Here is a 113803-nt window from a genome sequence, read left to right as displayed (position 1 = left end):
TGCAGGCTAGGCGGGTTGGGTAGTCTGACGGGTTGGATAGGATGTCAAAACCGTCTTATCCCGCCCGGCCACGCGCCTTGCGCCAGAGCCTTACTCTCGGGCGATTGCCGTCAGATGTCGTCCGGTTCGCCCTCGGGGCTGCGATCGGTTGTCCGGGCGAGCGGGTGGCGGGTGAGGACCAGTTCCTTCAACCGCTCCTCCACCACATGCGTATAAATCTCCGTGGTGGCGAGGTCGGCATGGCCGAGCAGGGTCTGGATCACCCGCAGGTCCGCTCCACGCTCCAGAAGATGCGTGGCAAAGGCGTGACGGAGCGTGTGGGGCGTGACCTGACCGGGATCGACACCCGCCGCCACGGCGAACCGCTTGATGAGCGTGTGGAAATGGATCCGCGTCAGGTGCCCCTCGCTCCCGAAGGAGGGGAACAGGTAGCGGGAGGGCGCGCGTCCCGCCAGCCGCTCGCTTTCCTCCCCTGCGTCGCGGTAGGCCAGCCAGCAGATCAGCGCCTCCCGTGCGGGGGTGGAGAGCGGAACCATCCGCTCGCGCCCGCCCTTGCCACGGACCAGCAGCATCCGGGGATCGCCCCTGGCGCCCGAAACCGGCAGGCTCACAAGTTCCGAAACACGCATCCCCGTCGCATAGAGCACTTCCATGAGGCAGGCGTTTCGAAGCCGTTCACCTTCCGTCTTGCCGAAATCGCGTGCGGCGTTGAGCAGCCGCTCGACTTCCGCCACGCTGAGGGTGCCGGGCAGACGCTGATCCCGGCCGGGGCCTGTCACGCGGATGGCGGGGTGATCCTCCCGCAGGCCATCATCTACGGCGAAACGGTAAAGCTGACGGATCGCTGCCAGCCGCCGTGCGCGGGTGGCCCGGGAGAGACCCTGCGCCTCACAGAAGACAAGATAGTCCTCCACATCACCGCGGCTCGCGGTCAGAAAGTCCAGCTCTCGCCTTGCCAGCCAGGCGGCAAAATCCTTCAGATCCCGGCCATAGGCCAGACGCGTGTTCCGCGCCGCGTCACGCTCGGCCGCCTCTGCCTCCAGAAAGGCGGAGATCCAGCGCTCCATGAGCGAGATCGGGGCAGGTTTGCCCGTCATCCCCGGCGATCCAGCAGGATAAGCTGCAGCCCGATCCGCCGCGCATCGTCTTCCAACCCGGCGGCGCGGAGCGTAGCCAGCCCTTCCGTCACCGCCCGCAGATCACCGCTCGCGCCTGCGCGGACGCGCAGGAGGGCGTTCAGCACGGCTTCACCGCGCCGTTGCCAATCGAGCATACCCTTCAGGTCGGCTGGAACCGCATCGGCGCGCAACCCGTCGCGGACTGCCCCCGCCATACGGTCTGGCGGCACGACGCCACGCAGGCTGCCCGCGGCCAAGCCTTTCAGAAAGGCCTCTACCGACCCATCGGGCGCGCGAACACGGGCATTCTTCGCATAAGCGTCGGTGAGCAGGCCCATGCGGTAAGCGGTCGCCGCAGCCTCGCCCTCCAGTGTCAGGGCAACGACGCGATCGCCGAACATGGCGGACAGCGGTACTTCCAGCTCGCTCTGCGCCAGCAGATCCCATGCCTGCGGAAGAATGAGCGAGAGCGGACCGGTATCGCCTGCCTCCGCTTCCACGAGAGCTGCGTCGAGCTGCTGGATGATCCGCACCCGGTCCCAGACCCCACCGGAGGCGGCGGCGCGCTGCTCCGTGTAAAGGCCGTGAAGGGCATTCGGGTCGAGCGCGCCCGTCCGGGCGAGACGCTCGCCGGCCTCGATCCGCGCTTTCCATCCGGTGTTGTTGCGCAGATCTGCCGTCGCGAAGGCCAGCGGCAGCGAACCGGAAGGGATAGCCTCGCCGACCGCCTCGAACAACCGCCATTGCAGCGGGGTCGGGCGGGCGGGCGGCGCCAGCGGGGGGCTTTCCTCCGCCATTTCAGGCTCAAGAAAACGGGTTAGCAGCTCTCCGTCATAGGCGTCGATCTCTCCGAGCGCGAGGCCCGCTTGCAACGTGGTCATAGCGGCGGCCCAGGCGTCCCCGCGCCCGAGACAAAAGACGCGCGCGCCGAGTTCCGGCGCGAGTGAAGGGTGGCTCAGCATCTCCGGGCAGGTACGGTCCTCCTGTCCGGCCAGAAGGGAAAGGTCGAACCAGCGCCTGAAGCTTTGCGGCGTATCGGCGCCTTCACGGTCCAGAAGGGCCAGTGCCTGCTCCGTTGCGCCAAGGTCCATGAGCTTGTCGATCCGGGCAAGGAACAAGGCCGCGTTGCCATCGGAGTCAACGGGAGGGTTCAGTTCGGCCAGAAGGATACGAAACAGCGTCTCGTTCGCCGCGGGCAGCGCGTCGATCGGCTGGTTCGCTATCAGCCGCGCGAGCTCTGCGGAGGGTGTGATCCCCCAGAAATCCTGCGGCAGTTCCGCCCGGTCCGCATCGACCAGACCGGCGGCATCGGCATTGGTATCAGGCAGCGGTGTAACGCCGATCTCCACCGGAGCAGCGGGCCGGGACTGATCCGTTGCCGGAGGAGCGGGAGGGCGCGAGACGCTCTTGGAAAGCCAGTCGATAGCCGACAGCGGCTGCTCCGCCCACGCGGGAAGCGCTGCCGTCAGAACGAGAGCGGCGATGAGCGGCAGGCGCCGTTTCTCAATCGACATTCAGTGTCACCGGCTGCGTGACCTGCGCCTGCGACGGGGTCAGCGATCCCGGCAGGTAGGACCAGCCGACGAGGCCGAGGAAGCCGAGGATGAGGATGACCGCGACGGTCTTCAGAAGGATGGTCATAAGGTTCTGTTCCTGCTCTCGTCCGGCGCCGATCCGGGGGGCGGATCCGGCGATGCGCCTGGTCTTATGCCGGGCTGGCGCGGATTATAACTGGCTTTCCGCGCGAGTTCACGCCATTCAGGCGCAAAGATTTCGTGAAGCGGAATACGGGAACGCGGAAGGCGGGGGGAGTGACCTGGCGGCTCAACAAGACGGTGGTGCTCGTCGGCATGATGGGTGCGGGGAAGACGGCGGTCGGCCAGTCTCTGGCGCGTGCGCTGGGGGTCAGGTTCCGCGATTCGGACGAAGAGATCGTGAAGGCGGCCAACCGGACGATCGCAGAGATATTCGAGCGTGACGGGGAGCCATTTTTCCGCCGGAAGGAATCGCAGGTGATCGGGCGTCTCATAGACGAACGCCCGGCGGGCGTGCTTTCCACAGGGGGCGGGGCCTTCCTCTCGGAGGAAAATCGCCAGGTGATCGCGGAGCGCGCCGTGTCGGTCTGGCTGAAGGCGGATGCTGATCTGCTCTGGTCGCGCGTCCGTCACCGGACGCATCGTCCGCTGCTGCAGACCGCCAATCCTCGGGCCACATTGGGCGAGATGCACCGGGCGCGCGAGCCGCATTATGCGAAGGCGGAGCTGATGGTGGAAAGCGCGCAGGGCCGCTCCATCGAGGATATGACCGGACGGCTGATCGAAGCGCTTGCGACCCGTCCCGACGTTTTGCAGAGGAAATGATGGAAACCGTTCACGTCGATCTCGGTGATCGCGCCTATGAGGTGCGAATCGGAGGCGGTCTCATCGCCCGCGCGGGAGAGGAGATCTGGGAGCTTCTGCGTCGCCCCCGCGTCGCCGTCATCACGGACGAGAATGTGGCGGCATTGCATCTGGCGACGCTGGAGCAGGGCCTGACCAAGGCGGGGATCGAGATGACCGCGCTGGTGCTGCCTCCCGGCGAATCCACGAAGGGCTGGCCGCAGTTCACCCGCACCGTGGAGTGGCTGCTTGAGGCGAAGGTGGAACGCCGGGACATCGTCATCGCGCTCGGCGGCGGTGTTATCGGCGATCTGGCGGGATTCGCTGCGGCCGTGCTGCGCCGGGGTGTGCGCTTCGTGCAGATCCCCACGTCCCTGCTGGCGCAGGTGGACAGTTCCGTGGGTGGCAAGACCGGGATCAACACGGCGCAGGGCAAGAACCTGGTGGGCGCCTTTCATCAACCCAGCCTCGTGCTTGCCGATACCGGCGTATTGGCGACGCTGCCCGCGCGGGACTTCCTGGCCGGATACGGCGAGGTGGTGAAATACGGCCTTCTCGGCGATCCGATATTCTTCGACTGGCTGGAGGTGGAAGGCACGCGCCTTGCCGCTGGGGATCGCGCCCTCCGGCAAAAGGCGGTTGTCCGGTCGGTGGAGATGAAGGCGCGCATCGTCGAACGCGACGAGACGGAGGAAGGAGATCGCGCTCTTCTGAACCTCGGGCATACCTTCGCCCATGCGCTTGAGGCCGCGACCGGTTATTCCGACCGGCTGCTGCATGGAGAAGCGGTGGCCATCGGCTGTGCGCTGGCCTTCGATCTGTCGGCGCGGCTCGGCCTGTGTGCGCAGGAGCTTCCGGGGCGGGTTCGCGCCCATCTTCAGGCGATGGGGATGAAATCGTCGCTTTCCGACATTCCGGGTGATCTGCCTGGCCCCGAACGACTGGTCGCCCTCATGGGGCAGGACAAGAAGGTCGTGGATGGTCGGCTGCGGTTCATCCTTGCCCACGATATCGGGCGGGCTTTCGTGGCCGACGATATAGACCCTGCAGTCGTCACGCGCCTCATTGCCGACGAACTGCCGCGCTGAGCAGGGGCGCCGCACCTGACGGCCATGCCTCGGAAAGACGATGCCGGCGCACCCGTTGGGCCGCCGGCGCATCGTTCTGTCAGCCTCGCCCTGTCAGCCTCGTCGGTGTCAGGCGCCCCAGGTGCGGACCGTGCCGCAATCCATATGAACGAAGTTGGAGCGGGAATAAGTGCCGACGCCGCCAGCCGCACAGGCCTTTGCCGCGCGCGCCATCTGGGAAACGGAACGGGACTTGAGCCGCAGGTCCGCCGCCATTCCCTTGAGGTGAAGGGAGTTCTTCGCAACACCGCCGCTCTGCCGCCGCAACATGTTGTTGGTCTGCGGCGAACGGTATCCGGAGAGGAGCATGTAAGGCTCCGAGACATCCATCAGGCGATGCGACGCGGCCATGATGTCCACGTTGCGCGCGTCGATGTTGATCTTCTGATTGTTGCGCCAGTCGCGCATGAAATGCGTGATCTCCGCCAGCGCTTCGGGGACATACTGACCCTCGACCCAGTAGATCGTGTCGATGCTCTCCCCGGTGCGGCCGGAATACATCCTGATTCGCCGCACGTCGCCCGCGCCTCGTAAAAAGCCGAAAGCGTTGGCGTAGGTAGGCGCCGCGACCAGAGTGGTCGCCGCGAAGACGCGCATAAGGCCGCGCCGCGAAATGCCTTTCGGCTCGATGTCGCTCATTGCCTGTCCCGTCGCTCGTTGTTGAATGCCGCGGTCTTGCGCCGCTGCCGCCGGTCGTTGCCGGCCAGCGTTTTATGGCATCATCCGCGTCATCGACCAAGCTGTAGTTCCGCGAGTACTGGCAGGTTCTTCAACCATCGGCGGAATGCCGCCGGAATCCTCCCGGTGGTTCTGCGGAGCGCGCGCGAGCTCTGGCCTATGGCTTTTTCGTGACAGGTGCCGGGCTGCACAGGGCAGGCGATGGACAGCTGCCGTGATTTCCTCGCATGTGGTTCCCAGAGCCATATAACGAGGGGCCAGCCATGAACCGCGCAACCTGCTTCGCCCTGGGTCGCAGTGGGGCTTCGGGCCGTACCGCGATGGTCGCGCTCTGGCTCTGCGCCAGCCTTTCACCTGCCTTCGGGCAGGAGGCTGCGATTACGCCCGTTGTCCTGCCCGGAGCGCCGGTGGAGATGCCGCAGCTCGGGCCTCCTGCCGAGCTTCTGCCCGTGCCCTCGACCGTCTTCGCCCGCACTTTGGCCGATGTGTTGGCGGGGGATGAGACGCTCGTCGGCTTCTATGCACGTCGGGACTGGGCGCCTGTCTGGACCGGGGCGGAGGACGCGCCGCGCCGCGCCGCGTTCTTCACTACCTTGGCGGAGGCGGGGGCGCAGGGCCTGCCGGAGCGGCGTTACGATGCGGAAGGGCTCGTGCGGCAGTTTCGCGAAGTGCTGGGGGAACGTGATCGGGGTCTGCTTGAGGCCGCCATGACCCGTGCCTTCCTGTCCTATGCGCGCGACGTGAACAGCGGAGTGCTGACGCCTGCGCGTGTCGATCCCGGCATCGTCCGGCAGGTGCGCCGCCCCGAAGTGCTGGGCTTGATGGAGGGAATCGCCGGGGAGGCGCCCGGGCGCTTCCTCGCGTCGCTGCCTCCACGCAGCACGGAATATGCCGCGCTGCTCCGGGAAAAAGCCCATCTGGAGGCGATGCTTTCCCACCCGAGCGGTCCTGTCATCACGGCGGATGTGTTGAAGCCCGGTCAGGCTGGCCCGGACGTTGTTGCTCTGGCCCGCCGGTTGACGACCCTGGGCTATCCTGCCGGGGAAGGACACAGCTATGATGGGAACCTCCGGGCGGCAGTGAAGCGCTTTCAGCAAGATCGCGGCCTTAACGACGATGGTGTCGCCGGACGTATCACACTGCAGGAACTCAACCGGAATTCGACTGGCAAGCTTTCAGCCGTTCTCGCAGCGCTGGAGCGTGAAAGGTGGTCGAACTTCGACCGGGGGAAGCGGCATATCTGGGTCAATATCGCTGACTTTCAGGTCAAAATCGTTGAGAATGGTCACGTGACATTCTCCACGCGCTCTGTTGTCGGAAAGGCTGCACCGGATCACGAGACGCCGGAATTTTCCGACATGATGCAGTTCATGGTCGTAAACCCCCGCTGGAACGTGCCGCGCTCCATCTCCATCAGGGAGTATCTACCGCAACTGCAGAAGAACCCGAATGCCGTCGGGCATCTGGATGTGGTGGACAGGGCAGGTAACGTGATCCCGCGGGATGCGGTGGATTTTACCCAGTTCACCCCGCAGAACTTCCCCTACCGTATCCGGCAGGCACCGGGAGATGACAATGCTCTGGGGCTGGTGAAGTTCATGTTCCCCAACAAGTATAACATCTATCTACATGATACGCCGTCAAAATCACTGTTCAACAGGGATGAGAGGGCCTTCTCTCACGGCTGCATCCGGCTGGCTGATCCATTCGACTTTGCCTATGCGCTTCTCGCGGCGCAGGAAAGCGATCCGGTGGCCAGGTTTCAGCGGGTGCTGGCCACCGGCAAGGAAACGACCGTTCGCCTGAAGGAACCCGTGCCCATTCATCTCGACTATCGGACCGCCTTTTCGGATGAGCGGGGTCGCATCGTCTATCGCGCCGATGTCTACGGGAGGGACGGTAAGATCGCCGCCGCTCTGGAAAAGGCCGGGGTGGCACTGCCGGGCGTTCAGGGTTAGATCCCAACCGGGCAACGGGCACCCTGGGGGACTTGCGCATGGACCATACCGTCACGGAAATCGCGGCTGCGCTGGATGCGCGGGTTGAGGGCGACGGCGAGATCCGTATCTCCGGCGTCGCAGAGCCGCAGGAGGCGCGCGCCGACCAACTCGCCGTCGCGATGGATCCGAAATACGCGGACGGTCTCGGGAAGGGTCATGCGCGGGCCGCGATACTCTGGGCGGATGCGGATTGGGAAGCACTGGGCCTGGACGCGGCGATCTTTGTTACGCGCCCGCGCTATGCAATGTCGCGGCTCACGGGCTACCTCGACCCCGGCCCAGGGATCGAGCCGGGCATCCATCCGCTAGCCTATGTTCACCCCGAGGCCGAGATCGGGCCGGACGCGGCCATCGGCCCGTTTGCCTATATCGGGCGTGGGGTGCGCATCGGCGCGCGGGCGCGGATTGCACCGCAGGTCTTTGTTGGTGAAGGCAGCACCATCGGGGATGATGCGCTGCTGCAGGCGGGCGTCCGCATCGCGCACCGGGTCACCATCGGCCACCGGTTCATCGGCAATCCGGGTTGCGTGATCGGCGGGGACGGCTTTTCCTTCGTCACGCCCGAGAAATCCGGGGTGGAGGAGGTGCGCGAGACACCCGGCCACCGGGGAGAAATCCATGCCCAGAAATGGACTCGCATCAGTTCCGTCGGCGGGGTGGAAATCGGTGACGACGTGGAGGTGGGCTGCAACGCCTGCGTCGATCGCGGCACCATTCGGGCAACGCGCGTCGGCAATGGTACGAAAATCGATAACCTCGTCCAAGTCGGTCACAATTGTCAGATAGGTGAGGATTGCTTGCTTTGCGGAATGGTGGGTGTCGCGGGATCGGTGAAGATCGGCAACCGCGTCGTGCTCGGCGGAGGCGTAGGCGTCAACGACAACATCTTTATCGGAGACGATGTGATTGCGGGCGGGGCCGCGCGGATCTTCACCAATGCCCCTGCGGGGCGCGTGCTGATGGGAACCCCGGCCGTCAAGATGGAAACGCAACTCGAGATCAACAAAGCTGTTCGTCGACTGCCCAGAATGGCCCAACAGTTCGCGGAACTTCAGAAACGGGTTTCAAAGCTGGACGGCAGCGAGTAGAAAACTCCGGCTTTCAGGAGGATGCGCATGTCTGACGATGTTCAGGATATGGTCGTCGCTATCCTTGCGGAACAGGCGGCGCTCGCGCCTTCGCAGGTCGCTCTGCACAGTTCGCCCGCTGACCTCGGTATCGATAGTCTCGGGCTGGTGGAGGCTATCTTTGCCATAGAAGAGGCGTTCGACATCTCCGTTCCCTTCAATGCGAATGATCCCGCATCGAGCGACTTCGATATCTCCTCCGTCGCTGCCGTCGTTGCTGCCGTGCGGGAGCTGGTTCGTACCCAGAAAACCGCGTGAACCGGGTCGCGATCACTGGGGCTGGGACGATCAACGCGCTCGGCCATGATGTCGCGCAGACGCTGTCGGCCTTTCGGGAGGGCCGTTCCGGGATCGGCCCGCTTTCCCTCCGGGACCGGGAGCGGTTGTCCATCCGTATCGGCGGGCAGGTGCATGACTGGGATGCCGAGACGATCTTCAACCGTCAGCAGATCGCTCTCTACGATCGCTTCACCCAGTTCACGCTGCTGGCGGCAAAGCAGGCCATTGGGCAGTCGGGGCTGGTATTCGAGGATCAGCTCTCCCACGAAGCCGGAGTTATCCTTGGCACTGCCGGGGGCGGTGTGACCACTTCGGACGAGAATTATCGCGCCGTCTACGAAGAGGGGAAGAACCGCGTTCATCCCTTCGTCGTGCCGAAGCTCATGAACAATGCCGCCGCCGCCCATGTGTCGATGGAGTGGAACCTGAAAGGTCCGTCTTTCACGGTCGCTACGGCCTGCGCATCGTCCAACCATGCAATGGGTACGGCGTTCTGGATGATCCGCTCCGGCGCGGCGCGGGTCATCGTCACGGGCGGGTCGGAATCCATGCTGTGTTTTGGCGGAATCAAGGCTTGGGAAGGGTTGCGTGTGATGTCAAACGACGCCTGCCGTCCGTTCTCTGCCAACCGCAACGGCATGGTGCAGGGAGAAGGCGCGGCTGTCTTCGTTTTTGAGGAGTATGAGCACGCGCGGCAGCGGGGCGCGGATATTCTGGCCGAAGTAATCGGCTTCTCGATGACGTCCGATGCAGCCGACATCGTCATGCCTTCAAAGCACGGAGCAGAGCGGGCCATGCTGGGCGCGCTCCGTGACGCGCGACTGAACCCGGAGGACGTTGGCTATATCAATGCTCACGGAACGGGAACGGCGGCGAATGACAAGACGGAATGCGCGGCGGTGGCGGATGTCTTTGGCCATCACGCGGATCGGCTGATGATCTCCTCCACGAAATCCATGCACGGCCATCTTATTGGCGGCACCGGAGCCGTGGAACTGCTGGCCTGCATCATGGCGCTGCGGGAGGGTATCATTGCTCCGACCATCGGTTATGAGGAGCCGGATCCGGAATGCGCGCTTGATGTGGTGCCCAATGTGGCGCGTGAGGCGCGCGTGAATGTCGTGCTTTCCAACGCCTTCGCTTTCGGCGGCATGAACGCTGTCCTGGCGTTGCGGCGGGTCTGAAATGAAACGGGCGCCACGAAGGCGCCCGCAGATCAGCAGATCACCGTCACCGGCCGATCACTGATTGTCGGCATTCGCCTTGGTCACCGCGTCGTATCCGGCGGTAAAGCCCTTCAGCGACACCTTCAGGTTTACCTTGTGATCCGGCGCGGCGACCGGGACGATGGTCATCGTCGCGGCATTGCCCCTTTTCAGCGCGTCCACCTCAGCCGAGGTGAAGCCCACCCGCGCGATGCAGCCGACAGGGGCGCACCAGCCAAACGGATAATGCTTCGCCGGGGCGCTGTCGATCTGGAAGCTGACCTGCTGAGTCAGAAGGGTTTCCAGCGGCGTGATGATCGTCGCACCTGCGGCGGCCTGCTGGCCCGGGGGCAGCGCGAAAAGGCTGAACTCAGCAACATTGTTGCCCTGCTCATCCTTCAGAAGCTGATAGAGCTGACAGGGATCCTTGCCTTCCTCTGTCTTGACGCAGCGCATCTGCCAGTCACCATGGGTCGCGGCGACATAAGGCTGGTTGACGCCGGCATTTTCTGCGCCGGTAACCAGTTGGCCGCCGGGGGCGGCTTGCTGCGCCGGAGCCGGAGCGGCCGGAGCGGGAGTTTGCGGCTGGGTCGCCGTGTCCTGCGCAAAGACGATCGCCGGGGCGAGCGCCACGGCTGCGGCAAGAACAAGGCGCTTGGGCAAGTTCGACATGAGACGTTCCGTTACTGGCTCGATCAGCGCGATCTACCACGGGCAGAGCGGCCTGTCAGGAAAAATCGGGCTGTCGGCGGGTTTCGCACGGTGTTGTTTACGAAAGAAAAGGGGCCCCCGCAGGAACCCCTTTCCTTTTCCCTGTCGGACCTCGGCCGACTTATTTGACATGAAGCTACGAATTCGGCCTGGGCCCGTCAACGGTTTCATGACGAAGAGGTGACGGATTTGAAGCATATGCATAAAATATATGCTCGATGCATAGCTGTTCCACAGAGATGAAAAGCAGGTCTTGCGACGAGTGTTGAAGTAGCGCGCGAACCCGATAGGCTGACGGACAGGCAGCAGGAGAAGCACCAATGAGCGATGCGATCTTCGTCGGGGGCGGGGGCGAGAAGCATGATCAGCCCCAGAACCTCCTTCTGAAATACGGCAACCGCCACGGGTTGATCGCGGGCGCGACGGGCACAGGCAAGACGGTCACCCTCCAGATCCTCGCCGAAGGATTTTCGGATGCGGGCATTCCCGTCATCATGGCCGATGTGAAGGGCGATCTTGCCGGCATCGCCTTTCCGGGGCGGGAGGATGCGCCGACCCATAGCGCCTTTGCCGCGCGCGCCGCGCAGATCGGTTACACCGATTTCCGTTATCGCGGCTATCCGGTGACCTTCTGGGATATCTTTGGCCGCAAGGGTCATCCCATTCGCACGACGGTGGCGGAGATGGGGCCGTTGCTGCTGTCCCGGCTGCTCGATCTTACCGAGGCGCAGGAGGGTGTGCTCAACATCGCCTTCCGTATCTCGGACGATGAAGGGCTGGCGCTGCTCGACCTGGCCGACCTGAAAGCCATGCTGCAGTTCCTGTCCGAAAATGCGGGTGAGATTTCCAGCCGCTACGGCAATGTCACTGCCGCCTCGGTGGGGGCGATCCAGCGCCGTCTGCTGGTGCTGGAGAATGAAGGCGGGACCAAACTCTTCGGAGAGCCGGCCCTTCAGCTGGCGGACCTGATGACGGTCGCGCCGGATGGCCGGGGGCAGCTCAACGTGTTGGCGGCGGATCAGCTCATGACCTCGCCGCGGCTCTATGCGACCTTCCTGCTGTGGTTGCTCTCCGAATTGTTCGAGGAACTGCCGGAGATCGGCGATCCGGACAAACCCCGGCTCGTGTTCTTCTTTGATGAGGCGCATCTGCTGTTCGATGATGCGCCCAAGGCGCTCGTGGCCAAGGTGGAGCAGGTGTCGCGCCTGATCCGCTCCAAGGGGGTCGGTGTCTATTTCATCACGCAGAACCCCGACGACGTGCCGGAGACGATCCTCGGCCAGCTTGGAAACCGGGTGCAGCACGCGCTTCGCGCCTTCACCGCCCGTGACCAAAAGGCCCTTCGCCGGGCGGCGGAGACCTATCGGCCCAATGCTCGATTCGATACGGAAAGCGCTATCAAGGAAGTCGGGACGGGTGAGGCTGTCACCTCCTTTCTGGAGGCAAAGGGCGCGCCGGGTATGGTGGAACGTACGCTGATCCGCCCGCCGGTCTCTCGCCTGGGCGCGATCACGGACGAGGAGAGGGCGGAGGTGCTGGCCGCTTCCCCGGTTGCAGGAAAATACGACCGCCTCATCGACCGGGAATCGGCGGCGGAACTCCTCGCAGCGCGTTCCGCCAAGACGGCGGAGACGACGCTGCCGGAACGGGACCGGGAGTTCAACTCGGGCCAGCGTTACGGCGGCTCGACAGGCGGGCAGGGGCGGAAGCCCTCTCCCGCCCCGCGGCGGAGCAATACCGATTCTGTCGTGGATGCCTTCGCCAAATCCTTTGCGCGCCAGCTTGGCGGACGTTCGGGGCAGGCACTGGTGCGGGGTATCCTGGGGGGCCTGTTCAAGGGGCGCTGACGCGCCCCTATCCGCGGGTTGGCCGTGTGTCAGGCAGGCTGATCTTGGCTACCTGCTCCGCGATCGGATCGACAGAGAGCGGGTGGGTATCGCTGCTGTAGTCATCGGGATCGCCGATAGGCTGCCAGCGGCCCCCGATATAGACCTCAAGCGCTCCGAAGTTCGCCTTGTAGCCCATCTTGCGGCTACCGGGCACCCAATAGCCCAGATAGACATACGGAAGACCCGCTTCCCGCGCGATCTCCACATGGTCGAGAATCACGAAAGTCCCGAGCGAATCGGAGATCCGCGCCGGTTCGTAGAAGGAGTAGACCATCGACACTCCGTCATCGAGGATGTCGGTCAGACAGACAGCGGTGAGCTTGCGGCGACGCTCGCCAGGCTCGGGGTCGGCTGAATATTCCACCAGCCTGGACCGGATCGGCGTTTCCTCGATCATCGCGGCGAATTCCAGCACGTCCATATCCGCCATGCCGCCATCCGAATGGCGACTGTCGAGATAGCGGCGGAACAGGGCGAACTGCTCCTCCGTCGCCCAAGGACTTGTGGCTTCACGCCGCAGGTCGGCGTTGCGGCGCAAGGCGCGCTTCTGGCTTTTCGACGGCGTAAAGTCGGCGACCCTGATGCGAGCGGAATAGCAGGCGGAGCATTCGGTACACGAGGGGCGGTAGAGCACGTTCTGCGAGCGACGGAAGCCCTGCTTCGACAAGGCGTCGTTCAGCCGTTCCGCCTGATCCCCCTGGAGCGCGGTGAACAACTTTCGCTCCATCCTGCCGTCCAGATAGGGGCAGGGTTGCGGGGCTGTGACATAGAACTGCGGAACGATCGGAAGCGTGTGGCGCATCTATTTGTCCATAGTCGGCTGGCTCGGCAAGCGTCAGGGGGAGGAAATGCTGGCGTCGGCATTCGCCGGTAGCTGAACTAGTTTGGTATGGGCCGTGTTCCAACGTTAACAAGGCCCCCGGCAATCGCCAAGGGCCTTCATGACCATCTTGCGACAGTCTTTTGGGTGGTCAGAAGCGCGCAGCCCTGTTTATCGCCGCCGTGCCGAGCAGCATGTCCGTAAGGCTCTGCCCTTTCGGCGTGATCATGATCGTGATGGTCGAGATGAGCTGGGGAATGCCGAAGCTCCACGATACGGTATAGCCAAGCACATGCAGAAAGGCCGTCAACGTATCGAGACGCTCACCCCTGAAGGTGCGGAATTCCAGCGAGACGAGTCGTTGCCCGATGGTCGCGGATTTACGCGTCAGCCCGATCCAGCGGTAGAAGAATGCCACCACCATATAGAGGCCCACGAGATAGAAGAGCGCCGTGAATGCGGTAAGAGGCACCAGGATCGCCGTGATGATCGTGATGAGCGCCACATCGACGCCCCAGGCGATGAAGCGTTTGACAGCCACGTCGCGGTAGAAGGCTCCTTCTGTCGCAGGATCGGGAAGCCCCCGTGCGAAGAAGGTGTCGTCGGTGCTGGTCATCGTCATCTCGTCAATGGCTCCGGTTATGGGTTGGACCCCTGGCGAGGCCCTGCGATGAAGGTCGCGGACGACCTTCATCTGGGTATTCCCGCCCGGTGGGAAAAGAGGCTCAGGCGTTCTCGTTCTGCTCGTCCTCGCGCGGGGCGCGGGCGACACGGGCGCGGTCTTCCATGAACTGGTCGAACTCGGACTTGTCCTTGGCTTCGCGCAGACGGGCGAGGAAATCCTCGAACGCTTTCTGCTCATCCTCGAGCCGGCGCAGAGTATCCGCCTTGTAGGCGTCGAACGCGGTATTACCTGAGGAGCGGAAACCATAGCGATAGGCCGCATGCTTTTCGCGGATACGCTCCCGGAAATTATCGGCGCCAGAACATCTGAACATACGTTTGCTCCATATCATGTAAGCGAGAAGGGCAAGGCCCGCAGGCCAGAACAGGATGAAACCGAGGATCATCGCGGCGATCCACGCACCCTTGCCCCGTTGGTCGAGCCAGTCCCCGGCCGCAGCGGGCCAAGCGGTGATTGCCGTCATCTTCGGGTCTCCTGTCTTGATGTGAACGCTTTTCACATTGGGAAAGATCGTCACTCTGCCCCTCCCGGTCAAGAGTAATGTAAAACTAATTTACATCTAGCAGGTCACGCTGTCGTCAGAAGACGAAATCCGCGAGCTCCGCTCCGGTGATCTGCGCCAATGTCTCCGGATGGATGGCGAAGATGTGGCGGGGTGTGCCCGCGGCTGCCCAGACCTGGCTGAACTCCATCAGGCGGGGGTCGAGAAAGCTTCGCACTGGCAGCAGATGACCGACGGGCGATACGCCGCCGATGGCGAAACCCGTCCGCTCCCGGATCAGGGCGGCATCGGCCTTGCCCAGCGGCTCACCGGCCAGAGAGGAGGCTTTCTCATCCGATACCCGGTTGCCGCCAGCCGTCAGGAACAACAGCACTTCGCCGCTTTCGTTTCCCCGGAAGATGATCGACTTGACGATCTGATCAGTTGCACATCCAGCGGCCGCAGCGGCCTGTTCGGCGGTACGCGTCTCCGCGGCCATTTCCTTGACCTCGGTTTCCACTCCGGCGGCTTCGAGGGCGGCCACCACCCGTGCGAGGCTCTTGCTCATGATGTCTCCCTTCATGTCACGCGACTATCGCGGCTCGCCTGCGCCTCCACAAGCCGGTTGACCCGGACCTGCTGCCGAAGCACCTTCGCGCCATGAGCATCGCCGACCGTATCCGCCGCTTTCCCTTGCCCTATGATCGAGATCGCGGGGCCGATGTAGCCGCTGCTTTTGCAGGACTGCCGGAACCCTTGTCCCGCCTGATCGAAGGCGCCGCGGGGTGCAGTCCCTATCTGGCGGGGCTCCTGATGCGGGAGGCCCTCTGGTTCGATACGATTGCCCATGCGGAGCCAGAGGTGGTGCTCGGCGCAGAGCTCTCTGCCGTCGAAGCCGCGGGTATTGCTGGTGGAGCCGGGCTGGCGGCGGCGTTGCGGCAAGCGAAACGGCGGGTGGCCCTGCTGGTGGCGCTCTGTGATCTCGGCGGGGTCTGGGCGCTCTCCGAAGTCACGGGTGCGCTCACGGCGCTTTCCGACCATGCGGTGCAGGCCGCGATCCGCAGCGCCGTGGCCGATGAGATCCGTCGGGGTCGCATTCCGGACGCCAAACCTGGCGACGAGGCATGGGGCGCGGGCATGTTCGTGCTCGCCATGGGCAAGACCGGGGCGGGAGAGCTCAACTATTCGTCCGATATCGACCTGATATGCCTGTTCGACGACGAACGCTTTCCGGGAGCGGAAGCGGCGGAGGCACGAACTGCCTTCATCAGAGCCACGCGACGGATGACCTCCCTGCTGTCGGACGCGACGCAGGATGGCTATGTTTTCCGTACCGACCTGCGGCTCCGCCCGGATGCCTCGGTGACGCCGGTCTGCATTTCTGCGGGAGCGGCGCTCGGATACTATGAAAGCGTAGGTCGCACCTGGGAGCGAGCGGCCCATATCAAGGCGCGCCCCTGCGCCGGAGACATCGCGGCGGGCGAGCGATATCTGGAAGCGCTTCGGCCGTTCGTCTGGCGCAAGAACCTCGATTTCGCGGCGGTGCAGGACATTCAGGAGATGCGCCAGCGCATCCGGGACCACCGGGGCCTTGGCGGCCCGCTGGCGCTGGAGGGGCGGAACCTCAAGCTCGGAACGGGCGGTATCCGGGAGATCGAGTTCTTTGCCCAGACGCGCCAGCTTATCGCCGGCGGGCGTGACCCCGACCTGCGTGTGCGCGGCACGGAAGCCGCGCTCGCCGCACTGGCCGCGAAGGGCTGGATACCAAAGACGGCGGCTGACCGGCTATGCGCGCTCTATCGCGAGCACCGGGAGGTGGAACACCGGCTCCAGATGATAAATGACGCGCAGACCCATGATCTTCCCGTCACAGCAGAGGGGTTCGACCGACTGGCCCGCTTCTGTGGATCGGGCGATACCGAAGCGTTTCGGGCGGAGATCGTAGCCCGGCTGGACGAGGTCGTGGAGCTGACAGGTGACTTCTTCACCCCCTCCGTCCCCGCGAGCGGCCCCGCCCTCAGCGCGCAGGCGCAAGCCGTCGTGGACGGCTGGCCTGCCTATCCGGCCCTCCGCTCCGCCCGCGCGCGTGAGCTTTTCGCCCGTATCCGTCCCGAGATCCTCTCCCGCATGCAGCGGGCCGCTCATCCAGAGGAGGCCCTGGGCCGGTTCGACAGCTTCCTGCGAGGGCTGCCTGCCGGAGTTCAGGTCTTCTCTCTGTTCGATGCGAACCCGACGCTGGTCGATCTGATCGTGGACATCTGTGCGACGGCCCCGCGCCTGGCGGCTTATCTTTCCCGGAATGCGACGGTGCTGGATGCGGTGATCGGCGGCAGCTTCTTCTCCCCCTGGCCGGGAGTGGCGGCGCTCCGCGCGGATCTGGTGGCGCGCGTAGGGACGGAGACCGACTATGAGCGGCAACTTGATGCCGCGCGCCGCTGGATGAAGGAGTGGCATTTCCGCATCGGGGTTCATCACCTTCGCGCACTGATCGACGCCTTTGAATCCGGGCAGCAATACGCCGAACTGGCGGAGGCGGTCGTGTCGGCGGTCTGGGAATTCGGTACGGCGGAATTTGCCCGCCGCCACGGTCCGATGCCGGGCAGGGGGGCGGTGCTGATGGGCATGGGTTCCCTCGGCGCGGGGCGGCTGAATGCGGCCTCCGATCTGGACCTTATCGTGATCTATGACGCCGCTGGGGTGGAGATGTCGGAGGGACCGAGGCCGCTCGCCGCACGCACCTATTACGCCCGGCTCACGCAGGCGCTGCTCACCGCGCATTCTGCACCGACGGCGGAGGGCCATCTCTATGAGGTGGACATGCGGCTTCGCCCGTCCGGTCGCGCAGGCCCTGTCGCCACTTCGCTCGGCGCCTTCCGCGATTATCAGCGGACGGAGGCATGGACGTGGGAGCACTTGGCCCAGACCCGCGCCCGCGTTCTGGCAGGGGGGGAGGAGCTCGCGCTGGACGTCGAGAACTTCCGCAGGGAACTTCTGGTGGAGAAGTCGGGCGGTGAGACGGTACGGGCCGATGTGCAGGCCATGCGGCTCCGCTTGCAGGAGGCCAAGCCTGGCAGCACATGGGACGGCAAGCTCGGGCGGGGGCGGCTGCAGGACATCGAACTTCTGGCCCAGACCTGCGCCCTTCTGGCGGGCGATCCGGCGCGGCGGGTGGAAACGCAGATCCTCGCCGGGCGGCGCACCGGTGTCCTGTCGCGGGAGGAGGCGGAGGCGGTGCTTGCCTCTTACCGGTTGTGCTGGCGACTGGTCGCGGCGGCGCGGTTGCTGACGGACGGACCGCTTGATCCTGCGACCGTCGGGGCTGGCGGGATGGAGTTCTTGCTGCGCGAAACCGGTGCCGAAGCGCTGGAGATGCTGGCCGCGGAGCTTCGGCTCCGTGCGGAACAGGCGGGAGCGGTTGCCGATCGCGTGCTGGGTTGAGAGGGGCTGCCGTTCTGGTTATGCCCCGGTGCATCGGCAATAGCGGAGGGCCAGATGGACCGTGATGCGAGCAACCGGCTGGTGGCGGACCCGGAAGGCGGGATGCCGCGCCTGCTGGAGATCATGCGGCGGCTCCGCGACCCGGAGACGGGCTGCGCCTGGGATCTGGAGCAGGATTTCGCCACCATCGCCCCCTACACGATAGAGGAGGCCTACGAAGTCGCCGATGCGATCGAGCGCCAGGCGTGGGGAGAATTGAAGGGCGAGCTGGGGGATCTGCTCTTTCAGTCGGTGTTTCATGCCCAGATGGCCAGGGAACGGGGACTTTTCGATTTCGGCGACGTGGTGAAAACCATCGCGGACAAGATGGTCGCCCGCCATCCGCATGTGTTCGATACGCCCGACCCGGAGAGGACGGCGGAGACCCAGACCGTCGAGTGGGAGCGCATGAAGGCCGCCGAGCGCAGCGCCCGCGCCGAGACGGGGGTGCTGGACGGCGTGGCGCTCGGGCTGCCCGCGCTGCTCCGTGCGGTGAAGCTGCAGAAGCGCGCTGCCCGGGTCGGCTTCGACTGGGCATCGGCGGAGGATGTTCTGGCGAAACTGGCTGAAGAGTCACGAGAGTTGGTAGAGGCGCGGGACGAGCTTGGCCAGCGTGAGGTGGAGGAAGAGTTCGGCGATCTGCTCTTCGTCATGGCCAATCTCGCCCGTCACCTGAAGGTAGACCCGGAAGCGGCGCTGCGGGCGGCAAATGCCAAATTCACGCGCCGCTTCGCCGCGATAGAGGCGGGACTTGCGCGCAATGGGCGCCGCCCGGAGGACGCGACATTGGAGGAGATGGAGAGTCTCTGGAACGAAGCGAAACGCCTGGAGAAACTCTGAACAGGTGGGCGAAGGTGAGAAATCACTTCACCTTCGCCGCATAAGGCTAAGGAATATCAGGTAAGAGCCGAAAGTATCCGTACCCAGCTCCTGATGCCCTTGTGATAGCTCTCAAGGTCATATTTCTCGTTCGGCGAATGGATCTGGTCGTCATCCTTGCCGAAACCGATGAGCATCGGATCGGTTTGCAGGATGTTCTGAAAGTATCCCGCAATCGGAATGGAGCCACCTGCGCCGATATAGGCGGCGGGGATTTCCCATTCGTCCGACAGCGCGCGGCGTGCCTTCTCGAAGGCAGGGTTGGAGATCTGCACCTGACTTGCGGGGGAGTTGGAGTGGTCCTTGAATTCCACCTTTACATCTGCCGGCAGGCGGGAGCGGACATAGTCCTGAAATGCTTCCACGATCTTCGCCGGATCCTGCGTGCCGACCAGACGGAAGCTGATCTTGGCCGAGGCCTTCGACGGCAGAACGGTCTTGAAACCGGCGCCCTCGTAACCGCCCGAGATGCCGTTGACCTCGCAGGTGGGGCGGGACCAGATCATCTCCAGCGGGGTCCGGTCGGTCTCGCCTGCAGGTACGGACAGGCCGACCTGCCCAAGAAAATCCGCGCTGTCAAAGGCAAGCCGCTGCCATTGGGCGCGCATTTCGTCTGACAGTTCCGGCACCCCGTCATAGAAACCGGGAAGGGTGATGCGGCCGTTTTCGTCGTGCAGCCCCGCGATGATGCCCGCCAGAACACGGATCGGGTTGATCGCGATACCCCCGAAGGAGCCAGAGTGAAGATCCTTGTCCGCGCCGGTCAGGATCACTTCCTGCCCGACCAGGCCGCGAAGCTGGGTCACGATGGCGGGCGTGTCGCCGAACATGCCGGTATCGCAGATGAGCGCGATGTCCGCCTTCAGCTCCTCCGTATTCTCCTTCATGAAGGGCACGAGGGAGGGGGAGCCGGATTCCTCCTCCCCTTCGAAGAAGATCGTCAGGCGACCCGGCAGCGTTCCCGTCACTGCTTTCCAGGCGCGGCAGGCCTCGACAAAGGTCATGAGCTGCCCCTTGTCGTCCGCCGATCCGCGCCCGCGGATGACCTTGCCTGCAGGGGTATCCTCAAGCTGCGGATCGAAGGGATCCCGGTCCCAGAGGTTCAGCGGATCAACGGGTTGCACGTCATAGTGACCGTAGAACAACACGTGCGGCCCGCTGCTCCCCGAATGGGCAACGACCATGGGATGCTTCGGGGTGGGTCGCTTGGACGCCTCGAAACCGATTGCCGTCAGTTCATCGACAAGCCAGTCCGCCGCGCGGTTGCAATCGCCCGCGAAGGCCGGGTCGGTGGAGATCGACGGGATACGCAGCAATTCCATGAGGCGGTCGAGCGAATCCGGCAACTGTGCGTCTACCCGGGCGAGCACCTCGTCCAGCTTGTCCTGATCGAGTGACATTGGAGTATCTCCTTCCGATTGCGAATGGACCCTATCAGGCATATCAGCCCTGTCCAGAGACGACCCCGGCAGAGTTCCCCAAGGATGGAGAGGGCGGATGCGGATCTGGATTATGGCGGCGGCCCTCACGCTGGTTGCCGGCGCTGCGGCAGCGGGGCCGGTGGGTGGCGCGGTCGCGAAGGGGGCGCTGTTCTCCCCGAAAGGGGCTGAGGCGACCATCGGCGCGCAACCTTTCCTGTCCTCCAGCGACATCAAGGTGCTGGAGCAGGTTGCCGCCACGCAGAAATACTACGGTGCCGTGGCCTTGTCGCCCGATGAAGGGCTGATGTCCGAAGCGACCTTCGCCGCTGCGAATTATCATGCCGTCGCGCCCGCGCGGGAAGCGGCACTGGCCGCCTGCAACGCGCGGCGCAAGAAGGGCACGAAGCCCTGCGTCATCGTGGGCGACATCCTTCCCGTGGGCTGGAAGAAGGGCCGCCCGGTGCAGCTTTCCACCGATGCAACGGCGGCGTTCGAACAGGATTACCTGCCTGCCAAAGCCCCGAAGGCGTTGGCCGGGTCATTGGAAACCGGTCACTGGGCCATTGCAACCGGAGCCGGGGCGCGCGAAAAGGCCGTTCAGGACTGTGCCGCGAAAGGCGGGGCCGAGGACTGCCGCGTGATCTTGGCGGACTGACCCTCTGCGACCAAAGTCTGGCCATGGACACGCCTCCGGCGGTTGACAGGAACCTGGGCCGGGACTTTGGTTGGACCGCGGTCCGGCGCGCGCGGATCGTTCTGAGAATAGAGACGGGCGGCCTTGGCTACCCTCACCCAAGCAAGCCGCCAGGGAGCGACGGATGAACTACGAACTGGCCCTCGACGAAGCCCTCGGTCGTCTGCATACCGAAGGCCGCTACCGGACCTTCATCGACATAGAGCGTCGGAAGGGACAGTTCCCGAAGGCGGTCTGGACGCGCCCCGACGGGTCGAAGAAGGACATCACCGTCTGGTGCGGCAATGACTATCTCGGCATGGGGGAACATGCCGTCGTGCTGGATGCGATGCATGCGGCGCTCGAAGGGGCGGGGGCGGGTTCGGGCGGCACGCGCAACATCTCCGGCTCCACGGTCTATCATCGGATGCTGGAAGCCGAACTTGCCGATCTGCACGGCAAGGAGGCGGCGCTGGTGTTCTCCTCCGCCTATGTGGCCAACGACACGACGCTTTCCACGCTTTCCACGCTTTTTCCGGGTCTGGTGATCCTGTCGGATGAGCTGAACCATGCCTCCATGATCCAGGGCATCCGCAACGCCCGGTGTGAGCGTCATGTATTCCGTCACAACGACCTCGCTCATCTGCGCGCGCTGCTGGAGAGGGTGGAGAAGGGGCGACCCGTCCTCATTGCCTTTGAATCCGTCTATTCGATGGACGGCGACTTCGGCCTGATCCGGGAGATCTGCGATCTGGCGGAGGAATTCGGCGCCCTGACCTATATAGATGAGGTCCATGCTGTCGGCATGTATGGCCCGCGGGGCGGCGGCGTGACGGAGCGTGACGGGCTCGCGCATCGGATCGACATCATCAACGGCACTCTGGGAAAGGCTTTCGGCGTCTTCGGGGGCTATATCGCGACGTCTGCGAAGATGGCCGACGCCGTGCGCTCCTATGCCCCGGGGTTCATCTTCACCACCTCACTCCCGCCCGTTGTGGCCGCAGGGGCGGCGGCTTCGGTGCGGCATCTGAAGGGCGACCAGGCGCGGCGTGATCTCCATCAGGCGAAAGCGGCGGCGCTGAAGCTGCGGCTGCGCGGGCTGGGCATGCCGGTGATGGACAACGGCTCCCATATCGTTCCGGTGCTGGTCGGCGATCCGCGGCACTGCAAGATGCTGTCGGATCATCTGCTGGAGGATTTCGGCATCTATGTCCAGCCGATCAACTTCCCCACCGTGCCACGCGGGACGGAGCGGCTGCGCTTCACGCCATCCCCGGTCCATTCCGCGTCTGACATGGATCAGCTTGTTCGTGCGATGGATGCGCTTTGGTCCCATTGCGCGCTGAATCGCGCCGAACTTTCTGCCTGAAGATGTTCCCTTAATGCAAAACCCCTTGTCCTGTGTTAAGAGATAATCAAAAGGTCGAAGTCATCCTGTGCGAGGCGAATCGACCTGGGGCAGCAGGTTTTAGGGCATGGGGCAGAGCGCATGATCGGGCGGAGGTCTTCACTCCCGGTGGGGGACGTGGGCAGACCAAAGGGTTTTGACGACTTCGATCTGAAGCTCGGCGACATCATGCGCGGAGAACGCGCGACGCTGGGCAAATCGCTGTTGGATGTTCAACGTGAGTTGCGGATCAAAGCGACATATATCGCAGCGATAGAGAATACGGACGCATCAGCGTTCGAGGCGCCGAGCTTTATCGCCGGGTATGTCCGCTCTTATGCCCGATATCTGGGAATGGACCCGGAGCAGACTTTTCAACGGTTTTGTACGGAAGCCAACTTTACCGTGGCGCATGGCATGTCGGCGGAGGCATCGAGCCTTCGCGGGCCTGTGCCGCTTCCCATTCGAAAGGCGCGCAAGGAATATCGCGATCCGCTGGCCGATCCCAATCCGAAGTTCCTTCCGCGCAAGCAGAGCTTTTTCACCCATGTGGAACCCCGGGCAGTTGGTTCTGTGCTGGTGCTGGTCGGGCTTATCGCGGGGTTGGGGTATGGCGGCTGGTCCGTGCTCCAGCAAATCCAGCGTGTGCAACTCTCGCCGGTAGATCAGTCACCGGGCGTCACGGCGGATCTGGACCCGCTGGCGGGCATCGAGCCGCTGGTGACAGCGGATTCCGCCGTGCTCGATCCGGTGCGGCCGTCGCCCGAGGCATTTGACAGGCTCTATCGCCCACAGGCGCTGGACGTCCCCGTTATTGAAAGCCGGGACGGGCCGATTGCTGCCATCGATCCCGCTACCACTGGCATTCTGGCGCAGAGCGCTCCCGTTCAGCTCGCTGAAGCCGCGCTCCCCCTGCCCATTCCTATTCAGATGCCAGAGGTCGCCCTGCCGCAGGTCGTTGCCGCAGCGGCTCCCGAAGTCGCCATCATTGCCGTGCGCCCCGCCTGGGTCCGTGTGCAAGCGTCGAATGGCACGATCATTCTCGAAAAGATTCTCGATGCGGGTGAACGGTTCCCGCTGCCGCAAAGCGAAGAACCGGCAACGCTTCGTGCCGGCAATTCGGGGGCCGTCTATTTCGCTGTGAACGGTGAGACTTATGGACCGGCCGCACCAGGCGCGCAGGTTGTCAAGAATGTGAAGCTCTCCCCTGATGCATTGAAAACCAGCTTCCAGGTTGCCGATCTTGCAAAGGATCCTGCGCTTGCCAAGGTTGTCGCCATGGCGGAGGCGACCGAGTAGTTGCCGACCTATCCCGGTGCAGCTATCTAGGGGTGCGAGAGGAGAGCAGAATGTCGCTCAACCATGTGCGCCCCTGGCGCAACATCTACCGCCGCAAATCACGTCAGATCCGCGTGGGCGCCGTCCTCGTCGGAGGGGATGCGCCAATCTCGGTGCAGACGATGACGAATACCCTGACGACCGATGTCGCCGGAACGCTCGATCAGATCAACCGTGCTGCCGCCGTCGGTGCCGACATCGTGCGCGTATCCACCCCGGATGCAGAGTCTACCGCCGCTCTGCGGGATATCGTGCGGGAAAGCCCGGTACCGATCGTTGCGGATATCCATTTCCACTACAAGCGCGCCATCGAAGCGGCGGAGGCCGGGGCTGCCTGCCTTCGCATCAACCCGGGTAACATCGGATCGGCGGAGCGGGTGCGGGAGGTGGTGAAAGCCGCCCGCGATCATGGATGTTCCATCCGCATCGGCGTGAACGCCGGGTCGCTCGAACGGCATCTTCTGGAGAAATACGGCGAACCTTGCCCGGACGCGATGGTCGAATCCGGCATGGATCACATCAAGCTCCTGCAGGACAACGACTTCCACGAATTCAAGATTTCAGTGAAGGCTTCCGACGTGTTCCTGGCCGCCGCCGCCTATCAGGCGATCGGCGAGGTGACGGATTGTCCGATACATCTCGGAATCACCGAGGCGGGTGGTCTGATGTCCGGCACGATCAAATCCGCGATCGGTCTGGGCAACCTGCTTTGGATGGGAATCGGCGATACGATCAGGGTCTCCCTCTCGGCCGATCCGGTGGAGGAGGTGAAGGTTGGCTACGAGATCCTGAAATCCCTCGGCCTGCGTCACCGGGGCGTCACGATCATCTCCTGTCCTTCGTGCGCGCGCCAAGGGTTCAACGTGATCGAGACGGTGGCAAAGCTGGAAGAGCGTCTGGCCCATGTGACCACCTCCATGTCGCTCTCCATCATTGGCTGTGTCGTGAATGGTCCCGGTGAGGCGCTGATGACCGACATCGGTTTCACCGGCGGTGGCGCCGGAAACGGCATGGTCTACATGGCAGGCAAACAGTCCCACCGCATGTCGAACGACGAAATGGTTGACCATATCGTTGAGCTTGTGGAGCAACGCGCAGCGGAGATCAGAGCGCGTGAGGATGATGAGAGCGCCGCCACGGCCACGGCCGCGGAGTAAACCGCCCGTGGTTCGGCGCTCTCAGCCGAACCACGGCAATCGCCAGACCTAACCCCGGGCGTCCGAGACGATCTTCCGCATTCCGTCAAGCGGAACATAGCCGCGGACGAGAGTGTCGCCGATCACGAACATCGGGGTTCCCTGAATCTGCAGGGCTTCGGCCAGATCGTGATTCTTCTGAATGACGGCGGCGACTTCCGGCGAGTCCATTTCGGCCTTTACCTTGGCAGCATCAAGCCCGAGCTTCCGGGCGAGATCGGCCAGCGTGGCTTCTGTCGGCTCGCCTCTGAGCTCCATCAGCGTGTCATGTGCCGTCTTGTAGGCTTCGTCCCCGCCAAGGTTCTTGACCGCGATCGCAAATTTCGAAGAGGTGAGAGACGCCTCACCCAGAATGGGAAACTCTTTCAGGATGAAACGGATGTTTCCATCGGCGCGGACCAGTTCCTCGACTTCGGGATTGGCTTTCCGGCAATAGCCGCACCGGTAGTCCATGAACTCCACCACCGTGACATCGCCAGCAGGATTACCGCCGACCCAGGAGTGGCCATCGTTGTAGATTGCGTCGTGGTTGTCCTTCAGCATCTTGATATCCGACTGCGCCTGCTGAGCATATTGCTGGGATTCAAGGGCCTGCGACATGTCGATCAGCACATCCGGATGTTCCAGGAGATAGTCCCGGACGGCGGCACCGAAAGCGGCCTTCTCCTCCGCTGTCATTGACTTGATGTCGAACGCGGCGGCCGGCATCGCGGTTCCGAGGGCGAGCAGCGCGCCGAGCGCGAAGCGGCGAAGGGGCAGGGGCATTTCGGGTTCCTTGAACAGCGGAAATATGATCGCGGGCAGCACTCTGCGCGGCGGAACGGGCCTTGACCCATCCTATGCCGCAGCGGAAAACGACGCCGCCGGTATGCGGCCATCATAAGGAGGGAGCGATGCGGAGTTCAAGGCGGGGGCAGGTGGATCCCTTCATCGTGATGGATGTGATGGAAGCCGCGCGCCGGGCCGAAACGGCAGGCCGTCACATCATCCACATGGAGGTGGGCCAGCCGGGAACGCCCGCCCCGCGTGGCGCCAGGGACGCGCTGCGTGGAGCGCTGGAGAGCGATGGTTTGGGATATACCGTGGCGCTGGGGTTGCCGGCCCTCCGCTCCGGCATCGCCCGGCTTTATCGCGATTGGTACGGCATCGAGCTTGACCCGGAGCGGGTTGTAGTGACGGCAGGATCGTCAGGCGCGTTCCTGCTGGCCTTCTCCGCCCTCTTCGATGCGGGGGAGCGCGTCGGCGTGACGGAGCCCGGCTACCCGTCCTACCGTCAGATCCTCCGTGCGCTGTCGCTGGATCCCGTGGGCGTTCAGACCGCAGTCGAGAACCGCTATCAGCCCCTACCGGACGACATCCGCCGGGCAGGCAATCTGGCGGGGATGATCGTAGCCTCTCCCGGCAACCCGTCGGGCACGATGCTGGACCGCGCGTCGCTTGCGCGGCTGATAGAAACCTGCGCCGCCTCCGGCACGGCCTTCATCTCCGACGAGATTTACCACGGAATTCAGTACGAAGCGCCGGCAGTGAGCGCGCTGGAGATTTCGGATGACGTGTATGTCATCAACTCCTTCTCCAAGTATTTCTCCATGACCGGCTGGCGGATCGGCTGGATGGTGGTTCCGCCGGACCATGTGCGGCTGGTGGAGCGGCTGGCACAGAACATGTTCATCTGCCCTCCTCATGCCAGCCAGGTGGCGGCTCTGGGTGCTCTCGGGTGCCGGACGGAGCTGGACGGAAACCTTGCGGTCTATACAGAAAACCGGAGATTGCTGCTGGAGGGGTTGCCGAAGGCCGGGTTTACCCGGATCGCCCCACCCGACGGTGCATTCTACATCTACGCTGACGTGTCGGAGATGACATCGGACAGTCTGGCCTTTGCCGCCGAGATTCTGGAAAAGGCGGGTGTCGCCGTGACGCCGGGCTTGGACTTCGATCCAAGACGCGGCGCGCAGACGCTGCGGTTTTCCTATGCCCGCGCCACGGAGGATATCCGCGAGGGGTTGCGGCGCCTGACGGATTTCATGGCGGAAAGAAAGGCATTTCCGGCGTCTCGCCAATAGGTTAGCCTGAGGTTGACGGCGGCCAGACGCCCGGAGAGTAATATGCATCACCCACTCATCCGTGCGCTGGCCGCGCTGATTCTTCTGTTTTGCCTGCCGACCCTCCCGCTTGCGGCCGCTCCTGCTCATATCGACCCGGGCCGGTCCCATGCGCAGGCCGGGTGGTGGGAGTTGCGGTTGGCGCTGGCGCTCGACAGAGCGGTGCCATACCGGCTCACATTGCGTGCGGATCCGCCACGTCTTGTCGTGGAACTGAGAGATGCCGACCTCTCCACCTTCGATCCACGGATTCTCGTCGGAAGCGGGTTGCAGGACGCGCGGGTGGAAAGGGCAGGGAACCGGTGGGCGCGGCTGGTACTTACGCTGGATCGTCCGCGGATGGTGACGGAAGCGCTTCTTTCCCCCGCCGATCCGGTGCTGCGGTTGCGCCTTTCTCCCGTACGGGCGGAGGTTTTTGCTGCGGCGGTGGGAGCGGAGACAGGCGAGCCCACACAAACCGCGCCGCCGTCCCGGCTCACGCGCGCTGCATACGTGATGCTGGACCCGGGCCATGGCGGGATCGATCCGGGCGCGGAGCATGGCGGTACGAATGAAGCACGTCTGATGCTTCTCTTCGCGGTGGAGCTTCGCGAGGTGCTGGAGGCCGCGGGATTCACGGTCAGTCTCACGCGGGAGGAAGATGTCTTCGTGCCGTTGGAAACACGCATCAGCCGCGCTCATCTGGCAGGAGCGGATGTGTTCCTGTCTCTTCATGCCGATGCGCTGGCAGAGGGGCAGGCGAGCGGCGCGACCGTCTATACGCTTTCGAGCTCCGCTTCCGACCGGGCCTCGGCCGCGCTTGCGGAGCGGCATGACCGGACAGACATTCTTGCCGGGGTGAACCTCAGTGGCCATGACGACCGCATCGCGCAGGTGCTTGTCGATCTGGCGCGGACCGATACGGGGCCACGTTCGGAGCAACTTGCCGACGCTCTGGTTGCGGCCATCGGCTCGGGGGCGGGGCCGCTTTACAAGACGCCCCGGCGCGCGGCGGGCTTTTCCGTGCTGAAATCGCCGAGCATCCCCTCCGTCCTCATCGAACTGGGCTATCTCTCCACCCCGGCAGATTTCGCACGCATCGCCAATCCGGCTTGGCGGGCGCAAATGGCGGCCTCCATAGCCGCTGGCCTCTCTGTCTGGCAGCAGGATGACGCGGCTGCGGCGGTTCTTCGCCGTAAATGACGCGCGTTTTACTCGCGGCAAAGTGACGCCCGGTCGCCATGGTGGGGTGCCTGTGCTATTTTGACCTCAGGGCCACGGCGACATATAAGAGCCCGTTCAGGCAGCGAGGGACGAACCGAGTGCTCAGGGCGATATTCTCATTCTTCGGGACGGTGTTCAGCCTTATCACGCTGGCGCTGGTTTTCGGAGCGCTGCTCATCGGCGGGGTTTTCTGGAGCTATTCCCGCGATCTGCCAAACCATGAGCAGCTCGCTCAGTATACGCCGCCGACCATCAGCCGGGTCTATTCCGGCGAAGGCCGAATGATCGACGAATTCGCCGAGGAGCGCCGTATCTTCACGCCGAGCGAGGAGATCCCGGATATCGTGAAGCAGGCCTTCATCTCCGCTGAGGACAAGAATTTCTACCACCATCACGGGTTTGACACGCGGGGCATCGCCGCCGCGGCGTGGCAGGCCGTTGCTTCGCGCGGACAGAATGTGCGGGGGGCCTCCACCATCACGCAACAGGTGATGAAGAACTTCCTGCTCTCGGGTGACCGGACGGGGGAGCGGAAGATCAAGGAGCTGATCCTCGCCACCCGGCTGGAGGAGACGCTGTCGAAAGACAAGATCCTCGAACTCTATCTCAACGAGATTTTCCTGGGCCAGAACGCCTATGGCGTTGCCGCCGCGGCCCAGACCTATTTCAACAAGACGCTGGGCCAGCTTTCGGTGGACGAAGCCGCCTTCCTCGCGTCGCTGCCGCAGGCCCCGTCCTCCTACCACCCGGTCCGGGCCAAGGAACGCCTGACGCAGCGGCGGGATTACGTCATTCGGGAGATGTTCCAGAACGGCTATATCGACGCGGCCACCCGTGACGCGGCGCTGGCCGAGCCGCTCAGGTCCGTCCAGAATGGCGACTATCCCGCGTTCCGCGAGAGCCTGCCGCCGCGCGATTACTTCACCGACGAAATCCGCCGGCAGCTATCCTCCACTTTCGGGACGCAGGAGTTCTTTGGCGGCGGTCTTGCCATCCGCGCGACGATCGACCCGCCGCTCCAGCATCTTGCCGCTGATGCGCTGCGCGAAGGGCTGGAAAAGTTCGATCGCAGCCGTGGCGTCTGGCGGGGCACCGGCAAGACCCTTCCGGCCGAGGCGCTGAAGGATGAGAAAAGCTGGCGCACGGCGCTGGCCTCCGTCGATGTGCCGCGGGATATCGACGGCTGGTATCCGGCGGTGGTTCTCTCGCTCGACAAATCCGCCGCGACTATCGGCATTCAGGGCAAGGAGGCCACCGGGACGGTTCCGGCCAGCGATGTCACATGGGCACGCAAGCTTATAGCGAACGGCAAGCTGGCTCAGAAGGCCAAGGTGCCTGCCGACCTGGTCGATGTCGGAGATGTGGTTCTGGTACGCGAGGGAAGCAACGGCAACTGGTCACTCCGGCAGGTGCCGGAAGTGCAGGGCGCCTTCATGGCGATGGATGTGAGCACAGGCCGCGTTCTGGCCATGCAGGGCGGCTTCTCCTATCAGGATTCGGTTTTCAACCGCGCGACACAGGCGATGCGCCAGCCGGGCTCCTCCTTCAAGCCGTTCGTCTATGCAGCCGCGCTGGACGAAGGGTATACCCCCGCCACGATCATCGTGGACGCCCCCATCGAGGTGAATACCCCGCAGGGCATCTGGCGGCCCAAGAACTCGTCCAACAGGTACTATGGTCCCACGCCGATGCGGACCGGTATCGAGCAGTCGCGAAACCTGATGACCGTCCGTCTGGCGCAGGAAGTCGGCATGGCGCGCGTCGCGGAATATGCAGACCGTTTCGGCATCTACGCCCCCTTGCAACCCCTGCTGGCCAACGCGCTCGGCGCGCAGGAGACGACGCTTTTCAAGATGATCTCCGCCTATGCGATGCTCGCCAACGGCGGGGAGCGGGTGGAGCCGACGCTTGTGGACCGGGTGCAGGATCGGTTCGGCAAGACGATCTACCGGCATGACCAGCGGGATTGCGCGGATTGCGACAGCCCCTATCTCGCGCCCGGCGTGGCCCCGAGTGTCGTCTCGCACAATGAGCAGGTGATGGACCCGGTGACCGCCTATCAGGTCACCTCCATGTTGCAGGGGGTCATCCAGCGCGGCTCCGGCTCCGGTGTGCGGTTGCGGGTTCCCGTGGCGGGCAAGACCGGGACGACGAACGATGCGAAGGACGTATGGTTCATCGGCTACACGTCCAACATCGTGGCGGGCTGCTACATGGGCTATGACCAGCCGCGGACGCTTGGTTCCTCCGCCTATGGCGGAACCCTGTGCGTACCGGTGTTCCAGGCATTCATGGAAGAGGCGGTGAAACGCTTCGGCGGCTCAGACTTCACGGTCCCACCGGGCGGGCATTTCGTCAAGATCGACCGCTTTTCCGGCGCACCGCTTCCTGCGGACGCGACCGGCGACAACGTGATTGCCGAATACTTCCGCGACGGTACGGAAAGCATGGGAATCGGCGTGTTCGTGGATGGTGGCTTCGCCATGGGCCAGAACCTGCCGCTTTTTGCGCGCGGCGAAACGGATGAAGGCACACAGGTCCGCACGTCGACGGGGGAGATTCGGACCATTCCGAAGAAGGCGGATTTCGGCACCATGTCCTCGGGCGGGCTTTACTGACCAGTGCGGGCGCCCGCTTGCCCTACGCCGTGCAAGAGGGTATCACCCCGGCCTGATCCGAAGGAGGCAGACCCATGCGCGCTGAGGCCCAGAACCTTGTCGAGAGCATCCGCAAGAGCCTGAAGCTGCTGTGGCAGCGCATGGACGGCGAAACCGCGAAGCACCGGCTTGAGGAATTCAACGCCATCATCGAGGATCCCGAGCTTTGGGGGGATCCCGCGCGCGCGCAGAAGCTGATGCGGGAGCGGCAGTCGCTGCTGGATGCCGTTTCCAACTACGACAGCATCGACCGCGACCTGAACGACAATATCGAACTCATCGAACTCGGCGAGGCGGAGGGCGATGATGAGGTCGTGCGTGAGGCTGAATCCGCGCTCCGCTCCCTGAAGGAGAGCGCCGCGGAAAAGGAACTGGAGGCGCTCCTGGATGGAGAAGCCGACGGCAACGACACCTTCCTGGAGATCAACGCCGGGGCAGGCGGCACGGAAAGCTGCGATTGGGCGTCCATGCTCGCGCGGATGTATGTCCGCTGGGCGGAGAAGAAGGGCTATACCGTCGAGATGATCGCGGAGACGCCGGGGGAGGAAGCGGGCATCCGGTCCGTCGCCTACAGAATCTCCGGCCACAATGCCTATGGCTGGTTGAAGTCCGAGTCCGGGGTGCATCGTCTCGTACGGATTTCGCCCTATGACTCCGCCGCCCGGAGGCACACGTCGTTCAGTTCCGTCTGGGTCTATCCGGTGGTGGACGAGAATATCGAGATCGACATCCCCGACCGGGATATCCGTATCGACACTTACCGCTCCTCGGGTGCTGGCGGCCAGCACGTGAACACGACCGATTCCGCCGTGCGCATTACCCACCTGCCCACGAATATCGTCGTGACCTCCTCCATGAAGTCGCAGCACCAGAACCGCGAAGCGGCGATGAACGCCCTTCGTGCGCGTCTCTATCAGCTCGAACTCGACAAGCGGAACGCGGCGATCAATGCGGCGCATGAGAACAAGGGTGATGCCGGCTGGGGCAACCAGATCCGTTCCTACGTGCTGCAGCCCTACCAGATGGTGAAGGACCTGCGCACAGGCGTGGAGACATCGGACACGCAGGGCGTTCTGGATGGCGATCTGGATCAGTTCATGGCGGCGACGCTGGCGATGGATGTCGCTGGCAAGAGCCGTGCGGAAGCCAACGCCGAAGTCTGAGCGCAGTCGAAGCCGGACGTTTCCAGCGGAGGCTCGGGCGCCAGGTCCTGCGGCACCCGAGCCGGTCAGTGCGGCGGCAGTTACTTCGTGGCCGCGACCACGATGACCTCGACCTTGTAATCCGGCGCGGCCAGTTTCGACTCGCCCGTCGCACGGGCAGGCGTATGGCCCGGCGCGACCCATCCATCCCAGACGGCGTTCATCTCGGCAAAATCGGCGATGTCCGCGAGCCAGATCTGCGCGGAGAGGATGCGGGTCTTGTCCGAACCCGCGGCAGCCAGAAGCCGGTCAACCTCGGCAAGAGCGGCCTCCGTCTGTTCGCGGACGCTGGCGCCCGGGGCGCCGATCTGCCCGGCAAGGAAGATCAGGCCGTTGTAGACGACCGCCTCGCTCATGCGGGCGCCGGTTTCGAGACGGGTGATGTCGGACATGGATGTCTCCTTCTGTAAGGCAGGATGCCGCCAGCCTCCTAGCGCGGCGCGCGCCCTGTCGCCAGCAGGAAGGGAGGAACCGGCCTCATATCGGAAGGATGCGTCAGGAACGCCCGCTCGGGTGCAGTGCCGAAAATGTGGAAGCAGAACGGCTCTCGTCGTCGGGCGGTTCCCGCATGGGGACGAGCCAGAGACCTCCAGATTAGGAAGGACGCCTCTCATGGTGGCGGGCGGCGTTGGGATTGCCGCCGCGCAGCACGGGACGGTTAGCGCGCGGGCTCACGTTTGATCATGGCAGAGAGGGGACAGCCACTGACAAATGCTGGAGCCGAACTCCTCTCCGGTCTCGAGCGCTGAAACGTTGAGAGGCATCCGCAATGACCAAAGGCCCGCAGAAGAGAGCCACCGTCCCGTCATGAGGGGCGGAGGCTGTTCTGAATGCTGATTTCTACAGCTCGCGACGTGGAATGAACGTCCATCCCGATGCCAACTTCGGGCTATGAGCACGCGCAGAGGAACCCGTTGGTGACGGAAGAAGACAGCACTCCCCGGCGCGACGAGGGAACAGGGTTACGACACATTCGCGGCGGATCGCGGCGCGGGCTATTCCTCCGGCGCGTAGCTGCCGTCCTCGCGGTGGCGCTCATTGCCGGAAAGAGGAGGGTTGAATACACAGACCAATCTCAGGTCACCCTTCGTCGCCCGCAGCACATGCGCGTCATTCCGGTCGAGAGCATAGAGCGTGCCGGGCCGGATCGGCCAGGTCCGCCCCATCGCCACCTCGGTCACCTCACCTTCCCCGGCGATGCAGTAGTTGGCCTCCAGGTGGTGCTTGTATTCCAGATGGAGTTCCTCGCCCTCCTTGACCAGCGTGTCGTGGAGGGAGAAGCCCATGCCATCCGGTTTGAGCAGGATGCGGCGGCTTTCCCAGCCCGGACCGCTCGCGTGGTTCGGGCCGGAGATCACGTCATCCAGCGACCTGACGATCATCGCGCGGACCGGATCATGCCGACGATGTCATAGGTCCGGTCGATGACCGGCGCGGCGATGGCGTTGGCCCGTTCCGCGCCGCGTGCGAGGATGCGGTCGATCTCCGCCGGATCGGAGGTGAGACGCCGCATCTCGCCCGAGATCGGAGTAAGTTGTGCAACGGCCAGATCCGCGAGCGCCGGCTTGAACGCGCCGAAGCCCTGACCCGCGAACTCCGCCACCACGGCTTCCGCAGTCGTATCGGCGAGGGCCGCGTAGATGTTGACGAGGTTGCGTGCCTCCGGCCGGTCCTTCAACGCTTCCAGCGTTTCCGGCAGCGGCTCGGCATCCGTCCGGGCCTTGCGGATCTTGCTGGCGATGGTGTCGGCATCGTCCGTCAGGTTGATGCGGCTCATGTCGGAGGGATCGGATTTCGACATCTTCTTCGATCCGTCGCGCAGGCTCATGACGCGTGTCGCCGCGCCCTCGATCACCGGTTCGGGAACCGGGAAGAATTCGGTGCCGTAGTCGTGGTTGAACTTGGCCGCGATGTCGCGGGTCAGCTCCACATGCTGCTTCTGATCCTCGCCGACCGGAACGTGGGTCGCGTGATAGAGCAGGATGTCGGCGGCCATCAGCGCGGGATAGGCGAACAGCCCAAGCGACACGGCTTCGGCGTTCTTGCCGGCCTTGTCCTTGAACTGGGTCATCCGGTTCATCCAGCCGAGGCGGGCCACGCAATCGAAGATCCAGGCGAGCTGCGCATGACCGGGCACCTGGCTCTGGTTGAACAGGATGGAGCGCTCCGGATCCACGCCGGAGGCGATGAACCCGGCCGCCAGCTCGCGCGTCGCGCGGGTGAGGTCGGCCGGATCCTGCCAGACGGTGATCGCATGCATATCCACGATGCAATAGATCGTCTCGATCCCGTTGTCCTGAGCGGCGGCGAAGCGTTTCAGCGCGCCGAGATAGTTGCCCAGTTGCAGGTTGCCCGAGGGTTGGATCCCCGAGAACACCCGTTGCGGGAAGACACGAGGCGTTTGGACCGGCTCGGTCATGATTTTTCTCCGTCTGGATTATATGGTCCGGTCGGCTTATCGCTGGCCCATCATCGCGTCAACAGAATGCCGGACATGCACGATCCAGACCGCTCCCCGCTCAATCCCCTGCCATTCGTCGTCTGGATGCTGGCAGGCCCCGTCGCCGCCATAGAACTGCTGCTGAGCCTTGCGGATCGGGGGATCATCGGCGGCGGGCTCGGCTTCACCTGGCGGGTGGAAGCGATCCAGCGGTTCGGGTTCTCTGGCCAGATCTTTGACTGGATGGTGGCCAACCATTTCTATCCGGTGGAGCAGATGATCCGTTTCGTGACCTATCCGTTCTTCCATGCGTCGTTCACGCATATGATGTTCGTCTTCGTGTTCATCCTCGCGCTCGGCAAGATGGTGGGGGAGGTGTTCTCCACGGCAGCGGTGCTGACGGTGTTCTTTGCCTCCGCCATCATGGGAGCGCTGGTCTTCGGGCTGATGCTCGACGATCCGGCCTGGCTCGTCGGGGGCTACCCGCCGGTCTATGGGCTGATCGGCGCGTTCACCTTCCTGCTCTGGGTGCGGGCCACGGGGCAGGGATCGGGGCGCCTGCGCGCATTCGGGTTGATCGGGACGCTGCTGGGCATCCAGCTCGTCTTCGGCGCGCTGTTCGGCGGCTCCAACGAATGGGTGGCGGACCTGTCAGGTTTTGCGACAGGATTCGGACTGTCTTTCGTGGTCTGCCCCGGCGGCTGGCGCCGGGCGCTTGCCCTCATCCGTCAGCGCTGACGGCGGACCATCCTGAGCAGGTCGGCGAGCTTCATGACCCCGAGCGCGATGGCGGTGACAAAGTAAACCGCCATTCCCGCGCCGCAAAGAATGAAAAGCGCGAGCACCCGTGTGCCCTTCTGCGTCAGCATGTCATCCAGCACCTGCGCCGCTCCCCAGAGGAACAGCCCCATCACCACGGAGGCGATCAGGATACGGACGAGGTTCTTCAGGAACCGCGGGTCGAAGCGGACCGCCTCACCCATGCTGCGGGAGCCCCACCAGAGCTGGAACACCATCGCCCATGAGGCGATCGTCGTGCCGATGGCCGCCGCAATGAAGCCCAGCCAGTAGGACAGACCGAAGGCGAGCACCGCATTCACGACCATGGCGACGATGGCATAGTGGAAGGGACGGCGCGTGTCCTCGCGCGCGTAGAACACCGGCTGGAGCACCTTCTGAAGCGTGAAGGCCGGCAGCCCCGCACCATAGACGATGAGCGCCAGTGCGGTATTGGCAGAGTCCACGGCTGTATATTGTCCCCGCTCGAAGATCACGCTGATGATCGGACCGGCGATGACGACGAGAGCCACGGCGGCGGGCAGGGTCAGGAAGAGCGAGAATTCCCAGGCGCGGTTGTAGGCCGTGCGGCTGCCGCCGATGTCGGCCGCGCGGAGCCTGCGCGAAAGCTCCGCCGTCAGCACCACGCCCACCGCCGCGGCCACGACCCCGAGGGGGAGCTGATAGATGCGGTCGGCATTGGACAGCCACGCGATGGCACCATCATAGTAGGAGGCGACCTGCCGCCCGACGACGAGGTTGATCTGCACGACCCCGCCTGCAAACACGGCGGGCATCGCGACACGCACCAGCCGCCGCATATCGGGCGAGAGCCGCGGCCATGTCAGCCGCATGGAGTAGCCTTCTTTCCGTGCCGCATACCAGACCAGCAGGAGCTGCAGCACCCCCCCGATCGGCGTGGCCCAGCTCTGCGTCAGGCCCATTTCCCAGCCGTAGTGGATGGACAGGCCGAAGGCGATCAGGAAGACGATGTTCAGCACCGCCGGCGCCATGGAGGCGACAGCAAAGCGCCCCGTGGCGTTCAGCACTCCCGAGAGCATCGCGGTGAGCGAGATGAGCAGGATATACGGGAAACAGATGCGCCCGAAGGTGACGGCGATATCGAACCGCTCATCGCCCTTGAAACCGGAGGCCATCGCCAGAACCAGCCATGGCATCGCCACATGAGCAACCATGGTGAGCACGATCAGGACGGAGGCGAGGCCGGAGAAGGCGTCCTGCGCAAACCCCCTCGCATCCTCACCCGCCTCGATCTTCTTGGCGAAGAGCGGCACGAAAGCGGTGTTGAACGCACCTTCCGCAAAAATCCGGCGGAACATGTTTGGAAGGGAGAAGGCGACCAGGAACGCCTCCGCCACCGGGCCGGAACCCAGATAGGCGGCGATGATCACGTCGCGGATAAAGCCGAGCAACCGGCTGGCGAAGGTCCAGAATCCGACGGTCAGGAAGCCGTGCAGCAGTCGTATCTGCCGCATTCTAGCTGCGCGCCCTCTCTGCCCCTTCGTCCACCGCCTGGCGGAGTTTCTTTTCCAGCGCCTCGGCGCGCTGTCGCGAATGGATTTTCAGACCGAACATGTCTTTCACGTAGAAGGTGTCCACGACCTGCGCGCCATAGGTCGCGATCTGCGCCGAGGCAATATAGATGTTGTTGGAGGCGAAGGTCCGCGCGAGATCATAGAGCAGGCCAGGACGATCGCGCGTATCCACCTCGACAATGGTGTAGATTTCGGATCCGTCGTTGTCGATGGTGATCGCTGTCGGGAATTGAAAACCGCGTTCCCGCTTCTTCACCTTGTCGCGATCATTCAGCGCTTCGCGGGCAACGACCTCCCCCTTCAGCGTGCGCTCGATCATGTTGCGCAGGCGCGGCAGCTTGCCCGGATCATAGGGCGCGCCTTCGGCATCCTGCACCCAGAAGGCGGCGGTGGCGTAGCCGTCCTTGGAGGTGAAAGTACGGGCATCGACGACGTTAGCACCGACAAGCGCCAGCGCCCCAGCCAGTCGCGCGAAGATGCCCGGATGATCCGCCAGGGCGAAGCAGACGCGGGTTGCGTCCCGGTCCTGATCCGGGGTCAGGTCGATGCGGATCTCGTCATCCCGTATGCCGCGGAGCAGATGGGCGAACACTACCTGCGTATCGAGCGGCAGCCCTTGCCAGTAGGGGCCGTAGTGCCTCTGCGTCTCGGCCCGCAGGTCCCTCCGGTCCCAGTTGGAAAGGGCCGCGCGGAGGATGCGTTTCGCCTCCGCCTCCCGGTTGGGGCGATGCGCGGCTTCCAGCCCCATGTCCAGCACGGTCGCCGTCTCCCGGTAGAGCCGGTCGAGCAGCATGGCCTTCCAATTGTTCCAGGTGCCCGGGCCAACGCCGATGATGTCGCAGCAGGTGAGCAGATAGAGCAGGTCGAGCCGCCGCCGGGATCGCACCGTCCGGGCGAAATCGCGCACCGTGCGCGGATCGGAAAGGTCGCGCTTCTGTGCGGTGTCGGACATGACCAGGTGGTTGCGGACCAACCATTCGACTAGCTCCGACTCTTCCGCGTTCAGCCCAAGCCGCGGCGCCACGCGCCGTGCGATCTGCGCGCCGAGAATGGAGTGGTCCTCCGGCCGTCCCTTGCCGATATCGTGCAGCAGCAGCGCCACATAGATCACCCGGCGGTTCACCGTGCCTTCGGCCATGATATGCGTGGCGAGCGGCAGCTCCCGCGCCAACTCTCCCCGCTCGATCATCGCGAGGGTGGAGATGCACTGGATGGTATGCTCGTCCACCGTGTAATGGTGATAGACGTTGAACTGCATCATCGCCACGATCGGCTCGAACTCGGGCATGAAGGCCGCGACGACGCCGAGCTCGTTCATGCGGCGCAGGCTTCGCTCCGGATTGCCGTGCTTCAGGAGCAGATCGAGAAAGATGCGGTTCGCCTCCCGGTCCTGACGCATGTCCTCGTCGATCAGGTCGAGATGCGCTGCGACCAGCCGCATGGCGTCTGGGTGGATGAGATGCCCTGTCCGCAATCCTTCCTCGAAAATCCGCAACAGGTTCAGCTTGTCTGAGAGAAACGTCTTCTCATCGGCAACAGCGATGCGGTTGTGGCGAAGGACATATCCTTCATGCAGCCGTTTCGGGCGCCGGAACAACCCTACGGTGACGGGCGTCGTCTTGACATGCCGTGCCTCAAGCGCCGTCAGGAAGATCCGGGTGAGTTCGCCCACCTTGGTCGCATGGCGGAAGTAGTCCTGCATGAAGAACTCGACCGCGCGTCGGCCCGCGCCATCCTGATAGCCCATGCGGGGGGCCACCTCCAGCTGCAGGTCGAACGTCAACTGGTCCGTCGCGCGCCCCGTCAGGTAGTGGAGGTGGCAGCGTACCGCCCACAGAAACCGCTCCGCCCGGTCAAATGCCGCGAATTCATCCGCCGTGATGAGGCCCAGCCCGACGAGGTCGGACACTTCCTCAACGCCGGTCACGTATTTCGCGATCCAGTACAGCGTCTGGAGATCGCGGAGGCCGCCCTTGCCCTCCTTCACATTGGGCTCCAGCATGTAGCGCTGACCCTGCCGCTTGTGCCGATCTGCCCGCTCGGCGAGCTTGGCTTCCACGAATTCAGCGGCTGTGCGGGAGAAAAGCTCCTTGCGTAACCGGCTGTGGAGCAACTTGGCCTGCCCCTTGTCGCCGGTAATGTAGCGTTCTTCCAGCAGGGCGGTCCGGACGGTGATATCCTCTCGTGCCTGCCGCAGGCATTCGGGAATTGAGCGGCTGGAGTGCCCGACCTTCAGCTTCAAATCCCAAAGGATGTAGAGCATGGATTCGATCAGCGTCTTGACCGAACCCTTCTCCGCGTCGGGTGTCAGGAACAGCAGGTCCACGTCCGAGAAGGGGGCCATCTCCCCGCGCCCATAGCCCCCAACCGCAAGCAGCGTGACCTTTCTGTCATCCAGGCTTTCGGCAGGGAGAAGGTGGCGCCGTACCACCTCCATCACTGTCTGTACGACTTGATCGGTCAGCCGGCTTATGGAGGCAACGGTGACGTCGGAGGCCAGAGGTCTGGCCAGAAACGCTTCCCTGATCGCGTTGAAGCCGCGCTGACGTTCCGCGCCGATCCGGGCGACGGCAATAGCCCGAAGCGCCCGCATATCGGGCGCCTCAAGACCGGCAATCTCGGTATCGATCTGATCCAGCACCGCCCCGGCATCGAACAGAGCAACGTCCGGCAGGATCAGCGTAGCGGCCTTGGCGCCGCTTTCTGGCGTCGCTGTCGCGTCAGGAACCGGCACCGCTGAAGCTTCTGGGGGCATTTTCCACCACTTCGACCCTGTTGTCGCGGAGTTGCGCAACAGCCAATGCCCTTTGGTTACTGCCGTCTGCGGTGAATCGGAAGACACCATTCGCACCGACAAAGCCGGAAGGCTGGGTCAGGGAGGCTCGGCCCAGCGGATCCGCCCGGCCTGAGCGGAGCGCAGCACCGATGGCGGCGATGCCGTCATAGGCCAGTGCCGCGAGAGGATGCGGGGCGGCGCCGTAAGTCCCTGCGTAACGGGCGTTGAACTGCGCCGTGATGGACGGATCCGGAACGGCGAAATAGCCTCCCTGAAGCGACGGCGTGGTGACTGCACTTGCCGGCACGTCCCAACGTGTCAGACCATAGAACGCGGTGACATTGGGATCGATGCCATTGTCGCGGAGAAGCTGCGTGAGCATCGGCAGGGCGCCCGCCGTCCCTGCGGTAAAGAACACACCGCTCGCGCCGGTATTGCGCACGGTGGTGGCTATATTCGGCGCGGCGGCAGTCACACCCTGCTGCGAAAGCTCATAGCTCTCTGCACCCGCGACGCGGATGCCATTGGCGGCTGCGGCCGTTTCGATGGCGCGGCGCCCCACCTGACCGGAGGCATCAGGATCGCTCACCACCACGATGTCGCGACGGCCCTGACCGGCCGCGAACCGCATCAACCGATCAGCGGAATTGGCAAATGTCTGGCCCAGGACAAAAACATTCCCACCGGCGATATCGGAGTTGTTGGAGAAGCTGAGCACGTTTATCCCGCGAGAGGCGACGGCGCTTCCGGCAGCGTTGGCATCCTGTGCGTGGATCGGTCCCAGAATGATCTTCGCGCCCTCATCCGCAGCCCGCAGCGCCATGGCGGAGGCCTGCGTCGGGTTTCCCGCCGTATCGTAGACCCGCAGATCTATACTCACCCCCTGCAGATCCGCGATGGCAAGACGCGCGGCGTTTTCGAGGTTCTGTGCGACCAGACGGTCGCTCGCATTCGCGCTCTGGGGCAGCAGAAGGGCCACCTGAACAGGCTGAGAGGGGTTGACGGTGCCGCGACTCACATTCCCTGTTGGCGCACAGGCCGCGAGCGCTCCTGCCGCCAGAAGTCCGGTTGCGCTGCGGAAGAGGTTGCGGATACCGATCGGGCGGGTGAAAAACGGGCGACGTGTCACGGCGTCGGTCATGCGGCTATCCCTCTGGCTGACGGCCCGTTGGGCCGGGCGTTCACGCGAAGTCTAGGGCGACCTCACTGAAATGCTAGGTGGGGTGGGTATATAAGTAAACAGAAAGCGGCATAGATGCATTCCATCGGCGATAGGGGGCCGCTCGCCCCGGGCCTGTATTTCATTGCGACGCCGATCGGCGCCGCGCGGGATATCACCCTTCGTGCCCTCGATATTCTGGCGACGGCGGATGTTCTGTCGGCAGAAGACACCCGGACGCTTCGGCATCTGATGGAGATCCACGGCATCGCGCTGGGTGACAGGCCGCTCGTCGCCTATCACGACCACAACGGAGAGACCGCGCGCCCGCGCCTGCTTCGGGCGTTGGGGGAGGGGAGGTCGGTGGCCTATGCTTCCGAAGCAGGGACGCCATTGGTCGCCGATCCGGGCTTTCAGCTTGGCCGCGCCGCGATTGCCGAGGGGTTCACCGTCACCTCCGCGCCGGGGCCCTCGGCGGTCCTTGCAGCGCTGACCATTTCAGGTCTGCCCAGCGACCGCTTCCTGTTCGCAGGCTTTCTCCCCCAGCAGGGTGGCCCACGGCAGAGGGCGATTGCAGGTCTCTCGGACACCGCGGCGACAGTGATCTTTTATGAATCTCCCAAGCGCGTTCACCGATTGTTAGGAGAACTGAGCGCATCATGGGGAGGGCAGCGGCAGGCGGTTGTCTGCCGCGAACTCACCAAACGGTTCGAGGAGGTGAGCCGGGGCACATTGGCGGAACTGGAGGGAGCTTTCGCGGGGCGAGACGTGAAGGGGGAAGTCGTGGTTCTGGTGGATCGTCCGGGGGAGGGTGAGGCAGACCCTGCGGAGGTGGAGGAAGCGCTGCGGGAGGCTCTGGGGCGCCTGAGGGTGAAGGACGCCGCTGCAGAAGTTGCTGCGAGATTCAACCTACAGCGACGCGATGTATATCAGACGGCACTTACGCTGCAGGGAGAGAAAAAGGAGTAGCATGGACGGCGCGACGCGATACCACTCTGGCCTGGCGGCAGAGGCTTCCGTCCTTCGACACTATACGCAGGCCGGTGCACACTGCCTTGCAGAGCGCTGGCGTGGGCGAGCGGGAGAGATCGACCTTATCTTTCAGCAGGGGGAGGGCGTGATCTTCGTCGAGGTGAAGAGGGCGGCGACGATCGCGCGCGCGGCTGAACGCCTTGGCCCCCGGCAGACAATGCGGCTGCTGCGCGCGGCGGAGGAATATCTTTCGCAGCTGCCCGCGGGCCTTTCCTCTCCGTCGCGCTTCGATGTGGCGCTTGTCGATGCCACGGGCCATGTCGAAACGCTGCAAAACGCACTCATGGCCTGAGGCGGGCAGATTGCATCGCAGCCGGGCTTGCGTCATTCAGGGGCAGAAGCTTCTCTGGAGACAGGCATGACCCTGAACGTCGCCATTCAGATGGACCCGATCGGTCCGGTCAATATCGATGCGGACAGCACCTTCCGCATTGCGGAGGAGGCGCAGAAGCGCGGTCACCGGCTGTTCTACTATACCCCAGACAAGCTTTACTTCCGGGAGGGAGAGGTCAGGGCAAAGGGGCATCCGCTGACGGTTCGCCGGGTGAAGGGCGATCACTTCACGCTCGGTGAGTTGGAGGATGTGCGGCTTTCCGACTTTGACGTGGTCTGGCTCCGGCAGGATCCGCCCTTCGACATGGCATATATCACGACGACTCATCTGCTCGATCTCATTCACCCCAGAACGCTGGTGGTGAACGATCCTTTCTGGGTGCGGAATGCGCCGGAAAAGCTGCTGGTCCTCCAGTTTCCCGACCTGACGCCGCCGACCGCCATCGCCCGCGATCTGGATACGATCCGCGCGTTCAAGGCGGACCATGGGGACATCATTCTGAAGCCGCTTTATGGCAATGGTGGCGCAGGGGTATTCCGGCTGGACGAGAACGACCGAAACCTCTCCTCGCTTTATGAACTGTTCACGGGGTTCTCTCGTGAGCCGCTGATCGTGCAGAAATTCCTTCCTGCCGTGGCAAAGGGTGACAAGCGGGTCATTCTCGTGGACGGAGAGCCGGTCGGCGCGATCAACCGCGTGCCTCAAGCGGGGGAAACACGGTCCAATATGCATGTCGGCGGCAGGCCGGAGAAGGTCTCCCTCACGGAGCGCGACAGGGAAATTTGTGCGGCCATCGGACCGACACTGCGCGAGAAGGGCCAGATATTCGTGGGAATAGATGTCATCGGCGACTGGCTCACCGAAATCAACCTTACCTCGCCCACGGGGATACAGGAGCTCGAGCGCTTCGACGGAACGAATACGGCGGAAGCGATCTGGAAGGTGATAGAGGGTCGCGTCCGCCGCTGAAATCCTTGTCACGCCGGGAACCGTTGGCGGTGTTCTGCGTTGGCCCGCAGAACAAAAGCTCCCTCAGGAGAAACCGATGACCAAGACCGATGATATCCGCCGCTCGATCGAGAGCCAGATTTCCGACCTCCAGAAGCAGCTGCACAGCCTGCGAGGCGATCTTTCGGAGCGTGGGCACGAATTTTATGATGTTGCCCAGGATCATGCAAATGTGGCGGCCAAGCAATTCCGTACGCAGGCGCGCGTCATGGGCGATGTAGCACGCGAAAATCCGGGTAGCGCGGCCACCGTGCTTTCGGTCGTGGCGCTTACCTGCCTGGGCCTCGGTTATCTGGCAGGTCGCTCTTCTGCCGAAGATAACTGGTAAGCGGCGATCAGTCTTCCGGTCTGCGCGGCGGCCAGACCGGTCTTTCAAAAGACCGCCGATTTCTTGCCTTTCGGCTAGGAGGAATGGATGGAAAATTCTGCTCAGGTCGGCTGGATCGCAGCGATCATTATTGGCGGTATCGCCGGTTGGGCCGCGTCTGCCCTGATGAAGAGCGATACGGGCGTCTTTCTGAACGTTATTCTCGGCATCGTCGGCGCGGCAGTGGCCAGTTTCCTGCTCGGCTTCATGGGTGTGGGTTTTGGCGGATGGCCGGGCTATCTCGTCGCTGGCGTGATTGGTGCCTGTATTCTCATCGCGCTGGCGCGAATGTTCCGCGGAGCGAGATAAACCCTATCGACGAGTGTCGGAGAGATGGCGCGGGATCGGTCCCGCGCCTTTTTCATGGCTGGGCTACATCTTCGAGGCGCAGCTGTACGCGTTGCCGCCCCTGCCATTCATCAACCTCTACCCGACCCGCGACATGCAGGTAGGAGCCGTCCTTCAACGCCTGTCCCAACGGAGTTTCGGCGGCTCCGAAGGCGATACCCTCCACCGTACCTGTTCCGTCAGAAAACCGCGCGCGGATGTGGCCGTTGCCGAAGACTTTCAGAGAGGACACCCTCTGGTCGGGAAAAGCGAACCGTGGGGCAGGAGCGCCTGCCCCGAAAGGCCCCGCAGTTTCCATCTCTCCGATCATCTGGATGGTTGCCGCGCCAGAAGTCAGAAGACCGTCCAGCTTCAGATCGGCCGGCCCCAGCGTTCCTGCGCCTTGACGGGCCAGCAGCTCTGCCAGCCGCGCCATCGCCTGTTCCATATGGGCGGGTTCCACTGTCAGCCCCGCGGCCATCTTGTGACCTCCGCCGCGCAGCAGTAGCCCCTCCGAGGCGACGCGGTGGATTGCGGCGCCCAGATCGACGCCCGCCACGGACCGACCTGATCCCTTGCCCTCTCCGTCATTCAGCCCGATGACAACGGCGGGGCGGTTGGTCGCCTCCTTCAGGCGCGCAGCCACGATCCCAACCACGCCGGGATGCCAGCCTTCTCCCGCCGCCCAGACGAGCGGCCCGTCCAGTCCGCGGAGTTCCGCCTGCGCCAGCGCGGCCTCCCTCACCCGGGCCTCAATGTCCCGCCGCTCGGTATTGAGGGTGTCAAGCCGGGCGGCAAGCGCTTCGGCCTCATGCGGGTCATCCGTCGCGAGCAGCCGTGCTCCGAGATCGGCCGCGCCAATCCGACCGCCGGCATTCACGCGCGGGCCGAGCAGGAAGCCGAGGTGATATGGGGTAGGGGCGCGGTCCATCCGCGCGACATCGGCCAGCGCGGTCAGGCCCGCCCGCTGCCGCCGCCCCATGACCTTCAGCCCCTGTCGCACGAAAGCCCGGTTCACACCGACAAGTGGCGCCACATCTGCGACCGTCGCAAGCGCCACAAGATCGAGCAGCGCCATCAGATCCGGCCCAGTGACCCCCTCGCCGCGGAGCTGGCGATTGGCCTCTACCAGCATCAAGAACACAACGGAGGCCGCACAGAGATGGCTCAGATCGCCACTCTCATCCTGACGGTTCGGGTTCACCACCGCCAGCGCGTCCGGCAGCGTCTCGCCGCCGAGATGGTGATCGAGCACGACGACATCCGTCCCCGCCGCCGCGGCGATCGCCTCATGCGACAGCGTTCCGCAATCCACGCAGACGATGAGATCGTGACCTTCCGCCAATTTCCGCATCGCGGGTGGATTGGGGCCGTAGCCTTCGTCAATCCGGTCGGGAATGTAGAGCGTCGCGCCATGGCCGAAGTGACGAAGCCAGGTGATGAGCAGCGCGGCGGAGGAGCCGCCATCAACATCGTAATCAGCGAAGACGGCAATCCGCTCCCGCCGTTTCAAACACGTGACAAAGCGCTGCGCGGCCTGTGCCATGTCGCGGAGGCTCAGCGGATCGGGAAGCAGATCGCGGAGCGCGGGGGCACAGTAAAGCGCGGCATCCTGTGCCGTCACCCCCTGCCGGACAAGCACCCGGCAAAGGGGCAGGGGCAGGCGCGTGGCCTGCGTCATGGCTTCCGCGAGACGGTCCTCCTCTATCCCGGGGCCGACCCAGCGCCGCCCGGTCGCGGACCGCTCGACGCCAAGGAAGGCGGGGCGGAGGAGGGCCGCCGCCTCGGTCACTTCACCGGGTTGCGGTAGGTCATCCGGCGGACGGAGCCGGTCTTGGACCGCATGAGGATGGTTTCGGTGGTGATGAAGCCGATTTCGCGTTTGATCCCCTGAACGAGGTTGCCGTCCGTCACGCCGGTCGCGGCGAAGATCACGTCGGCGGTAACGAGGTCGTCACGCTGATAGACGCGGTCGAGGTCGTCGATCCCCGCCTTGCGCGCCCGCCCGATTTCGTCGTCATTGCGGAACAGCAGACGCCCGTAGAACTGGCCGCCGAGGCATTTGAGCGCGGAGGCGGCGAGGACGCCTTCCGGCGCGCCGCCCGAACCCATGTAGATGTCGATCCCGCTGCCGGGTGTAGCGCAATGGATCACTCCCGCAACGTCGCCATCCGTGATGAGCCGGATCGCGGCGCCCGTCGCCCGAACCTCGGCGATCAGGTCCTGATGGCGGTCGCGCTCCAGGATACAGGCGGTGACGTCCGACGGCTTGCCGCCCTTTGCCTTCGCCAGCCGCTCGATCCGTTCGGAGGGCGACATCTCGAGCGTGACGAGATTCGTCTCATAGCCCGGGCCGATGGCGAGTTTCTCCATATAGGTATCCGGCGCATGCAGCAGCGTGCCCGCGGGCGCCATGGAGATCACGGTGAGCGCGTTGGGCATGTCCTTCGCCGTCAGCGTCGTGCCTTCCAACGGGTCGAGCGCGATGTCGACCGCCGGACCCTTGCCGGTGCCGACCTTCTCGCCGATGTAGAGCATCGGGGCCTCGTCCCGCTCACCCTCGCCGATCACCACCGTCCCGGCGATGTCGAGCATGTTGAGCTGGTTCCGCATGGCGTTGACGGCAGCCTGGTCCGCGGCCTTCTCATCCCCCCTGCCGACGAGGTGGGCGGAAGCGATCGCCGCCGCCTCCGACACGCGGGCAAGGCCCAGAGAAAGCATGCGGTCGTGGAACTCAACATCATTCGCCATTCGGCCTGTCCCCTTGCGGTTCGTTGTTCGGTGCCATCGGTTTATCCCCGTGCACGCGGGGAAACAAGGCTGCCGCCCATGCGAAGGGCAGCCTTGTCGGCAGGGCATGGCAAAGGGCGTTGCTTTTCAGACCGCCTCGATCCGAATGGCCACAGGCTCGCCTACGACGACCCCGGTATCGCGGAACCCCGCAAGCGCCACGTCGATGGAATCCCGCATCGTGCGGTGGGTCACGATGACAACCGGCGCCGTCGGCTCGCTATGCCCATACTGGCGCATGCGGTCGATGGAGATCCCCGCATCGCCCAGTTGCGTGGCAATCCGCGCAAGTGCACCGGGTTTGTCCAGAAGCGTCATGCGCAGGTAGTAGGGCGCAGGCACGGCAGCCTTGGCCGGAATGGCGCGTGTCAGGCTGCTTGCCGGGCGGCCAAAGGGTGGGATCCGCACGCCGCGCGCAATGTCGATCACGTCGCCCATGACAGCGGAAGCGGTCGGACCTTCGCCGGCGCCGGGACCGCGGAGCACGATCTGGCCCACGGCATCGCCCTCCAGCACGACCATGTTGGTGCCGCCCTCAAGCTGACCCAGCGGGCTTTGCGCGGGGACGAGGCAGGGCGTCATCCGTTGCTCCAGCCCGCGCCCCGTCATCTGCGCAACACCCAGAAGCTTGATGCGGAAGCCAAGGTTTCCGGCATGCCGGATGTCGTCGATGGAGATCTGGCCGATGCCTTCCAGTTCGACCGAATCAAAGTCCACTTCGGTTCCGAAGGCGATGGCGGAAAGGAGCGAGAGCTTGTGCCCCGCATCGATCCCGTCCACGTCAAGGCTCGGATCCGCCTCCAGATAGCCGAGCGCGCGGGCCTCCTCGAACACCGTCTCATAGGGCAGGCCGGCGCTTTCCATCCGGGTCAGGATGTAGTTGCAGGTGCCGTTCATCACGCCCATCACGCGCTTGATCTCGTTGCCCGCAAGCCCCTCGGTCAGCGCTTTGATGACGGGGATGCCGCCAGCGACGGCCGCTTCGAACCGCAACGAAGTTCCTGCGGCTTCCACCTGCCGAGCCAGTTCCTGGCCGTGATGGGCCAGCAGTGCCTTGTTGGCGGTCACGACATCCTTGCCTGCGGCGATGGCGGCTTCGGTCGCGGCCTTTGCCGGGCCATCGGACCCGCCCATCACTTCCACAACGACGTCCACGTCGTCCCGGCGGGCCAGCGCCACGGGATCATCCTCCCAGGCGTAGGCCGACAGATCAACGCCCCGGTTGCGCTTGCGATCCCGGGCGGAGACGGCGGAAATCGTGACGGGGCGCCCCGCGCGCGCCGTAATCAGGTTGGCATGCGTCTGAATAATGCGGATCACGCCGGTGCCGACGGTGCCGAGTCCGGCGAGTCCGAGGCGCAGGGGCGTGGTCATGGTATCCTCCAGTGCAAAATCCAGCCCGCGTCTGTTAGCGGCTTGCCGCGGCCACCGCAACGCTCGCTTTTCGCCGGGCGGCGCGGGCGTGACGTCGTTGCAAGGGCGAGGGGATTACTGGTCGAGCTGCCGGGCCTGCAGAAGCGCCGCACGACGGGCGGTCTCTGCGCCGGCGGCCTGCACGCTCGCGGTATCCTCGGGCGTGATGCGCGTATTGGCCTGGGCGATCAACGGAGCCGTCGGCGCGATTTCCGGGTAGGGTTGCCGCGCGGCCTCGGCGCTGCCCAGCGTCCGGAGTTCCGGCGCGTCCGGGGGTGTACAGGCGGAAAGCAACGCGATCACGGGCGGAGCCAGCAGGAGGGTCAGGCGGCTTGGCAAGAGGATCTCCCACTGGGTCGGGCTAGCGTATGCGGCGGAGAATCGCATGGGCAGGAGGCCAGCGCAAGGCAGGCGGCCTGCAAGACGGAGTGGCTGTGGTTTGTCTTGGAAATGAACAAGTGTTCAGTTAAGACCGCTGCATGGCGCGCACGACAGGTTCCCGATCCGATATCACCCGCCAGCGTTTGCAGGATGCCGCGCTGCGCCTTTTCGCGGCCGAGGGGTATGCCGCCGTCTCCATGCGGCGGATCGCGGCGGAGGTGGGGGTGCAGGCGGGCGCGCTCTATCTCTATACCCCTGACAAGCAGACCCTTCTCTTCGATCTCATGCACTCGCATATGAAGGACATCCTTGCCGCCTGGGAGGAGACCGCGCCCCGTGGGGACGATCCGCTCACGCGGCTCGACGCCTTTGTGGCATTCCATCTCCACTTCAACCTTGACCGTCCGGAGGCCGTTTTCGTCTCCTATATGGAACTCCGCAGTCTGGAAGCTGCAAACTTCGCCCTTATAGAGAGCCTGCGTCGTCGGTATGAGGATGCCCTGGAAGCGATCCTTGCCGACGGGGTAGAGGCGGGAGCTTTCTCCATCGCGGACACCCGTGTCACCACACTTGCGCTCATTGCGATGCTGACCGGCGTCAATACCTGGTACCGCTCCGGTGGGCGGCTGAGCAGGGACGGCGTCACCCGGCTTTACACCGGGCTGGCCCGCGGGACAGTGGGGGCGACGGACGCCCCCTCCTGCTGAGCCGCGGCCTTGCGGGATCACAGACCCTTGGAGCGATAGGCCGTCGCGACCCGCTCGATCGCGACCATGTAGGCAGCCATGCGAAGATCCTGCACATCGCCGCGCCCGTTCCAGATCTCGCGCATGGACTGGTAAGCCTCGCGCATCGTGTCATCCAGACCGGAGCGCACGTGCTCGATCTCTCCTGCACCCCGGAGGTACTGCTCCTTAAAGCCGGGCGACAGGGTCCAGTCGAGTCCCTTGTCCGCGGCGAGGCGCTCCAGTTCGTCGACGAGGAGGCGGTGACGAGCCTCCTCCTGCCGGCGCTCCATCCGACCGAACTTGATGTGCGACAGGTTTCCGACCCATTCGAAATAGGACACGGTGACGCCGCCGGCATTGGCATACATGTCAGGCAGGATCACGACGCCCTTCTGCCGGAGAATCTCGTCTGCACCCGCAGTGATCGGGCCGTTCGCCGCCTCGACGATCAGGGGGGCCTTCACCTGCGCGGCATTGTCGAGATTGATCACCGCCTCCATCGCGGCGGGGATCAGGATGTCGCACTCTGTTTCCAGAAGCTTGGAACCCTCACTGACGAAGGTCGCGAAAGGATAGCCCTTCACGCCGCCCTGCCGGTTGATCCACTCCTTGACGGAGAGCACGTCCAGCCCGTCTTCCGAATAGATTGCTCCGTCCCGCTCGATGATGCCGGTGATCTTGGCACCGTCTTCCAGCGACAGGAACTGCGCGGCGTGGAAGCCGACATTGCCGAGGCCCTGAACGATGATCCGCTTGCCGTCCAGCCCGCCGGAAAGATGCGCGCGCCGCACGTCCTCGGGGTGGCGGAAGAATTCGCGGAGCGCGTATTGCACGCCGCGCCCCGTCGCCTCCACCCGCCCGGCGATACCGCCCGCATGGACGGGCTTGCCGGTGACACAGGCAGCTGCGTTGATGTCGGTCGTATGCATCCGCGCATACTGGTCGGCGATCCACGCCATCTCCCGCTCTCCCGTGCCCATGTCGGGGGCGGGGACGTTCTGGGAGGGATTGATCAGATCGCGCTTGATGAGTTCATAGGCGAAGCGGCGGGTGATCCGCTCCAGCTCATGCTCCTCCCATTCGCGGGGGTCGATGCAGAGCCCGCCTTTGGAGCCGCCGAAGGGGATCTGCACCAGCGCGCATTTGTAGGTCATCAGCGCGGCCAGCGCCTCCACCTCGTCCTGATTGACGGTGGGTGCATAGCGGATACCGCCCTTCACCGGCTCCATATGCTCGGAATGCACCGACCTGTAACCGGTGAAGGTGTGGATCTGCCCCCGCAGGCGCACGCCGAAGCGGACGACATAAGTGGAATTGCAGACCCTGATCTTTTCCTCCAGCCCTGGTGAAAGATCGAGAAGCTTCACGGCGCGCCCATACATGAGATCGACGGAATCACGGAAGCTCGGTTCGACTGCGGTCGCCATTGGAATTCCTTCTGATTTCGCAGCGAGTCTATTCCGATCTAGCATGGGGCAAGGCGGCGTCGATAGCGGCAGAACGGCGCGCCGGGAACAATGTGGCTTTTGGCGTCTTCTCAGCCATTGTCTCCGACCTCCGGTGACTGCGGTGCGAGGTCATCGTCTGCCGGAGAACTGGGTCTGAGGCATGGACAGAGGCGACGGTTCGCAGGATAATCGGTGGATGAGTCTACCCCCCGGTTTCCTTGATGAGTTGCGCTCCCGCCTTTCGCTGACCCAGGTGGTCGGGCGGAAGGTTTCGTGGGATTTGCGCAAGTCCAACCAAGGAAAGGGCGACATGTGGGCACCTTGCCCCTTCCATCAGGAAAAGTCCGCATCCTTCCACGTCGATGACCGCAAGGGCTTCTACTACTGTTTCGGTTGCCACGCGAAAGGCGATGTCATCTCCTTCGTCAAGGAAACGGAGAACGTCGGCTTCATAGAGGCCGTCGAGATCCTTGCTCGCGAAGCCGGTATGCCCATGCCCGAGCGTACCGCCGGGGAGCAGCAGCGTGCAGATCTGCGTTCCGGTCTCGTTGAGGTGATGGAGGCGGCTGTGCGTTTCTACCGGCTGCAGCTCGCGGGCGGGGCGGGAGTGGCAGCCCGGGATTATCTGGATCGGCGCGGGCTTGACATGGCCGGGCGGGAGCGGTTCGGCATCGGTTATGCGCCGGACAGCCGAACGGCGCTCTGGTCGCATCTGACGGGCGCGGGCATTGCTCCCCAGCGGGTCGTGGAAGCCGGGCTGGCCATCGCGCCGGACGACGGGGGCACACCCTATGATCGTTTTCGGGGGCGCGTCATGTTCCCGATCAGGGATGCCCGGGGACGGTGCATCGCCTTCGGCGGAAGGGCACTGGATCAGAACGCGCGGGCGAAATACCTGAACTCGCCGGAGACCGCGCTCTTCGATAAGGGCCGCACGCTCTACAATATCGGTCCGGCGCGGGAGGCGGCGGGGAAGGGCCATGCCCTTCTCGTCGCCGAAGGGTACATGGATGTCATCGCGCTGTCGGAAGCGGGGTTCGGCGCGGCAGTGGCCCCGCTGGGCACGGCGGTGACGGAGGAGCAGCTCCGGCTTCTGTGGCGGATCGCGGATGAACCCGTGGTAGCGCTGGATGGCGACAAGGCGGGCATTCGCGCGGCGCTTCGGGTGGTGGACCTTGCCCTGCCGCTTCTGGAGGCGGGCAAGAGCCTGCGGTTTGCCCTGCTTCCCGAAGGGCGGGATCCCGACGATCTGATCCGCGCCGAAGGCCGTGCTGCGATGCAGCGGGTCATCGACAGGGCTGAACCGATGGTGAGCTTGCTGTGGCGGCGAGAAACGGAAGGTCACGTCTTCGACAGTCCCGAGCGCCGTGCCGCATTGGACAAACGCCTGCGCGAGGTGTTGCGCACGATTCGCGACCCTTCGCTCCGCCGTCATTACGGCGAGGAGATCGCCCGGCTCCGCCAGGAACTGTTCGGGCGCAATGCCACCGCTCCGCGCGAACGATTCGGCGGCCAGTTCCGCCGGGGCAAGCCTGCGCTGCCGGTCGGCCCGGCGCCCGCCACCCGCCGCTCCCTGCTGGCGACGGAGGAAGGCGTCGAGGATTCCCTGCGAGAGGCGGTGATTCTTGCGACGCTTCTGACGCATCCTGCGCTTATCGAGCGATTCGAAGCTGATCTGGAAGCGACGGAGATGAACTCTCCCGATCATCGCGCCCTGAGGATAGCAATCCTGCGCAACAGTCAGGCAGAACCTAAAGAGATGCAGGCAAAAATAGCTGCGGAGGCTGCAGCCGCCCTTGAAAAACTGTGGACTTCAAGCCATGTGACCATCGCACCCCCGATCCGCAATCCGGGCGATATCGAACTGGCCGAGATGTGTCTGGCCGAGGAATTCGCCAAACTGGACGCGCGGCGCGGGGCCAGGAAAGAGATCGAGGACGCGGTCGAGGATCTCGGCGGAGTGGTAGACGAGGGGCTGACATGGCGACTCGGTCGCGCCGCTGAGGCAGTAGAGCGCGCCGGAAGAAGACATCACGAGGATGCCACTGATCTGGGAGAGGACCGCTCGGCCCTGTCGCGGCATCTTCAGACACTGATTGATAGGGAGATCTGGGTGAAGAACAGGAAGCTTCGATAACGTATCGGCTGTGATTCGGTCGAATGATTCGATAAACCGCACCCATGATTCGGACCCCCGAGGAGAGCGCATGGCCATCAAGGAAACCGACGACGGCAAGACGGACGATCAGGATGCTGAAATCACGCTCGATATGAGCCAGACCGCGGTCAAGAAAATGATCGCGGATGCGCGCGAGCGGGGGTTCATCACCTACGACCAACTGAACGCCGTCCTGCCCCCAGAGCAGGTTTCCTCCGAGCAGATCGAGGATGTCATGGCGATGCTGTCCGAGATGGGCATCAACGTCATCGAAGACGATGAGGCCGAGGAAACGGAAAGCGAGGGCGGGGCGGTGGTTGAAACCTCCGGCTCCCGTGAAGTCGCGATTGCCGGTGTTCAGTCCGAGACGCTCGACCGCACCGATGACCCGGTGCGGATGTATCTGCGTGAGATGGGCTCCGTCGAACTGCTGTCGCGCGAGGGCGAGATCGCCATCGCCAAGCGTATCGAGGCGGGCCGCAACACGATGATCGCCGGGCTTTGCGAAAGCCCGCTGACCTTCCAGGCCATCACCATCTGGCGGGACGAGCTTCTGTCGGAAGACATCCTGCTGCGCGACGTCATCGATCTGGAGGCGACCTTCGGCCGCTCCATGGATGATGACGATATGGAAGGCCCCGTGGTCGACGGGCTGGATATCGAGCCGGGCGCTGAGGCCGCGCCCCGCCGTGCGTCTTCGGCAGAGCCGGAATTGGATGCCGACGGCAACCCCATCATGCGGTCCGACGACGATGACGAGGATGAAGACGGCTCCAACATGTCGCTGGCCGCGATGGAGACCGCGCTGAAGCCGCGCGTGCTGGAAACGCTGGATTCTATCGCCTCCGACTATGAGCGCCTTGCTGAGATGCAGGATCTGCGCATGTCGGCCACGCTGAACGAGGACAATACCTTCTCGCTGGAGGCGGAGACCGCTTACCAGAAGTTGCGTGGCCAGATGGTCCATCAGGTCAACTCGCTTCATCTGCACAACAACCGGATCGAGGCGCTGATCGATCAGCTCTACGGCATCAACCGCAAGATCATGTCGATCGACTCGAACATGGTGAAGCTGGCCGATGCCGCGCGTATCAACCGGCGTGAGTTCATCGACGAGTATCGTGGCTACGAGCTCGATCCCACCTGGCTGGAACGCATGGCGGGCAAGCAGGGTCGGGGCTGGCAGGTGCTGATTGAGAAGTCGCGCGCCAAGGTGGAGGGGCTGCGGGCCGAGATGGCTCAGGTCGGACAGTATGTCGGGGTCGACATCCAGGAATTCCGCCGTATCGTCTCCCAGGTCCAGAAGGGGGAGAAGGAAGCCCGTCAGGCCAAGAAGGAGATGGTGGAGGCGAACCTCCGGCTCGTGATCTCCATCGCGAAGAAATACACGAACCGTGGCCTGCAATTCCTTGATCTTATTCAGGAAGGTAACATCGGCCTGATGAAGGCGGTGGACAAGTTCGAATACCGCCGCGGCTACAAGTTCTCCACTTACGCCACCTGGTGGATCCGGCAGGCGATCACCCGCTCCATCGCCGATCAGGCGCGCACGATCCGCATCCCGGTCCATATGATCGAGACGATCAACAAGCTGGTCCGCACCGGCCGGCAGATGCTGCATGAGATCGGCCGTGAACCCACGCCGGAGGAACTGGCCGAGAAGCTCCAGATGCCGCTGGAGAAGGTCCGCAAGGTGATGAAGATCGCCAAGGAGCCGATCAGCCTTGAGACCCCCATCGGGGACGAGGAGGACAGCCAACTCGGCGATTTCATCGAGGACAAGAACGCGGTCCTGCCGCTCGACAGCGCCATTCAGGAGAACCTGAAGGAGACGACGACGCGGGTTCTGGCCTCACTCACCCCGCGCGAGGAGCGGGTTCTGCGGATGCGCTTCGGCATCGGCATGAACACCGACCATACGCTGGAGGAGGTGGGTCAGCAGTTCAGCGTGACTCGCGAACGCATCCGGCAGATCGAGGCGAAAGCGCTTCGCAAGCTCAAGCATCCCAGCCGCAGCCGCAAGCTCCGATCGTTCCTCGATCAGTAGAATACCGCGCAGTTTGCACTTTATTTTGGGCGCATTCCCCTCAATGGGAATGCGCCCTATATATTTGCGGGAAGAAGGAGACTTTCCATGACGCTGATAAAACTCCTCTCCGGCGCAGCCCTCGCGGCGCTTCTCTGTGGTCCTGCGGCGGCGGCCATCACGCGGAGTGGATTGCGGGTGGAACCGGTCGATGCAACCCGGTTCATCGTTTATCCGAAAGGCGCAATCGGAGAGTCCGATCTTTGGTGTGCCGCTGCGCAATTTGCCAGACGTCAGGGCCTTCCCGCTGCAGGGCGAATTTGGCGGGTCACGCCGCCTCCGATGGGTGGCGGGCGCGGCGTCATGTTCTCCCTGTCGCCGGAAGACAGCAGCGGGAGAACCGGCGTCATGACCCTCGGCGGCCGGAGGGACGGCTCCTTCAACCGCAGCTTTGCCGAACAGTTCTGCTGGAATCCGACGGAAGATCGGGACTGAAGTTTTTGCTTGCACGTCTCGACTGACAGCGGAACAATGAGTGAACCTTAGTTGGAGACACTCATGACGCCTCTGGAGAGCCTTCCGCAGGACATACAATATCTGCTGGGTGGCCTTGGTGCGCTCTCCCTGATCTTGTTTTTCGGGCTACTCCGGGCGCGCCGGATGAAGGGCGATGCACTTGACGCGCTCGATGACGCCGAAAGGGAAAAGCGGGAGCTTCAGGCCCGGATTGCCGAGCGGGAGGACAGCCTCGCGGAGCATACTGCGAGCCTCGCCCGGTCCGAGGAACGCGCGACAGAGGCGCATGTCCGCGCGGAACGGCTGGAGGAGACGGTGGCGGGGCTCCGTGACCGGCTGGGTGCTCTCCGTCAGGAGGCAGGGCAGGTGCAGTCTGCCCTTGATACGGCTCGGCGGGAAGGAGAGAGGCTCCGGGTGGAAGCGCGTGGTCGCGAGATGGCCATGGAAAAGGACCGGGAAGCCGCGATGCGGGAAATCGCGCTCCTGAAGGAAATGCGCGAGGAGATGACGACGCGGTTCCGCGAAATGTCGGACGAAACGCTGCGCCGACAGAATGCCGATTTCTCCACCGCGCAGACGGAGCGGCTCACCGCACTCCTGAACCCGTTCCGTGAACATGTCGTCCGGTTCGAGGAGGAGTTGCGCAACGTTCACCGCGCAGCCGATCTTGAGCGGGCACGGCTCGGCGAGCAGATCTCGCTGCTTCACCGCCGGTCCGAGGAAATCAGTCAGGAGGCCGTCGCGCTTACCCGCGCGTTGAAGGGGGACAAGCAACGGCAGGGTGCCTGGGGGGAGATGATTCTGGAGCGGATTCTTGAGGAATCCGGTTTGGAACGCGACATTCACTACGAGGTGCAGGCCTTGCGCCGTGATGATGCGGGCAAGACATTCCGGCCCGACGTGATCGTACGGATGCCGCGCGGAAAAGTGGTCATCATCGACTCCAAAGTATCGCTTGTTGCCTATGAAGCCGCCGTGAATGCCGGCAGCCCGGAGGAGCGTGTGCTGCGCATCCGGGAGCATGTCGCCGCGATCCGCGCCCATATCGACCGGCTGGGAGCCAAGGATTACGCAGGCACGGACGCGGAGGCCGTCGACTATGTGTTGATGTTCGTGCCGATAGAGGGTGCGTTGTCGGAGGCTCTGCGCGAGCAGGGTGACCTGACCTCCTATGCCCTGGCTCGCGGGATCGGCCTGATGACGCCAACGACTTTGATGGTCGCCCTCCGCACGATCGAGCATGTCTGGACGGTGGACAGACGGGAGAAGAACGCCGAGGAAATCGCCCGCCGGGCAGGGCTTCTTTATGACAAGGTGGCCGGTTTTGTGGACGACCTTGCTACTGTGGGAACCCATCTGGGGCGCGCGGCTTCGGCGCATGAAGCTGCTGTGTCCAAGCTTTCGCGGGGCGGCGGGAACGTGCTTGGGCAGGTGGACAAGCTTAAGAAACTCGGCGCGCGCAGTAGCCGGAGCATGACGCTCGACTTCGATGAGGAAGAGGACACCCCACTTCTTCCCAGCCACGCGGCCGAGTGATGCTGGCCGAACTGAGCATCGCGACGCAGGGCCGGGGGATGTATGAGATCACCGGAAGGGTGGCGGAACACCTGCCCGTAAAGGACGGCCTTCTGACGCTCTTCGTCCGACACACGTCCTGCTCGCTGCTGATTCAGGAGAATGCAGACCCGGACGTGCAGCACGATCTCTCTGCCTTCTTCGCGCGGTTTGTTCCGGATGCCGATGATCCACGCATGAATTATCTCGTCCACCGTGCGGAAGGGCCGGACGACATGCCTGCTCATATCAAGGCGGCCGTGCTGCCGGTTTCCCTTTCCATTCCGGTATCGCGGGGGTGTATGCTGCTTGGTACCTGGCAGGGCATCTACCTCATGGAACACCGCGCGGCACCACATTCCCGGAGGATCGCATTGCATTTCGTGTGACGCAGGCCAGCCACAGCCGTTACCCAACATCTTGGGGCCTAAATGGGTACTACCCAAGGGGTGGGAGTGTTCCTATAGTCGCTGTGGATAAGTCATGAAATGCAACAAGGGGAAGGCGGATGCGCTGCCCGTTCTGCGGTAACATAGATACACAGGTCAAGGATTCCCGGCCTGCGGAGGATCATGTATCGATCCGTCGGCGTCGGTTTTGCCCAGCCTGTGGCGGGCGGTTTACCACTTATGAACGGGTGCAGCTTCGCGATCTGGTCGTTATCAAATCCTCCGGGCGGCGGGAGGATTTCGACCGGGGCAAGCTGGAACGCTCTATCCGCATCGCCATGCAGAAGCGGCCGATCAATCCGGAGCGTATCGACCAGATGATTTCCGGCATCGTGCGGCGACTGGAAAGTCTTGGCGATACGGACATCCCCTCAAAGGTGATCGGGGAGATCGTGATGGAAACCCTGGCCCGGATCGACACCGTTTCCTATGTGCGTTTTGCCAGCGTGTACAAGAACTTCCAGGCTGCGGACGATTTCGACAAGTTCGTATCGGAGCTTCGTCCGACCAGTCCGGCGGAAGAGTGAAAGCGCTCAGCGACAGCGACGCCCGCTACCTCACAATGGCCGTTGCCCTCGGCGAACGCGGCTGGGGATGCGTCTGGCCTAACCCTGCTGTGGGCTGCGTGATCGTACGGAACGGGCGCATCGTTGGCCGTGGCTGGACCCAGCCCGGCGGCAAGCCTCATGCGGAGGTGGTGGCGCTACGTGAGGCGGGAGATGCTGCAAGGGGAGCGACGGCCTATGTCAGTCTCGAACCCTGCTCTCATCACGGGAAGACCCCCCCTTGCGCGGAGGCGCTGATTGCTGCCGGTGTCGCGCGGGTGGTGAGCGCGCTGGAGGATCCCGACCCTCGTGTTGCCGGGCGCGGGCATCGAATGCTGACCGATGCCGGCATCGACGTGTTTGCCAATGCCTTACCCGGTGCGGCGGAACGGTCTCACCGCGGATTCCTGAGCCGCGTGCGTAAGGGCCGGCCCATGCTCACGCTAAAGCTTGCGAGCACGCTTGATGGCCGCATCGCGACAGCGACAGGGGAAAGCCGCTGGATCACAGGCGCGGAGTCCCGGCGCCTCGTGCATCTGATGCGGGCACGCCATGATGCCGTGCTGGTCGGGGGGGGAACGGCACGGGCGGATGACCCCAGCCTGACAGTGCGCGATCTGGGCGATCTCCCCTCTCCGGTCCGGGTGGTAGCTGCTGCGGCGCTGGACCTGCCGACTGACGGTCAGCTCGCCCGCACTGTCGCAGAGGGGCCTCCGGTCTGGCTTCTTTTCGATCCGGCGCGCGCGCCTGCCGAGGCGCGACATTTCTGGGAGAACGCCGGCGCGCTGCTGTTGCCGGTGCCCACCGATGAAACGGGTGGGCTGGGCGCCCGCGCCATGTTCGCCGCTCTCGGCGCACAGGGTCTCACGCGGGTGTTCTGCGAGGGGGGCGGGATGCTCGCGGCTTCCCTCCTCCGCGCGTCGATCGTGGATGAGCTGGCCATGTTTACCGCCGGTCGTGCGCTGGGTTCCGACGGCCATGCCGCCGTGGGGCCGCTGTCGATCGACAGGCTGGCGGATGCCCCGCGCTTCAGCCTGCGGGAGAGCCGCGCGATAGGGGCCGACATGCTGACCCAGTGGGAGGCCGTCTGAACCATCGCCGCCTTGCTCAGTCTTGCCCTTCAGGCGCAGTGGGGCTAGGGGTAGGCGCGAAAGGAACCGGCCATGTTCACGGGGATCGTCACCGATATCGGAGAAGTGCTGGCGCTGGAGCAGCGGGGCGATCTGCGCGCGCGGATCGCCACTCGTTACGACGTGGACCTCATGGATCTCGGGGCGTCCGTCGCCTGTGACGGGGTCTGTCTGACGGTTGTCGAGATGGGGCACTCCGATGGCTCCGGCTGGTTCGAAGTCGATATCTCGGCAGAGACGATCGCGGCCAGTGCCCTCGGCGCGTGGATCGTCGGGCGGCCGGTCAATCTGGAGCGGGCGCTTCGCGTGGGCGATGAGCTCGGCGGGCATATCGTCTCGGGCCATGTCGATGGGATGGCGGAGATCATGGAGATGCGGCACGAGGGAGACAGCACGCGCGTGACCCTCAAGGCGCCCGAGCTTCTCGCTCCGTTCATTGCGCCGAAAGGCTCCATTGCGCTCGACGGCATTTCGCTGACGGTGAATGAGGTCAACGGACCGCACTTCGGGGTAAACCTCATCCCGCATACCAAGAAGGTGACGACCTGGGGCAGGCTCGCCGTTGGTCAGGTCGTCAATATCGAGATCGATACGCTGGCGCGCTATGTTGCTCGCCTGCGGGAATGGAGCAAGCCGTGATCGACCATACCCCATCCGTCTATTCCGACGCCGTATCCTCCATCGAGGAGATCATCGACGATGCCCGGAACGGCAGGATGTTCATTCTCGTCGACCATGAGGACCGGGAAAACGAAGGCGATCTGGTCATTCCGGCCCAGATGGCCACACCCTCCGCGATCAACTTCATGGCGACCTATGGGCGCGGGTTGATCTGCCTCGCGCTTACCGGGGATCGGATCGACGCGCTGAAACTACCGCTCATGTCGGCCAACAACTCAACGCGGCACGAAACCGCCTTCACCGTGTCCATCGAGGCGCGCGAGGGTGTGACGACCGGTATTTCCGCGCATGACCGCGCTCGCACCGTTTCAGTGGCGATCGACCCGACGAAAGGGGCCAGCGATATCGGCACACCGGGGCATGTCTTTCCGCTCCGCGCGCGCGAGGGCGGGGTGCTCGTCCGCGCCGGTCACACCGAAGCGGCGGTGGATATCGCGCGGCTGGCCGGTCTTAACCCCTCGGGCGTGATCTGCGAGATCATGAACGAAGACGGGACGATGGCGCGGTTGCCCGATCTCGTTGCCTTCGCGCAGAAGCACGGGATCAAGATCGGCACGATTTCCGACCTGATTGCCTATCGCCGGCGCTACGACAACCTCGTCCATGAGGTTGCGGTGAAGAAGGTCACGTCCGCTTTCGGCGGCGACTGGCTCATGCGGCTTTATTCTGACGAGACGCAGGCGGCGGAGCATATCGTGCTCTCGAAGGGTAATATCGGCATGGCGGAGCCGCTTCTCGTGCGGGTTCACACGCTGGATCCGCTGGAAGATGCGCTTGGCATCGGGGCTGCCTCGGGCAACCTTGCCGCCGCGATGCGCCTGATCGCGTCGGAGGGGCGGGGTCTGATGGTGCTGATCCGCGATACCTCCATGAAACTCTCCACGCAGGAGGAGGCCGCGCCCCACACGCTGCGGCACTACGGGGTGGGAGCGCAGATCCTTGCGTCGCTCGGCCTGTCCAAGATCATCCTGCTGTCCAATTCGCCGACACCGCGCGTCGTCGGCCTTGACGGTTACGGTTTGTCCATCGAGGGCACCCGGCCGATCCCCAAGGAGTGAAACCATGGCCTCGGCCGAAACGCATTACTCGCCGCCAGTTCCGTCTTTCGACGCAGCACCGAAAGTCCTGATCGTCGTTGCGCCCTACTACAAGGATATCGCCGATGCGCTTGTCGCGGGGGCTAAGGCGATGCTGGAGCAATCCGGCGCGACATGGGAACTGGTTGAAGTCCCCGGCGCGCTGGAGATCCCTCCCGCTATTGGCATCGCGATGCGTCAGTCCGACTTTGACGGCTATGTCGCGCTCGGCTGCGTGATCCGCGGGGAAACCACGCATTATGAGACAGTGTGCAACGACAGCTCCCGCGGGCTGATGCAACTGGGTCTTGGCGGAGCTTGTCTCGGCAACGGTATTCTGACAGTGGAGAACCGTGATCAGGCGGTGGTTCGGGCGGACCCGGACGGCCAGAACAAGGGGGGCGGGGCTGCGACTGCGGCGCTGCATCTGATTGCGCTTAGCCGGTCGCTGAAGCGCGCTCCCCGTGAAGTCGGTTTCGTGCGGAAGACTGGCGAATGACCAGCGCTCCCAACAAACGGCAGATGCGGTCAGCCGCGCGGCTTTATGCCGTGCAAGCCCTGTTCCAGATGGAAGCCTCCGGCGCCAGCGTGGACAAGGTGATGCGCGAGTTCGAGACATGGCGCTTCGGGGCCGAGATCGACGAGGGAACCGCGCTTACCGAAGGAGATGTGGACCATTTCCGCAAGGTAGTTGAGGGCGCGGTCACCTGGCAGGCCAAAATCGACCAGATGACTGACCGTGCATTGGTCGCCAAATGGCCCATCGACCGGATCGACCCGGTGATCCGCGCGTTGTTCCGTGCAGCGGGGGCAGAGCTTAGCGCGACCGATACGCCTCCGCGCGTCGTCATCACCGAGTATGTCGATGTCGCGCATGCCTTCTTCCCGGATGGCCGCGAACCCAAGTTTGTCAATGCTGTGCTTGACCACATGGCCCGGGAGGCCATGCCCGAAGCGTTCTAAGGAGAGGGGGCGTCTTCGCCCCCCAACCGCAACTCGACTTCCAGAAACCGTTCGAAGGCATCGAGTTCCACCGGTTCAAATTGCCCGAAGCCCTGCATCCAGACGGAGGCTTCGCGCAAGGCGTCCGGGTCCAGTTTGCACCAGTTGATCCGGCCGCGCTTTTCCTGCGTGATGAGACCCGCGCCTGCGAGGATCGCAAGATGCTTGGAAATCGCTGCAAGCGAGATGTCGAATGGCTGCGCCACATCGCTGACAGCCATGTCATCCTCCAGCAGCAGCGCGAGGATTGCGCGCCGCGTGGGATCCGCAAGCGCCGAAAACACGAGGTCCAGTCGACTTTCCATGGGTCGCCATAGGCCGGAAGCGGTCTGACCGTCAACCTATCGGTTGAATAACGCGCGCGGGCTGTGGGCGCTAACATCCCGACAGGGATCGGACGCGCGAAATGCGAATTAGATAATTTCACGCTATATCATGCATTTGAACGGTGTTTATGAAGTTATTTGTCAGCTTGACTTGAGCGCCGGCGCCCCCTAGTTTCGCCGCAACTTTCCGGAAGGTGCGGGAATGACGGAAGAACCGGATCAGGAGCGGCTGCGCCAGCTCGAAGAACGGCTCTCCCGAATGAAGCGGGATAAGGCTCCCGTCGCACGCAAGGAGCAGGGTGATTTCACCCAGGGCGAAGTTGCCTGGCGGATGGTGATCGAAATGGTCTCCGGCCTGCTGATCGGCTTCGGTATCGGCTACGGGCTGGACTATCTGTTCGGGACGCGGCCGATCCTGCTGGTGATTTTCACGCTTCTCGGTCTCGTGGCCGGGGTGAAGACGATGCTCGGCACCGCTGCCGAATTGAACGCCAAGACCGGGCAGGCGCCTGCCAGCCGCGACGACGAGGGAAACTGACTTGGAACACGAAAGCTCGAGCCCCTTTGCGATCCACCCGATGGATCAATTCGTCGTCAAGCCGCTGTTCGGCGGCGGTGAGGTTCACTGGTACACCATCACCAACGTGACGCTGTGGCTCGCGCTCGCCGTACTCGCTGTTTTCGTGGTGCTGGTGCTCGGCACCCGCCGCCGCGGCATCATCCCGTCGCGCAGCCAGTCGGTTGCAGAACTGGCTTATGGTTTCATCTATAACATGGTGGAGGAAGTGACGGGGCATGAGGGGGTGAAATACTTCCCCTGGGTGCTCACCTTCTTCCTGTTCATCCTGTTCGCGAACCTGCTTGGCCTGATCCCCGGTTCTTTCACCACTACCTCCTCCCTTGCCGTTACGGTGACATTGGCGCTGTTGGTCTTCTTCGGCGTCACGATCATCGGCTTCATGCGCAAAGGGCCCGGGTTCCTCAAGATGTTCTGGGTCACGTCGGCGCCGCTCCCGTTGCGCCCGATCCTCGCGGTGATCGAGGTGATCTCCTACTTCGTGCGTCCGGTCAGCCACTCCATTCGTCTTGGCGGCAACCTTATGGCAGGTCACGCGGTCATCAAGGTGTTCGCTGGTTTCGCCACTGTGCTGGCCATCGCGCCGGTCTCCATTCTCGCTGTCTCCGCGATCTACGGGCTGGAAGTGCTCGTGGCCGTCGTGCAGGCCTATGTCTTCACCATTCTGACCTGCGTCTATCTGAAGGACGCGGTGGGCGACGCTCACCACTGATCCCGGTCGGACCAACTCATCCCAGCCATTCCCATCAAGGAGATACGACATGGAAGGCGAACTCGCTCTCATGGGCAAATACCTCGGCGCTGGTCTCGCGGCCATTGGCCTCGCGGGCGCTGGCCTCGGCGTCGGTAACATTGCCGGCAAATTCCTCGAAGGCGCGCTGCGGAACCCGTCCGCTGCTCCGGGCCAAACGGCGAACCTGTTCGTCGGCATCGCCTTCGCCGAAGCTCTGGGCATCTTCTCGTTCCTGATCGCCCTCCTCCTGATGTTCGCCGTCTGATCCTACGGATCGACGAACGACAGTAGGGCGGTGCTTGGCGCCGCCCGCTTCAGGCTTTCGGGGGACGCGACATGGATTACGCACAGGAGGAGACAGTCGCCGCGGCGGGTATGCCGCAGCTCGACTTCTCGGTCTGGCCAAACCAGATCTTCTGGCTCCTTATCGCGCTTGGCGCGATCTACTTCATCCTGACGCGCATCGCGCTGCCCCGGATCTCCGGTGTGCTGTCCGAGCGTAATGGAACAATTGCCAACGACATCGCCCAAGCGGAAGAGCTCAGGCTGAAGGCGAAAGCGGCGGAGGAGGCCTACACCCAGGCGCTCGCCGACGCACGGTCGGAATCTAGTCGTATCGCCGAGGCAGCCCGCGCGGAGATCCAAAAGGATCTTGATGCGGCGATTGCCCATGCAGATGCGGAAATCGCGGCCCGGACTGCGGAATCCGAAGCCCGGATCGCGGAAATCCATGCCGGTGCTGCGGAGAGTGTTCGTGAGGTCGCGCATGAGGCCGCGCGTGCCATCGTGGGGGCTCTGGGTGGCCGCGCCGCCGACGATGCGCTGGCGCAGGCAGTCGATCAGCGAGTGAAAGGGTGAGGTCCATGCGGAGCATAATGGCCACCACCGTGGCGCTGACGGTCGCGACCCCGGCACTCGCCGCGTCGGCGGACGGGTTCTTCACCTTCCAGAACACGAACTTCACGGTGACGCTGGGGGCCTTGGTCTTTGTCGCCATCCTGCTGTGGTTCGGCGTGCCAGGCAAGATCATGGGTCTGCTCGACAAACGTGCGAGCACGATCAAGACCGAACTGGCAGAAGCGAAGGCGCTTCGTGAGGAGGCGCAGAAGATCCTCGCCTCCTATGAGCGGCGCCAGCGCGAGGTGCAGGATCAGGCACAGCAGATCGTCGCGAACGCAAAGAAGGAAGCCGAGGCTGCTGCTGCGCAGGCCAAGGTCGATCTCGAACGCGCTGTGGCTCGACGCTTGCAGACCGCCGAAGGGCAAATCGGCGTGGCCGAAGCCGAAGCCGTACGCAAGGTACGGGATGAGGCGGTGGCCATTGCGGTTGCGGCCGCGGGCGAAGTCATTGCCAAGCAGATGACCAGGGACGAGGGGAACGATATGATCGACCGCTCCCTTGGTGAGGTGGAAAAGCGCCTGCACTGAAGGCGTCTCTCCAGAAGGAAAAAGCCCGGCGGTAATGCCGGGCTTTTTCCATTTCAGCATAGGATGAGCGAGGGCTCCCGCTTATCCGTTCGGGCGGATGGTGATTTCCACCCGACGGTTCTGAGCGCGGCCCTCGACCGCTGCGTTGCTGGCGATGGGCTGGGTCGAAGCGCGTCCGACCGTGCTGATGCGATAGGCGGGAACCCCATTTGCTGTCAGCACATTGGCAACCGATTGGGCGCGACGCTGCGACAGATCCTGGTTATGCGTGGCGGTCCCGGTGGAATCGGTGTGCCCGGTCACGATGATGGTGCTGTTGGGATACTGGAGAAGGTTGTTGGCGACGGCCGAAATATCGCGCTGGGTCTGGATGCTTACCGTCGCGCTGTCGGTGGCAAAGGTAATTGCTTCAGGCAGAGTCACCACGAGTTCGTTGCCGGTATTGACGATGCCGATGTTGGGGTTGTTGACGTCGCGCCGCAGGTCGGCAGCCTGAGCGTCCAGCGTGGAGCCGAGTGCCCCGCCGATGCCCGCGCCAATTGCGCCGCCGACGGCGGAGGTGACCCATTTGTTATGTGACTTGCTGGTAGAGCCGATAGCCGCGCCACCAAGCGCGCCGAGAATCGCGCCGGTCTGCGCCCCGGAGTTGCTTCCATCGCCTGTCGCGCAACCCGAGAGCGCGAAGGCCCCGAGCATCGCGGTGATGAGATAGGTTTTTGCGTGCATGTCGCGCCTCGCCCTGTGCTTTTTCTCTGCCCGAGATAACGGGCACGGGCGCTATAGCACCGCCGCTCCCGACGCGGCAACTCAGGCGAGAGGTTTCACGAAAATGCGAACGCTTTCAGGCGATTGATGCATCAATGCGCGCGGATTCCCACGCCAGCATGGCGCGTTTGACCGGAAGCCCCCAGTGATAGCCTGTCAGCTGCCCGGTGGAGGAGATCGCCCGGTGGCAGGGGATGATCCAACTGATCGGGTTGCGCCCCACAGCGGCGCCTACGGCGCGGTTGGCTTTGGGAGAGCCGATGGCACGCGCGATCTCTCCATAGGTCGTCACGTGACCGGTGGGGATCTGCATCAGCGCCTCCCACACCTTGATCTGAAAGGGTGCACCGATCAGATGGAGCCGCGTTTCTCCGGTGCCGCCGAAGACCGGCGAGAGCAGGGCGGCCACGCTGTCATCCGCCTGAAAGTGCGCCTTGGGCCAACGCGATGTCATGTCGGCCATCGCCGCCCCGCGCCCGGTTTCCTCCACAAAGGCCAGACCGCAAAGCCCACGTTCCGTGGCCATGACGAGCGTTTCGCCAAAGGGGCTGTCCGTGAAAGCGTGGCGGATCGTCAACCCCGCGCCGCCTCTGGCGTAATCGCCGGGCGACATGGCCTCCCAGCTCATGAACAGGTCGTGCAGGCGGGACGGCCCCGAAAGACCGCTGGCGAGAGCGGTATCCAGCACCGTGAACCGCTCCGCCAGCAGCCGGCGCGCATGACCGAGGGCCAGATACTGCTGGTAACGCTTGGGCGACACCCCGACCCAACGGGAGAAGGTGCGCTGAAAATGCGCAGGCGACAGCCCCAGCTGCGCGGCCAGCGTCTCAAGCGGCAGCTCTCCTTCACGGTCGATGATCTCCAGCGCCCGGGCGATGAGCGCATAGTGGTAGCTTGCGGGCGAGACATCGTTTGACATGGCGTTTCTCCTTGTCCGAAACATAGGCCGGCCTCCGCATTTTCGCGACCCGAATCCTGCGGAATGAGGAGGGGGCTTGTCGTGCCGCCCGCAGGGAAGTAGGCGAGGACCATGGTCAGACAGCTCGACTACAGTGACATGAAGGAGGTCTTCCGCCGGTTTGAGGAACGGGAGCCTGAGCCTGTGGGAGAGTTGAACTACACCAACGCCTTCACGTTGCTGGTGGCGGTAGCGCTTTCAGCGCAGGCGACGGATGTCGGCGTCAACAAGGCCACGAAGGGCCTGTTCGAAGTCGCCGATACACCCGCGAAGATGCTGGCTCTGGGCGAGGAGGGCATCATCTCTCACATCCGCACCATCGGGCTTTACCGTAACAAGGCCAGGAACGTGCTGAAACTCTCCGCTTTGCTGCAGGAGCGTTTCGGGGGAGAGGTGCCGTCGTCCCGCGCCGCACTGGAGACATTGCCGGGTGTAGGACGGAAGACGGCAAACGTGGTGTTGAATACCTGGTTCGGCTTTCCGGCGCAGGCGGTGGACACGCATATCTTCCGCGTCGGCAACCGGAGTGGCATTGCCGTCGGCCGCAATGTGGAGGTGGTGGAGCGGGCGATCGAGGACAACGTTCCGGTCGAGTTCCAGCGTCATGCCCACCACTGGCTGATCCTGCACGGTCGCTATACCTGCAAGGCGCGTGCGCCCCTTTGTCCTGTCTGCCTGATCCGGGACATCTGCCTTTATGACGAAAAGACGGTTGCGGGTGGCAAGACCTCGGCTCGGATTGATCCTTGAGGTGAAAGCGCTACGTGCCGCCTTGTTCGCAAGGAGGATCGTATGACTACTCTCTATTTCCGCAATGGCACCTGTGCGCTTGGCCCCCATATCGCGCTGGAATGGATGGGGGCATCCTATGAGGCGGTTGTGGCCCCGGCCGGCTCGGCGGAACTGCTGGCGATGAATGCCTCCGGTGCGGTGCCCGTGCTCAAGGAGGATGACGGCTGGGTGCTGACGCAGGCGGGCGCGATCCTGCGCTACCTGCTGATCAAGCATCCCGATTCGGGTCTGGGCGGAGAGGACGGCGCGCGCGGTCAGGCAGAACTTGAAAGATGGATTTGTTTCCTTACGGGCGATCTTCATCCTGCCTTCTTTCCCGTCTTCATGCCCGACCGCTACACTACCGATCAGAGCGATGACGCGAAGGCGAAGGTTGTCGAAGCGGGCATCGGGCTGGTGCGGAAGAATCTCCGGCTGCTGGACGCGCAGCTTGAGGGAAAGGAATGGATTCTCGGGCCCAGGTCGGTCGCGGATGCCTATGCCTTTCCGATGATCCGCTGGGCTCGGGCCAAGCTGCCGGACGGGCTTGCGGCCTATACCAATGTCTTGGCGCTTTATGACCGGTTGGCCGCAGACCCCGCCGTGCAGCGTACCCTCAAGTTTCAGGCGGAGGCGAAAGCCCCCTGACAGCGCTTTTGGGCTTCCGTTCCGCCGGCGAAAATCGGAGGGTCCGGCCAGTTCCACGGAGGCCCGAATGAAGAAGTACCAGGTCGTCGGTATCGGTAATGCCATGGTTGATGTGCTTGCCCGCACCGACGATGCCTTTCTTGAGCGAAACGGTGTTCAGAAGGGCATCATGCAGCTCATCGACATGGATCGTGCGGTGGAGCTCTACGGCCATATCGGCCCCGCGCGGGAGATATCGGGCGGATCGGCGGCCAATACGGTCGCGGGAATTGCCGGGCTGGGCGGGCGTACGGCCTATGTCGGCAAGGTTCGGGACGACCAGCTTGGCGCGATCTTTGCCCACGACCTGCGGGCGCAGGGGGCCGATTATGACACGCCGCTCGCCCCGGCCCATTCCGCAGAGCAGACAGGGCGCTGCATCGTCCTGGTCACGCCGGATGGCGAGCGGTCGATGAACACATACCTTGGCATGTCGGAGTTTCTGACCCCTGGGGATATCGACGAAAGTCAGATGGCCGATGCGGACTGGATCTATCTGGAAGGCTACCGTTTCGACGGGCCGGAGAGCATGGAAGCCTTTGCCAAGGCGATCCGGGCGACGAAGGGCGCGGGGGGGCGCGTCTCGCTCACCCTGTCGGATCCGTTCTGCGTGGACCGTCACCGCGATGCCTTCCGGCAGATGATCCGGGAAGACCTGGACCTGCTGTTTGCCAACCGGGCAGAGATCATCTCCATGTATGGCGGCACGTTCGAGCAGGCGATGGCGGCCGCGGCGGCGGAGCTGGAGATTGCCGTGGTGACGGATTCGGAGAACGGGGCGCATGTGATGCAGGGCGGGCGGCACTGGCATGTCCCCGCAGTCGAGACAGGGATCGTGGATGCGACCGGTGCCGGCGATCTGTTTGCCGGCGCCTTTCTCTGGGGCCTGTCGGAGGGCTATGAGCCGGAGACCTGCGGCCGGATGGGCTGTCTGGCGGCGGCAGAGGTCATCTCCCATATCGGGGCGCGCCCGGAGCAGGATCTGCGTGCCCTGTTTGCAAGGAACGGGCTGATCTGAGCGGAGCACGGGCGGGGGAGCACGCCCTGTCCGGTGGGGAGCGCCCCCCGGCCCCCCCCGATCCGTCAGCGGCACCAGTCGATCGGCGTTTCGCCCCTTGCTGTCAGCCAGTCATTCGTCCGGCTGAAAGGGCGCGAGCCGAAGAAGCCGCGGTAGGAGGAGAGCGGCGACGGGTGGGGTGAGGCGATGACGTGATGGCGGGAAAGGTCAACCGTCCTCGCCGCCAGCTTCTGCGCAGGCCCGCCCCAGAGGATGAACACGAGGGGCCGGAGCGCCGCCGCGCGCGCCAGCACCTCAGCGACGAGCGGTGCCCAGCCCAGCCGCGCATGGCCGTTCGCCTCTCCCACCGGAACGGTCAGTGCGGTGTTGAGAAGCAGTACGCCCTGCGCAGCCCAGCGACCGAGATCACCATCGGGCGGTGTGCAGCCGATATCCTCGGCCATCTCGCGGTAGATATTGCGCAGCGAGGCGGGCAGCCGCGTGCCGGGCGGAACCGAAAAGGCCAGTCCATCGGCATTTCCCGCAGTCGGGTAGGGATCTTGACCAAGGATCACCACACGCGCTTTCTCCGGCGGGCAGAGATCGAGCGCCCGGAACACCGCATCGGGTCCGGGCTGGAGCTTGCGCGTATCGGCGACAAGCCGGGCGCGAACCTCGGGCCAGTCCCGACCGAAGAACGGCAGATCGGCCCAGGCGGCGGGCGGCGCCGCGATCTGAAACGTCATGCGGCCTGTGTCAGCGCGGCAAGGCGGCGCACCTTTTCGCGGGCGGCGCCGCTGTCGATGCTCTCTCGCGCAAGGCTGACACCATCCTGCAACGTCGCGACGCGGTCCGCGACGATGAGGGCGGCAGCGGCGTTCAACAGGACGGCGTCGCGATAGGCACCTTCCGCCCCATCCAGAAGCGCCCGGAGCGCGGTGGCGTTCTCCGCCGGGGTTCCGCCGAGGATCTGCTCGAAAGGATGAACGGGAAGACCCGCGTCTTCGGGGTGAATCTCCCGCTCCGTCACCTTGCCGTCCTTCAGTTCGGCGAGTTGCGTGGGACCGGCGATGGAGATCTCGTCCGTCCCGTCGCCACCGTGGACGATCCACGCCCGGTCCGATCCCAGCGCTGCCAGCGTCTCAGCCACGGGGCGGTTGAGATGCGCGGCATAGGTGCCGGTGAGCTGACGGCGCACCCCGGCAGGATTGGTGATCGGTCCCAGGATGTTGAAGATCGTGCGCGTGCCCAGTTCCGTCCGCGTGGCCATTACGTGCCGCATTGCGGGGTGATGGATGGCGGCCATCATGAAGCCGATACCGATCTCCGCGAGCGCCCGCTCGACGACGGGGGGGCCAACCATCACGTTGATGCCCAGTTCCCCCAACGCATCGGCGGAGCCGGATTTGGACGAAAGATTGCGGTTCCCGTGTTTGGCCACGACCACCCCTGCTCCTGCCACGACAAAGGCGGCGGCGGTGGAGATGTTGAGCGTGCCCTTGCCATCGCCGCCTGTGCCAACAATGTCTATCGCGCCTTCCGGGGCGCGGACGGCATTGCAGCGGGCGCGCATTGCGCTGGCGGCCGCCGCATATTCCTCCACCGTCTCGCCACGTGTACGCAAGGCCATGAGCAGGCCGCCCATCTGCGACGGCGTGGCCTCGCCCTCAAAGAAGGCGGCGAAGGCGGTTTCTGCCTCCGTTCGGGTGAGCGGACGTTCTGCGGCAAGGCCGATCAGCGGGCGGACGCGATCGCTCATGCCGCCTCACCCGTGGAAAGCGGGCGGGTCGCGATCCCAGCGCCTTCCAGGAAGGTCGCCAGCATCCGGTGACCATGCTGGGAGGCGATGCTCTCCGGGTGGAACTGGACGCCTTCGATCGGCAGGTCGCGGTGCTTCAGACCCATGATGGTCCCATCGGCCAGCCAGGCCGTGACTTCGAGACTGTCGGGCAATGTTTCCCGCTCCACGATCAGCGAGTGGTAGCGGGTGGCCTCAAAGGGTGTGGGAAGGCCGGCAAAGACACCGGCACCCGCATGTTCGATCCGGCCCATCTTGCCGTGCACGATCTCTCCCGCCCGCACGATACGCCCCCCGAATGCCTGACCGATAGTCTGATGGCCAAGGCACACGCCAAAGAGCGGCGTACGCGTTTCTGCCGCCGCCGCCGTCAGGGCAAGACAGATACCCGCCTGTGCCGGATCGCAGGGGCCGGGGGAAAGCAGGATGGCAGCGGGGTTCATCGCCATGGCCTCCTGCACATTCAGGGCATCGTTGCGCCGCACGACAACATCCGCGCCGAGTTCGCCCAGATAGTGCACGAGGTTATAGGTGAAGCTGTCGTAGTTGTCGATCAGCAGGAGCAATGGCGCGGCCCTCCGTCGTATGTCTGGCGCTTGTTCGCGGCCGGTCCACCGGCCCGTCGCCCGAGTGCCTTTGGGGGTGAACCCGCGCCGGACGGCGGCTATAGATGTTCAGGTCGCAGCGTCCGGGTCAAGGCCTCCGGGGGCTGCCCGGAACTGTTTTGCAAGGAGCGGACGATTGGCGAACGGGTTGTTGAAGGGAGCGCTATCGGGGATGGCGGTCGGTGTGATCGTTGCCGCGGGCCTTTCGGTGCTTTCCGTTCCACGTCGGGATGCCGCCCCTGCGGTGCCGCTTCCAAGCGCAAGTTCCGATACCGCCGGGGCGGAAGAAACCCCGCCGCCTCCGCCGGAGACACCGGCGCCGCAAACATCCGTCGAACAGCCCGCATCCGAAGAGACTGCGCCCGTAGAGAATGCTCAGGAGGCCGCTCCACCCCCGGCACTCTCAGAGCCCGCTTCCGATCCGCCGCCCGCGCCGGAGCCGCCGGCCTTTGAGCCTCCGCCGCCGCCCGAGACCGAGCCCCCCGCGGAAATTCAGCCAGCGCCGTCAGTTCCTGCGTCCAGCAGTGACGCACCCATGCAGGACACGGCTGTTCCCCTCGCTCCGCCGCCGCCCGCGGAGGAAGCTTCTACCGTGGAGCCCGTCCCAGCCGACTCGCAGCCTGCCAAGGCGCCGGCGGCTGAGGGCCCGCGGCTCGCGATCCTGCTGCTCGATGATCCGCAAGTGCCCGACCTGGCCGAACGCATCGGTGCGGTGCCGTTTCCGGTGAGCATTGCTCTTGATCCCGGCAACACCGAAGACGCTGCCCGCTTCGCCGCTGCGGGTGTGGAAGTGGTGGCGGTTGAGAAGGAAGGGGAGCAGACGCAGCTGGCCGGGGCTGCGGCACGGCTGCGTCTTGAGGGGGAGGGCGGTCACGTCTTGCGTCAGGATGGCGGTGCGTTGAGCCTTCCGCTTGTTGCATCCGCAGGCGAGGAGCCCGTATCCAGACCGCTGGATCGCGCGCTTTACCGCGCGGCGCAGTCCGGTGCTGCGGCAGTGGTGCTGCGCCAGCCGACCAAGGAAAGTCTTCTGGTGCTCGGCGAGTGGCTCTCTCGTACGGAGGTGGTGGTCGTCCCGCTTTCGACGCTGGAGAACTAGCCGATCGGGTTCCCAGCGACATAGACGGCCCGGATGGCGCGATCGTCCCCCATCATCACGGTGGCGAAGATCTGCTCCCAGACATTCTCCGCTCGGGCGGAGCGTTGTGCAATTGCGGGTGTGGACGAAAGATCGACCGCGATCAGGTCCGCCTCCATCCCCGGACGGATCGTCCCGATTCTGTCGCCCAGATGCAGTGCCTCCGCGGAGCCTGCGGTGGCAAGCCACCAGAGCGCTGCCGGATGGATGGGCGCGTGGCGGAGCTGACCGACTTCATAGGCCGCAGCCATGGTCCGCAGCATGGAGAAGGACGAACCACCCCCCCGTATCCGTCGCCAGACCGACGAGCTGCCCCTCTGCCTTCAGACCCGCCATGTCGAACAGGCCCGATCCGATGAATGTGTTGGATGTGGGGCAGTGCACAAGGCTCGCGCCGACCTCCAGCAGGCGTGAGCGCTCCCGCGGGGTAAGGTGGATCGCATGACCGTAGATGGCGCGCTCCCCCAGCAAACCTTGGGTTTCATAGGTGTCGAGATAGTCGCGCGACTGCGGATACAGCGCCTTCACCCACTCGATCTCATCGGTCTGCTCGGACAGATGCGTCTGCATCAGGCAGTCCGGATGCTCCTTCCAGAGCTGCCCGACCATGTGCAACTGCTCCGGGGTAGAGGTGGGAGAGAAGCGCGGTGTGATGACATAGGAAAGCCGTCCGCGCCCATGCCACTTCTCCAGCAGGCGCTTCGAATCGTCGTAAGCGGATTGCGGGGTATCCTTCAGTCCGTCGGGCGCGTTCCTGTCCATGCAGACCTTGCCGGTGAGGGCGCGGAGGCCGCGTCCCTCCGCCGCCTCGAAGAAGGCGTCCACGCTTTCTGGATGGATCGTGGCATAACTGCAGGCGGTGGTAGTCCCGTTGGAGAGCGCAAGGTCGAAATACCGCTCCGCGATCTGGCGGGCATAGGCCGGATCGGAGAACCGCATTTCCTCCGGAAAGGTATAGCTGTTCAACCAGTCGATGAGCCGTTTGCCCCAGCTCGCTATGATCGCGGTCTGAGGGTAGTGAACATGCGCATCGACGAATCCGGGAGAGATCAGGGCATCGCCATGGTCGATGATCTGCGCCTGCGGGGCCTCCCGTGAGAGACGTTCGCGCGGACCTACGGCGGCGATGCGGCCGTTTTCCACCAGAACAGCCCCTCGGCTGTCGATGCGAACGGCTTGTGGCCCGTCGCGGAACGGATCCCCGTCAAAGGTCATCACTTGTCCCGCGATCAGCGTCTGCATGTTCATCTCCCTGCGTCGGTCGGTCGCCACCCTATGACGCCGTCCGCGCGGGGTAAATGCGCCGCGGAGTCGTTTGAAACCTTGCTGGTGAGGTCGCGCGTTTCCTCCGCTCCCGGTAGCGTGTTTGATTTCCCGCGCCGTCGCCCCTATGCCGCAGCGGCGGTTGCCGCTAAGGTCCGCCGCGAGTCCAGCCCGTTACGGAGTCGCCATGACCGAGCCCGAAAGCCCCCGGCGCGAGGAAGATGCCCATGCGCTGGATCCAGATCGCGTAGAGGCCATTGTCGAGGCGGTGGAGGCGGAGGATGCGCCTCTGCTTGACGCGCTCATGGAGCCTCTCCACGCCGCCGACATCGCCGACCTTCTCGAGCAGATCGGACCGGCTGAGCGGCAGGCGCTTATCCGGCTCTGGCCGGGCGGGATCGACGGAGACATTCTGTCGGAACTGGGCGAGGGTGTCCGCGAAGAGGTCATCGAGGCCCTGCCGCAGGACGTGCTGGCCAATGCCGTCCGGGAACTCGATTCCGACGATGTCGTCGACATCATCGAGGATCTGGAGGAGCCGCAGCAGCGCCAGGTTCTCGATGCGCTGGACGATGCGGACAGGGTGGCGGTGGAGCAGGCGCTCTCCTATCCCGAGTATACGGCGGGTCGTCTCATGCAGCGGGAGGTGGTCACCGCCCCGGAGGACTGGACGGTGGGGCACGCCATCGATTTCCTGCGAAACGAGGAATGGCTGCCGGACCAGTTCTATCACGTCGTGCTGATCGACCCGCGCCACCGGCCTACCGGCTATGTGGCCTTGGGCAAGATGCTCGCCTCCCGGCGGGACAAGCAGCTCTCCGAAATCACGGAGGACAGCTACCGGACCATCCCCGCCACCCAGAGCCAGGAGGATGTGGCCTACGCCTTCAACCAGTACCACCTCATCTCTGCACCGGTGGTGGATGCGGACGGGCGGCTGGTTGGCGTCATCACCATCGACGATGCGATGAGCGTGCTTGAGGACGAGGCAGAGGAGGACATCCTGCGTCTGGGCGGGGTGGGTGACGAAAGCCTGTCGGACGGCGTGCTGGACACCGTGCGCCTTCGGTTTCCCTGGCTTTTCGTCAATCTCATCGCGACCAATCTGTCAGCGCTGGTCATCGGGCATTTCGAGGGCGCCATTGCTCAGATCGTAGCGCTGGCCGCAATCATGCCGATCATCGCCTCCATGGGCGGGAACACCGGGACGCAGACGTTGACCATCGCCGTCCGTTCGCTCGCCACGAAAGACCTTACCTCCTCCAACGCCTGGCGGGTCGTGCGACGGGAACTGTTGGTCGGCATGACGAACGGGATCATCTTCGCCACGCTGATGGCTTCCGTGGGTTGGTTGGGATATGGCTCGGCGCTGCTCGGCGGGGTGATTGCGGCGGCCATGGTCATCAACCTGATTGTAGCCGCCATTGCGGGTACTCTGATCCCGCTGACGCTGAACCGGCTGGGGCTGGATCCGGCACTGGCCTCGGGCACCTTCGTGACGATGACGACGGATGCGGTGGGTTTCTTCTCCTTTCTGGCGCTCGCCTCGGCGGTGCTGCTGTGAGTGGGGAGGATATTGCGCGCGTGAAGTCCGCGGCGCGGCAACTGGCGCGGCAGCGCCGGGACGCCGTGGACCGGGTTCTGGGTAGACCCGCGGCGGAGCGGCTCAGGGCGGAGATCGGCCCGCCTGATGGCCATCCCATTGCCGCCTATCTGCCCATCGGCAGCGAGATCGACCCTCTTCCCGCGCTGACCGGTTGGCCTGTATGCCTGCCGGTCGTGGAGGGAAGGGGTCAGCCGCTGCGCTTCCGGCGCTGGGAGGAGGGCGTGCCGCTTGCCGCCGGTCCCTTCGGCACAAGGCATCCAGAACGCGGAGAGTGGGTGCAGCCGAGGTATCTGGTCGTTCCGCTGCTCGCCTTTGACCGCAGCTGCATGCGGCTGGGATATGGCGGGGGGTTCTATGACCGGACGCTCGCCATGCTCCGCGGCTTCCATCCCGTGCGTGCTTTCGGCTTCGCCTACGCCGCGCAGCAGGTGCCGGTCGTGCCCGTAGAAGCTACGGATGCGCCACTCGATGCGGTCGTGACCGAGCGGGAGACGATCTGGAGACGGTGACAATACTCTCAGGCGCATGCCGGTGCCGCCGAGGCCAACCATTCGCGAGCGAAATCGAACGCGCAGGCGCGGGGCGCACGTCAAAGCCCCACCGTTCCTCACCGCCTTGGCTGGCAGAGTGCCAATCCCAGTTTCTGCAGGGAGCGCGCCGCCGCGGAGGAGGTGTCGCGCACTGCGGCCAAGGGGGGCTTCGCTGGCCAGAAGCATGTGCTGTGCGCTTAAAAACGGTGTGCGCTCCGGCGCGCCAGACGCTATGATCGGCGCATGTCGATCTGGAGCCGCATAAGGGATGCGCTGGCCGCGCTTGCGCAGGGGGAGAGTCTCTCCGCCGTGTTCGAGCGCCTGCGTGCGCCGCCCGAACGCTCCGTCGCCTTCACCATCGCCGTGATCGCGCTGGGAGCCAAGATGGCCAAGGCCGATGGCGAGGTCAAGCGGAGCGAGGTCGCCGCCTTTCGCGAGGTGTTCCACATCCCGGAGGAGGAGGAGCCGAACGCTGCCCGCGTCTATAACCTCGCCCGGCAGGATGTGGCGGGTTATGAAGCCTATGCCCGGAAGATCGCCGGAATGTTCCGTGCGGAGAGCGATCCAGTGCTCATCGACCTGATGGACGGGCTGTTCCGCATTGCGGTGGCCGACGGTGGTTTTCACGAGATGGAAGAGGCGTTTCTGAAGGATGTGGCGGAGATCTTCGGTCTCTCCGACCGGTGCTACCGTTCGCTTCGCGCGCGCCATGTGTCCGACACCGAGCCTGACCCTTACGAGGTGCTCGGTGTTTCCCCCGATGCGCCGATGACCGAGGTCCGTGATGCCTGGCGCAGCGCCGTCCGTGACTCGCATCCCGACAGGATGCAGGCGAGGGGCGTACCGCCGGAGGCCGTGAGGCTGGCGGAGCGGCGTCTTGTCGCGATCAACCGCGCCTGGGAGACCATCGGGCGCGAGCGCGCGGCCTGACCCGGCCCATGCGGATCGCCACCTATAATGTCGAGTGGTTCAACTCCCTGTTCGACGATACGGGCAGGCTGCTTGAGGATGATGGCTGGTCCGGGCGCCACGGGGTGCGGCGGGCGGTACAGATCACTGCTCTGGGGACGGTCTTTCGCGCAGTAGACGCAGATGCGGTCATGGTCATCGAGGCGCCCGACGAGTCCCGCCATCGTGCCACGCATGTCGCATTGGAGAGCTTTGCCGCCCGTTTCGGTTTGCGGACCAATACCGCGCTGCTGGGATTCAGGAATGACACGCAGCAGGAGATCGCGCTGCTTTATGATCCCGCACGGCTGACGGCGCGGCACGATCCGATGGGAACCTTCACCGGGCGGCGGGGGAGCCATCCTGTGCCGCGTTTCGATGGGACTTATCGAATCGACCTCGACATCGACGGAACGGAGGATGTCGTCACCTTCAGCAAACCTCCACTGGAGGTCGCGGCAGTATCGGCGTCCGGGCGAGCCTTCCGCATGATCGGCGTGCATATCAAGTCCAAAGCCCCGCATGGTGCGGTGGACGAGAATGAGGTGATGCGCCTGTCGATCCAGAACCGGCGCAAGCAACTCGCGCAGGCCATCTGGCTTCGGGAGCGCGTGCTCGCACAACTTGCGCGCGGCGACTCGCTCATGGTCATGGGGGATTTCAACGACGGTCCGGGGCTCGACGAATACGAGAAACTCTTCGGGCGCTCCGCGGTCGAGATCGTCATGGGATGGAACGCGCCGAAACCCGAACGGCTCTACGACGCCAATGCCCGGCGCGCGCTTGCTCAGCGGATCGCCGCGCAGCCTGCCACCGCGCGCTTCTGGGTGCCGGACGAGGGGACCGGTCACTACCTCTCGGCATTGCTGGACTACATCATGGTGTCGCCGGATCTCCGCGCCCTGCAACCACGCTGGCGGATCTGGCATCCCTTCGATGACCCCGCCTGTTATGGCGATCCGGTGCTGCGGGAGGCGTTGCTCACCGCGTCCGATCATTTTCCAGTATCAATCGACCTGCCCCTTTGACGCCCCGTGGCGGGTTGAGCGAATGCTGGTCTATGCTAGATGAGTAATGCGGAAAGGAAGCCTGGTCATGATACGTCCACACCATCGCGCTCAGTTTCTGGCGGCCTCACTGGCGCTGATGGCGGGCGGCGCCTTCGCTCAGACGAACCCGCCCGAGCCGCCGTCAAGCCTTCCCGACCCGGGCAACGATGTGGAGCGCGGCTTCGACATGTTCCGCGAGGGAGCGGATGCGATGCTGAGGGGTATTTTCGGCGAAGTGGGGCCAGCGCTTCGGGCGCTCGCCGACCGGATCGGCGACCTCAGAAACTATGAGCCGCCCGAAGTGCAGGAAAATGGTGACATCCTCATCCGGCGCAAGCCCGACGCCCCGCCCTATGTTCCGCCCCCTGCTGACCCCGAGACGCCTGCCGCGCCGGGAGTGGAACTTTAATCAACCCTCAGGCTGCGAGGCGGCCGCCTGCCGCGCCACACGAACGGAAGTCTCCACCTGAAGCCCTGCGCCGAGCGCCTTGAACCGGGCGGCCGCGACCTCGCCGTACAGGCCCTCCATCTCCGGCTGAAGAATGAGTTCGAGCTTCTTCTTCTTCGGGTAATACTTCAGTTTGCCACCCATTTCCGGCGACTCGACAAAGAACATCGCGCCGAAGCGCATGGCGCGTCCGAGCACTTCCGCATCCTGTATTTGCTTGTCGTTCAACAGTTGCAAGAGTGGCTCAAGTCGGCTGCCGGAGCGGGAATTCTTGTAGCGATGCAGCAACGCCAGCCCCAGGAACACACGACCGGGATGGTCCAGCCCGCCAAGGTTGGCGCGGGTCGCGTTGTCGAAGCAGACCTCCGCCCGGTAGTCAGGATGAGCGCGCCATGTCGTGTCATGCAGCAGGCAGGCAGCCTTGACGAGGCGAAGGCGAGCGGGAGGAGCGCTCTTGTAGAGAGGTGACAGGAAGTCGAACAGCTTCTTGCCGAAGCCGGGCATGCGCGCGCTGGAGGCTTCGGTAAATCGCGCGGCTTCGATCAGCGGATCGCGACGCCGCAGCTTCTCCGGCATCTGCTCATAGAGCAGCCCCTCCCGGATGCCGTAGGAGGACACATCGATCTCCCGCGGACGGAAGGTGGTCACGAGTTGCTCCAGCACATCGGCGGCCAGCGGCACCAATGCCATCCGGTCGGTGGATATCCCCGTTTGCAGACGTAGCCAGTTGAGATCGGAGCGGCGAATCCAGCCGACCGTATCGATGACGGATTGCCGGCTCATGCGGTATTCGTGCAGGACCGTCAGCGGGTAGGCCCTGCGCTCCATGTCAAGTCGGGCGATGGCGCGCCATGACCCGCCGACGAGGTAGATGCGCTCATGCTTGGCGCCGATCAGTTCCTTCGCTTCGCTCAGGATGCGGCGGATATGCTTGCGCAGGGCAACGGCCCCTCCTTCCACCAGCTGAAGGCGGAACGGTCCGAGCGGCAGGGAAACGCGCTTGCCGATCGCTCCCTTGCTGACCAGCGCGAGTTCCATCGAGTTGCCGCCGATATCGCAGACAATGCCCTCGGCGTCCGGCCAACCTAGCAGAACGCCCTGCGCCGAAAGCCGCGCCTCCTCCGACCCGTCGATGACATGAAGGCGAAGCCCGGTCTTCTCCAGCACTTCGGCAGAGAACTCCGGCCCATCTTCCGCCTCGCGCACGGCGGCGGTCGCTACGACAGAGAGCCGCACGATATCCATGCCCTTGGCGATAAGTGCGAATCGCTCCAGCGCGGACAATGCACGGGCACGGCCCTTGGGGTTGAGCCGACCCGTCACCACGAGGCCTTCACCCAGCCCGGCCATGATTTTTTCGTTGTAGAAATAGGCCGGAGACCGGGCCGCCCCATCGAATACCACCATCCGCACGGAGTTGGACCCGACGTCGATGACGCCCACGCGGGACAATGCCCGGACGGAGGGATCCTCAAAGAGTGGAGGCCCGAACGGGCCCCAGCCCTCGGCAGGGGTGGTGGATGTGGCGTCCATCTTCTGCGGCTCCTCTAGGCTTAGCCCCCGAATAGCCTTTCCGGTTGCTGATGGTCAATCGGCTGGAGCCGGGGAGCCCTTCGTCAATCAACAGAGAGCGCGAGTACCGGCGCATCCGCCGCCCCCGCCGTGCCGCGCCCGGAGAGCGAGGGATTCTCCATGAAGAACCGATGGCAGTTGAAAGCCTCTGTCCCGAGCGGCGGAAGATAGCGCTGATAGTGACCGTCGGGGGCCAATACCCAGCTTTGCTCCACATCGGCGAGGTTTGCCGCCATGATCTGGCTGAGGATCTGTGTCCGTACCGTGTTGTTGACGATCTCCACCAGCGTTTCCACGCGCCGGTTGAGGTTTCGCCCCATCCAGTCGGCGGAGGAGATGAACACTCGCGCCCGCTGCGAGGGCAGACCGTAGCCATTGCCGAAACAGACGATGCGGCTGTGCTCAAGGAACCGGCCGACGATAGACTTGACCCGGATGGTTTCCGACAGCCCCTTCACCCCGGGGCGAAGGCCGCAGATGCCCCGGATGACCAGTGTGATCCTGACCCCCGCCTGGCTGGCGGCATAGAGCGCGTCGATCACTTCCGGGTCGATGAGGGAGTTCATCTTGGCCCAGATCTCGGCACGGCGACCGGCGCGGGCGAACTCGGCTTCCCGGGCGATCATCGCCAGAAGGTTGGGCTTCAGCGTCAGCGGAGAGATCGAGAGGTTTTCCAGTACCTCCGGCTGGGCATAGCCCGAGAGATAGTTGAACACTTTTGTCGCGTCTCGCCCGAGTGCCGGATTGCAGGTGAACAGGCTGAGGTCGGTATAGATCCGGGCTGTGATCGGATGGTAGTTGCCCGTGCCAAAATGGGTATAGGTCACGAGGTGGTCCCCCTCGCGCCGGACCACGGTGGAGATCTTGGCGTGTGTCTTGTAATTTATGAAGCCGTAGACGACATGCGCGCCTGAACGTTCCAGACGCCGCGACTGACGGATGTTCGCGGCCTCGTCAAACCGGGCCTTCAACTCAACCAGAGCCGTCACCGATTTGCCGGATTCCGCCGCCTCGCAGAGCGCCCCGACGATAGGGCTTTCGCGGGATGTGCGGTAGAGTGTCTGCTTGATCGCCAGCACATTCGGATCCCGCGCCGCCTGCTCGAGGAAGCGGATCACCATGTCGAAGGTTTCATAGGGGTGGTGGAGGAGCATGTCCTTCTGCCGGATGGCGGCGAAGATGTCCCCGTCATGATCCTGCACCCGCTCGGGCACACGGGGTGTGAAGGGCGGCCAGAGCAAATCGCGCCGGTTATCGAGAATCAGCTCTTTCAGATCGGCGATGCCGACAATGCCGCGGCCCTCTGCCACCTCATCCGCGGTGACGCCCAGTTCCTCCATGATGAGGCTTTGCAGCTCCGGGGGCGCACCGGCGGAAATCTGCATGTGGATGACCTCGCCCCGGCGGCGACGCTTCAGGGCGACCTCGAACTCCCGCACCAGGTCTTCGGCTTCGTCCTCCACCTCGATATCGCTGTCGCGGAGCACACGGAACGAGCAGGCCCCTGCCGCCTTGTAGCCAGGGAAGATGGAATGGAGGTGCAGCATCAGCACCTCTTCCAGAGCTAGGAACCGCGCCTCGCCGTCCCTGCCGGGCAGCCGGACGAACCGCGAAATCTGCTGCGGGATCGGCAGAAGCGCGTGAAGAATCCGGTTGTCGGTCTCCCGGTGCAATTCGAGCGCGAGGCAGTAGCCCATATTGGGGATGAAGGGGAAAGGATGCGCCGGATCGATCGCCAGCGGCGAAAGCACGGGGAAAACCTGCGACAGGAAGTATTCGTCCAGAAACTTCTCATCCCGCCGTATCAGCTTGGAGGGGGTGAGCAGGGTGATCCGCTCCTTCTCCATCTCGCGGCGGAGCTTGTTCCATGTCGTCTGCTGCGTCTGCATGAGCCGCCGCGCATCGGCATGGATAAGGACGAGTTGCTCCGCGGGCGTGCGTCCGTCATCGGAAAGGCTCGTTTTGCCCGCCTTTGCCAGTTCCATGAGTCCTGCGACGCGGACGGTGTAGAACTCATCCAGGTTTGCGGCGGAAATAGTCAGGAAACGCAGCCGCTCCAGGAGCGGCACACGCGGATTCTTTGCCTCTTCCAGCACACGCCAGTTGAAGTCGAGCCAGGAGAGTTCCCGGTTGAAAAACCGGGACGGCCCCCCGGCTTCGCCCGTGGGGAGGCTGACAGGTACGGAAAAGCCGCCGTTGAGGAAATCGGATGGAGATGTCATGCCGCGCTTATCATTCACACATGTAACCCGCAGATGACAGCCGCCCACGTCTCTGCTTCGAATTGCAGTATCTCCTCTTCCTTCCGTCGCTGTCCAGAGCGACTTGGGGTACAGGATCAGCGGTCGACGGGCGTGAGGCTGGCGAGAACCCCTTGGGCGAGTGGGCGGGTGACGGCGCGGCCTTCCGCCAGAGCCGCGCGATCCAGCGCAGCCACGAGCCTGCGTGCAAAGGCCATCGAACGATCCATCCGCGTGACGAGCCAGTCCACGACCTGCGGTTGAACGGCAATCTGGCGGTCGGCGAACTGCTTGGTCAGCACGGCAGTCAAAAGCTCGTCATCGGGGCGGGAAAGACGGGCGACGGGCAGGGTGGCAAGGCGGCTGGCCAGATCGGGAAGGAGAAGGGGCCACCGCGCGGGTTCCTCTGATGCAGTGAGCAGAAGCCGCCCACCGTCTTCGCCCAGCACGTTGTAGAGGTGGAGGAGCGCCGTCTCCCCCGCCAGCTGGCCGGCTACCTCCCCCGCATCCTCAATGACGATTCGCCCCCAGGCCGCGAGCGCGAAGGGCGAGGTCTCCGCAAGGTCCGCCGCATGCAGGACCACAGCCCCCGCTTCGGCCGCCCAGATTGAGGCCAGATGCGTCTTGCCCGCCCCGGGCGGCGCGATGATTGCGAGTTTGCCTTCGGGCCAGTCTCGCCAGTCGTCGACCATCGCGACAGCCGTCGCGTTGGCAGGGGAGACAAAGAAATCCTGCCGGCCCATCGCCTCCGGCAAGGGGAGGTTGAGCGGCAGTTGCCTGCTGGGAGGGTCTGCCTCCATCATCCCCGGGTCAGAGATCGTCGAGATCGAGGGGGCGTGGCGCCCCGCGATATAGCCGGCTGTCCTTGTAGCGCTCCACCAGGAACCGGCAGATGACCCCGATGGCTGCGGAGACCGGCACCGCGACCAGCATCCCTACAAAACCGAACAGCGCCCCGAAGGCGGAAAGCGCAAAAAGCAGCCAGACCGGATGGAGCCCGACGGATTCACCCACCAGCTTCGGAGTGAGATAGTTTCCCTCGACCATCTGGCCGACGACGAAGATGCCGACCACGACGAAGATCCAGAAGGGATCGTTCCAGTACTGAAAGAGTGCGACCCCGATGGAGGTCACGCCGCCCATAAAAGTGCCGAGATAGGGGATGAAGGCGATCATTCCGGCAAACACGCCGATGAACAACCCGTATTGCAAGCCAACGCCCATCAGCGCGAGGCCATACCAGGCCCCGAGGATGATGCAGACGGTGAGCTGCCCCCGGATGAAACCGGCAAGCGCAAGGTTGATCTCCCCCGCGAGGCGATAGATCGTGGGCGCATGTTCGCGCGGCAGAAGGCTGCGGACGCGGGCGACCATCCTGTCCCAGTCCAGCAGCATGTAGAACGCCACCACCGGGACAACGACGATGAAGATCGCCGCGTTGATGACGCCGAACAGCGATTGCAGCACGGTATCGGCAAAGACACTCACCCGGTCCTGAACGGCGGCGGCCACGGTGTTGAGCGTCTGGCGCATGGTGCTTTGCTCGTCCAGAAGCTGGGGATAGTGCAAGTCGATGTAGCGTTGAATGGCGTCCACATAGCTTGGGGCCGCCTCAATCAGACTTGCGCCCTGCTGGATCACCATAGGCAGCACGAGCAGCAGGAGCATGGTGAATACCATCAAGGCCGCAAGCGAGATGATCACCGTCGCCATCAGTCGCGAAAGACCGATCCTCTCCAGCCGGTCTGCCAGCGGGTCAAGGAAGTAGGCGATCGCACCGCCTATGACAAAGGGCAGGATTACATCGCCCAGCACCCAGAGCAGCAACAGAAAGACCAGCGCCGCGATGCCCCAGTACTTTACCTGTTCCTTGACGGTCAGTTCCATGCTGCTCTTCCCATGCATTCGATAGCCGGCCCAAACGCGGCTCATCGCCTGACCGTTTCATCTATGCAAGCCGCCTTCGCATCATCCGTGCCGCGGCTTGCCTGTCACATTGGGATGGCTTAGCAGGGGCGGCAATGTCTTTCTTCTGATCCCGGAGTGCGCGCGATGAGAATGTCCCGCTATTTCCTGCCCGTCCTGCGGGAAAACCCGGCTGACGCCCAGATCGTCAGCCATCGCTACATGCTGCGTGCGGGGATGATCCGGCAGCAGGCGGCCGGCATCTATTCGTGGCTGCCCCTTGGCTTCAAGGTGCTCTCGCGCATAGAGCAGATCGTGCATGAGGAGCAGCAGCGCGCCGGCCACATCCCCCTGCTGATGCCCACGCTTCAGCCCGCCGATCTCTGGCGCGAATCCGGCCGCTACGACGCCTATGGGGAGGAGATGCTGCGCATCACCGACCGCCACAAGCGCGAGATGCTCTACGGCCCGACGAACGAGGAGATGATCACCGATATCTTCCGCTCGGCCGTTGGCAGCTACAAGGATCTGCCGCTGACGCTCTACCATATCCAGTGGAAGTTCCGCGACGAGATCCGCCCGCGCTTCGGCGTGATGCGGGGGCGCGAGTTCCTGATGAAGGATGGCTACAACTTCGACCTGGATTATGAGGGCGCCATCGCTTCCTACAACCGCCATGTGGTGAGCTATCTGCGCACCTATGAGCGGATGGGCCTGACCGCGATCCCGATGCGGGCCGATTCCGGCCCCATCGGGGGTGACGATACCCACGAATTCCTCGTGCTGGCGGAAACCGGCGAGTCGGAGGTGTTCTACGATGAGGCGATCACCAAGCTGAAGCTCGGCGACCGCAAGGTGGACTACTACGATCCCGCCGAAACAGCCGCCATCGTCAAGGAATGGACGACCCCCTACGCCCGGACCGACGAGACCCACGACCCCGCCGTATTCGATGCAGAAGTGCCCGAAGAGCGCCGCCGCGTCTCCCGCGGGATCGAGGTGGGGCAGGTGTTCTACTTCGGCACCAAATATTCGGAGCCGATGAAGGCGCTCGTCGTCAACGACAAGGGAGAGCGGGTGCCCGTCCACATGGGCTCCCACGGGATCGGCGTGTCGCGGCTGGTGGGCGCGATCATCGAGGCCAGCCATGACGAGAAGGGCATCATCTGGCCGGAAGGCGTCACGCCCTTCCACGTGGTGATCGTCAACGTCAAGCAGGGCGACACCTCCACCGACAGTGCATGCGAGGCGCTCTATTCCGCGTTGAAGGCCAAGGGGCTCGACCCGCTCTACGACGACCGGGAGGACCGCGCTGGGGCGAAGTTCGCCACCGCCGATCTGATCGGCATTCCGTGGCGGATCACCGTAGGGCCGCGCGGCGTCGCCTCCAATCTCGTCGAGCTGACGAGCCGGCGGACGGGTGAAAGCGTCGAGATGAAGCCCGAAGCCGCCGTCTCTCGCATTGCGGAAATCTACGCCGGGGTGTGACCGCCCCGTGCATAGCTTTCCCCCTGCGGGCGCGTCCGGCCTAGTCCTCAACCCTGGATCGCTCGCGTAACCTGCGGCAGGGCGCGAGCAGATGCGGTCGGGAGGCGCGCCCATCGTATCCAGCGCTTTGCCACAGAAAGCAGCGCATCGAGGCGGCCTTGCGATGTCGAAGTGCTCCACCTCGACCGGCCCATCACCGCGCAGCGTCGCCACTTCCGCCTGCCGGTGTGGCGAAACTCGGGCGGAGAAGTTCCTCAGCGCGGGCCGCGTTTGCGCTGCCTTCCCGCTGCTGGCAAAACCGTGATCTCCGCGAGGGACAGACCGGTTGAGGCAGGGGGTGGCTGTTGAAGCCCGATACCGATGCGCGCGAGCAGGCAGTGAGAGCTGTCCGTATCCCGCGCCGCCACCATTCTGGCAAGCTGGCGCCGGCAGTTCATCCCGGCCCCCTGACGGCGCGGATCGGCACCTGCCAAGCGGTGAACCCCCTCGCGGGGGATTGAACCGTGCTGTCAGTGCGCGGTGCGACGGATGACGCGTGAATACCCCGCGCGCCGGACAGGACCATGGTGAGTTAGGGATAGCGGTGCGCGAGATCGTGAATACCCCGCGCGCGGGACAGGACGCCACCTCAGCCTGGAAAGCGAACGGCTCAGCCAGCTATACCCCGCGCGGGACAAGACCTTCACGATGCCAGGCCGTAAACGCATCTCTGCAGGCCATTGAGGAGGCTCTCCTTCTCCTTCAGCGGCTCGGTGCGGATGAATGTCACCGCCGGCCCGGTCCTATGCTGCGGTCATTCCATCACCCTTGCGGCATGGTTGCACTTCTCCCCGTGACCCCGCTGCTCCCGGCTGCTAAGCGGGCGGCAGCACAGGAGTTTCCCTTGGCCCAGACCCGCCCCTTTGCCGCCTTCGAATGGATGATCGCCTGGCGCTACCTTCGTGCACGGCGCGAGGAGGGGGGCGTCAGCGTGATGACCTGGATCAGCCTGATCGGCATCACCCTTGCCGTCTTTGCGCTGATCGCGACGCTCGCCGTGCGCTCGGGCTTCCGGGAGGAGTTCGTGAACACGATCCTTGGGGCCAATGCCCATGTGACGGTGTTTGCAGACCGGATCGACGACGCAGGCCGCATCGACAGGACCATCCCCGACTATCTTCCGCTGGCCGAACGGATCGGCGCCGTTCCGGGCGTGGTCCATGCCTCCCCCCAGATCCGGGGGCAGGTCATGGCCAATGCCAATGGGCGCAATGCCGGGGTCGAAGTGCTGGGCGTCAGCCACGACGACCTGAAGGCCATCCCCGGCATTCAGCCCGGGCCCCGCAGCGCGGGCGATATCGACGCCTTCGATCAGGGTATCGCCATCGGGGCGGGGGTGGCGCGCTCTCTCGGCGTGGGGGTCGGAGACAGGGTGCGCCTCATCTCGCCGGACGGGGTGCAGACACCTTTCGGAACCTCGCCGCGGGTGAATGCCTACGAGGTGGTCTATATCTTCTCCGCCGGGCGCTATGACATTGACGAAACTCGCGTCTACATGCCGCTCGCCGAGGCGCAGGGGTACTTCAACCGCGAGACGCTGGTGGATGAGATCGCCGTGACGGTCGAGCGCCCCGAGGAGGTGGAGCGCCTGCTCCCCGCATTGCTGGAGGCAGCTGGCCCTTCCACCAGCTTCTGGACATGGCGCGACAGCGCGGGGAGCTTCCTGCGCGCACTTGAGGTGGAGGATAACGTGATGTTCGTCATCCTCTCCATTCTCGTCCTGATAGCCGCAATGAACATCGTCTCCGGTCTCATCATGCTGGTGAAGAACAAGGGGCGGGACATCGGCATCCTGCGCACGATGGGGCTGACGGAGGGCTCTATCCTGCGGGTGTTCTTCATCTGCGGCGCCTCCGTCGGGTTGGTCGGCACATTGGCGGGGGTGATCCTCGGCTGCCTGTTCGCAATCTATATCGACCCGATCTTCTCCTTCGTGAACTACGTCATGGGGGGCGGGGTCTGGGATCCGTCGATCCGCGGCATCTACGCGCTTCCCGCGAGGCTGGAAGCGAAGGACGTGCTTTCCGCCGTGGTCCTGTCGCTCGTCCTGTCGTTCGTTGTCACCCTGTTTCCGGCACGCCGCGCCGCGCGGATGAACCCGGTGGAGGCGTTGCGGTATGAGTGAAGTCCTGCGGCTCGATGGTATCCGGCGCACTTATGGCGGTGATACCGCCGCACCGGTGGAGGTCCTCCGGGGCGTCAGTCTGACACTGATGGCGGGGGAGGCGGTGGCGCTGGTCGCGCCCTCCGGCGCAGGCAAGTCAACGCTTCTTCATATCGCGGGCTTGCTCGACACGCCCGATCAGGGACGCGTCTTCATGGGCGGGCGCGAGATGACCGGGCTTTCGGACCGGGCGCAGACCGATGCCCGGCGTTCGGAAGTCGGCTTCGTCTATCAGTTCCACCACCTGCTGCCGGAGTTTTCTGCACTGGAGAATGTCGTCCTGCCACAACTGGCCGATGGATGCCCCCGGCGCGAAGCGGTTGACCGGGCGGAGGGTCTGCTGGATCGTGTTGGCGTCAGACCCCGCGCTGCGCACCGGCCTGCTGCGCTTTCCGGCGGAGAGCAGCAGCGTGTGGCCTTCTGCCGTGCGCTGGCGAATCGACCGAGGCTGCTGCTTGCCGATGAGCCGACGGGGAACCTCGACCCTGAAACGTCCTCGCTGGTTTTTGACACGCTGATCGGGCTGGTGCGGGAGACGGGGCTGGCCACGCTGATCGCGACTCATAACCTCGACCTGGCGGCCCGCATGGACAGGGTGGTTCGCTTGGAGGCAGGCCGGCTCGTCTGATCAGGCGGCCTTCTTCAGGCTGAGGGCGAGCGCGGTGTAGGTCACGCCCTGCGTCAGCAGGTCAACGACGAGAAAGATACCCAGCACCCATATGCTGTTTCCCGGCCAGCCGGCCACGATGACCACACCGGCGAGCGCGGTAATCAGACCGCCGATGACAACCCATCCCCATCCCTCGGTCGTGCGCTCCTGCAGGCCGATGACAAGACGGACCAGCCCTACGACGATGAGGAGCAGGCCAACCGTTATGGTGATCGCTGCGGTCGCGACTGCCGGATTGACGAAGACGAAAATCCCCGCAACCGCATAGAGCAGCCCTGCGAGAACGCCCAGGATCGTGCTTCCCCAAGTGCGCACGCTGAAGGCATGAAAGATCGCCAGCACCCCGCCCGCGATCATCATGATCCCCACCCAGAACACGGATGCGACGGTCGCGATCAGCAGGTTCGCCGCCGCGATCAGCCCGAAGGCCAGAAGGAGAAGACCGAGCGCGAGAAACCATCCCCACTTCTGGCGGAGTTCGGCGCGAATAGCGTTGTCGGACGTCACGGACATGGGCAAACCTGACAGGGAAGCGTTCAGGATCAGCTAGCGCAACATGAACATGGTCAAAGACCCGACAGACGCCATGACGGGTCAAAAAAATCTCATTTCCGACGACGGCCCGCCAGGGCCAGCCCACCGATGGCCGCAAGAAGCAACGGCGCGGCGGCCGGCACGGGTACGGGCGCGACAGTGGCTCCGAAGTATATCCGGTCCAGCGTCAGGTCTACGGCCGGACGCGTGCCGATCAGGGTGAGTGAAATTGCGTTGATCTGCGTGAGATCCGCACTTCCGCTGAAGTCGGAGAAGCGGAAGAACACTTCCTCCGGATCGCTGAGTTCCTCGACCAGAAGCGTGTTGTAGGTCGAGACGCGGCCCTGCGTGTCGGTGAGGGAGAATGCCATCGCGATATCTGCATCCGCAAAGATCACACCGAAGAACACCGCGTCGTTGGTACCGCCATCCGTCACGTCCAAGCCGCGCAGGCCGGTGGAATTCTGGCCGTCCCACTTGATCGTTCCGGTCCCACTGGTGCGGGAGGCGTTGTTGAAGTCGAGATACCCGCCGCCGGTTTCAAGCGACGTGCCGTTCAGGCGGTTCGTACTGTTCGACACCGACATGTCGCGATATCCACCGACTGCGACAGCACTGGGCGCCCGGATTTCGGAGCGGGAGAAATCCCCGGTTCCCGCCCGTGCGACGACATATTGCGGTGAGATGAACTGATCAATGATAATGGAGGCAGCATGGGATGCGTCGGCGGTGGTGACGACGGCTGCAGCAAGGATCGCGGCGAGCGCATGTTTTCTTGACATGGAATGTAGATCCTTCTGGCTTTGACTTGCTGTGAATGGATTGCGGGGAGGCAGGGTTATGCAGGGATAGTAACTCAAAATTGAGTATTATCCAATCAATACACGTCTAGATAGAAATTTTCAGCGTGGAAAAAACTGTTTCTAGTTTTCGCCCAGAAAGCCGCTGCCACTTTCATCCTTGAGCGCGATGCCCGTCAGCCGTCGTGACAGAGCCTCTCCCACAAGCCAGGAAATCAGCTCGACCGCCCTGTCGTGGCTCAGCCCGCCCAGATCATGGATATTGGAAACGCAGTTCCGCTCGCTGTCCTGGCGTCCGGGACGGGGGTCGTAGGTGATGTAGGCGCCGAGACTTTCCGCCACCGAAAGGCCTGGCCGTTCCCCGATGAGAACGAGCGACAGCCGTGCGCTCAGGCCCGCGCCGATATCGTCACCTATGGCCACACGGGCCTGGCTCGCCAGCACGATGGGCGCGAATCTCACACCGGGCAGGGATTCGATGACGCCTCCCGCAATGGCTGCGGCGTGGCGGTTGACGGCGAGCGCCGACAGCCCGTCCGCAATGACAATGGCCACATCGCTGGCCACGTCGCTGCCCTTGCCCTGCAGGCGATCAAGATCAGCCTCCCGCACCCGCCGGCCGAGATCGGGGCGCCGAAGGTAAGTTTCCCGATCACCAGCGCGGCTCTGCAAATGAAGGGTCTCGCGGGGGCCGAGCGCCGCGGCGATGGCCTCCCAATCCACGGGCGCACGGATCGCGTCGCGCGCGCGGGCATGGCTCGCCTGAAAGTCCAGCACAGCAGAGAGCGGTGCCGCACCGCCGCGAGGGTCCAGCCGCAGCCGCGCGGGTGTCAGGCGCCGGAGGCGGGCAAGGGTCGGGTCTGTCGGGGCGGTCATGCGGGAAGCCCCATACGGCGGGCAAGCCCGTCCACATCCGGCAGCGCGCGCGGCCCCGCTCCCCATCCGGCGAGGCCCGTTTTTTCCAGCCAGGCCGCGAATTCCGGCGCGGGGCTGCGGTTGAACACACGGCGGAGCCAGGTAGCATCCTCAAAAGCAAGGCTTTGGTAGCTGAGCATCACATCATCCGAACCGGGCACGCAGATGACGAAGGTCACACCGGCGGCACCCAGCAGCGTCATCAGTGTATCCATGTCGTCCTGATCGGCCTCGACATGGTTGGTGTAGCAGACATCCACCCCCATCGGCAGGCCGAGAAGCTTGCCGCAGAAATGGTCTTCCAGGCCCGCGCGCATGATCTGCTTGCCGTCATAAAGATACTCCGGGCCGATGAAGCCCACGACGGTATTCACCAGGAGCGGCGAGAAGGCCCGCGCCACGCCATAGGCCCGTGCCTCCAGCGTCTGCTGATCGACCCCGTGATGGGCACCGGCCGACAAAGGCGCACCCTGTCCCGTCTCGAAATACATCACGTTCTGCCCGATGGTACCCCGGTTCAATCCCCGCGCCGCGGCATCCGCCTCTGCCAGTACGGCCAGATCGACGCCGAAACCGCGGTTCGCGTCCTCCGTCCCCGCGATCGACTGGAAGACGAGATCGACCGGCCCGCCTGCCTCCATGATGCGAAGGGTGTTCGTCACATGGGTGAGCACGCAGCTTTGCGTCGGGATCGCGAAATCCTGACGCAACCGGTCCAGCGCGTGAAGGATCTCGGTGCAGTTGCGCAGATTGTCGGAGGCGGGGTTGATGCCGATGACCGCATCGCCCGCACCTTGCAACAACCCGTCCAGTACCGCAGCGGCAATGCCGCGCAGATCGTCTGCCGGGTGATTGGGCTGCAATCGCGTGGAAATCCGCCCTGTCAGCCCGATGGTGTTGCGAAAAGCGGTCACCACCTCCACCTTCCGTGCGACGGCGATCAGGTCCTGATTGCGCATGAGCTTGGAGGCGGCGGCGACCATTTCCGGGGTGAGCGCAGGACGCGCGGCCTCAAGCGTTCTGGCGGTTGCGGCCTCCGACAGAAGCCAGTCCCGCAGATCGCCGACCGTCATCGCGGCAAAGGGTACAAAGGCGGCAGCATCATGGCTGTCGATTATCAGACGGGTGACTTCATCCGCCTCATAGGGCACCAGGGCTTCGTTCAGGAACGTGGCAAGCGGCAGATCGGCCAGAGCATAGCGAGCGGCGACCCGCTGGGCCTCCGTCTGGGCCGCAATCCCGGCGAGCGCATCGCCGGACCGGGCGGGCGTCGCAGCGGCGAGAAGGGCGGCGAGGCCGTCAAAGGCGAAGCGCTCCCCACCAAGGGTTGAGCGATAGACAGGCATGGCATTCCTCCCTCAGCGCCAAGATGATCGCCCGGAAACCGCCGCGTTTCCAGTCCTAGAGATAGGAATGGATGGGTAAATGCCCGACCACCCACGACAGTGCCCGTCGCGCAGGCGAAGCCTTGGGTTCATACCAGATTTCAGGCAGTTGCGAGCTAGCCTGTCCCTCCAGTGACTGATCCCAGCGAATCCAGCGGCCATGGAGCGAGAGGTGAAAGGCGTTCGGCGGGCGCATGGCCTCATCCTGCCAGTCCCAGAGTGCCTGGACCAGTTCGGGAGCCTCGAAGACAACGCCGATCTCCGTGTTCAGAAAGGCGGACCGGAGATCATAGTTGAAGGAGCCGATGAACCCCGTCCTTCTGTCGATCACGAACGTCTTTGCGTGCAGCATCCGGCCCCGCCGCGCGCCTTCGTCCGTGGGAGCATATTCACAAAGCTCCACGCCGCCCGTCAGCAACGGCACCCGGTAACGGCGATAGGCGCCATGGACGAGCGAATGGTCGGTATTGGCCAGCGAGTTGGTCAGCAGTCTCACCTCCACCCCGCGCTCCCGCAATTCTCCGAGCTGGGCCATCCCTGGCTTGCCGGGGACGAGATAGGGCGTCGTCATGTCGAACCGCTGTTCCGCCTGATTGATGAGCCGGCCGATATGGGTGAGCAACCAGTCTTCCCGCTTTTCACCGTGCGCCTTTTCGGGGGGATCAGTGACGATGCGGAATGTGTCGGACCATACAAGCCTGTCCAGCCCGGGCAGCGCATCATCGCCGCTGAGTGCACGGGAGAGGTACTCGCGGCCGCGCCGGTGACGGCGAAGCGCGCCGATGCGCCGGCGGAAGCTCACCAGGTCATTGATCCGCTCCGACCACAGCGCAGAAAGCGGCAGGGCGAGGTCGCTGTTCCAATAGGCATCGAACATCGTCTCGACTTGTCCGACCACGGGACCGGCAAGCAGCATATCGGCGTCCAGAGAATTCCGCCTGCGGCGGCGCGCGGCGTCGAAATAGGTATCGCCGATGTTTCGACCGCCGAGGATCGAGATCCGACCGTCCACCGTCCATGACTTGGTGTGCATCCGCCTGTTGTAGCGGACGAGCGCCAGCGCCATTTCTATCCCCCGGCGGAGCGCGTTGTGCCGGTTGACGATCGGGTTGAAGATCCGCATCTCCACCTTGGAATGACCGTTCAGGTTCAGCCATTTTGGGTCGATGCCGAGGACGTTTACATCATCCAGCAGGATACGGATGCGGACCCCCCGGTCAGCGGCGGTAAGCAGCTCGCCCGCCAGCAGGTTGCCGGTGATGTCATCCTTCCAGATGTAGTACTGCAGGTCGATGGAACGGGTTGCGCGGCGGATGCTCTCGAATCGCGCGGCAAAGGCATCCTGCCCGCGGAAGAGCAGCGCGCCACCGCTCATTCCGGGATGAGCGGTCTCGAGCGGGTCTAGAACCGTGTCGAAAGGGCTTGGCCGCACGGTCCGCGGCAGCGCGTGACTGTTCGGGCCGCTTGCCCGCCGCGCGAAACGTCCAAAGGACCAGAGCGCAAAAAGCGACGCCCCGACGGCGATGGCGACAATCAGGGAAAGCCAGATGAGCCAATGCATGAAGCGCCGTCAGAGGCTTGGCGGCGCGTCGACGCCGAGCCTGATCCGCGCAGTCAGCGGCAGGTGATCGGAGGCGATACGAGACAGCGGTGTTTGATGCGCGGCGAGATCAATGAGCTCTGCATTCTGGCAGGTATAGATCCGGTCGAGCGGCAGAAAGGGCCGGCGCGCGGGGTAGGTGGGTACACTTCGCCCGTCGCCGCCAAGGTTGCGCAGCGGCGGCAGCGCGCCGAAGGGGGCCCGCCGCCATTCGTTCAGATCCCCCATAAGCACCGTTGGCCGACCTTCCGCCTCATCCTGCAACCGGCTCAGAAGCTGCGTCTGCAGCAGACGGGAGGAGCGCAGCAACCCCAGATGCGCAGCGATCAGCCGGAGGGGCTGGCCATTCAGCCGGGCATCGACCATGACCGCCCCCCGTGGCTCCAGCCCCGGCAGGTGCACCGGGCGTATATCCTCCAGTTCCGCATTCCGCAGGAGGACGAGATTGCCGTGCCAGCCATGCGCGGAGCGACCCAGCCGGTCGGTAAGCGGGACCGGTTCCAGCCCCGTCCGCTCGCGGATTTCCCCCAGATCGAGCACGCCCGTCCGCGCCCCGAAGCGGCGGTCCGCCTCCTGCAGCGCGATGGCATCCGGCGCGATCTCGGCGATCACCCGCGCCGTGCGGGAGGGATCCCGCTTCATGTCCAATCCCACGCCCTTGTGGACATTGTAGGATGCGAACAGCAGGGGGTCGGGCTTCACCGCGGACGGCGCAGCCTGCGGCACAGGTGGCGTCGGTTCCGATTTCGTCTGGGCCGGAGAGGGCGGGGTGTCTTGATCCATGGGCAAGATGTGGTGCGGAAGCCGGCCTCTGGCAAGCGGCATCTGCGCGGCTCACGGCTGGCGAAGCGGAGGCGGATCGGTTAAGCGGCGATAACGCCATCAGCGAAGGTGCCCGGGATGCATGTTGCCACCCTACTTGTCTCTCCCGAAAGGGGCGGATTGACCGCCGAGATCGTGGATACGCTGGCCCGGGACTGGGCCGGGGAAGGCACACGCTGGCTCGCCCCCGGCATCGCGGCGGAGTTCGATATCGCGGGCCCTCCCTCGGACCTCTGGGCCCGGTGGGAGCGGTTGCAGGCGCAGGGTATCGACCTCATCGTGCAGCCTGCGACCGGACGGCGGAAGCGGATGCTGCTGGCGGACATGGATTCCACCATGATCCAGCAGGAGTGCATCGACGAGCTGGCCGATGAAGCCGGTGTCGGCCCGCGGGTGGCCGAGATCACCCGCTGCGCCATGAATGGAGAGCTGGATTTCGAAGGCGCGCTGCGAGAGCGGGTGGGCCTTCTGAAAGGGCTTCCCGTGTCCGTCATCGGCAAGGTGCTGGCGGAGCGGATCACCTATACCCCCGGCGGGCAGGAGCTGATCGCCACGATGCATGCAAACGGCGGCCATGCCGTGCTGGTATCGGGCGGGTTCACCTCTTTCACCGGGCCGGTCGCGGCGCATCTCGGCTTTGACGAAAACCGGGCGAACACGCTGCTATCGGCGGAGGGTTTGCTGACAGGCGAAGTGGCGGAGCCGATCCTCGGCCGTGCCGCCAAGGTCGCGGCTCTGGAGGAGATTTCCGCCCGTCTCGGCCTTGCGGAGAGTGACGTGATCGCCGTCGGCGACGGGGCGAATGACCTTGGGATGCTGGAGCGGGCGGGAACCGGCGTCGCGCTGCATGCGAAGCCCGCCGTGGCCGCACAATGCGATGTGCGGGTGAATTTCGGCGATCTCACAGCGCTGCTTTATATTCAGGGTTACAGGCGAGAAGAGTTCGCTGCCTGACAGGCGGGTGGACCGGCTGCCCATTGCTAGCCGGGTCTTCCGCTCAGAATGCTGTGGTCAGCCGGGAAAGCCGGGCGCGGCGGTAACGATACCTGTCTCAAACCCGCGCCAGTTGCTCTGGATGGCGTTCAGCCGCTTCCGCGCGGCGGGATGCTCACCGTCCAGCACCCCCAGATGCACGAGGAGAGCAGTGATCGCTGCCTCCGATCCCCGCGTGCCGCCATCCACGATCTTCAGCGCCGCCCCAAGCCGCTGCTCCGGCAGAATCGCGACGAAGACGGCCTCCGCGCCGGTCTTGATTGCGACACGTCCGCCCATGGCACGCATCAGTTCCGTGCAGGCGCGGCCCTCTCCGGCGACAAGTTCCGGGTGCGCGGCCATCGCCCGATGCAGGCGCGCCGCCGCCCGTTCCCGCAGCGAGCCTTCCGGGTTCGCGCCCGCGAAGAACGCCATCGCGCGGGCGAGGCCGGTAAGGGTAGTGGCGAAGTTCGGTGCGGAGCAGCCGTCGATCCCGTACCCGGGGGAGGCGAGGCCGGTCGTCGCCTCGAATGCCTCCTTCACCGCCTGCTGAACGGGATGATCCGGCTCCACATATTCCGATCCTCCGCCAAGATGTCTGTTGAGAGTTAGGAACCCCGTATGCTTGCCCGAGCAGTTGTTGTGGATCTGGCAGGGCTGTTTGTCCGCCCGGATCAGGCCGTTCCGCGCTGTCTCATCCCCCGGCATATGGCATCCGCAGCGCAAGTCCTCCTCCCGAAGTCCCAGCGTGGCGAGCCATGTCTCCACCATATCCGTATGCAGGCTTGCCCCGCTGTGGCTCGCACAGGCGAGCGCCAGTTGCGCCTCCGTCAGTCCCGCAGCATCCGCCGCCCCGCTTTCGACAAGCGGCAGCGCCTGAAGCATCTTGCAGGAGGAACGGGGGTAGATGAGTATCTCCGGCTCTCCCCATGCGGCGATGACGCCATCTTCCGCGTGAACGATCACCGCATGGCCGACATGCTGGCTTTCCAGCCGCCCGCCGCGCCAAAGTTCCGCCATGGGGATCGGATCTGTCATATTGCCTCTCACAGAAATGCGAAGTTTGTCCGACGGGGGTTTCGTCCGGCGACGGCTTTGCGCTAAGAACTAAGCACTTGAAACAGCATCCGCCACACCAAAAGACCGCGGAAAGCGGTGGCAGGCGGGGGACAGAGGCAGAGAGACGGAGGCTGTGAGCCAATGACACCACGCATCCTGTGCGCCATCGTCGGCATGACCGCGGTTATGGGACTGGCTACGGCCGCATCGGCGCAACAGACGACTGCCTCCGGGCAGAAGGACGACTGGAGCTACTTTGCATCCCAAAGCCCGAAAGAGTGCTGGGCGGTGACGAGTCCGAAATCCTCCACCGCCTCGCGGGACGGCAAGCGGGCAGACGTGTCGCGGGGGGACATCCGTCTCTACATCACCTATCGCGGCGGTCAGCCGGAGGTTTCGTTCGCGGGCGGCTATCCCTTCGCGGCGAATTCCACGGTGTCGGTGGATGTGGGCGGCTCCAAGTTCGAGATGTTCACGGATGGCGACTGGGCCTGGCCAGCCACTCCCGCCGACGACCAACGCCTTGTCGCAGCGCTCAGGGGCGGGGCCGAGGCGGTCATCACGGGGCATTCGCAGCGTGGAACGGACACACGTGACGTGTTCTCGCTGAAAGGCTTGACCGCGGCGGTCGACGAGGCGGCGAAGCTCTGCCGCTGAGGCAGATCGCGGTCAAAATCCGTAACAATGCGCGGGGGAGTTTCGCTTTCCCGCAAGATGGACTATATGGGTGGCCTGCCCAGAAGCCGGATAGTCGAAATGAACGCCCCCGCCAGACCCGTCGTCACGCCCGCTGCTACCGATCCGGCGCCGCAAACCGGCGCTTCCGCTCCCATCACGCAGGACGTGCTGACCATTCCGCGCAAGCTGCCGGAGGCCGGGCGGACGAACCTTGTCGGGCTGACGCGGGAGCAGCTTCGCGATGCCCTGATCGCCGCCGGAACCCCGGAGGGGCAGGCGAAGATGCGCGTCGGTCAGGTCTGGCAGTGGATCTATCAGAAAGGTGTGCGCGATTTCGCGGCGATGACCAATCTCGCCAAGGATTACCGGGCGCTTCTGGCCGAGAACTTCACCGTGGATGTCCCGGAACTGGTCTCCCGGCAGATCTCGGCGGATGGCACGCGGAAATACCTTGTCCGCATCGCGGGCGGGCATGAGGTGGAGACGGTCTATATCCCGGAGGAGGGACGCGGTACGCTCTGCATCTCGTCGCAGGTGGGGTGCACGCTGACCTGCACCTTCTGCCACACCGGCACGCAGAAACTCGTCCGCAACCTGACGCCGGGGGAGATCGTGGGGCAGGTTCTGCTTGCGCGTGACGATCTGGGAGAATGGCCCGCGCCGGGACGCGCCCCGAAGGATGAGACGCGGCTGCTGTCCAACATCGTGCTGATGGGCATGGGCGAGCCGCTCTACAATTTCGATGCGGTGCGCGACGCGATGAAGATCGCCATGGACCCGGAGGGCATCTCGCTCTCCCGCCGCCGGATCACGCTTTCAACGTCGGGTGTCGTGCCCATGATCGCGCGCACGGCAGAGGAGATCGGTTGCCAGCTCGCCATTTCCTTCCATGCCACCACGGATGAAGTGCGCGACAAACTCGTGCCGATCAACAAGAAGTGGCCGCTGAAGGAGTTGCTGGAGGCGCTGCGGACCTATCCGAAGCTGTCCAATTCCGAGCGGATCACCTTTGAATACGTCATGCTGAAAGGCGTGAATGACAGCGATGACGACGCGCGCCGGCTGGTGAAGCTGATCCGCGGCATTCCGGCAAAGATCAACCTGATCCCCTTCAACGAATGGCCGGGCGCGCCCTACCAGCGGTCCGACTGGGAACGGATCGAGAGCTTTGCGGAGATCGTCTATCGGGCGGGCTATGCCTCTCCCATCCGCACGCCGCGGGGGGAGGACATCATGGCCGCATGCGGCCAGCTCAAATCCGCGACCGAGCGCGCCCGCAAGAGCCGGGCGGAGATCGCGGCCGAAACTGCGCGCTGAGCCGCCCTATCCGAGCAGCAGATCGCGAAGCACGACGGCCTCGTTGTGCTGCGTATCCCGCGCGCCGTAGAGGAGGGTGACGGTCCCTCGCGTCGCCTCAGCGCGAAGTTGGTTCAGGGCCGTGTCCTGTGCCTTGAGCTCCTCCAGATACCGCGCCCGGAACTCCGGCCACTTCGCCGGGTCGTGGTCAAACCCGTCGCTCGGCGCGAGGTCTTTGCGCCAGTCGTCAAGCGCCGCCCGCTCCCGCGTCATGCCGCGAGGCCAGAGCCTGTCCACAAGAATGCGCTTCCCGTCGGCGGGGTCGGGCGGATCATAGACCCGCTTCAGGCGCAGATGTCCGGCAAGAGGTGGCATGGCGGCTCCCGGTCATTCCACCTTGTCACATGCGGCGCAATCTCCCATCTCCAAGGCCAGAAGCACGGCTTTCTTGCCGGGGGCGATGGACAGACGCCGCCGGGAGGGATAGTCGTGTGCGCAATGGACGGGGCGGGAGGCCCCGGTCTTCCCCCGTGACGAGGCACCCGATGGCCAGCCTGAACGATATCCGATCGACCTATCTCGACTTCTTCCGCCGAAACGGACATGCGGTTGTGGAAAGCTCCCCGCTCGTTCCCCGCAACGACCCGACGCTGATGTTCACGAACTCCGGCATGGTCCAGTTCAAGAACGTCTTCACCGGTGTGGAGCATCGCGATTATACGCGCGCCACCACCGCGCAGAAATGCGTCCGCGCGGGCGGCAAGCACAATGACCTCGACAACGTCGGCTATACCGCGCGGCACCATACGTTCTTCGAGATGCTGGGCAACTTCTCCTTCGGGGATTACTTCAAGGAACAGGCGATCCCCTTCGCATGGGAATTGCTGACGAAGGATTTCGGTATCGACGGCAAGCGTCTGCTTGTCACCGTCTATCACACCGATGATGAGGCGGCGGCGATCTGGAAGAAGGTCGCGGGCTTCTCCGACGACCGGATCATCCGCATTCCGACCGACGACAACTTCTGGCGCATGGGGCCGACCGGCCCCTGCGGCCCCTGCACCGAGATCTTCTTCGATCACGGCGAGCATATTCCCGGCGGGCCGCCCGGCTCCCCCGATGAGGATGGCGACCGTTTCATCGAGATCTGGAACAACGTCTTCATGCAGTACGAGCAGTTCGCCGATGGCACGCTGCGCGATCTGGAGGCGCAGTCCATCGACACCGGCATGGGGCTGGAGCGGATCGGCGCGCTCCTTCAGGGCAAGCACGACAACTACGACACCGACCTGATGCGCCATCTGATCGAGGCCTCGGCCCATGCCTCCTCCACCGATCCAGACGGGCCGGGCAAGATCCACCATCGGGTCATCGCAGACCATCTGCGCTCGACCTCCTTCCTGATTGCCGACGGGGTCATGCCCTCGAACGAAGGGCGGGGCTATGTGCTGCGCCGCATCATGCGGCGGGCGATGCGGCATGCTCATCAGCTCGGTGTAACGGAGCCGCTGATGTATCGCCTCGTGCCCGCGCTGGTACGGGAAATGGGCGCGGCTTATCCCGAACTGCCCCGCGCACAGGCGATGATCGAAGAGACGCTGAGGCTGGAGGAAACCCGCTTCCGGCAGACGCTCGACCGTGGCCTGCGGCTGCTGGATGACGAGTTGTCCAAGATCGGCGAGGGGCAGCCGCTGCCCGGCGCCGCTGCCTTCAAGCTGTACGATACCTATGGCTTCCCGCTGGATCTCACGCAGGATGCGCTGCGCGAACAGGGGCGGACAGTCGATGTCTCTGGCTTCGATTCCGCGATGGCGGAGCAGAAGGCTAAGGCACGCGCCTCCTGGGCCGGCTCGGGTGAGACGAAGGACGCCGCGATCTGGTTCGATCTGGCGGAGAAGAACGGCTCCACCGAGTTCCTCGGCTACGATACCGAGAAGGCGGAGGGCGAGATACTCTCACTCGTCAGAGACGGGGCGGAGGTCCAGAAAGCGGGCGTGGGCGAAAGCGTGCAGATCGTCGTGAACCAGACGCCGTTCTACGCGGAATCCGGCGGTCAGGTTGGGGATGCCGGTCTGCTCAAGACAGATACCGGCGCTGCCCGCGTGACGGATACGAAGAAATCGCAGGGCGTCTACATCCATATCGCGGAGGTGACGCTGGGCGAAATCGCGGCCGGGCAGGGTGCGGAGCTGAACGTCGATCACAACCGGCGGCAGGCGATCCGCGCCAACCACTCCGCCACGCACCTGCTGAACGAGGCGCTCCGCCGGACGCTGGGCGATCACGTCGCGCAGCGCGGCTCGCTCAATGCCGATGACCGGCTGCGTTTCGATTTCTCCCATGGCAAGGGCCTGACGGCGGAGGAGTTGAAGCAGGTCGAGCGCGAGGTGAACGATTACATCCGTCAGAACGGCACGGTGGAAACCCGTGTGATGACCCCGGATGAGGCGCGCGGCCTTGGCGCGCAGGCGCTCTTCGGGGAGAAATACGGGGATGAGGTCCGCGTCGTCTCCATGGGGCTGCTCGACGGTTCCGGCAAGGGCGCGGACGGCAAGACCTATTCGCTGGAGCTTTGCGGCGGGACGCATGTCGGCCGGTTGGGCGAGATCGGTCTGTTCGTCCTGCTGTCCGACAGCGCCTCCTCCGCCGGGGTGCGGCGGATCGAGGCGCTTACCGGGGAGACTGCTCTGGCCTATCTCGAGGAGCAGGTGGCCCGTCTGGGCGAGGTTGCCTCCGTCCTGAAGGCGGGTCCGGGCGAGGTCGTCGATCGTGTGAAGGCGCTGGTCGAGGAGCGGCGCACGCTCCAGAACGAGGTGGCGCAGCTCCGGCGCGAGCTGGCGATGGGCGGCGGCACACAGGGCGGAGCGGATGCCAAGGACATCGGTGGCGTCAAGTTTCTGGCGCAGGTCGTTTCCGGTGTTTCCGGCAAGGATCTGCCAGCGCTGATCGACGAGATGAAGACGCGCGTCGGCTCCGGCGCGGTGCTGCTGGTGGCTGATACGGGCGGCAAGGCCGCCGTGGCGGCGGGCGTGACCGCAGACCTGACGGAGCGTCTGTCGGCTGTCGATCTGGTCAAGGCGGCGGCGCAGGCGCTCGGCGGCAAGGGCGGCGGAGGCCGACCGGACATGGCACAGGCCGGGGGGGCGGATGCGTCCAAGGCGGAAGAGGCGATCCGCGCTGCGGAAGCCGTTATTGCGGGGTAGAAAATGAGCGCTCTCTGGATAGCCCATGTCGAAGTGACGGACCCGGACGCTTACGGCAAATACGCCAAGCTCGCCGGTCCGGCGCTCGCGAAATTCGGTGGCGTGTTCCTTGCCCGGGGCGGACGCTATGTTCAGCTCGAAGGCAAAGATCGAGCCCGGAATGTCGTGGCCCGCTTCCCTTCGCTTGAGACCGCGGTGGAGGCATATAACAGCCCCGAGTACCAAGAGGCCCTCTCGCATGCGAAGGGTGCCTCTATCCGCGATCTCGTGGTGATCGAAGAAACCGCCTGAGCTTTGCGAAATACGGATCAGACGCCGCCTTCGGGCGGCGTTTTCGGTAAAAAGAGGGGTTCGGTAAAAAGAGGGGGAAGTGCAGGCTTCTGTTGCCAGGTGCCTGCGAACCCCGCCTTACAGTGCTACCTGCAAGGACTTAGTTTCGGTACTCGAACTGCTTACGCAGCCAGAGCCACCGGAGCACGGTTGTTGTTGGCAACTGTACTTTTGGACCGGTAACGGTGGTACCTCACCGAGCGAAAGCAATCACCTTTACACGTTCGTCGATCCTGTTTCGGCCCCCTCCGCCCCCAACAAGGGTGATTGGTGGAGCCGCCGGGTACCGCCCCCGGGTCCGATCCGCTTATTCCGTGCGCGTTTATCGCCATAGTCCGGAGCAAGCCCCGAACAGGGTTGGATATAGACCGCTCTGTGGCGGCGTTCAATGGCTGGGAAGACGGGACGCGGGTTTTCTGTCAGAAGCCGAAGACGTTGTCAGATGGCTGGTTAGGCAAATCTCAACGGCTGGCCGCGTGACTTGCGAAAGCACCCGACGATGATGTTTCTCCGAGGCAAACAATAGGTTCGCTCTTGCATCGCCATCCAGGCGAAGGATCATCCTTGGCTGTCACAGTGTCCGTCAGAACCGTCGCACAATTGCAACTTCCCCGGTAATTTCATGGGAAAAGGCAGCTTTGAGCAGGCAGACGAGTTCAAAAGCGAAAAGGGCAGCCATTCATAGGCTGCCCGTCGATCATGGATCAGAAACCAGCCTTGATCTTTTCGAACTCCTGCACCATCCGGTCGCGCAGCGATTGTTCCAACGGCTTCTGCGTCAGAACCGGAACCGTGACGGGGCCAAGACCGGCCTCCTTCAGCTTCTCGGCATCAATCGCATCCATGGCCGTCTTGTTGGAGGAGCCGTAGCCGAACACATCCACAAGATATTCCGCCGAAGAGGGCTGAAGCCAGGCGTTCATGAAGTCATAGGCCTGATCTTCCGACCCCGGTCCGTTCTTGAAGTTCACAAAGCCGCAGACGAAGGCCGAAGACCCTTCGGTTGCTTCACGCTGGAAGCCGATGGGATACCCGTCCGCGACCAACTGTGTCACCCCCTCGGGCCAGGACCAGGCAACCAGAACTTCCCCCGTCGCCATGAGCTGCCCCATCTCTGACGGGTCGGCCCAATAGGCACGGACGTTCGGATGCACCTCGCGGAGCCAGTCGGCGGCGGCCTTGAACTGGTCGTCCGTCACGTCGGTCCAGTCGTGCACTCCCGTCGCCAGGAAGGCCAGCGGCCAGATATCGTCCACGGAGTTCGGCAGCGAGATGCGGCCGGCGTATTTCGGATCCTTGAAGACCTGAAGAGTGGAAACGTCGGCCTCCGGAACCTTCTCCGTGTTCCACGCGATGGCGGTGGAAGCCCAGTCCGTCGGCAGGAACCACAGGCCGCCATCATCCTGGAAGATCGGGGAATCCAGCAAAGCCGGGTCAAGATCCTTGAAGGCGGTCAACTTGGAGGTATCCCAGGGCTCGATAAGCCCGGCATCGCGATACTTGGAGATCATCTGCGAGCAGGGATGGGCGATGTCCGGCTTGAAACCGGAGACGACCTTCTGGAACGCCTCGTCGTCATCCGCATAGAAGCTGTACTGCGGACTTGCGCCATATTTGTCGATGTAGGCCTGATGAAGCCCCGGATCCTCGAAACCGGCCCAGTCGAAAACGAGCAAATTCGGCGATTGCGCCAGTGCAGCCTGCGCGACAAGCGTCGCAGCGGCCGTGCCAAGAAGCCAGGTCCTGATGGCCATTCTGTTTCCTCTGTTGGAGAGCTATTTCTCCCGAGGCTAGAGGACAGCGCGCGACGTCTCAAGCGGCGATTGCGCCCGGTTGATCAAGATTTTGCGGGAGCGGTGGATCTACCCCAGCAAAGTGATGGCTCGCGTCCTGCGGTAGAAGGAAAATGCGACAATCATCATATTTAACAAAACAGTAGCGACCTATTCTATCAGGAATGTTTAACCGTTTAAAGGTATACCGCGATGGCATGACAGGATTTTGCCCGCGCATAGGTGCTGGACGCGGAAAGGCGATGGGGTTGCGCCCACATCGCCGTCAGGCAACTGTGCCGGCGATCTTCCCGGAGACGGATATGACGGACTTCTTCTTCTACGGCACGCTGCGCCATCCTCCGGTGTTGGAGGCTGTGCTGGGCCATCCCGTTAGCGGGCGGCCGGCGCGGCTTTCGGGACAGCGGGTGGTGGAAAGCGATGCAGGCCCCGTGCTCTTTGCGGCGGAGGGGTCCGTCGCGCCCGGCTTGCTGGTGACCGGTTTGACTGAGGCCGATCGCGCGCGGCTCGATCACTATGAGGCGGGCGAGGCCATACCCATGACGCTGGAAACCGAGCGCGGCCGCGTCAAGGCGCTGGTCTATCCCGGTGCGGCGGGCAGCGATCAGGACTGGTCCTTCGATGACTGGGTGGATGGCTGGGGCACCATCACCGCGGAAACCGCAGGCGACATCATGCGCGGTTTCGGGATCAACCCGCCGCACGCTCATCTCGCACGGCTGCCAATGCTGTTGGGCCGCGCCCATGCCCGCATCCGCGCGGCGAACGACATGCCGCGGGAAAGCCGTGGCGTGGCAGAGGCGGGTGATGTCGAGGTGATCGCGGCTCGGGAGCCTTATGCCCATTTCTTTGCCGTGGAGGAATACGACCTGCGCTTTCGGCGTTTCGACGGGACGATGAGTCCGGTCGTCAACCGGGCGGTCTTTGTCTCCGGCGACGCCGCGACGCTGGTCCCTTACGACCCTGTGCGGGACAGGGTGCTCGTCATCGAGCAGTTTCGCCCGGGGCCATTCGCGCGTGGCGACCGTCAGCCCTGGCTGATCGAGCCGATCGCGGGGCGGATCGATGCGGGCGAAAACCCGCGCTCCACCGTGCTGAGGGAGGCGGTGGAGGAGGCGGGCCTGAACGTCTCGGAAGTTCGTGAGATCATGCGCTATTACTCCAGCCCCGGCACGATGACCGAATTCCTCTACTGCTTCGTCGCCCTCTGCGATCTCCCTGATGATATTGCGCAAACGGGCGGACTGGTGGAGGAGGCGGAGGACATTCGCGGCCATCTCATGAGCCTTGATGACCTGCTGAAACTGGTCAATTCCGGCGAAGGGGCGAACGGCCCGCTTGTCGTCACGGCACAGTGGCTGGCGCTGAACCGGGACGCGCTCCGCCTGTGAGCGGGAAACTGAACCGAAACGGTGCGGGTTGAGTTCGTCTGACGGCGGCCCTATCACCGAAGCGATCCTGAAGAAGGAGAAGGAAATGCCCGTTTACGGCGATCTCATGGCCTCCATCGGTCACACCCCGCTCATCCGGCTGCGCAAGGCCAGCGATATGACGGGCTGCGACATCTACGGCAAGGCCGAGTTCATGAACCCCGGTCAGTCTGTGAAGGACCGCGCGGCGCTCTACATCATCAAGGACGCGGTGGCGCGGGGGGAACTTGCGCCCGGCGGCACGATCGTGGAGGGGACGGCGGGCAATACCGGTATCGGCCTCGCGCTTGTCGGCGCTGCCATGGGTTTTCGCACCGTGATCGTCATTCCGGAGACGCAGAGCCAGGAAAAGAAGGACATGATCCGCCTGGCCGGAGCGGAACTGGTGGAAGTGCAAGCGGTTCCCTATGCCAATCCCAATAACTATGTGCGCTATTCGAGCCGCCTTGCCGCAGCGCTCGCGAAGACGGAGCCGAACGGCGCGATCTGGGCCAATCAGTTCGACAACACCGCCAACCGGCTCGCGCATGTGGAGACGACAGGTCCCGAGATCTGGGAGGAAACGGGCGGCAAGGTCGACGGTTTCGTGGCCTCTGTCGGCTCGGGCGGCACCTTCGCGGGTGTCGGCATGGCTCTGCAGCCGAAGGGCGTGAAGATCGCGCTGGCGGACCCGGAAGGGTCGGCGCTTTACGAATACTACACCCAAGGTACGCTGAAATCCGAAGGCAATTCGATTACGGAGGGCATCGGGCAGGGCCGTATCACCGCCAATCTAGAAGGCTTCAAACCGGATTTCGCCTATCGGATCCCCGACGGTGAAGCCTTGCCGTTGATCTTTGACCTGCTGTCGGAGGAGGGGCTTTGCGTGGGCGGTTCTTCCGGCATCAATATCGCGGGGGCCATCCGGCTCGCCCGCGATCTGGGGCCGGGCAAAACCATCGTGACCGTGCTTTGCGATTACGGCACGCGCTATCAGACAAAGCTGTTCAACCCGGCCTTCCTGCGGGCGAAGAATCTGCCGGTGCCTGAGTGGCTGGCGACGACGCCCGCTCAGCCCCTTCCTTCGGTGCTTGAGGGCTGATCCATGCAGCGTCTGACCGGTATCCTGATCGCGCTGCTTCTTGCGCTCCTGCCTGTCTCCGGTGTGCCGACCGGGATTTTCGCGACACCCGCCATTGCGCAGGAAACCGCGCCGGCCACGCCTGATTTTGCCGCCTGGGAAAAGACGGCCAGCGAAATAGAGAGCGAAGTTGCGGATCCGGAGATTACGGATCAGCAGCTTGACGAGCGTCGCGCCCAGCTTGTCCCTCTCCGGGCAGAGTTCCAGACGGCGCAAGGCGCGAATTCCGGCCGGATCGAGACGCTGAGGGGGCAACTCGCCGCGCTGGGAGCACCTCCTGAGGACGGAACGACCGAGGCCCCGGAAATCACGGCGCGCCGCACGGAGCTTCAGACCCAGATTTCCGAAGCCGAGGCGCCTGGCAAGGCGGCGGTCGAGGCCTATACGCGCGCAGACAATCTCATCAAGCAAATCGACGCGATCCTGCGCGACAGGCAGACGAATGCGCTTCTGGAATTGTCGCCGTCTCCGCTGAACCCTGCCAACTGGACGCTTGCGGCGGCGGCGCTTCTGGATGCGGGCAAGGGCATCGCTGCGGAGATCAACCGTCATGTCGCCTCCGACGTACGGCGTCAGAACCTCATTTCCAACCTGCCGATCATCCTGCTCCACCTCGTCATCGCGGCGGTGATCCTTCTGCGCGGTCGCGCTGTGATGGAGCGGCTTGTCCGCAATATCAGCGGGCGGAGTTCTCTCCGCGGCGCAAAGGTCATCGCAAAGCTGGTCTCGCTTGGTCAGGTCGTCCTTCCGGTACTGGGCGTGGTGCTGGTCAGTCGGGCATTGCAGCTTTCGGGGATGGTGGGTGTCCGCACGAGTCCCATCGTCGAGACCCTGCCATGGGCGGGTTTTCTCGTCTTCGCGGCGCTCTGGCTCGCAGGCAGGCTGTTTCCCGATGACGCTGGAGACAGCCAGTTTCAACTCGCACCAGAACGCCGACGGGAGGCCCGCGTTCACATCGTCGCGTTTGGTATCCTGCTCGCCATTCGCAGTCTGCTTGAGCAGATCGTCCCGAACCCGGAACCGCCGGTTTATTCCGTCCTTGCCTTTCCCCTGCTGGTCGTGGGCGGGATCCTGCTCTTTCGCTTCGGACAACTCCTTCGCACCCATGCGGTGAATGCGACAGCGGCAAATACGGAGGTATTGTTCCGTCACCGGCTCATCACCTACGTGGCATATGTGACAATCGCCATCGGGGCGCTGGCGCCGCTTCTGGCGGCGGTCGGGTATGTTTCCGCTGCTACGGCGCTGATCTATCCTGCGGCCATGACGCTCGCGCTTATCGGGATGGTGATGTTCCTCCAGGGCCTTTGCGCGGACATCTATGTGCTTGCCATTAAGGGGGATGAAGCCAATCGCGGTGACCTCGTTCCGGTTTTGCTCGGCTTTGTCCTCTGTGCGTTGGCGGTTCCCTTCCTGCTGCTGATCTGGGGGGCGCGGGGCTCTGATCTGGCAGAGATGTGGATCAAGTTCCGGGAGGGGTTCAATATCGCGGGGGTGCAGGTCTCTCCCACGATCTTCCTGACCTTCGTTGTCGTATTCGTTCTCGGATACACGGTTACCAAGCTGCTTCAGGGCGCACTCGGCGCCTCCATCCTCCCCAAGACCAAACTGGACACCGGCGGGCAGCGGGCGGTGGTGCTCGGGGTCGGCTATGTCGGGGTCGTTCTGTCCGCGATCATCGCCATGACGGCGGCAGGGATCAACCTGTCATCGCTGGCGATCCTTGCCTCCGCACTTTCCGTCGGTATCGGTTTCGGCCTGCAGAACATCGTGCAGAACTTCGTCTCCGGCATCATCCTGCTGATCGAGCGGCCCGTGTCGGAAGGCGACTGGATCGAGGTTGCCGGCGTGCAGGGGCGCGTGCGCGCGATCTCCGTCCGCTCGACCCGGATCGAGACTTTCGACCGGAACCATGTCATTGTCCCCAACGCCTCGTTGATCTCCGGTCAGGTCACCAACATCACGCGTTTCAACCTGTCCGGTCGCGTGCTCCAGCAGGTCACCGTGTCCGGTGTCAATGACAGCGATCATGTGCAGAAGGTGCTGGAGGACATCGCCAAGGTGCCCCCTATGGTGATCCTGAATCCGCCGCCCTCTGTGGGGCTGATCGGTATAGATGGCGGCAATCTCACGTTCGAGATGCGGCTCATCATCAGGGACGTGAACTTCCGGGGCGAAGTTCAGGACGAGGTGCTTCACCTCATCCATCGCCGCTTCAAGGAGGAGAACATCGTCTTCGGCATCATGGGGTCGAGCAAGACCATCATGGCCGACGGGGACGGCATCCCCTATGTCTTGCCCGGCGCGATCTTCGGTGACAAGCCCCCCGCAGATCCGGTTGATGCGGAAGCGGCACGCGACGGTAAGGCAGAAGAACAGGCCGAGGAAAACGACCAGCGCCGCGCTGGAAGCCCCACCCGCTGACGCTGCGGGAGAGGGGTCCGCCGCGCTTGACTCCGGCCTCCTCTCCAAGCATCATTCAGCGAAGGGCGGTATGGGCCGTTCAGTGCAACGGGCCATGCCCACAAGGTGAAAACGCCATGGCGATCCTTGCGGATCGAATGAGCATCGGGCCAGCACACCTCTCCCGGATAGACAATCTCATATGACCGATACGCCCTCTTCCCGGCTGAACTCCCCGGAACCGGTGGATGATGGGCCATCCCACGGGTCGCCGGGCCATGAGGGCTTTCTGAAGCTCGCGCTTGGTTCGGTCGGCGTGGTCTACGGCGACATCGGTACCAGTCCGCTCTATGCCATGCGCGAGGCGCTGCATCATGCGGCAAGCGACGGGCTGACGAACGAAGAGGTGCTGGGTGTCCTCTCCCTGCTCATCTGGGCGCTCTTTCTGATCGTCACCGTCAAATACGTGATGTTCCTTCTCCGCTTGGACAACCGGGGCGAGGGGGGTGTCCTCGCGCTGTTCTCTCTCGCCATGAGGGCGGTCGGGCGGCGTTCCATTCCGGTGTTCATCCTTGGTATCATGGGCGCAGCGCTGTTCTTCGGCGATGCGATGATTACCCCGGCCGTTTCCGTCCTTTCGGCGGTGGAGGGGCTGGAACTCATCACGCCGAGCTTCACGCCGTTCGTTTTGCCGATCACCATCGTGATCCTGGTCTGTGTCTTCATGGTGCAGAAGCACGGAACGGCGCGGATCGGGGCGTGGTTCGGTCCGATCACGCTTGTCTGGTTTGTCACCATGGGAGCAGCGGGTATTTGGCAGATCTCTGGAAATCCGCATGTCCTCACGGCCCTGAACCCGCATCACGCCGTGTTCTTTCTCGCGGATCACGGCTTCACCGCCTTCCTTGTCCTGGGCGCGGTGTTTCTCGCGGTGACAGGGGCGGAGGCGCTATATGCCGACCTGGGGCACTTCGGGCGCGGGCCGATCCGTTTCGCGTGGTTCTGGTTGGTGCTGCCGGCCCTGGTGCTGAACTATCTCGGCCAGGGGGCACTGGTCATTTCCCGGCCGGAGACACTGAGTAACCCGTTCTTCCTCATGGTCCCAGAGTGGGGGCTGATCCCGCTTGTGCTGCTGGCGACGGTGGCGACCGTCATTGCCTGTCAGGCAGTGATCTCCGGCGCTTTTTCCATGACGCGGCAAGCGGTGCAGCTGGGTCTGCTGCCACGGTTCGAGATCCGCCACACATCAGAACAGCAGAGCGGCCAGATCTACGTGCCTGCGATGAACTGGCTGCTGCTCATCGCCGTGATCTGGCTCACGCTGGCGTTTGGCTCATCAAGCAACCTCGCCTCTGCCTATGGGATAGCGGTGACAGGAACGATGATCGTCACCACGGCGCTTGCGGTGGTGCTGGCGGTGAAGGGCTGGCGAAAGCCGCTATGGGTGGTGCTGGTGATCGCGGCGCCGGTTGCGGTGATCGAGCTTTCCTTCCTCACATCCAATCTGCTGAAAATTCTTGATGGCGGTTATGTCCCGGTGCTGGCGGCGCTCGCGCTCATGTTGGTCATGTGGTCCTGGTGGCGCGGATCTCAGTTGTCATTTGAAAGGCAACATCGGATGGCCGTGCCGCTTGAGAGCTTCGCCCATTCGATGTCGCATAGTTCCGTGCATATCGCTGACGGGGTCGCCGTCTTTCTGACCTCGGACCCGACCACCGCGCCGCCCGCGTTGCTGCACAACCTCAAGCACAACAAGGTGCTTCATCGTCGAAATCTTGTGACAACGGTGCTGGTGGCGGAGGAGCCGCGTGTTTCGGAGCAGGACCGGCTGAGTTATGAGAACGTCGATGACCGGTTCGCGCTCATCACACTTCGCTTCGGCTTCATGGAGACGCCGGATGTCAGCCGCGCCCTGTTCCGCTCCCGGATCGACGGCGTGAAGCTTGAGGTCATGCGCACCTCCTTCTTCCTTGGGCGGCGCCGCTACGTGCCGGGGGCGCGTATCGGGATGCCGCTTCTGCTGGACCGGATCTACATCCTGCTGAACGGATTTTCCGCCGATCCGACGGTGTTCTATCATTTGCCGAGGGACCGCGTGGTGGAGATCGGCGCCCGGATCAGCGTCTGACCGTTCGCGGCGTAAGCGGGGCAGGATCGCCCGCGCCGAACATGCTGTCCGGCCGCCCGTCGCGCGACATGAGCACGGCGAGTGGTCGGAGCGCTGGAATATGGGAGCAGACGATCATCGCCGCGACCATCATTGGCACGGCGAGGAAAAGACCGGCGATCCCCCATATCGCGCCCCAGAAGGCCAACGCCAGCACGATGCAGAAGGTGGAAAGCTGCAATGTCCGCCCCATGAAGATCGGCTCGATGATGTTACCGTTGCCGAACTGAATCCCGCATACGATGAGTGATACTGTCACCGTCACCCATGGTTCCGGCATCTGGATGAACACTGCAAGTATGGTGAGGACGGAGGCGACCAGCGAGCCGATGGTCGGAATGAAGTTCAGGATGACCGTGAGCATGCCCATGGCGCCGGCGAACTCCAGCCCTGCGACGCGCATGACAAGGTAAACCTCCACCCCCGTTATCAGGCTGACAAGGCTTTTCACCAGAAGGTAGCGGTTCACCCGCCGGATGATGGAGCGGCTGATGGCGGCCGCGCGCGCGGCCCGCTTCGGCGTGGCAAAAAGGTTCAGCAGCTTTGCATGGAACCAGTGCTGTTCGGCGAAGAGAAAGCCCACCACAAGGCTGGTCATCACGGCGATCGACACCAGCCCGGAAAGCTGAAAAGCAATGGAACGGAGGTAGGCGTTGAAGTTGATCGTCTGGATAGCATTCTGTACCGCCGACGTCGCCTCCGGCCCGAGCCAGGCGAACAGGCGGGCGACAGCATTGATGGCCGCGTCGCTGTAAAGCAGCATGGTTGTGATGAGGCGGTTGACCTCGTTGACCACGACAACAGCGAGCAGGATGAGGCAGACGGTGAGCAGTGTCACCGCCAGGACAACGGCAATCCAGCGTGGGAAATAAAACCGCCCGATCCTGAGTTGCGCGATCCGGTCGATAGTGGCGGTCGTCACGCTGAAGAGGATGATGCCGAAGGCGAGCGAGATGAGAATGGAGCTCCCCACCCAGAGCAGAAATACCGCCACCCCGAAGGCGATGATGGTGAGCGCCCATGTCTGGATACGGAGCCTGTCTTCCAGGCTCGGCCGGTAGGGAGGGAAGACGCCGGTTTGATCCTCCGGGGGAGTGGTCTTGAGCATGGCGCGCGGAACCTCGGCGTGGGTCTGCGCGCACTATGCGAGGTTGCAGGCCGGACGGCAACTGCGGCCTGTATCGGTCGGTTTCAGCCCGTCGGCCCGGTGACAACCACAGGCGGCGCTACCACCCGGCTGCTGCCGGGGTCAGCTGAAGCGGACTCCTTGCGGCGCCAGTCATGCAGAATCTCCTGCTGCCGAAGCATAACAGGGCGCGGGTGCTGCTCCTCCGGCGTCATGAACAACCTCAGCCGACGCGCGGAGGCACCTTCGCCGGAATCGGATGACCAGGCGATGATGAGTGGCGCTATGAGCATCGGGCCGCCAACCGGCAGGAACCAGATGAAAAGCGTGGTGAACTTCCATGCTGCAAAGAGGATGACGGCGCCGGTTGCCGTGATCCACCAGCTCGCCTTCCATGCGGTCGAGAGCGGGATCGCCTGCGCCTCGCGATCGGCAACCGGCCAGCCGCCGTCCGCTCCGGTGAGAATCTCTATGACGGAGCGGGTCTGGAAGGCCAGCATGAGCGGAGCGATCAGACTCGACCACAGGATTTCGATAACCACGCTCACCAGACTGGCGAGGGCGCCACCAAACTGCCGGGCGCGACCATCGAAGATGGATCGCAGCGCGATGAGCAACTTCGGCCCCAGCAGAAGCCCGAGAACGAGCATCAGCAACAAAAGGGCACGGGTCGATTCACTGATCGGAAACTGCGGCACGCCAAGCGCCGAGTCGGGAAAGAACTCGAAGGGAGCAGCCAGGATCGGTGCCAGAATGGTCGCGATCAGGAACACACCCCAGAGGGAGGAGGCGAGGTAGGCCATGATCCCCTGAAAGAACACGAACCGGCTCCACATCTTCAGGCCGGGCACGGCCAGCAGGCGCGAGTGCTGAAGGTTGCCCTGCGCCCAGCGACGGTCGCGCTTCGCATAATCGAGGATGTTGTCGGGGGCTTCCTCGTAGGAGCCTCCGATGTCGGGATCGACCCGGACGATCCAGCCCGCACGAGCGAGCAGCGCGGCCTCCACATAGTCGTGGCTGAGGATATGGCCGCCGAACGGCGGCTTGCCCTTGAGCTCCGGCAAGCCACAGCTTTCGGCAAAAGCCGTCGTGCGCGTGATGGCGTTATGACCCCAGAAAGGGCCTTCCCGCCCCTGAAGAGCCGCGACGCCACGGGTAAAGATCGGCGAAAAGAACGCGGCGGAGAATTGCAGCACCCGACCAAAGAAAGACCGCGACCCAATGATCTTGGGCAATGTCTGAAGCAGCCCGAGCTTGGGCTCCGCCTCCATACGGCGAACCATCTCAACCAGCGTATCGCCTTCCATCAGGCTGTCCGCGTCGAGGATGATGAGGAAATCGTAGCGGCCGCCGAAGCGGCGGATGAATTCGGCGATATTGCCCGCCTTCTTGCCGGTATTGTCGGTCCGGCGACGGTAATAGACCGGAAGGATATGCCCCCAGCCGACTCGCAGCTTCTCGAACCAGGCTTCTTCCTCCGCTCCTATGGCGGCACGGGTGGTGTCTGAGACGATCGCGAGCTCGAAAGCGCCATGGTGACCGGTGGCCTCAAGGCTCTCGATCATCGCGGCCGCATGAGAAAACGGTTTTTCCGGCGGCTCATTATATACCGGAAGCAGGATTGCTGTTCGCGTGGTCAGAGGACCGGTCGTCCGCGCGCGCCGGATACGGCTGCTCATGAACACGCCGCTCATGCCGAGCATCGCGCCCCATGCGATCCACCAGGTCGTCAGGCCGAGCAGGGCGATCCTGACATAATCCGT

Annotated in this window: 104 protein-coding genes, 1 other RNA gene and 1 pseudogene (1 of these 106 only partly in view); 61 read left to right on the top strand and 45 right to left on the bottom strand. The window is 64.0% G+C overall.

The window, feature by feature from the left end:
* Positions 1-110 precede the first annotated feature (110 nt).
* Genes CN97_RS01915 through CN97_RS20510 form a run of 3 tightly spaced genes read right to left on the bottom strand, consistent with a single transcriptional unit; the run spans position 111 to position 2759 of the window.
* Positions 111-1097 (bottom strand): tyrosine recombinase, encoded by a 987-nt coding sequence (locus CN97_RS01915; RefSeq protein WP_035706213.1) that lies wholly within the window; start codon positions 1095-1097, stop codon positions 111-113.
* Positions 1094-2632, bottom strand: coding sequence for a hypothetical protein (locus tag CN97_RS01910; protein WP_051910894.1), 1539 nt, complete (start codon positions 2630-2632; stop codon positions 1094-1096). Before CN97_RS01910 ends, CN97_RS01915 begins: the two co-directional genes overlap by 4 nt.
* On the bottom strand, positions 2622-2759 hold the full coding sequence (locus tag CN97_RS20510) for a hypothetical protein (protein WP_156969571.1): 138 nt from the start codon (positions 2757-2759) through the stop codon (positions 2622-2624). The genes CN97_RS01910 and CN97_RS20510 overlap by 11 nt, the downstream gene beginning before the upstream one ends.
* A gap of 170 nt (positions 2760-2929) precedes the next feature.
* Here CN97_RS20510 and CN97_RS01905 point away from each other — a divergent pair, with 170 nt between their 5' ends.
* Together CN97_RS01905 and aroB are read left to right on the top strand one after the other, a co-directional pair.
* Positions 2930-3478, top strand: coding sequence for a shikimate kinase (locus CN97_RS01905; protein ID WP_035706210.1), 549 nt, complete (start codon positions 2930-2932; stop codon positions 3476-3478).
* Entirely contained in the window at positions 3475-4584 is a 1110-nt protein-coding gene (aroB, locus tag CN97_RS01900) for a 3-dehydroquinate synthase (RefSeq protein WP_035706207.1), read from the top strand. Before CN97_RS01905 ends, aroB begins: the two co-directional genes overlap by 4 nt.
* Before the next feature lie 108 nt (positions 4585-4692).
* Here aroB and CN97_RS01895 read toward each other — a convergent pair whose 3' ends face one another.
* Positions 4693-5262 carry a YcbK family protein gene (locus CN97_RS01895; protein WP_035706204.1) on the bottom strand — a complete coding sequence of 190 codons (570 nt, stop codon included), beginning with the start codon at positions 5260-5262 and terminating at the stop codon, positions 4693-4695.
* A 302-nt stretch (positions 5263-5564) separates the two neighbouring features.
* Here CN97_RS01895 and CN97_RS01890 point away from each other — a divergent pair, with 302 nt between their 5' ends.
* The 4 genes from CN97_RS01890 to CN97_RS01875 are packed head-to-tail and all read left to right on the top strand — an operon-like array spanning position 5565 to position 9891.
* Positions 5565-7259: a L,D-transpeptidase family protein gene (locus CN97_RS01890; protein ID WP_242685168.1), complete on the top strand. Its 1695-nt coding sequence runs from the start codon at positions 5565-5567 to the stop codon at positions 7257-7259.
* Between the two features lie 38 nt (positions 7260-7297).
* The gene (gene lpxD / locus CN97_RS01885) at positions 7298-8389 is read left to right on the top strand and encodes a UDP-3-O-(3-hydroxymyristoyl)glucosamine N-acyltransferase (RefSeq protein ID WP_035706202.1); all 1092 of its coding nucleotides are present in this window, start codon (positions 7298-7300) and stop codon (positions 8387-8389) included.
* Between the two features lie 27 nt (positions 8390-8416).
* Positions 8417-8686 carry a phosphopantetheine-binding protein gene (locus CN97_RS01880; protein WP_035706200.1) on the top strand — a complete coding sequence of 90 codons (270 nt, stop codon included), beginning with the start codon at positions 8417-8419 and terminating at the stop codon, positions 8684-8686.
* Complete coding sequence (locus CN97_RS01875) at positions 8683-9891, top strand: beta-ketoacyl-[acyl-carrier-protein] synthase family protein (RefSeq protein WP_035706197.1); 1209 nt, start codon at positions 8683-8685, stop codon at positions 9889-9891. Before CN97_RS01880 ends, CN97_RS01875 begins: the two co-directional genes overlap by 4 nt.
* 57 nt (positions 9892-9948) lie before the next feature.
* Here CN97_RS01875 and CN97_RS01870 read toward each other — a convergent pair whose 3' ends face one another.
* Positions 9949-10584 carry an invasion associated locus B family protein gene (locus CN97_RS01870; protein ID WP_035706193.1) on the bottom strand — a complete coding sequence of 212 codons (636 nt, stop codon included), beginning with the start codon at positions 10582-10584 and terminating at the stop codon, positions 9949-9951.
* Between the two features lie 359 nt (positions 10585-10943).
* Here CN97_RS01870 and CN97_RS01865 point away from each other — a divergent pair, with 359 nt between their 5' ends.
* Positions 10944-12470, top strand: a complete 1527-nt coding sequence (locus tag CN97_RS01865; RefSeq protein ID WP_035706190.1) for a helicase HerA-like domain-containing protein — start codon at positions 10944-10946, stop codon at positions 12468-12470.
* Positions 12471-12477: 7 nt separating this feature from the next.
* Here CN97_RS01865 and CN97_RS01860 read toward each other — a convergent pair whose 3' ends face one another.
* The 4 genes from CN97_RS01860 to CN97_RS01845 form a co-directional block, all read right to left on the bottom strand.
* On the bottom strand, positions 12478-13314 hold the full coding sequence (locus tag CN97_RS01860) for an arginyltransferase (RefSeq protein WP_035706187.1): 837 nt from the start codon (positions 13312-13314) through the stop codon (positions 12478-12480).
* A 169-nt stretch (positions 13315-13483) separates the two neighbouring features.
* The gene (locus CN97_RS01855; RefSeq protein WP_088217155.1) at positions 13484-13948 is read right to left on the bottom strand and encodes an RDD family protein; all 465 of its coding nucleotides are present in this window, start codon (positions 13946-13948) and stop codon (positions 13484-13486) included.
* A gap of 109 nt (positions 13949-14057) precedes the next feature.
* Positions 14058-14480 carry a DUF2852 domain-containing protein gene (locus tag CN97_RS01850; protein WP_035706951.1) on the bottom strand — a complete coding sequence of 141 codons (423 nt, stop codon included), beginning with the start codon at positions 14478-14480 and terminating at the stop codon, positions 14058-14060.
* A 115-nt stretch (positions 14481-14595) separates the two neighbouring features.
* Complete coding sequence (locus CN97_RS01845; RefSeq protein ID WP_035706949.1) at positions 14596-15066, bottom strand: YbaK/EbsC family protein; 471 nt, start codon at positions 15064-15066, stop codon at positions 14596-14598.
* Positions 15067-15158: 92 nt separating this feature from the next.
* Here CN97_RS01845 and CN97_RS01840 point away from each other — a divergent pair, with 92 nt between their 5' ends.
* Together CN97_RS01840 and mazG are read left to right on the top strand one after the other, a co-directional pair.
* Entirely contained in the window at positions 15159-17936 is a 2778-nt protein-coding gene (locus CN97_RS01840) for a [protein-PII] uridylyltransferase family protein (protein ID WP_035706184.1), read from the top strand.
* 54 nt (positions 17937-17990) lie between these two features.
* The gene (gene mazG / locus CN97_RS01835; protein ID WP_035706181.1) at positions 17991-18815 is read left to right on the top strand and encodes a nucleoside triphosphate pyrophosphohydrolase; all 825 of its coding nucleotides are present in this window, start codon (positions 17991-17993) and stop codon (positions 18813-18815) included.
* 56 nt (positions 18816-18871) lie between these two features.
* On the opposite strand, the gene CN97_RS01830 is transcribed toward mazG, so the two are convergent.
* A complete protein-coding gene (locus CN97_RS01830) occupies positions 18872-20254 on the bottom strand; it encodes a M20/M25/M40 family metallo-hydrolase (RefSeq protein ID WP_035706178.1) in 1383 nt (460 codons plus the stop codon).
* A 97-nt stretch (positions 20255-20351) separates the two neighbouring features.
* Between CN97_RS01830 and CN97_RS01825 the strand changes: the two genes are divergently transcribed.
* The 4 genes from CN97_RS01825 to ispG all read left to right on the top strand — a co-directional run bounded on the left by CN97_RS01825 (position 20352) and on the right by ispG (position 24830).
* The gene (locus CN97_RS01825) at positions 20352-20930 is read left to right on the top strand and encodes a hypothetical protein (protein WP_035706175.1); all 579 of its coding nucleotides are present in this window, start codon (positions 20352-20354) and stop codon (positions 20928-20930) included.
* A gap of 163 nt (positions 20931-21093) precedes the next feature.
* Positions 21094-22317 (top strand): 5-aminolevulinate synthase, encoded by a 1224-nt coding sequence (gene hemA / locus CN97_RS01820; RefSeq protein ID WP_035706173.1) that lies wholly within the window; start codon positions 21094-21096, stop codon positions 22315-22317.
* A gap of 120 nt (positions 22318-22437) precedes the next feature.
* Positions 22438-23634 (top strand): helix-turn-helix domain-containing protein, encoded by a 1197-nt coding sequence (locus tag CN97_RS01815; protein WP_035706170.1) that lies wholly within the window; start codon positions 22438-22440, stop codon positions 23632-23634.
* A gap of 50 nt (positions 23635-23684) precedes the next feature.
* Positions 23685-24830 (top strand): flavodoxin-dependent (E)-4-hydroxy-3-methylbut-2-enyl-diphosphate synthase, encoded by a 1146-nt coding sequence (ispG, locus tag CN97_RS01810; protein ID WP_035706167.1) that lies wholly within the window; start codon positions 23685-23687, stop codon positions 24828-24830.
* 48 nt (positions 24831-24878) lie between these two features.
* Here the strand turns inward: ispG and CN97_RS01805 are convergent, their stop codons facing one another.
* Entirely contained in the window at positions 24879-25634 is a 756-nt protein-coding gene (locus CN97_RS01805) for a DsbA family protein (protein WP_035706943.1), read from the bottom strand.
* Between the two features lie 128 nt (positions 25635-25762).
* Here CN97_RS01805 and CN97_RS01800 point away from each other — a divergent pair, with 128 nt between their 5' ends.
* The 4 genes from CN97_RS01800 (at position 25763) to prfB (ending at position 31994) form a co-directional block, all read left to right on the top strand.
* Positions 25763-26932: a pyridoxal phosphate-dependent aminotransferase gene (locus tag CN97_RS01800; protein ID WP_035706165.1), complete on the top strand. Its 1170-nt coding sequence runs from the start codon at positions 25763-25765 to the stop codon at positions 26930-26932.
* Between the two features lie 42 nt (positions 26933-26974).
* The gene (locus CN97_RS01795; protein WP_035706162.1) at positions 26975-28153 is read left to right on the top strand and encodes an N-acetylmuramoyl-L-alanine amidase; all 1179 of its coding nucleotides are present in this window, start codon (positions 26975-26977) and stop codon (positions 28151-28153) included.
* Between the two features lie 119 nt (positions 28154-28272).
* Positions 28273-30792 carry a penicillin-binding protein 1A gene (locus CN97_RS01790; RefSeq protein WP_035706159.1) on the top strand — a complete coding sequence of 840 codons (2520 nt, stop codon included), beginning with the start codon at positions 28273-28275 and terminating at the stop codon, positions 30790-30792.
* Between the two features lie 74 nt (positions 30793-30866).
* Positions 30867-31994, top strand: coding sequence for a peptide chain release factor 2 (gene prfB / locus CN97_RS01785; RefSeq protein WP_035706157.1), 1128 nt, complete (start codon positions 30867-30869; stop codon positions 31992-31994).
* Between the two features lie 80 nt (positions 31995-32074).
* On the opposite strand, the gene CN97_RS01780 is transcribed toward prfB, so the two are convergent.
* The 3 genes from CN97_RS01780 to trpS all read right to left on the bottom strand — a co-directional run bounded on the left by CN97_RS01780 (position 32075) and on the right by trpS (position 34452).
* Positions 32075-32425, bottom strand: coding sequence for a RidA family protein (locus CN97_RS01780; protein ID WP_035706154.1), 351 nt, complete (start codon positions 32423-32425; stop codon positions 32075-32077).
* A gap of 603 nt (positions 32426-33028) precedes the next feature.
* Positions 33029-33415 (bottom strand): ectoine synthase, encoded by a 387-nt coding sequence (locus CN97_RS01775; RefSeq protein WP_035706151.1) that lies wholly within the window; start codon positions 33413-33415, stop codon positions 33029-33031.
* Entirely contained in the window at positions 33412-34452 is a 1041-nt protein-coding gene (gene trpS / locus CN97_RS01770; protein ID WP_035706148.1) for a tryptophan--tRNA ligase, read from the bottom strand. Before trpS ends, CN97_RS01775 begins: the two co-directional genes overlap by 4 nt.
* A gap of 75 nt (positions 34453-34527) precedes the next feature.
* Between trpS and CN97_RS01765 the strand changes: the two genes are divergently transcribed.
* Positions 34528-35211, top strand: coding sequence for a rhomboid family intramembrane serine protease (locus tag CN97_RS01765; RefSeq protein WP_035706145.1), 684 nt, complete (start codon positions 34528-34530; stop codon positions 35209-35211).
* Here CN97_RS01765 and murJ read toward each other — a convergent pair.
* Genes murJ through CN97_RS01750 form a run of 3 tightly spaced genes read right to left on the bottom strand, consistent with a single transcriptional unit; the run spans position 35202 to position 40723 of the window.
* Entirely contained in the window at positions 35202-36746 is a 1545-nt protein-coding gene (murJ, locus tag CN97_RS01760; protein WP_035706143.1) for a murein biosynthesis integral membrane protein MurJ, read from the bottom strand. The two genes, CN97_RS01765 and murJ, sit on opposite strands and share 10 nt — an antisense overlap.
* Before the next feature lies 1 nt (position 36747).
* Positions 36748-39561 (bottom strand): [protein-PII] uridylyltransferase, encoded by a 2814-nt coding sequence (locus CN97_RS01755; protein ID WP_035706140.1) that lies wholly within the window; start codon positions 39559-39561, stop codon positions 36748-36750.
* Positions 39527-40723, bottom strand: coding sequence for a penicillin-binding protein activator (locus tag CN97_RS01750; RefSeq protein ID WP_051910891.1), 1197 nt, complete (start codon positions 40721-40723; stop codon positions 39527-39529). Before CN97_RS01750 ends, CN97_RS01755 begins: the two co-directional genes overlap by 35 nt.
* 114 nt (positions 40724-40837) lie before the next feature.
* Here CN97_RS01750 and rsmI point away from each other — a divergent pair, with 114 nt between their 5' ends.
* The 5 genes from rsmI (at position 40838) to CN97_RS01725 (ending at position 43791) form a co-directional block, all read left to right on the top strand.
* Positions 40838-41710, top strand: coding sequence for a 16S rRNA (cytidine(1402)-2'-O)-methyltransferase (gene rsmI, locus CN97_RS01745; protein ID WP_035706137.1), 873 nt, complete (start codon positions 40838-40840; stop codon positions 41708-41710).
* 1 nt (position 41711) lies between these two features.
* Complete coding sequence (locus tag CN97_RS01740; protein WP_035706134.1) at positions 41712-42065, top strand: YraN family protein; 354 nt, start codon at positions 41712-41714, stop codon at positions 42063-42065.
* A 66-nt stretch (positions 42066-42131) separates the two neighbouring features.
* Positions 42132-43076 carry a glutathione synthase gene (gene gshB, locus CN97_RS01735; protein ID WP_035706131.1) on the top strand — a complete coding sequence of 315 codons (945 nt, stop codon included), beginning with the start codon at positions 42132-42134 and terminating at the stop codon, positions 43074-43076.
* Positions 43077-43152: 76 nt separating this feature from the next.
* On the top strand, positions 43153-43443 hold the full coding sequence (locus CN97_RS01730; RefSeq protein WP_051910890.1) for a hypothetical protein: 291 nt from the start codon (positions 43153-43155) through the stop codon (positions 43441-43443).
* An 87-nt stretch (positions 43444-43530) separates the two neighbouring features.
* Complete coding sequence (locus CN97_RS01725; RefSeq protein WP_035706128.1) at positions 43531-43791, top strand: GlsB/YeaQ/YmgE family stress response membrane protein; 261 nt, start codon at positions 43531-43533, stop codon at positions 43789-43791.
* A gap of 52 nt (positions 43792-43843) precedes the next feature.
* Here the strand turns inward: CN97_RS01725 and recJ are convergent, their stop codons facing one another.
* The 4 genes from recJ to CN97_RS01705 all read right to left on the bottom strand — a co-directional run bounded on the left by recJ (position 43844) and on the right by CN97_RS01705 (position 48351).
* Positions 43844-45601 (bottom strand): single-stranded-DNA-specific exonuclease RecJ, encoded by a 1758-nt coding sequence (recJ, locus tag CN97_RS01720; protein ID WP_035706125.1) that lies wholly within the window; start codon positions 45599-45601, stop codon positions 43844-43846.
* On the bottom strand, positions 45598-46560 hold the full coding sequence (gene glpX / locus CN97_RS01715) for a class II fructose-bisphosphatase (RefSeq protein WP_035706122.1): 963 nt from the start codon (positions 46558-46560) through the stop codon (positions 45598-45600). Before glpX ends, recJ begins: the two co-directional genes overlap by 4 nt.
* 126 nt (positions 46561-46686) lie before the next feature.
* Complete coding sequence (locus CN97_RS01710; RefSeq protein WP_035706119.1) at positions 46687-47973, bottom strand: homoserine dehydrogenase; 1287 nt, start codon at positions 47971-47973, stop codon at positions 46687-46689.
* Between the two features lie 114 nt (positions 47974-48087).
* Positions 48088-48351, bottom strand: coding sequence for a hypothetical protein (locus tag CN97_RS01705; protein ID WP_035706116.1), 264 nt, complete (start codon positions 48349-48351; stop codon positions 48088-48090).
* Positions 48352-48491: 140 nt separating this feature from the next.
* On the opposite strand from CN97_RS01705, the gene CN97_RS01700 reads away from it, so the two are divergent.
* Positions 48492-49100 (top strand): TetR/AcrR family transcriptional regulator, encoded by a 609-nt coding sequence (locus CN97_RS01700; protein ID WP_035706113.1) that lies wholly within the window; start codon positions 48492-48494, stop codon positions 49098-49100.
* 17 nt (positions 49101-49117) lie between these two features.
* Here the strand turns inward: CN97_RS01700 and CN97_RS01695 are convergent, their stop codons facing one another.
* A complete protein-coding gene (locus tag CN97_RS01695; RefSeq protein WP_035706111.1) occupies positions 49118-50548 on the bottom strand; it encodes a Glu/Leu/Phe/Val family dehydrogenase in 1431 nt (476 codons plus the stop codon).
* Positions 50549-50765: 217 nt separating this feature from the next.
* Here CN97_RS01695 and dnaG point away from each other — a divergent pair, with 217 nt between their 5' ends.
* The 11 genes from dnaG to nusB all read left to right on the top strand — a co-directional run bounded on the left by dnaG (position 50766) and on the right by nusB (position 61667).
* Positions 50766-52706, top strand: coding sequence for a DNA primase (gene dnaG, locus CN97_RS01690; RefSeq protein WP_035706108.1), 1941 nt, complete (start codon positions 50766-50768; stop codon positions 52704-52706).
* 70 nt (positions 52707-52776) lie between these two features.
* Positions 52777-54774 carry an RNA polymerase sigma factor RpoD gene (rpoD, locus tag CN97_RS01685; RefSeq protein WP_035706106.1) on the top strand — a complete coding sequence of 666 codons (1998 nt, stop codon included), beginning with the start codon at positions 52777-52779 and terminating at the stop codon, positions 54772-54774.
* 87 nt (positions 54775-54861) lie between these two features.
* Positions 54862-55248: a hypothetical protein gene (locus CN97_RS01680; protein WP_051910889.1), complete on the top strand. Its 387-nt coding sequence runs from the start codon at positions 54862-54864 to the stop codon at positions 55246-55248.
* Between the two features lie 63 nt (positions 55249-55311).
* Positions 55312-56805 carry a DNA recombination protein RmuC gene (rmuC, locus tag CN97_RS01675; RefSeq protein ID WP_035706105.1) on the top strand — a complete coding sequence of 498 codons (1494 nt, stop codon included), beginning with the start codon at positions 55312-55314 and terminating at the stop codon, positions 56803-56805.
* A complete protein-coding gene (locus CN97_RS01670; RefSeq protein WP_035706103.1) occupies positions 56805-57212 on the top strand; it encodes a secondary thiamine-phosphate synthase enzyme YjbQ in 408 nt (135 codons plus the stop codon). Before rmuC ends, CN97_RS01670 begins: the two co-directional genes overlap by 1 nt.
* Positions 57213-57331: 119 nt before the next feature.
* Positions 57332-57799 carry a transcriptional regulator NrdR gene (nrdR, locus tag CN97_RS01665; RefSeq protein ID WP_035706100.1) on the top strand — a complete coding sequence of 156 codons (468 nt, stop codon included), beginning with the start codon at positions 57332-57334 and terminating at the stop codon, positions 57797-57799.
* Positions 57796-58908: a bifunctional diaminohydroxyphosphoribosylaminopyrimidine deaminase/5-amino-6-(5-phosphoribosylamino)uracil reductase RibD gene (gene ribD / locus CN97_RS01660; protein WP_254915477.1), complete on the top strand. Its 1113-nt coding sequence runs from the start codon at positions 57796-57798 to the stop codon at positions 58906-58908. The genes nrdR and ribD overlap by 4 nt, the downstream gene beginning before the upstream one ends.
* A gap of 72 nt (positions 58909-58980) precedes the next feature.
* Positions 58981-59586, top strand: coding sequence for a riboflavin synthase (locus CN97_RS01655; protein ID WP_035706097.1), 606 nt, complete (start codon positions 58981-58983; stop codon positions 59584-59586).
* Positions 59586-60686, top strand: a complete 1101-nt coding sequence (gene ribB / locus CN97_RS01650) for a 3,4-dihydroxy-2-butanone-4-phosphate synthase (protein WP_035706930.1) — start codon at positions 59586-59588, stop codon at positions 60684-60686. The genes CN97_RS01655 and ribB overlap by 1 nt, the downstream gene beginning before the upstream one ends.
* 4 nt (positions 60687-60690) lie before the next feature.
* Positions 60691-61203 (top strand): 6,7-dimethyl-8-ribityllumazine synthase, encoded by a 513-nt coding sequence (locus CN97_RS01645; protein WP_035706093.1) that lies wholly within the window; start codon positions 60691-60693, stop codon positions 61201-61203.
* Positions 61200-61667, top strand: coding sequence for a transcription antitermination factor NusB (gene nusB, locus CN97_RS01640; protein WP_035706091.1), 468 nt, complete (start codon positions 61200-61202; stop codon positions 61665-61667). Before CN97_RS01645 ends, nusB begins: the two co-directional genes overlap by 4 nt.
* On the opposite strand, the gene CN97_RS01635 is transcribed toward nusB, so the two are convergent.
* Positions 61664-62011, bottom strand: coding sequence for an ArsR/SmtB family transcription factor (locus CN97_RS01635; RefSeq protein WP_035706088.1), 348 nt, complete (start codon positions 62009-62011; stop codon positions 61664-61666). The genes nusB and CN97_RS01635 overlap by 4 nt on opposite strands.
* Before the next feature lie 223 nt (positions 62012-62234).
* Between CN97_RS01635 and CN97_RS01630 the strand changes: the two genes are divergently transcribed.
* The 5 genes from CN97_RS01630 (at position 62235) to CN97_RS01610 (ending at position 64769) form a co-directional block, all read left to right on the top strand.
* Entirely contained in the window at positions 62235-62570 is a 336-nt protein-coding gene (locus tag CN97_RS01630) for an AtpZ/AtpI family protein (protein WP_035706086.1), read from the top strand.
* Positions 62571-62610: 40 nt separating this feature from the next.
* Positions 62611-63321: a F0F1 ATP synthase subunit A gene (locus tag CN97_RS01625; protein WP_051910925.1), complete on the top strand. Its 711-nt coding sequence runs from the start codon at positions 62611-62613 to the stop codon at positions 63319-63321.
* A 49-nt stretch (positions 63322-63370) separates the two neighbouring features.
* Positions 63371-63607, top strand: coding sequence for a F0F1 ATP synthase subunit C (locus tag CN97_RS01620; RefSeq protein WP_035706080.1), 237 nt, complete (start codon positions 63371-63373; stop codon positions 63605-63607).
* Between the two features lie 71 nt (positions 63608-63678).
* Positions 63679-64200 (top strand): F0F1 ATP synthase subunit B', encoded by a 522-nt coding sequence (locus tag CN97_RS01615; protein WP_035706077.1) that lies wholly within the window; start codon positions 63679-63681, stop codon positions 64198-64200.
* 5 nt (positions 64201-64205) lie between these two features.
* Complete coding sequence (locus CN97_RS01610; RefSeq protein ID WP_035706074.1) at positions 64206-64769, top strand: F0F1 ATP synthase subunit B family protein; 564 nt, start codon at positions 64206-64208, stop codon at positions 64767-64769.
* A gap of 81 nt (positions 64770-64850) precedes the next feature.
* Here CN97_RS01610 and CN97_RS01605 read toward each other — a convergent pair whose 3' ends face one another.
* Both CN97_RS01605 and CN97_RS01600 read right to left on the bottom strand, forming a co-directional pair.
* Positions 64851-65465, bottom strand: a complete 615-nt coding sequence (locus tag CN97_RS01605; protein WP_407059726.1) for an OmpA family protein — start codon at positions 65463-65465, stop codon at positions 64851-64853.
* A 145-nt stretch (positions 65466-65610) separates the two neighbouring features.
* The gene (locus CN97_RS01600; RefSeq protein ID WP_035706068.1) at positions 65611-66453 is read right to left on the bottom strand and encodes a methylated-DNA--[protein]-cysteine S-methyltransferase; all 843 of its coding nucleotides are present in this window, start codon (positions 66451-66453) and stop codon (positions 65611-65613) included.
* A 111-nt stretch (positions 66454-66564) separates the two neighbouring features.
* On the opposite strand from CN97_RS01600, the gene nth reads away from it, so the two are divergent.
* The 3 genes from nth to CN97_RS01585 all read left to right on the top strand — a co-directional run bounded on the left by nth (position 66565) and on the right by CN97_RS01585 (position 68968).
* Positions 66565-67242: an endonuclease III gene (nth, locus tag CN97_RS01595; RefSeq protein WP_035706065.1), complete on the top strand. Its 678-nt coding sequence runs from the start codon at positions 66565-66567 to the stop codon at positions 67240-67242.
* A 42-nt stretch (positions 67243-67284) separates the two neighbouring features.
* Positions 67285-67911, top strand: a complete 627-nt coding sequence (locus tag CN97_RS01590) for a glutathione S-transferase family protein (RefSeq protein WP_035706062.1) — start codon at positions 67285-67287, stop codon at positions 67909-67911.
* A 67-nt stretch (positions 67912-67978) separates the two neighbouring features.
* Positions 67979-68968, top strand: coding sequence for an adenosine kinase (locus CN97_RS01585; protein ID WP_035706059.1), 990 nt, complete (start codon positions 67979-67981; stop codon positions 68966-68968).
* Between the two features lie 65 nt (positions 68969-69033).
* Here the strand turns inward: CN97_RS01585 and CN97_RS01580 are convergent, their stop codons facing one another.
* Genes CN97_RS01580 through CN97_RS01570 form a run of 3 tightly spaced genes read right to left on the bottom strand, consistent with a single transcriptional unit; the run spans position 69034 to position 71311 of the window.
* Positions 69034-69693, bottom strand: coding sequence for a uracil-DNA glycosylase (locus tag CN97_RS01580; RefSeq protein WP_035706056.1), 660 nt, complete (start codon positions 69691-69693; stop codon positions 69034-69036).
* Entirely contained in the window at positions 69690-70706 is a 1017-nt protein-coding gene (gene trpD / locus CN97_RS01575) for an anthranilate phosphoribosyltransferase (RefSeq protein ID WP_035706055.1), read from the bottom strand. The genes CN97_RS01580 and trpD overlap by 4 nt, the downstream gene beginning before the upstream one ends.
* Complete coding sequence (locus CN97_RS01570; protein ID WP_035706044.1) at positions 70703-71311, bottom strand: anthranilate synthase component II; 609 nt, start codon at positions 71309-71311, stop codon at positions 70703-70705. Before CN97_RS01570 ends, trpD begins: the two co-directional genes overlap by 4 nt.
* A gap of 631 nt (positions 71312-71942) precedes the next feature.
* On the opposite strand from CN97_RS01570, the gene CN97_RS20505 reads away from it, so the two are divergent.
* Complete coding sequence (locus CN97_RS20505) at positions 71943-72446, top strand: hypothetical protein (RefSeq protein ID WP_131389489.1); 504 nt, start codon at positions 71943-71945, stop codon at positions 72444-72446.
* Here the strand turns inward: CN97_RS20505 and guaD are convergent.
* Positions 72443-73727 (bottom strand): annotated as a pseudogene (gene guaD, locus CN97_RS01560) (guanine deaminase). The gene CN97_RS20505 and the pseudogene guaD sit on opposite strands and share 4 nt — an antisense overlap.
* Before the next feature lie 208 nt (positions 73728-73935).
* On the opposite strand from guaD, the gene mgtE reads away from it, so the two are divergent.
* The 5 genes from mgtE (at position 73936) to CN97_RS01535 (ending at position 78290) form a co-directional block, all read left to right on the top strand.
* Positions 73936-75312 carry a magnesium transporter gene (mgtE, locus tag CN97_RS01555; RefSeq protein WP_035706037.1) on the top strand — a complete coding sequence of 459 codons (1377 nt, stop codon included), beginning with the start codon at positions 73936-73938 and terminating at the stop codon, positions 75310-75312.
* Positions 75313-75332: 20 nt separating this feature from the next.
* A complete protein-coding gene (locus CN97_RS01550; RefSeq protein ID WP_254915476.1) occupies positions 75333-75863 on the top strand; it encodes a 5-formyltetrahydrofolate cyclo-ligase in 531 nt (176 codons plus the stop codon).
* A gap of 264 nt (positions 75864-76127) precedes the next feature.
* Positions 76128-76814: a molecular chaperone DjiA gene (locus tag CN97_RS01545; protein ID WP_035706031.1), complete on the top strand. Its 687-nt coding sequence runs from the start codon at positions 76128-76130 to the stop codon at positions 76812-76814.
* A gap of 8 nt (positions 76815-76822) precedes the next feature.
* Positions 76823-77860 (top strand): endonuclease/exonuclease/phosphatase family protein, encoded by a 1038-nt coding sequence (locus tag CN97_RS01540; RefSeq protein ID WP_035706028.1) that lies wholly within the window; start codon positions 76823-76825, stop codon positions 77858-77860.
* Positions 77861-77927: 67 nt separating this feature from the next.
* Positions 77928-78290 (top strand): hypothetical protein, encoded by a 363-nt coding sequence (locus CN97_RS01535; RefSeq protein WP_051910887.1) that lies wholly within the window; start codon positions 77928-77930, stop codon positions 78288-78290.
* Here the strand turns inward: CN97_RS01535 and CN97_RS01530 are convergent, their stop codons facing one another.
* The 4 genes from CN97_RS01530 to CN97_RS01515 form a co-directional block, all read right to left on the bottom strand.
* Positions 78291-79862 (bottom strand): Ppx/GppA family phosphatase, encoded by a 1572-nt coding sequence (locus tag CN97_RS01530; protein WP_035706024.1) that lies wholly within the window; start codon positions 79860-79862, stop codon positions 78291-78293. It abuts the gene before it with no gap.
* Between the two features lie 83 nt (positions 79863-79945).
* Positions 79946-82123: an RNA degradosome polyphosphate kinase gene (locus tag CN97_RS01525; protein ID WP_035706021.1), complete on the bottom strand. Its 2178-nt coding sequence runs from the start codon at positions 82121-82123 to the stop codon at positions 79946-79948.
* Between the two features lie 116 nt (positions 82124-82239).
* Positions 82240-82944, bottom strand: a complete 705-nt coding sequence (locus CN97_RS01520) for an HdaA/DnaA family protein (RefSeq protein WP_242685167.1) — start codon at positions 82942-82944, stop codon at positions 82240-82242.
* 7 nt (positions 82945-82951) lie between these two features.
* Positions 82952-84028, bottom strand: coding sequence for an AI-2E family transporter (locus tag CN97_RS01515; protein ID WP_035706018.1), 1077 nt, complete (start codon positions 84026-84028; stop codon positions 82952-82954).
* Between the two features lie 165 nt (positions 84029-84193).
* On the opposite strand from CN97_RS01515, the gene proS reads away from it, so the two are divergent.
* The 3 genes from proS to CN97_RS01500 all read left to right on the top strand — a co-directional run bounded on the left by proS (position 84194) and on the right by CN97_RS01500 (position 88365).
* Positions 84194-85534 carry a proline--tRNA ligase gene (gene proS / locus CN97_RS01510; RefSeq protein ID WP_035706015.1) on the top strand — a complete coding sequence of 447 codons (1341 nt, stop codon included), beginning with the start codon at positions 84194-84196 and terminating at the stop codon, positions 85532-85534.
* 883 nt (positions 85535-86417) lie between these two features.
* Positions 86418-87698 carry a lipoprotein-releasing ABC transporter permease subunit gene (locus CN97_RS01505; RefSeq protein WP_035706012.1) on the top strand — a complete coding sequence of 427 codons (1281 nt, stop codon included), beginning with the start codon at positions 86418-86420 and terminating at the stop codon, positions 87696-87698.
* Positions 87691-88365 carry an ABC transporter ATP-binding protein gene (locus tag CN97_RS01500; RefSeq protein ID WP_035706009.1) on the top strand — a complete coding sequence of 225 codons (675 nt, stop codon included), beginning with the start codon at positions 87691-87693 and terminating at the stop codon, positions 88363-88365. The genes CN97_RS01505 and CN97_RS01500 overlap by 8 nt, the downstream gene beginning before the upstream one ends.
* Here the strand turns inward: CN97_RS01500 and CN97_RS01495 are convergent, their stop codons facing one another.
* The 6 genes from CN97_RS01495 to CN97_RS01470 form a co-directional block, all read right to left on the bottom strand.
* Positions 88366-88920, bottom strand: a complete 555-nt coding sequence (locus tag CN97_RS01495; protein WP_035706007.1) for an HdeD family acid-resistance protein — start codon at positions 88918-88920, stop codon at positions 88366-88368.
* 92 nt (positions 88921-89012) lie between these two features.
* Positions 89013-89723, bottom strand: coding sequence for a VPLPA-CTERM sorting domain-containing protein (locus CN97_RS01490; RefSeq protein WP_035706004.1), 711 nt, complete (start codon positions 89721-89723; stop codon positions 89013-89015).
* A 141-nt stretch (positions 89724-89864) separates the two neighbouring features.
* Complete coding sequence (gene eutC, locus CN97_RS01485) at positions 89865-90617, bottom strand: ethanolamine ammonia-lyase subunit EutC (RefSeq protein WP_035706001.1); 753 nt, start codon at positions 90615-90617, stop codon at positions 89865-89867.
* Positions 90614-92002, bottom strand: a complete 1389-nt coding sequence (locus CN97_RS01480) for an ethanolamine ammonia-lyase subunit EutB (RefSeq protein WP_035705998.1) — start codon at positions 92000-92002, stop codon at positions 90614-90616. Before CN97_RS01480 ends, eutC begins: the two co-directional genes overlap by 4 nt.
* A gap of 55 nt (positions 92003-92057) precedes the next feature.
* A complete protein-coding gene (locus CN97_RS01475; RefSeq protein ID WP_035705996.1) occupies positions 92058-93602 on the bottom strand; it encodes a phospholipase D-like domain-containing protein in 1545 nt (514 codons plus the stop codon).
* A gap of 9 nt (positions 93603-93611) precedes the next feature.
* A complete protein-coding gene (locus CN97_RS01470) occupies positions 93612-94424 on the bottom strand; it encodes an endonuclease/exonuclease/phosphatase family protein (RefSeq protein ID WP_084683965.1) in 813 nt (270 codons plus the stop codon).
* Between the two features lie 117 nt (positions 94425-94541).
* Here CN97_RS01470 and serB point away from each other — a divergent pair, with 117 nt between their 5' ends.
* Complete coding sequence (gene serB / locus CN97_RS01465; protein ID WP_035705993.1) at positions 94542-95417, top strand: phosphoserine phosphatase SerB; 876 nt, start codon at positions 94542-94544, stop codon at positions 95415-95417.
* A gap of 57 nt (positions 95418-95474) precedes the next feature.
* Here the strand turns inward: serB and CN97_RS01460 are convergent, their stop codons facing one another.
* A complete protein-coding gene (locus tag CN97_RS01460) occupies positions 95475-96473 on the bottom strand; it encodes an asparaginase (protein ID WP_035705990.1) in 999 nt (332 codons plus the stop codon).
* Positions 96474-96635: 162 nt separating this feature from the next.
* Here CN97_RS01460 and CN97_RS01455 point away from each other — a divergent pair, with 162 nt between their 5' ends.
* Positions 96636-97151, top strand: a complete 516-nt coding sequence (locus CN97_RS01455; RefSeq protein ID WP_035705987.1) for an invasion associated locus B family protein — start codon at positions 96636-96638, stop codon at positions 97149-97151.
* 99 nt (positions 97152-97250) lie between these two features.
* Positions 97251-98489: a 23S rRNA (adenine(2503)-C(2))-methyltransferase RlmN gene (gene rlmN / locus CN97_RS01450; RefSeq protein WP_084683941.1), complete on the top strand. Its 1239-nt coding sequence runs from the start codon at positions 97251-97253 to the stop codon at positions 98487-98489.
* 6 nt (positions 98490-98495) lie between these two features.
* On the opposite strand, the gene CN97_RS01445 is transcribed toward rlmN, so the two are convergent.
* Positions 98496-98843: a DUF488 domain-containing protein gene (locus CN97_RS01445; protein ID WP_035705984.1), complete on the bottom strand. Its 348-nt coding sequence runs from the start codon at positions 98841-98843 to the stop codon at positions 98496-98498.
* A 170-nt stretch (positions 98844-99013) separates the two neighbouring features.
* Here CN97_RS01445 and alaS point away from each other — a divergent pair, with 170 nt between their 5' ends.
* Entirely contained in the window at positions 99014-101671 is a 2658-nt protein-coding gene (alaS, locus tag CN97_RS01440) for an alanine--tRNA ligase (RefSeq protein WP_035705981.1), read from the top strand.
* Positions 101672-101674: 3 nt separating this feature from the next.
* Complete coding sequence (locus tag CN97_RS01435) at positions 101675-101962, top strand: DUF1330 domain-containing protein (protein ID WP_035705980.1); 288 nt, start codon at positions 101675-101677, stop codon at positions 101960-101962.
* 78 nt (positions 101963-102040) lie between these two features.
* Here the strand turns inward: CN97_RS01435 and ssrA are convergent.
* Both ssrA and CN97_RS01430 read right to left on the bottom strand, forming a co-directional pair.
* Positions 102041-102394, bottom strand: a transfer-messenger RNA (tmRNA) gene (gene ssrA / locus CN97_RS20090).
* A 311-nt stretch (positions 102395-102705) separates the two neighbouring features.
* On the bottom strand, positions 102706-103755 hold the full coding sequence (locus CN97_RS01430) for an extracellular solute-binding protein (RefSeq protein WP_035705978.1): 1050 nt from the start codon (positions 103753-103755) through the stop codon (positions 102706-102708).
* Positions 103756-104096: 341 nt separating this feature from the next.
* Here CN97_RS01430 and CN97_RS01425 point away from each other — a divergent pair, with 341 nt between their 5' ends.
* From CN97_RS01425 to CN97_RS01410, 4 genes are all read left to right on the top strand, one after another.
* Positions 104097-105185, top strand: coding sequence for an NUDIX domain-containing protein (locus CN97_RS01425; RefSeq protein ID WP_035706915.1), 1089 nt, complete (start codon positions 104097-104099; stop codon positions 105183-105185).
* An 85-nt stretch (positions 105186-105270) separates the two neighbouring features.
* Positions 105271-106305 carry a cysteine synthase A gene (locus CN97_RS01420; protein WP_035705975.1) on the top strand — a complete coding sequence of 345 codons (1035 nt, stop codon included), beginning with the start codon at positions 105271-105273 and terminating at the stop codon, positions 106303-106305.
* Positions 106306-106308: 3 nt separating this feature from the next.
* Positions 106309-108768: a DUF3772 domain-containing protein gene (locus CN97_RS01415; RefSeq protein ID WP_051910886.1), complete on the top strand. Its 2460-nt coding sequence runs from the start codon at positions 106309-106311 to the stop codon at positions 108766-108768.
* Positions 108769-108949: 181 nt separating this feature from the next.
* Complete coding sequence (locus CN97_RS01410) at positions 108950-110875, top strand: potassium transporter Kup (protein ID WP_084683939.1); 1926 nt, start codon at positions 108950-108952, stop codon at positions 110873-110875.
* Here the strand turns inward: CN97_RS01410 and CN97_RS01405 are convergent.
* Together CN97_RS01405 and mdoH are read right to left on the bottom strand one after the other, a co-directional pair.
* On the bottom strand, positions 110865-112022 hold the full coding sequence (locus CN97_RS01405) for an AI-2E family transporter (RefSeq protein ID WP_051910885.1): 1158 nt from the start codon (positions 112020-112022) through the stop codon (positions 110865-110867). The two genes, CN97_RS01410 and CN97_RS01405, sit on opposite strands and share 11 nt — an antisense overlap.
* An 83-nt stretch (positions 112023-112105) precedes the next feature.
* On the bottom strand, positions 112106-113803 hold the 3' portion of the coding sequence (gene mdoH / locus CN97_RS01400; RefSeq protein WP_051910884.1) for a glucans biosynthesis glucosyltransferase MdoH. 99 nt of this gene lie beyond the right edge of the window; only the last 1698 of its 1797 coding nucleotides appear in the window; its start codon lies off the right edge, out of view; it ends in the stop codon at positions 112106-112108.

The organism is Haematobacter massiliensis, assembly GCF_000740795.1.
Taxonomy (GTDB): domain Bacteria; phylum Pseudomonadota; class Alphaproteobacteria; order Rhodobacterales; family Rhodobacteraceae; genus Haematobacter; species Haematobacter massiliensis.
The sequence above is the reverse complement of the archived record's forward strand: the minus strand, read 5'-3'. Positions and strand labels throughout refer to the sequence as shown.

Bases quoted from the DNA above. Each gene is read 5' to 3' on its own strand.
- CN97_RS01490 (WP_035706004.1), bottom strand. From the start codon at position 89,723: ATGTCAAGAAAACATGCGCTCGCCGCGATCCTTGCTGCAGCCGTCGTC.
- CN97_RS01915 (WP_035706213.1), bottom strand. From the start codon at position 1,097: ATGACGGGCAAACCTGCCCCGATCTCGCTCATGGAGCGCTGGATCTCC.
- CN97_RS01865 (WP_035706190.1), top strand. From the start codon at position 10,944: ATGAGCGATGCGATCTTCGTCGGGGGCGGGGGCGAGAAGCATGATCAG.
- CN97_RS01585 (WP_035706059.1), top strand. From the start codon at position 67,979: ATGAAGAAGTACCAGGTCGTCGGTATCGGTAATGCCATGGTTGATGTG.
- CN97_RS01725 (WP_035706128.1), top strand. From the start codon at position 43,531: ATGGAAAATTCTGCTCAGGTCGGCTGGATCGCAGCGATCATTATTGGC.
- CN97_RS01435 (WP_035705980.1), top strand. From the start codon at position 101,675: ATGAGCGCTCTCTGGATAGCCCATGTCGAAGTGACGGACCCGGACGCT.
- CN97_RS01755 (WP_035706140.1), bottom strand. From the start codon at position 39,561: ATGCCCCCAGAAGCTTCAGCGGTGCCGGTTCCTGACGCGACAGCGACG.
- CN97_RS01655 (WP_035706097.1), top strand. From the start codon at position 58,981: ATGTTCACGGGGATCGTCACCGATATCGGAGAAGTGCTGGCGCTGGAG.
- eutC (WP_035706001.1), bottom strand. From the start codon at position 90,617: ATGACCGCCCCGACAGACCCGACCCTTGCCCGCCTCCGGCGCCTGACA.
- CN97_RS01710 (WP_035706119.1), bottom strand. From the start codon at position 47,973: ATGACCACGCCCCTGCGCCTCGGACTCGCCGGACTCGGCACCGTCGGC.
- CN97_RS01520 (WP_242685167.1), bottom strand. From the start codon at position 82,944: ATGATGGAGGCAGACCCTCCCAGCAGGCAACTGCCGCTCAACCTCCCC.
- CN97_RS01630 (WP_035706086.1), top strand. From the start codon at position 62,235: ATGACGGAAGAACCGGATCAGGAGCGGCTGCGCCAGCTCGAAGAACGG.
- CN97_RS01620 (WP_035706080.1), top strand. From the start codon at position 63,371: ATGGAAGGCGAACTCGCTCTCATGGGCAAATACCTCGGCGCTGGTCTC.
- mgtE (WP_035706037.1), top strand. From the start codon at position 73,936: ATGACCGAGCCCGAAAGCCCCCGGCGCGAGGAAGATGCCCATGCGCTG.
- CN97_RS01405 (WP_051910885.1), bottom strand. From the start codon at position 112,022: ATGCTCAAGACCACTCCCCCGGAGGATCAAACCGGCGTCTTCCCTCCC.
- CN97_RS01830 (WP_035706178.1), bottom strand. From the start codon at position 20,254: ATGTCACTCGATCAGGACAAGCTGGACGAGGTGCTCGCCCGGGTAGAC.
- CN97_RS01840 (WP_035706184.1), top strand. From the start codon at position 15,159: ATGAGCATCGCCGACCGTATCCGCCGCTTTCCCTTGCCCTATGATCGA.
- gshB (WP_035706131.1), top strand. From the start codon at position 42,132: ATGACCCTGAACGTCGCCATTCAGATGGACCCGATCGGTCCGGTCAAT.
- CN97_RS01750 (WP_051910891.1), bottom strand. From the start codon at position 40,723: ATGACCGACGCCGTGACACGTCGCCCGTTTTTCACCCGCCCGATCGGT.
- CN97_RS01775 (WP_035706151.1), bottom strand. From the start codon at position 33,415: ATGATCGTCAGGTCGCTGGATGACGTGATCTCCGGCCCGAACCACGCG.
- CN97_RS01910 (WP_051910894.1), bottom strand. From the start codon at position 2,632: ATGTCGATTGAGAAACGGCGCCTGCCGCTCATCGCCGCTCTCGTTCTG.
- CN97_RS01420 (WP_035705975.1), top strand. From the start codon at position 105,271: ATGCCCGTTTACGGCGATCTCATGGCCTCCATCGGTCACACCCCGCTC.
- trpS (WP_035706148.1), bottom strand. From the start codon at position 34,452: ATGACCGAGCCGGTCCAAACGCCTCGTGTCTTCCCGCAACGGGTGTTC.
- CN97_RS01625 (WP_051910925.1), top strand. From the start codon at position 62,611: ATGGATCAATTCGTCGTCAAGCCGCTGTTCGGCGGCGGTGAGGTTCAC.
- CN97_RS01800 (WP_035706165.1), top strand. From the start codon at position 25,763: ATGCGGAGTTCAAGGCGGGGGCAGGTGGATCCCTTCATCGTGATGGAT.
- rlmN (WP_084683941.1), top strand. From the start codon at position 97,251: ATGAACGCCCCCGCCAGACCCGTCGTCACGCCCGCTGCTACCGATCCG.
- CN97_RS01610 (WP_035706074.1), top strand. From the start codon at position 64,206: ATGCGGAGCATAATGGCCACCACCGTGGCGCTGACGGTCGCGACCCCG.
- CN97_RS01425 (WP_035706915.1), top strand. From the start codon at position 104,097: ATGACGGACTTCTTCTTCTACGGCACGCTGCGCCATCCTCCGGTGTTG.
- CN97_RS01795 (WP_035706162.1), top strand. From the start codon at position 26,975: ATGCATCACCCACTCATCCGTGCGCTGGCCGCGCTGATTCTTCTGTTT.
- CN97_RS01430 (WP_035705978.1), bottom strand. From the start codon at position 103,755: ATGGCCATCAGGACCTGGCTTCTTGGCACGGCCGCTGCGACGCTTGTC.
- CN97_RS01730 (WP_051910890.1), top strand. From the start codon at position 43,153: ATGACCAAGACCGATGATATCCGCCGCTCGATCGAGAGCCAGATTTCC.
- alaS (WP_035705981.1), top strand. From the start codon at position 99,014: ATGGCCAGCCTGAACGATATCCGATCGACCTATCTCGACTTCTTCCGC.
- serB (WP_035705993.1), top strand. From the start codon at position 94,542: ATGCATGTTGCCACCCTACTTGTCTCTCCCGAAAGGGGCGGATTGACC.
- CN97_RS01855 (WP_088217155.1), bottom strand. From the start codon at position 13,948: ATGACCAGCACCGACGACACCTTCTTCGCACGGGGGCTTCCCGATCCT.
- proS (WP_035706015.1), top strand. From the start codon at position 84,194: ATGAGAATGTCCCGCTATTTCCTGCCCGTCCTGCGGGAAAACCCGGCT.
- CN97_RS01890 (WP_242685168.1), top strand. From the start codon at position 5,565: ATGAACCGCGCAACCTGCTTCGCCCTGGGTCGCAGTGGGGCTTCGGGC.
- CN97_RS01480 (WP_035705998.1), bottom strand. From the start codon at position 92,002: ATGCCTGTCTATCGCTCAACCCTTGGTGGGGAGCGCTTCGCCTTTGAC.
- aroB (WP_035706207.1), top strand. From the start codon at position 3,475: ATGATGGAAACCGTTCACGTCGATCTCGGTGATCGCGCCTATGAGGTG.
- CN97_RS01695 (WP_035706111.1), bottom strand. From the start codon at position 50,548: ATGGCGACCGCAGTCGAACCGAGCTTCCGTGATTCCGTCGATCTCATG.
- CN97_RS01825 (WP_035706175.1), top strand. From the start codon at position 20,352: ATGCGGATCTGGATTATGGCGGCGGCCCTCACGCTGGTTGCCGGCGCT.
- CN97_RS01445 (WP_035705984.1), bottom strand. From the start codon at position 98,843: ATGCCACCTCTTGCCGGACATCTGCGCCTGAAGCGGGTCTATGATCCG.
- CN97_RS01680 (WP_051910889.1), top strand. From the start codon at position 54,862: ATGACGCTGATAAAACTCCTCTCCGGCGCAGCCCTCGCGGCGCTTCTC.
- trpD (WP_035706055.1), bottom strand. From the start codon at position 70,706: ATGAGCGATCGCGTCCGCCCGCTGATCGGCCTTGCCGCAGAACGTCCG.
- CN97_RS01815 (WP_035706170.1), top strand. From the start codon at position 22,438: ATGATCGGGCGGAGGTCTTCACTCCCGGTGGGGGACGTGGGCAGACCA.
- CN97_RS01415 (WP_051910886.1), top strand. From the start codon at position 106,309: ATGCAGCGTCTGACCGGTATCCTGATCGCGCTGCTTCTTGCGCTCCTG.
- CN97_RS01895 (WP_035706204.1), bottom strand. From the start codon at position 5,262: ATGAGCGACATCGAGCCGAAAGGCATTTCGCGGCGCGGCCTTATGCGC.
- CN97_RS01515 (WP_035706018.1), bottom strand. From the start codon at position 84,028: ATGGAACTGACCGTCAAGGAACAGGTAAAGTACTGGGGCATCGCGGCG.
- rpoD (WP_035706106.1), top strand. From the start codon at position 52,777: ATGGCCATCAAGGAAACCGACGACGGCAAGACGGACGATCAGGATGCT.
- CN97_RS01860 (WP_035706187.1), bottom strand. From the start codon at position 13,314: ATGCGCCACACGCTTCCGATCGTTCCGCAGTTCTATGTCACAGCCCCG.
- CN97_RS01460 (WP_035705990.1), bottom strand. From the start codon at position 96,473: ATGACAGATCCGATCCCCATGGCGGAACTTTGGCGCGGCGGGCGGCTG.
- CN97_RS01635 (WP_035706088.1), bottom strand. From the start codon at position 62,011: ATGGAAAGTCGACTGGACCTCGTGTTTTCGGCGCTTGCGGATCCCACG.
- CN97_RS01845 (WP_035706949.1), bottom strand. From the start codon at position 15,066: ATGAGCAAGAGCCTCGCACGGGTGGTGGCCGCCCTCGAAGCCGCCGGA.
- CN97_RS01645 (WP_035706093.1), top strand. From the start codon at position 60,691: ATGGCCTCGGCCGAAACGCATTACTCGCCGCCAGTTCCGTCTTTCGAC.
- nrdR (WP_035706100.1), top strand. From the start codon at position 57,332: ATGCGCTGCCCGTTCTGCGGTAACATAGATACACAGGTCAAGGATTCC.
- nusB (WP_035706091.1), top strand. From the start codon at position 61,200: ATGACCAGCGCTCCCAACAAACGGCAGATGCGGTCAGCCGCGCGGCTT.
- CN97_RS01670 (WP_035706103.1), top strand. From the start codon at position 56,805: ATGCTGGCCGAACTGAGCATCGCGACGCAGGGCCGGGGGATGTATGAG.
- CN97_RS01455 (WP_035705987.1), top strand. From the start codon at position 96,636: ATGACACCACGCATCCTGTGCGCCATCGTCGGCATGACCGCGGTTATG.
- CN97_RS01590 (WP_035706062.1), top strand. From the start codon at position 67,285: ATGACTACTCTCTATTTCCGCAATGGCACCTGTGCGCTTGGCCCCCAT.
- prfB (WP_035706157.1), top strand. From the start codon at position 30,867: ATGCGCGCTGAGGCCCAGAACCTTGTCGAGAGCATCCGCAAGAGCCTG.
- CN97_RS01605 (WP_407059726.1), bottom strand. From the start codon at position 65,465: ATGCTCGGGGCCTTCGCGCTCTCGGGTTGCGCGACAGGCGATGGAAGC.
- CN97_RS01765 (WP_035706145.1), top strand. From the start codon at position 34,528: ATGCACGATCCAGACCGCTCCCCGCTCAATCCCCTGCCATTCGTCGTC.
- dnaG (WP_035706108.1), top strand. From the start codon at position 50,766: ATGAGTCTACCCCCCGGTTTCCTTGATGAGTTGCGCTCCCGCCTTTCG.
- CN97_RS01805 (WP_035706943.1), bottom strand. From the start codon at position 25,634: ATGCCCCTGCCCCTTCGCCGCTTCGCGCTCGGCGCGCTGCTCGCCCTC.
- rsmI (WP_035706137.1), top strand. From the start codon at position 40,838: ATGCATTCCATCGGCGATAGGGGGCCGCTCGCCCCGGGCCTGTATTTC.
- murJ (WP_035706143.1), bottom strand. From the start codon at position 36,746: ATGCGGCAGATACGACTGCTGCACGGCTTCCTGACCGTCGGATTCTGG.
- CN97_RS01410 (WP_084683939.1), top strand. From the start codon at position 108,950: ATGACCGATACGCCCTCTTCCCGGCTGAACTCCCCGGAACCGGTGGAT.
- CN97_RS01850 (WP_035706951.1), bottom strand. From the start codon at position 14,480: ATGACGGCAATCACCGCTTGGCCCGCTGCGGCCGGGGACTGGCTCGAC.
- CN97_RS01740 (WP_035706134.1), top strand. From the start codon at position 41,712: ATGGACGGCGCGACGCGATACCACTCTGGCCTGGCGGCAGAGGCTTCC.
- CN97_RS01500 (WP_035706009.1), top strand. From the start codon at position 87,691: ATGAGTGAAGTCCTGCGGCTCGATGGTATCCGGCGCACTTATGGCGGT.
- CN97_RS01700 (WP_035706113.1), top strand. From the start codon at position 48,492: ATGGCGCGCACGACAGGTTCCCGATCCGATATCACCCGCCAGCGTTTG.
- rmuC (WP_035706105.1), top strand. From the start codon at position 55,312: ATGACGCCTCTGGAGAGCCTTCCGCAGGACATACAATATCTGCTGGGT.
- CN97_RS01880 (WP_035706200.1), top strand. From the start codon at position 8,417: ATGTCTGACGATGTTCAGGATATGGTCGTCGCTATCCTTGCGGAACAG.
- nth (WP_035706065.1), top strand. From the start codon at position 66,565: ATGGTCAGACAGCTCGACTACAGTGACATGAAGGAGGTCTTCCGCCGG.
- ispG (WP_035706167.1), top strand. From the start codon at position 23,685: ATGTCGCTCAACCATGTGCGCCCCTGGCGCAACATCTACCGCCGCAAA.
- lpxD (WP_035706202.1), top strand. From the start codon at position 7,298: ATGGACCATACCGTCACGGAAATCGCGGCTGCGCTGGATGCGCGGGTT.
- hemA (WP_035706173.1), top strand. From the start codon at position 21,094: ATGAACTACGAACTGGCCCTCGACGAAGCCCTCGGTCGTCTGCATACC.
- CN97_RS01600 (WP_035706068.1), bottom strand. From the start codon at position 66,453: ATGTCAAACGATGTCTCGCCCGCAAGCTACCACTATGCGCTCATCGCC.
- glpX (WP_035706122.1), bottom strand. From the start codon at position 46,560: ATGGCGAATGATGTTGAGTTCCACGACCGCATGCTTTCTCTGGGCCTT.
- CN97_RS01870 (WP_035706193.1), bottom strand. From the start codon at position 10,584: ATGTCGAACTTGCCCAAGCGCCTTGTTCTTGCCGCAGCCGTGGCGCTC.
- CN97_RS01530 (WP_035706024.1), bottom strand. From the start codon at position 79,862: ATGGACGCCACATCCACCACCCCTGCCGAGGGCTGGGGCCCGTTCGGG.
- CN97_RS01535 (WP_051910887.1), top strand. From the start codon at position 77,928: ATGATACGTCCACACCATCGCGCTCAGTTTCTGGCGGCCTCACTGGCG.
- CN97_RS01615 (WP_035706077.1), top strand. From the start codon at position 63,679: ATGGATTACGCACAGGAGGAGACAGTCGCCGCGGCGGGTATGCCGCAG.
- CN97_RS01495 (WP_035706007.1), bottom strand. From the start codon at position 88,920: ATGTCCGTGACGTCCGACAACGCTATTCGCGCCGAACTCCGCCAGAAG.
- mazG (WP_035706181.1), top strand. From the start codon at position 17,991: ATGGACCGTGATGCGAGCAACCGGCTGGTGGCGGACCCGGAAGGCGGG.
- CN97_RS01580 (WP_035706056.1), bottom strand. From the start codon at position 69,693: ATGACGTTTCAGATCGCGGCGCCGCCCGCCGCCTGGGCCGATCTGCCG.
- CN97_RS01545 (WP_035706031.1), top strand. From the start codon at position 76,128: ATGTCGATCTGGAGCCGCATAAGGGATGCGCTGGCCGCGCTTGCGCAG.
- CN97_RS01525 (WP_035706021.1), bottom strand. From the start codon at position 82,123: ATGACATCTCCATCCGATTTCCTCAACGGCGGCTTTTCCGTACCTGTC.
- CN97_RS01470 (WP_084683965.1), bottom strand. From the start codon at position 94,424: ATGGATCAAGACACCCCGCCCTCTCCGGCCCAGACGAAATCGGAACCG.
- CN97_RS01540 (WP_035706028.1), top strand. From the start codon at position 76,823: ATGCGGATCGCCACCTATAATGTCGAGTGGTTCAACTCCCTGTTCGAC.
- CN97_RS20510 (WP_156969571.1), bottom strand. From the start codon at position 2,759: ATGACCATCCTTCTGAAGACCGTCGCGGTCATCCTCATCCTCGGCTTC.
- CN97_RS01475 (WP_035705996.1), bottom strand. From the start codon at position 93,602: ATGCATTGGCTCATCTGGCTTTCCCTGATTGTCGCCATCGCCGTCGGG.
- CN97_RS01780 (WP_035706154.1), bottom strand. From the start codon at position 32,425: ATGTCCGACATCACCCGTCTCGAAACCGGCGCCCGCATGAGCGAGGCG.